The sequence below is a fragment of the Azospirillum sp. P4_B5 genome (assembly GCF_056402275.1).
The window spans coordinates 1-87414 of the sequence record NZ_JBFUHT010000044.1; the positions used below are offsets into that span (position 1 = coordinate 1).

The window sequence follows — 87414 nt, forward strand, 5'->3', positions numbered from 1 at the left end:
CTCGTCCGGGGCCGGGCCAGCATCACGTCCCTCCGCTCCGTGCCCACGGAGGAACTCAACGGTGTCGTGCCCTCGACCATTCTTCACCTCTCAGTGTCGATGGGGGGCCCTTTCCTCATGTCGCCCGGGGGGGAGTTTCTCATGTCGCCTGACATCGGCCAACGCAGCTCGGCCACGCGCTTCGATCAGCGCGGCGCGCAGGGCGTCGATGTCGTCGGGCAGGGCGTCCATGGGGCCGGATTGTACCCGGAAACCCGCACCAATCCTCGCTCTTCCCGCCGGAGAGCGGCGGGTTGATTCACTGTGCCGCAGCCTATCCGGCCGAGCGCGGTCTCCAGGTTTGCTGCGGGTTGCGCCAGTCGATGGCGTCGAGCAGATACGCGAACTGGGACGCGGAAATGGCCACGGCTCCGCTGGCCGGGCTGGGCCAGATGAAACGGCCCCGCTCAAGCCTCTTGGCGTAAAGCGACATGCCGAGCCCGTCATGCCACAGGCACTTCACCAAGTCGCCGCGGCGCCCGCGGAAGACGTATAAATCGCCGGCATGGGGATCGCGGCCAAGACCCTCCTGGACCTTCAGCGCCAGCGAGTTCATCCCGCAGCGCATGTCGGTGACCCCGCCAGCCAGCCAGACCCGAACGCCCGAGGGGACCGAGATCATGCCGACCGTCCCGACAGCGCGGCGATCACCGTGCCGACCAGGGCCGGATCGACCGGGCCGGTGATGCGCAAGCGCGCCGTCGCGAACTCGACCTCAATGAGACCGGCTGGTGGGGCCGCGGACGCCGCTGTCGGCTCCGCCACCTCCTCCGGTGCCGGAGCGTCGGTGGCGACGGTGATCGGCATGAACGCGGGCAGCCGGGGCTGCTGACCGAAGAACTGGCGGCGCCAGCGGTACAGCAGACTGACGTCCACGCCCAGGCGCCGGGCGACTTCGGTCGCCTTGACGCCCGGCTGGAACGCCTCTTCGACCAGCCGCAGCTTCTCCTCGTCGCTGAACTGCCGCCGCCGCTCCAGGCCCGTGATCACCTCGACGCGTTGGATAGTCATAGGGACTGCCATAGGGATAGCCATAGGGACAGACCCATGATTCAGCTTCCCCGCTCGGTCACAAGACGGCGCTCGGCGGAGGGGTACACTTTGGTGAGATAGATGCCCAGGGTGTTGCTGCCGAGCAGAGCTGGAGCCTTGTTCGGGACCAAGAAATCCAGGATCTTCCGCTCTCTATCAGTGAAGACGATCCCCGCATCGACGTCCGGCGCCGATCGGTTGATCATCGTCAGCCAGAAAACCCGCCAGCTCACCAAGCAATAGACGGCGATTAACTTCACCAAGCGATCGGCGCTTCGGAGTCGGGCCGCCTCGGCCTTGCAGCCCGACTTCAGGATCTTGTGAAACACCTCGATCTTCCACCTCACCGCGTACCAGCGGAGTTTCTCGATGGCGTCGCCATTCGAGAGGACGGGCAGATCGGTGAGAAGCTTCCAGTCAATGCGCGGCCGGTCGGCGGGCGCCTCACGTTCCCGGGCATGCAGAACCGTCAGAGTGAGCGCCGGATAGCGCTTCTGTTTCCCGATCGGGGGCAGGATCCGCAGGCTGCGGTAGGTCAGTTCGACTTTCGCCGTGCCGACGTGGCCCTTGCCGTCTCGAACATCGACGGCATGCACGCCTTGGACGGCGACGTCGTCCATCACAGCGTCGACGGTCGTATCTCCGCCGAGGGCGAGCCGGTCGACGCAGGTTCGCACCAGGAAATGCGTTCCTAACTCCTGAGCCAGGCAGAACAGCTCGTAGATGTCGCTCTCGCGATCCCCGACATGGATGCAGCGCGCCGGATCGCCGAACAGCTCCGTGGTCCGGCGCAGGTTCTCCAACCAGCGGACACTCTCCTTCTGCTCAATGGGAACCCGCGTCGGGTTGATCGTCCTCTTGAGGGCGGCAGTGCCCTTGAACTTGGTTCGGGTCCAGAACTTGAGCGCGCCGAGCCCCAAGGGCAGGCCTTCGGTCGTGACCGCCAGACTGGCATGCATCAGCAGCCCGCATACGGTGTGCATGCGGAACCGGCCATCCTGGTCCTGACCGCTGTTCACCCGGACGGTCTGGCCGATCTTCTCGGGATGCTCGCGCTGGAAGGAGAACTCGGTGGTGTCCTGAATGACCAGGATGGGGCCGGAGGTTGCAACGACGCGCCGCCGCGTCGAGTCAAAGTGGCCGGAGAGAATATCTGCTTCGCTCACCCGCTCATTGGCGAAGAACCGGTAAGCCGCCTTGGTGTTGGCCCAGTCCTGACAGGCCAGGGGGATGCTGTCACCCATCGCCCCGGCCATCTGATCGAGCAGTGTGCTCAGGCGCCGGCCCAGCCGCTCGTCGGCGAGGCGGCAGCCGGCGAGTTCATCCTCGATCCAAGCGTTGATTCCCGAGGCCATCGGCACCCCCCGAACATCGTTCGATGCCAACAGGCTGGAGATCGCCAAGGTCCAAGGCAGAGCCCGCCGTTACCGACCCCTTCGGCCGGATGTGGGTAATTGAAAGGCTCACCGGAAGCGTACGGTTCAAGAGTATGAGTAATAATTTGATCAGGCTGTATAGCAATGAGCCGTGCGATATCGGTTATCGTCTCGACCCGCCTGTTCGCTATCGGGAAATCGCACGCCCCCGCTTAACGACCGCTATCGGCGTTTTGCGGTCGCGAGCGATGGTCCGCTTTGGGTCAGGAGCAGACGGAGCTGGCATTGCGATGAGAGCAACACCGCATGCGGAGCCTTCCGCCGGCTGCCGCTATGTGGCCGCGTGCTCTTCGATGCAATCGACGCGTTCCGGATAAAACGCCAAATGTTCGCGGATGACGGCCACGGCGGGATAGGGAGTCTCGTAGGTCCAGACAGCGTTGATCGCGATGCGATCACCCACGCGCAGGTTGTAGTAAGTGGCATCGCCCTTGTAAGGGCAATGCGTCGTGTGCGCCGTGCGCTCGAAGGCCGTCATGTCGACATCCGCGCGGGGAATATATTGGACCACGGGCAACTTCGCCTCCGTCAGCGTCAGGGCGCGTGCCGTGTCGGCGACGACCCGGCTGGCGAAGACGACACGAATCCGATTCGGGTTGGGGATGATCGTGATGGGATGCTCGGGGCCGGGAATTTTCACAGCGATACTCCTTGCTCACCGGTAGTCGCGCCGGTCATGGCGCGGCCGTCATGCCTTATACCAGCGACTCTTGATCCTGACCCATCAGGATCAAGAGCCTCGACGGCATGGGCCGGCCGCTTGTGACCGTGGTGTCGCTGATCGGCGGCCGGCGCTTTCGCCATGCTACTCTGGGCGGCGTGACGGAGCGTTGTCCTTGTTTCACATCCGTGCCACAGGTGGCTCCACCGATGAAAGATTGGATATCAATGAGCATGCAGCCGTGGGAAGGCCGTGACCGGCTGGTCGCGATCGACATCGAGACGACCGGACGGCGCCTGCCGAGCCTCCAGGACATCAGGAAGGCGCCCAAGGGCCTGCGTCAGCCCGGCATCATCATCGAAATCGGGTGTCTTGAGATCATCCGTGAGGGCGATGGCTGGAGGAAAGCGCGCAGCTGGGAGTCGCGGGTCAACCCCGACGCCCCTCTCCATCCCGACGCCATCAAGGTGCACGGCATCAAGCCCGCCGACCTGAAGGTGGCGCCCCGCTTTCCCGAGGTGGCCGACGCGCTTCTCGCCTTTCTGGGCGAGGACCTTCTGGTGGCGCATGCCTATGAGAACGAGATGGACTTCCTGAACTACGAGTTCGCGCGCGGCGGACGCGCCGCATGGGGTGCCGACACGTTCTCGGCGGACCGGTTCATCTGTACCAAGGAGATGTCGCACGCGGTTTTCCCCGGTGCTTCCGGCTCGCTCGATGCGCTGTGTGATCGGCTGTGGCTCGACCGGAGTGATCGCTTCGCCCACCATGGTGCGTTGCTCGACGCAGACCTGACGGCTGATGCCTTCGTCAAAATGGCGTTGGGAGATACCGGCCCGCGCGACGCCGTGTATGAGTGAGGCACGGCGCCGGGCATCCGGATAACGTGCCGCGCGCCCTGACGGGCGGAAGGCGTCAAGGTCGCGTATCGGGGCAGCTTGCGCTGAACGGTGCTGGCTGCTCATGGCGCCGAGTCGACAGTCCGGCGCCAGGCAAACCGATCTCGCGCTGTCGGGCAAGGTGTCGCCGAACTTTACGCGCTGACAGTTGGTCAGGTCACCCGCGAGGGCGGGCGGGACCGGCTTGTGAAAGGACCTGCCCCCCACTTGGTCCTAATCGTGCCGGTGCTATGATTCCGCACTGCGTGAGGCGCCGGGCGAATAGCCCATGATGCGCTTGAAGGCACGGCTGAAGGCGGCCTGCGAGCCGTATCCGAGCCGATGCGCGGCGGTTTCGATCGGCAGACGCTCCCGGCCGATCCACTGGGCGGCAAGCCGCATCCGCAGCTCCGTCACGTAGCGGACCGGGGTCACGCCGGTCACCTCCAGGAAGCGCTCCGCGAAGACCGAACGCGAGGCGCCCATCTCCGTGGCCAGTTCCGCCACGGTCCAGTTGCGGCCGGGATCGCGATGCAGCGCGGTGATGACGCGGCCGAGCCGTGGATCGCGCAGCGCGTCGATCCAGCCCCGCACGATGGAGGCGGACACCACGTCGGGCGCCATCGCGCAAGCCGTTCCCGGCGCACCTGCCGCGCGAGCGCGTCGTGATCCCGGCGCCGGCGGCATGCCCGTGCTGCGGATCGACCCGGCTGTGCAAGCTAGGCGAGAGCATCACCGAGACGGCCGAGCGCACCCTATCGCCACGAACCAACGGGGATGATGAATGAGCAGGTAGTTCCCTGCCGCGCCCTAAGGAGATCGCCGGCGCTGCGGCGCACGCCCCGTCTGCGGGGCCGATGTCCTGTGATGCCACCCCGTCACATCCCGCGCACAAAGACGCGGCCTGTCAATCGCGGGAGTCGCGCTCGGTGGAGCTGCTCATCGCTTCGTCCAGCCAAACACCGGGCGTGACGCCCAAGGCTCGGCAGTACCGAACGAAATCGATGATGTCGAGACGGCGTTCCCGACGCTCCAGCTTCGACACCTGGGACTGATCGGTTTCCATTGCCCGCGCAATATCCCATTGGGTCAGGCCACGCTGGCGACGTTCGGCAATCAGCCGTGCCAGCAGCGCGCGGTAATCGTCTCCGAACTTGTCCCGGTTGCCCACGCGCTCCTCCACGGCGGTGGACAGGCGATAGGGCATTCCGGAATAATAGGACGAATTGACCTATTTGGGTCGCTGGCATGGTCGTGGTGGCGAACGCGACCGGCGAGTCGTTGAACAATCGTGGAGGCGCCGCTATGACTGACATTTCTTTATCCCAGGATGAGGATTCCATTAAAAAGGCTTTGGGTGGAGACCCCGCAGAAGACGCAGTCGCCTTTGGCGCCATGATGGTCGGCGGTTCTTTGACTATCACCGCAATAAGCTGGTCGGTAGGCGCGGTGATAATGGCAGTTATATTAACGTTTTTGACCGTCCTCATCGTTCCGTCAGTTTTGCTTACAATCCCAAAGCTTACTTTTAATAGGAACCTTTATTTCCGCCCAGCTTTAGCCGCTGTTAAAGCCGGCAAAGTCAACGCAAGCTGGGCCATTCAAGGAACCGATGGGGCCGGAATCATTGTAGTCGACGAGCCGGGTCAGAAGCTGTTCGTGCACGACAAAATCCACGCTTTCGCCGACGTGAAGCAGATCGAATGGTCGACGTCCGGCGACCACCCGTTTCTCCGTGTCGTGTTCTGCACAGGGGATTCGCCCGTGCGCACGATGCGTATGAAGACACACGCCAACGCCATAGCCGCCGGGCACCGACTCCACAACTTACTCAGCCGGGGCGGCAACGAGTCGCAGGAGACCAATGCCATCGTGAACAAAAGCACCATGGGCGCAGCCCCCTAACCTGAAACGCGCCCTGCTTTCCAGCGGATCACCACTGAGCTTGGGGGCTGCGCTCTCCCCGGCCACACACGTCAGCCGTGACGCCAACTCGGCAAGGTGATGAACGCGGGCAGCGGCCACAGAAAAGGGGTGATGGCGCCACCACCATGCTGCCGGCAGGTTTCACAAACGCGCGCGTTGTTTGAAGGAGGCGCTACCCAGCGGCTTCATTGCCAAAATGCTGGCCGGTTCCGCCTAAGTTCCGCTCGTGGAGGTCCGTTGCGTGAAGATCATGGCCAATATGTTCTGGATCGACTACCCACTGGTGGGTACCTGAGCTGGAAATCTCCGGCTTCCTGTTTCCCAATCGATTGGAGTGTCGTACAATTGCCGCCATCATGGCGTGATACGGGAGTCATGCGTGAGGCGCCGCATCATTCGGCCGAACACCCGTAGTTTCACTGGCCGGCATGTCGGAACGCCAGGGGCCGAGACGGTCCGTTTCGAGTCGGGTTTGGAGCGTGACTTCCTGACTTTGACCCGCTTCCGCGACGACGTCCTTGAAATCGTTGAGCAGCCGTTCACGGTGGAGTTCACCGATTCCGCCGGTCAGCGTCGCTCCTACACACCTGACTTCAAGGTCGTTTACCGTCACCAAACTGCCGTCTACGAAGTGAAGCACAAGGACGAACTCCGGGCCAAATGGGCCCAGTACCGTGAGCCCTACCTCCACATGCGCCGGTGGGCCAGGCAGAACGGCATGGTCTTCTGCATCATGACTGACCGATCCATACGGACGGTTCGGTTCCACAACGCGCAGATGCTGCTGCCACACCGTTGCCGGGTGCCGGAGCCGGCGATGGCTGAGCGAATCACCATCCAACTTGCGGGAGGGCCTTCAACCATTGGACAACTCCTGAAAGCGGTGTGCCGCGAAGACGGGGAGCGGGGCGCGTTCTACGCGGCCCTTTGGCCGATGCTGGCGCGCGGGCTGCTGCGGGCGGACTTCGATCGGCCTCTTGGGATGGCGTGGATGGTGGAGCTTGCGGAATGAGCGGGCCGCTGGCCCGTCCGGTCCCGCAGGCGTTCCACCCGGCTCCCGGCGTAGAGGTCGAGCATGGCGGGCGCCACTGCGTTGTCGTCGCGGCCGTGGCTCTGGGCGAGGTGCTGGTCGAGGATCTGGAGACAAAGGAAAGGCGGCGGGCGCGTCTTGCCGAGATCCGGGTGTGGGTCGGGCCGCCTGTGGAACGGCGAAAGATCCCGGACCTTGCGCTCCTCAGCGAAGAGCGCCTGGCGATCGGTGACCGCCGCAAGGAAGCGATCGAAACCCTGTTGACGATGAAACGCCGCACCCGTGCGACCGTCCAGCTGTTCGCCGACGACCTCGGCTTGGCGATCAGCACGTTGTACGCTCTCATGGACAAATACCGCCGGGAAGGCTCCTTTACCTGCCTGATTCCGCACGCGGAGAAAGGCAAGCCGCGCAAGACGCGGCTGAGGACCGAGGTCGACGCGATCGTCGAGGCGGCCATCGATGAACTCTTCATGACGCCAAAGCGGGAGCGGGCGCAGCAGATCATCACGATGGTGAAGGGGCGATGCCGGTCCGCCGACTTGAAGGCGCCTTCGCCCACCACCATCCGCGCCAGGATTGCTGCCCGGGATGCCCATGCCGTGATCAAGGCCAGGGAAGGGCACAAGGTGGCCCACGATCGCCTGGGACCGGTCTATGGACCGAGTTCGGAGCCCCTGTGGCCGCTCCAGCGGGTGCAGATCGACCACACGGTCGCCGACATGTTCGTCATCGATCCGACGTACAACCTGTCGGTCACCCGCCCAATCCTGACGCTGGCCATCGATGAGTTCTCTCGGTGTGTTGTCGGTTTCTGCCTGAGAATCGCTCGGCCGTCGACGCTCTCGGTCGCGCTCGCCTTGCGTCATGGCATCCTGCCGAAGGATAACTATTGCCGCCGCATGGGCATCGAGGCGCGCTGGGACATCTGCGGCATTCCCGATTGGCTCTTCTCCGACAACGCCGCCGAATTCGACAGCACCGGGCTTCAACTCGGCTGCAAGCAGTGGGGGATCAACGGCCTTTTCCGTCCCCTCGGAGCCCCCCACTTCGGCGGTCGGATCGAACGCCTCATCGGCACGATGATGGGCGAACTTCGACTCGTACCCGGCGCCACGATGAGCAGCGTCGCGGAACGTGGCAAGGACTACGATCCAGAGAAGCACGCGGCCTACACGATCGAGGAGGCCGAGCGCCGGATTGCCATCATGATCGCCGACGTCTATCACCGGAGGGTTCATTCGGCGATCGGTGTGCCGCCGATCACGCTCTACGAGTTCGGCATTTTCGGCGACGACCGGACGCCGGGCCGCGGTTTGCCCCGGTTGCCCGGCAACCCCGAGCGCCTGCTCATCGATTTCTTGCCTGCCGAGGAGCGTACGGTTCAGGATTACGGAATCCAGATCGACTACATCCGCTACCAAGCACCGCTCTTGCGGGCATTACGCGATGACAAGAACCCGCGCACCGTCATCGTCCGCCGCAATCCCGACAACGTGAGCCGGATTTATCTTTACCATCCCGACGCCGGCGAGCACTACGACATCCCCTACGCGAACAGCTACCGACCGGCGGTAGCGCTGTGGGAGGTGAAGGCGGCGATCGCTCACCTGAAGGCCGAAGGCCGGTCCCCCGACGATGAAGACGCCATTTTTCGCACCATCGAACGGCTGCGGGCGATGGACGCCGAGAAGGCGGCAACGTCAAAGCGCGCACGGAAAAACCAGGAGCGCCGGCGCGAAGCCGCCCGCTCGCGTCTTCCCCCACCGGCGGGCCCGGCTCCGGCGGCTTCCGACGCGTCCAGCCTTACCGCACTGGACGCGGCGGACGGTGCCCAAACCAGCGAGCCGGAGGTCAAATCCCAACGTGTCAAACCGATTGCCGATCTGGAGGGCTGGTAGGTGAGCGCGTTCGACCATCTGCACGAATCGACAATCCCCTTGCTCGACCTCCCGCTCACCGAGCGCAAGAGGAAGGCCGAGACGAAACGATGGATCCCATATCCGCTGGCCCGCACGGGGTACGCCAAGATGCAGCGGCTGCTCGACCTGCCGCGCCAGCAACGGCCTGAGAGTCTGCTGGTGATGGCGTCGACGGCCAACGGCAAGTCGATGCTGCTGGAGCGCTTCGAGCAGAACAACCCAGCGCGTGACAACGAGGAGGGGGATCATGCCGTCGTGCCCGTTCTGCGCATCGAGATCCCTGAGGATCCCACACTCGACGGCATTTACTTCCAGATCCTGGATCGTCTGTTCACGCCGCTGAACCCGCGGTCCACGAAGACCGAACGGCGGCGCGAGGCTTTCCGGATGCTCAGCCAGGTTCAGGTGAAGATGCTTCTGGTGGACGAGGTTCACAATCTCGCCCTTGCCGGTAATGCCGAGCGCCTGAAGATCCTGGCCTTCCTGCGCGCCGTCGGCAACGATGCGGGCGTGCGCGCCCACATCGTCTGCGCCGGTACGCGGGAAGCGAAACAGATGCTGCAAAGCGATGACCAGCTTCTGAACAGGTACGATATGCATGCCCTGCCGATCTGGCGCGACGGCCCGGCGTTCCGGGAACTCCTGGCATCCTTCGAGTCGCTGATGCCGCTGCGCCGCCCGTCTCTCCTCGGGGATGACGACCGGATTGCCGCCGCTATTCTCACGCGGAGCGAGGGGTTGATCGGTGAGATGTTCAAGATCGTCAGCCGCGCGACCGTCCTCGCCCTGGACACCGGCGACGAGCGGATCACGCTCAAGTCCTTGTCGCAGATCGATTACCAGTCGCCCTCGGCCAAGCAGGTCCACATCGAGGAGGTCTAGGCGTCACGATGCTGTCCGGACGGTATTGGCCCTACCACCCGAAACCCCAACCGGACGAACTGCTGTCGTCCTGGATCCTGCGCACGGCCGCCGGGCATGGGCAGCCACCTTACACCTTCTGCAACACCATCTGGCCACAACGCCCGGTGCTCAACCGCGACATCGATCACTTCTGCGACCCGATCATCTGGGAGACCATGGCGGCGCGCACGGGGACCCCGGCGGAACGGGCGTACGCGACGACGCTGGCCGCATACGAAGGTTGGTTGGTCGAGCGATACAACCCCCACACAACAACCCGATGGCTGTTGCGGTCGGGCCTCTACCACCGCCACTGGCGCAACGCCGGGCTTCAATATTGCCCACACTGCTTGGCCACGGACCGGTATCCCTACTACCGCCGGGCCTGGAGGTTGGCACTCACAGCCGCGTGCTCCCAGCACGCGGTGGTGCTTCTTGACCGCTGCCCGCAGTGCGAGGGGCATGTCATGCCTCATCGAGCAACCGAGTTGCACCTCTGTTCGACCTGTGGGTTCGACCTGCGAACCGCGCCGACGACTCCGGCCGACCACCCGGCACTGGTCCTGCACCGCCGCAACGAGGCGATCCTGATCCGCGGCTGGGCTCAGCTCGCCGAAACGCACTTTGCGTGGTCTCATCTCTATTTCGACCTGTTGCGGCAGGTGATGAAGGTCATGTCCAAGGGCTCACGGTCGCAAGCTCTGCGCGAGGTTGTTGCGGGGCGATGGGGCGGAGATCCGATGCCTCCGCAATTTGTGCAGGGCAAACGCGATCTCGAGTTCCTCGGAGCAACCGACCGCCACCGCATGATGGCGCTCGTCGCCCGCGTGCTGGAGGGTTGGCCGTATCGCTTTGTCGGAGCCTGTGCGGATGCCCGTGTCTGGTACGCCTGGGCCATGAAGGATGCTGCCTACACACCCTATGCCGACAAGGTGCCTTACGCCTACGAGGAGGTGGCCCGCGTGTTTCTCCATCGTCCCTTCTACAAACCATCCGCAACGGAAGTGCAGAAAGCTAAGGAGTATCTCGCGCGCCAGCGTCTGAAGGTCACCAAAGCAAAACTGCGAAAGATTCTCGGCTACAGCGTTATGATCGATAAGCTTTAACCGTCGGCACCATGCAGCGCAGTGCTCGTGCTTCTCAAGAAATGAAGCAACACACACGACCACACCATTATTGGTGCGTCCCCTGTGTAGCGAGCGCAACGGAAGCGCTTGCCACCTTCGTTCACGCCGGTTGTTTCCAGCGGAATTTCTAGCTGTTCCAGCCGATCGTTTCTGATTAGAATCGATACGATAGCCTGTCGCGCCAGGGGGACACATCGTGTCGACTGCGGAACGATCGTTTCTTTTGCATGATTGTCTGCGTGCTCGAGGAACGCCCCGAAGCGGTGGTTTCCTCTCGGCGTGCTCACCCGCTCGTGCAAATGTGTCGCCGGTCCGACCCGCGCCATTTTCAGGACGGGTGCTTGAATGATGCGCAATTCACCTCTCGTGGCGCGGCACGACCAGTTGGCCATCACCCTGACCCAGCGGTTGGAGGTGCTCCTCCGCTACCTTCTCTGGGCCTGTCGGATCGAACCGGCTGGCCCCGGACTGGTGCCGGGGCGATCCCGGCGGGTGCTCGTCCATCGGGAGGACGGCACCTTCTTCTGGAAAGCGCACAGCTTCGTCGTCGACGCTGTGCCGCGCGCGGTCCTCGCAGAGCACTGGCCCTTGGCACGCGGACGTGCCGTCCAAGCTCGGGAAGAGGCTTGGGCCGATGGACAGTCCTACTTCATTCTGACGGACCGCTCGCTTACGGAAACCGTCGCCGCCAACATGAGCCGTCTGGCGGCCCACCAGCATTGGCGTTTCAACGACGACGTGATCGAGGCGTTGTTGGGCGAGTTGACACCGGGCCAGCCGATGACGTTGGGAGTGTTGGTGGCGCGGGTCGCCCGACGGGGTTTCCCACGCCACCAGATTGAGGGTGATGCGTTGCGTCTGCTCGCCTTCCGCACACTGATTGCGGATCTCAGCCAGCCTCTTGGTCCGGGAGCTTTGGTTCTGCGTCCGCGCCATCCTTGTTGCTACTCAATAGAGCGCTCTGACGCAGGATCTGGAGCACCTGTTCGGCGTATTCCGCCGCCGTGGATCGGGTGTGACCAATGGCGGTGAAGGTCGCGCCGGTGCACTCCACTGACAGCAACGGCAGGGCTTTCCGGACTTTGCGATCTTCCGATCCGCTGTCCCACGTCCTGTTCGCTTTCCGGATGACCGCGACGATGGATTGCAACGCAAACTTGCTGAGTAGGCACCCGTCGCGCGCAACGGCCACCATCATCGCACCGGTGGTCTCATCGTCTTTCGGCTCCAGGTCGAAGGCGTAAGCGCCCCCTGCTGCCGTCCGGATCTCGGCCAGCATCAACCGTCTTGGTGTCTTTTTATCGTCTTTGAGATGCCATGTGCGGCCGTTGCCGGCTGGGATGGCCCCGTACGTGCGTGTGCCGACAACGGCGAAGGGAGGATCGAGGGCGATTGCCTTCACAGCAGCGATTCCAACGGATGTTTCCAGAATGTCGAGCATCTGGTCGAAGGTCGCGACGCCTCGTGCCCGCGGCGCCGGTGGCTGGCGGTCGTGGTCGGATGGATCGTTGGGCGGCATCTCAATGTCCGGAAGGGCCTCGAACTCGACCGGATGGACATCCGTCCCGTCACCGGCGCTCGGCCCCGTCGCCCCACACTCGGCCGGCTTTCCGGGTACAAAGATGGCGGAGGAGGAACCGGTACCGTCACCTTGTCCCTTGATCACCGCTTTAAGTGTCTTGCCCGTCAGGGCGGCAAAGCGGGTACCCGCCGGAGGCACAGGAACGTTGACCGGCGTCCGGTTGGGATCCGCCCGGCGGTTCGATACCATCGAGAGCGTGGCCGGCAGCGGACTGGTCAGCACGGGAATCGCGCATCCGTCGACATGGGCGTCGCCCGACGGATCCGGCGAGTCCACCAGTACCTCGAGTTCCTTGTACGGGAACGGTCCGGAGCACCGGTGGATCTGGAGGATCAGAAAGCGTTGTTGGGACGAAAGTTCCCCCTTTGGATTGCCGGGCAACCAAAGGCCGCTGGCTTTGAGACGGGTTGTGCCATCGAACGGGAAGAGTGCGGCCGGGAGACGCGGCTGTCCGTTCACAGTTGCCCGGGTAAGGCTGGACCAGACCCTATTCAGCGCCATCCGTGCCGGACTGCCTACCGGGCTGGCGACATAGCGCGCCAGCACCCAGGCGTCGTCAAACGGTACGCCCGGCGATAGCCGAATGCGAAAAATGCCGTTGTCTTTGTCAGCGAATCGGGTTTCGGTGGGATCGTAGAGATGCCTGAAGCCTCCCGTGAACACGGCCTGAGCCAAAGTTGTCGACGTCGCCATGTAGAACTGGATCAACACGTAGGCCGGCACCAGAAGGCCGCAGGGATCACCGTTGCGGGGAATGCCGATCAGACGGAAATGGTCTGCCGTAACGCCGTTGAAGGTGTGAACGAAGGGCGGCACCCAATAGTGGGGATTTATCGGGCGGCCGGTAGCGTCGACCACCGTTGCAGCGTGATGGAAGACATGGATATCCGTCAGATGCGCCGCGGACACGTCTACGATTTCGCAGAACTTGTCCATACCGGCCGATATCGTGGAAACCCGGCGTCCCGCTTCCCATTCGCTTCCAATGAGCGTGTAGGGGAGCCAGCCGGATGGCCCACAGACGCGCTTTGGTTGCCCGGAAACCTTCCCATCCACGATCTGTCGGAAGACAAACGTCACTTGGCGCTCGAAGGGTTGCAGGGGCGCGGTGTGCACGGCTTCGAAGCCAACGAGTCGCCAGCGGCCCTCCTGGGGGAAGTCGGAAAAGACGATGTCGCCAGCAAAAATAGTTGAACGGTGCCATCGATTGGGCATGGAAGATCGTCCCGCGGTTCGGGTCGTGCGGTGCCGAGGATTGGTCGTTCCCAAACGGACGCAGCCAGCCAGCAGGTGTCCAGTATGGCGAGAAGCCTAAAGCGAGTTACGTAAAATCTGGATCGCTTCGGATCATGACGCCGCCCGGCGTCGCAAAATCGCCAATAAAGGCACCTTAGACTTAACGCACGACACCCCAATGGTTCTGTTTTCTTCTAAATACGCCCAAGGTTATGGGCAGCTGTTTGATTCGCGGTATGACGAAGAAATTTTATAATAACCAGGACCGATATTTGAAACTTTCTCAAGAATGCTCTGCCGAACATGCATATTACCCATCATCTTCCCAATATGCTCGGTCAAAAATGATTCTTGATACCGGGAGTTTATGGCTTCGGTCACCCATGCAGCCGTTTTCGGCTGTCCGTCCCACATCGCCCGTAAGATATAAATCCGCCGCCGCGTTGCGTCTTCGAAGTGTGACGGCACGGCAGGGCGATCTAGCTGTTCATTAATACAGCTTTCTGAGCCTGATTCTTGTGTATTGGCATCACGTTCTTTTTCAGCACTATTGTCTTCTTGGCCAACCTGTTCGCACTCAGGAGTGGCAAGTTTTTCGATGTTGGCCAGAACCCAACGAAGATCATCTGCGAATGCTCGACTTAGCTCCCGCTTACCCAATAGATTTGAGTAGATGTCCGGTAACGTGTCGCCGCTCTCCGCAGCTTTCTCCATCTTGCGTAGGTCAGCGCCGATCTTGGCAGCACGTTGAGCATGCCATACGGCTTGGCTCTTGAAGCGGTCAATACGATCTTGTATAGTCATAATGTACCTCGCGAACGGGGTGCAGGCAAAATTCGGGGGTGGCCGGCAAGGGCCGGCACAAAGGTTTCCAATCGAATTCTGCCTAACGTGGCTTTTTGTACCCGCCCCATGGCAGTTGCAGCTGCCATGGGGCTTTTTACATTTTCAGCGTAATCCTATCACTTTTTCTCGTCAACCCCCAAACCCTCATCTTCATTCGCGCCGCCCCACACCCCCATCACACGCACTGTCCTCCCAACTCCCCATTGCGCCCACTATTCCCACTTTCCTCTACAACTCCCCCATTTCCCCGTAAGGCACACCATCATCCAACGAGTCTCCGGTCGCGCCCGCTTGAAGGGTAGAAGGTTGATCTGGACGAAGACATAAGGTGGTCCCCGTTCCCTGGGCCGTTGGATAAGCTTGGTTCGCCCAGAATGAAGAACGGACCCAATGCCGGGGAATAGGAAGCTGTATTCGGCGGAGTTCAGGGCGAAGGTGGTGCTGGAGGCGATCCGGGGAGAGTTGACGGTGTCGCAGCTGGTCGCCAATCACGGGGTACACCAGACGCCGATCTGCTCCGCAGCAACCAGCAAGAGGACAGCGGCAGGCTGGTGGCACAGCTCTGTTAAGCTTGCTATGGCGCTGTAACGTCGGCACACCACCCACGCGTGGCGCCGTTCCAGCACCAAGTGCCCACGCGGCTCATGGCCGCGCCTTCCCACGCAAAGTGTATGGTCACGAATCTCATCTACACGACGAAAACATTCTGGGTCCACGTCTTCCGAACCGCTATCGACAGGAGGCGCTTCGGCGAGGTCAACCTTGCGCGCCACGAAGCGGAACACAACCCCATGACCAGCATCACTGCTGCAGCATGAAGGCTGGAAAGCACTGACGAAATGGTCCAACAGTTAACTGGACAATCCGAAGGAGTCTGACGCCAAACTGATGCAGTCCAAGAGTTATCTGATGGCCGCCCAAGGTGTAAATGGCAATTCAGTCCTAATTTTAAGTGGTTTTCACAGCGGCTCGCGCGCCAAGCCGGGGGAAATCTCGCTGGCCCACAAGGGCGTGCTGTTCCTGGACGAGCTTCCCGAATTTCCACGCGGCACGCTGGAGGCTCTGCGCCAGCCCTTGGAGACCGGAAAGGCGGTCGTCAGCCGGGTGAACCACCATGTCACCTACCCGGCGCGGGTGCAGTTGATCGCGGCGATGAATCCCTGCCGCTGCGGCCATCTCGACGACGCGTCGCTGGCCTGCGCCCGCGCGCCCAAATGCGCCGCCGACTACCAGTCGAAGATCAGCGGGCCGCTGTTCGACCGCATCGACCTGCACATCGACGTGCCCGCCGTCAGCCCCGCCGACCTCAGCCTGCCGCCGCCCGCCGAGGGCAGCGCCGACGTGGCCGCCCGCGTCGCTCGGCCCGCGCCGTCCAGGCGGAGCGCTACGCCGGTTTCGGCCCCTTTCCCGAGGGCCGGGCGGTGCGCACCAACGCCGAGGCGGACGGCGAACTGCTGGAGAAGGCCGCCGCCCCCGACCAGCCGGGCCGCGCCCTGCTGACCGAGGCGGCGGAGCGGTTGAAGCTGTCGGCCCGTGGCTATCACCGCGTCATGCGCGTCGCCCGCACGCTGGCCGATCTGGACGGCGGGGGCGGCGTGCGCCGCCCGCACATCGCCGAGGCGCTCGGCTACCGCCGCATCGCCCCCGGTCGATAGGCTTGGGTCCGCTGAACGTTTACTCTGCCGCCACGGCGTTGCCGTGGTTGGAATGATGGTTCCGGTCGTGCAGGCAGCGGCGCAGGCGGACGGCGGTGATGATGGCCAGCGCGCCATAGGCGATCATATAGCTGCCCACGCCCAGCGCCACGGCCAGCAGGCCCAGCGACGGCAAAACCCACATGCCGAAGCCGAACAGCACCGACAGGGCGCCGGCAACGCCCCAGGCCCATTTGCCGTGGGTGCGGTGCATGCGCCACGCCGTCATGATCTTGGCGAAGCCGGTGATGACCGACCAGGCGGCGATCACGAAGACCAGCGCGAAAAGGCTCGCCTCCGGCCACAGCAGGGCCACGGCGCCCGCCACCAGACTGACCACGCCGTCCAGGATGAAGGGCAGGCTGCGCTCCTGCGCCTGCGCGGCGCGGACGCCGCCGATGATGGCGAACAGCCCGTCCATCAGCAGGTAGGCCGCGAGCAGAACCGCCAGGGTGGCGACCGTCGCCCCCGGCAGAAGGAAAGCCAGCAGGCCGAGCATCACCGCCGCGGCGCCGCGCAACGCCAGCGCCCACCAGTTGCGCGCCAGCAGATCGTTCATGCCCTGGACCCGCCGGGCCTCGTACATCGCCTCCGTAGCCATGTCTCGTCTCCCCTCATCCGTTCGAGTGCAGCGGGCGCGGGTGAACGCGCCCGACACATCACGGCAACAGAATCAGGAGGACTTCGTTGCGGCGGCGGGTTGTCGCAACGGCGGGATTCGCGCGACTTCCGTGCAAACTCGGTGGGGCAGATCAGTTGTTGCGGCCGTAGTCGCCCTTGCTGGGCTCGATGAAGTAGAACAGCTTCGAGTCGAACTGCATGCCCTCGCGCGGGTTCATCAGCGCCACCTCGGTCGTCAGCCCCTGGGCGTCCAGCACCCGCCATTTGCGGAGCTGGAAGGGCCGGTCCTCGAAGACCAGCGTCAGGGTACCCTTGCCGGGGTCCTTGGTCTCGGTCAGGCTGATCTCCACCAACCCCGGCGCCTGAAAGACGCCGGTCACCGTCACGTCGCCGGACAACCGGATGTTCTTGCGCAGGATGAAGTCGGCCAGCGTGCTGCCGATGGGGGCGCTGGACTGCTGCCGCATCTCCCCATCCCAATAGAAGATGAAGGCGCCGTCGGCGACGACGAAGTCCTTCACCGGCGGGTCGTACTCCAGCCGCATCCGGCCGGGACGCGCGAGGTAGAAGGTGCCGGCGGTCTGGTGACCGTTCGGGGCGACCTGCACGAATTTCGATTGCAGCGTGCCGATGCCGTTCAGATAGCTTTCCGCCTGGGCCACCAGCGCCTGATCCTGGGCGGACAGGGCGGCGGCGCGCGGCGCGGCGAGCGCGGAGTCGAGGACCGCGCCCGTCGTGGTGACGGACAGAGCGACGGCAGCGGCGGCCAGGATGCGGCGGAGCACGGTCTTCATGATGCCTGCTAGGTAACCGGACGTTCCGGGCGGAAATGGGGCGCGGCGGTGGTGGTTCCAAGGATTAAAGCGAACTCTCAATGCCCCCACCCTAACCCTCCCCCGCTAACGCAGGGGAGGGGACTGCCGCCGCTTTGCGCTAAACTCCCTCCCCTGCGTTAGCGGGGGAGGGCTGGGGTGGGGGCAAGGGCCGCTACTCCTCGATGTTGCGGGCCAGGACCTCGCGCTTGCCGGCGTGGTTGGGCTTGCTGACCACGCCTTCGGTCTCCATCCGCTCGATCAGACGGGCGGCGGAGTTGTAGCCGATGCGGAGCTGGCGCTGGATGAAGCTGGTCGAGGCCTTGCGCTCGCGGCAGACCACCGCCACCGCCTTGTCGTAGAGGTCGTCACCCGAGCCGCCGCCGGCACCCGACCCGTCGTCGAAGGAGCCGCCGTCCTCGTCGTCCTCCTCGGTGATGGAGTCGACGTAGCTCGGCTCGCCCTGGGTCTTCAGGAACTTCACCACCTGCTCGACCTCGCCATCGGCGACGAAGGGGCCGTGGACGCGGGTGATGCGGCCGCCGCCGGCCATGTAGAGCATGTCGCCCTGGCCGAGCAGCTGTTCCGCCCCCTGCTCCCCCAGGATGGTGCGGCTGTCGATCTTGGAGGTGACCTGGAAGCTGATGCGGGTCGGGAAGTTGGCCTTGATGGTGCCGGTGATGACGTCGACCGAGGGGCGCTGCGTCGCCATGATCAGGTGGATCCCGGCGGCGCGGGCCATCTGGGCCAGCCGCTGGATCGCCGCCTCGATGTCCTTGCCGGCGACCAGCATCAGGTCGGCCATCTCGTCGACGATCACGACGATGTAGGGCAGCTCCTTCAAGTCGAGCGGCTGCTCCTCGAAGATCGGCTTGCCGGTGTCGGGGTCGAAGCCGGTCTGGACGCGGCGGGTCAGCAGCTCGCCGTCGGCGCGGGCCTCGCGCAGGCGGGCGTTGTAGCCCTCGATGTTGCGCACGCCCAGCTTGGACATGTTGCGGTAGCGGTCCTCCATCTCCCGCACCGTCCATTTCAGGGCGACCACCGCCTTCTTGGGATCGGTGACGACCGGCGTCAGCAGATGGGGGATGCCCTCATAGACCGACAGCTCCAACATCTTGGGGTCGATCATGATGAAGCGGCAGCGGTCGGGCGGCAGACGGTAGAGCAGCGACAAGATCATCGTGTTGATCGCCACCGACTTGCCCGAGCCCGTCGTGCCGGCGACCAGCAGATGCGGGAAGCGGGCGAGGTCGGCCACCACCGACTGGCCGCCGATGTCCTTGCCCAGCGCCAGCAGAAGCTTGCCCGCCGTCTTGTCGAAGACGTCGCCGGCCAGCAGCTCGCGCAGCAGCACCGTCTCGCGCTTGGCGTTGGGCAGCTCGATGCCGATGACGTTGCGGCCCGGCACCACGGCGACGCGGACCGACACCGCGCTCATCGAGCGGGCGATGTCGTCGGCCAAGCCGATGACGCGGGACGACTTGGTGCCGGGGGCCGGCTCCAGCTCGTAGAGGGTGACGACCGGGCCGGGATGGACCTTCTGCACCTCGCCGCGCACGCCGAAGTCGGACAGCACGCCTTCCAGCTTCACCGCGTTCTCGCGCAGCGCCGCCTCGTCCACCTTTTCGCCGCGCACGCTGGTCGGGACGATCTGGAGCAGGTCGAGCGGCGGCAGCTCGTAGCCGTCCGCCTCCTCCAGATTGAGGGCGGCCTGCTTGGCCGGGCGCCCCTGGTCGGCGGCCTTCGTCTTGCCCCCGGCGGGCGGGGTGACCACCGGAACGGCGCGGGTCTTGGCCTCCACGCGCGGTTCGACGCTGATCGAGTCGGACAGGCGGCCGCGCGGCGCGGCGCGCAGGGTGATGGCGCCGCCGTCCTCGTCGGGCGTGTCGTCGAGAGTCGGGGCGGCGGCCTCCTTCCCCGCCGTGGCGAGGCTGGGCTCCCGGCGCAGCAGGCCGCCGGTCTGGCGGGCGGCATTGCGCGCAGCCTCCGCGCCCTTGTCGCGCACGAAGGACACGCCGGCCCGCGCCCCCCGCCCGAGGCGGGCGAGGCCGGCGGCGGTCTCGCGCAGGCTGGCCGCCCATTCGCGGATCGACAGGCCCATGGCGACGAACAGGATCAGCCCGCCGGCCACGCCGGCCACGGTGCCGACCAGCGGATTGCCGGGGCCGCCGAACAGCAGCTTGCTGACCCCGTCCAGCAGGACGATGCCAAAGCTGCCGCCGGGATGGCCGTTCAGCGGGTCTCCGCCCCCGCCGCCCATCCCGGCCAGGAACATGGCGACCAGAAGCACGCCCCACACCGCCAGCACGCTGCGGAACAGCGGGTGGCGGATGCTCTTCTGCAGGCTGAGCCGCCAGCCCCACATCATCGGGACCAGCGCCAGCAGATAGGCCGCCCAGCCCAGCGACTGGATCAGGACATCCGCCAGATGTGCGCCGAACCGGCCGAACAGGTTGTGGATGTGGGCGTCCGCCGCCGGAACCGCGTTCCAGGAAGGATCGGCCGGGTTGTAGCTGCCCAGGATGACCATCAGCACCAGACCGACCACGCCCAGCGCGAAGCCCGCCAGCTCGCGCGCCCGCGCCACCACGAAGGCGCGCGTGGCGGGCGAGAAGAAGGGCGGCTTCTCCGGCCGCGCACCGGCGGGCCGTGCTCCGGCGCTTTTGCCGCTTCCGCTGCGGGGGCTTGCGGGTCGTGCCATGGGCAGAAGGTCCTCAAGAACGTGCTGAACCGGACCCGTCCTTCGGGGCGAAAGACCGGGGTGACTTGGGCCGAACCGGGTTGGGCCGAACCGGGTTGGGCCGAACCGGGCGGCCCTTATCCCAGGATGCGGGCGATGGTGCTGCAGGCGTGGGCGACCGTCTCGGCGTCGTTCACCAGCGCAATGCGGATGAAGGGTGCGCCGGGATTGGCCTCGCCGGGGTTGCAGCGGGTCAGGTAGGCGCCGGGCAGAACGCGGATGCCGCCCTCCGCCCACAGGCGGCGCGTCGCCTCCTCGCCGTCGCCGACCTCCAGCCACAGGAAGAAGCCGCCGTCCGGCCGGTAGTAGCCGTAGCGCCCCTTCAGCGAAGCCTCCGCCGCGTCGAACTTGGCGCGGTAGAGCGCACGGTTCTCCTCGACATGCGCCTCGTCCCGCCACAGGGCGGCGCTGGCCGCCAACACCGGCAACGGCATCCCGGCGTTGGAATAGCTGCGCAGGCGGGTGAAGCGGGACATCAGCTCCGGATCGCCGGCCACGAAGCCCGACCGCAGCCCGGCGGCGCTCGACCGCTTGGACAGGGAATGGAAGACCAGGATGTTCGCCCACGGCTTCCCACCGTGATCGAGGCCCGACGCCACCTGGAGCGCGCCGACCGGCGGCCTGTCCAGATAGATCTCGGCGTAGCACTCGTCCACCGCCAGGATGAAGCCGTAGCGGCGCGCCAACCCGATCGCCCGCTCCAGATAGGCGGCGTCGGCCGCCGCCCCTTGCGGGTTGGCCGGGGTGCAAAGATAGAACAGCGCCGTGCGCTCCAGCAGCTCCGGCGTCAGCGCGTCGAGGTCGGGCAGGAAGCCGGTCTCGCGGGTGGAGGGCAGGAACACCGGCTCCGCCCCCGCCAGCAGCGCCGCCCCCTCGTAGGGCGCGTAGAAGGGGTTGGGCATCAGCACCGCCGGCTGACGACCGGCCTTGGACGGCGGCACGGCCAGCAGGGCGAGCAGGAACAGCGCCTCGCGCGTGCCGGACACCGGCAGGACCGACTTTTCGGCGTCGAACAGCCCGTCCGGCAGTGCGTAGCGGCGGGTCAGCCAAGCGCCCACCGCCTCGCGGAACTCCGGCGTGCCGCCGACCGGCGGGTATTTGCCCCACAGATGGGCATTGGCGCGCAGCGTCTCGTCGATGATGGCCGGCGGCTGGTGCTGCGGCTCGCCCACCGACATCATGATCGGCTCGGCGTTGGCGCGCGGCGTCACCCCGGACAGCAGGGCCGCCAGCCGGGTGAAGGGGTAGTCCGACAGCCGGTCGAGCCGGTCGTTGACGAGAGCGAAGGTGCCGAGGTCCGGGAGCGACATGCCGCCGAGAATCCTTTCCATGAGGACGGCCCGAGAAGGCCGGGCCGGCCCCAAGGGGCACGGCCCGTCAGGGGCCTCCGGGGGCCTCTGCCCGATACGAAACGGAAACGATCCTATCGACGGTGGAGTCCCGGCACAAGGGCACAAAACCGGACGAGGCCCGGTCAAGGGAAAGCATACGCCGCCCGTTCCGGCGGCCTTGGCGCCACGGTGGAAAGACTGGCGCATCCGGCTTCAAGTCACCGGGCAGATCATCGATGCCCCGCGGCAAGAAAAAGCGGACGAGCCTTCCCCCCTTGCGGGAGGGGCCGGGCCATGACGCCCCGCCCTGTCCGCTTCCTCCAGGACGCCTCAGAGAGCTTCGCTGTTGGTCTCGCCGGTGCGGATGCGCACGGCCTGGGCGATGTCCAGCACGAAGATCTTGCCGTCGCCGATGCGACCGGTGTTGGCGGCCTTCTGGATCGCCTCGACCACCTGCTCGTACTGGTCGTCGGACACCGCGACCTCGACCTTCACCTTGGGCAGGAAGCTCACGGAATACTCGGCGCCGCGGTAGATCTCGGTCTGACCCTTCTGGCGTCCGAAGCCCTTCACCTCGCTCACCGTCAGGCCCTGAATCCCGAGCGACGTCAGCGCCTCGCGCACTTCGTCGAGCTTGAACGGCTTGATGATGGCCATAACCAGTTTCATGTGGCTTCCCCTTGGGTATGCGTGTTTGCGGGCCCTTGCGGTCGCCCGGTCCCCCCTCGGCCGATCCCGCCGTGGCGGCGGGTTTTCCGAACGTGACTCGAGCGTGTTCGCCTCGACCATAAAAAGCAATGTCTTCAAAAATCGTGCCGGTTGCAGAATCGGCCCTTTTCAGCGGTTTTCGGCTGTTTCGCCGATCGATTGGGCAGGTCATGCCCAATAATTACGCAATTCGGGGGCCGCGACGCAGCGCCGCTGGACATCCGGACCAAGCGGAACGATTGTTCGTACCCGTCTACACTGATCGAAGGGCAGCGCCATCATGACCGAATCGGGCACCACCGCAGCGCAGGAGATCACGACCGACGTCGTCGTGTTGGGCGGCGGACTGGCCGGACTCAGCATGGCGGCGGCCCTGGCCACCGCGGGCGTTCCGGTCGTCTGCATCGACCGCGACAGCCCGGACCGGCAGGCGGGGGACGATTTCGACATCCGCACCACGGCGGTCGCCTACGCCTCGATGAAGGTGCTGGAGGGGGCGGGCGTGTGGAAGCACATGGAGCCCGACGCCGGCCCGATCCTGGACATCCGGGTGGCCGACCAGTTCTCGCCCCTGTTCGTCCATTACGACCATACGGAGCTGACCTGGGACGGCAAGAACCAGCCCTTCGGCTGGATTCTCGACAACAAGGACATGCGCCGCGCCCTGTTCGCCCGCGCCAAGGAACTGCCCGGCCTGCACCATCTGGCCCCAGCCCAGGCGGTGTCGATCGAGCGCAACCGCAGCGGCGCCACGGTCAAGCTGGCCGACGGGCGGGTGGTCAAGGCGCGGCTGGTCGTCGGGGCCGATGGGCGCCGCTCGCTGGCGCGGGAGAGCGCCGGGATCAAGCTGCGCAGCTGGGCCTACGACCAGTCCGCGATCATCTGCACGATCCGCCATTCGGAGCCGCACAACGGCGTGGCGGTGGAGCATTTCCTGCCCAACGGCCCCTTCGCCGTGCTGCCGATGACCGGGAACCGCTCCTCCATCGTGTGGAGCGAGAAGCGTTCGCTGGTCGACATGTATCTGAAGATGCCGGAGGACCAGTTCATCGACGAGCTGACACGGCGGTCGGGTGGCTATCTGGGCGACATCGAGCTGGTGACCCGGCGCGATGCCTGGCCGCTGTCGGTCCTGCTGGCCGAGCGCTTCATCGCCGAGCGCGTCGCCCTGATCGGCGAGGCGGCCCACGCCATCCACCCCATCGCCGGGCAGGGGCTGAACCTGGGCCTGCGCGACGTGGCGGCGCTCGCCGAGGTGATCGTGGACGCCCACCGGCTGGGGCTGGACGTCGGCTCGCCGGAGGTGCTGGCCCGCTTCCAGCGCTGGCGCCGCTTCGACACGGTGCTGCTGGCCGTGGTCTGCGACGGTCTGGTGCACCTGTTCTCGAACAACATCCCGCCGATCAAGCTGGCCCGCGACGTCGGCATGGCCGTCGTCAACCGCCTGCCGCCGCTGAAGCGCTTCTTCATGCGGCACGCGATGGGCGTGGTCGGCGAACTGCCGCGGATGATCAAGGGCGTGCCGCTGTAAGGCGCCCGCAGTAAGGCGCCGCCCGCCCGTCACCCCAACCCGTATTCCGACAGCGCCTCGTACACCGCGGCTCCCTTGCCCAGGTGGCTGCGGTAGAGCGTGAAGTGCTCCACCCGGATCGGACCGGCGCGGAACATCCCGCGCTCCTCGACGAAGCGCCCGATCCGGTCCTTCGGCGCGTCCTTCAGCCGGGCCAGCGTGACGTGGGGCGAAAATTTGCGCTCTTCCGCCGGCAGGCCGCAGCGGACCAGCGCCGACTCGACCTTGGACTGGAGGTGCGACAAGGCGTCGCTGCGCTCCACCCCGGCCCAGAGGACGCGGGCGTTGCGGCCGCTGCCGTACACGCCCACGCCGTCCAGGACCAGATCGAAGGCCGGCGCCGCGATCTGCGCCAGCGACTCGTCGATCTCCGCCGCCTGATCCCCCGGCACCTCCCCGATGAAGCGGAGCGTCAGATGCAGGTTGTCCGCGTCGGTCCAGCGGGCGCCGGGCACGCCGCCGCCCAGCCCCGCCAGACGCCGGCGCACATCCTCCGGAAAATCGAGGGCGACGAAGAGACGGATCATTGGCTTTCCGGAACGGTTACGGGCAGGGGTCGGGATAGCGGGCGTTGACCGCCTCGATGTCCTTCATCACCTCGTCCGACAGCGTGACGTCCACCGCCGCGATGTTGGACTTGAGGTCCTCCATGGTCGTCGCGCCGATCAGCGAGGACGCCACGAAGGGCTGCCGCAGGGTGAAGGCGATGGCCATCTGCGTCGGCGACAGGCCGTGGCGCCGGGCGATGTCCAGATATTCCTTCGTCGCCACGTCGGCGTTGACGGTGGCGTAGCGCGACTTGCGGTGATCCAGCGCGCGGCGGGTGCCGGCGGGAACGGCACCGTCCAGATACTTGCCGGTCAGCGTGCCGGCGGCCAGCGGCGAATAGGCGAGAAGTCCGACATCCTCGCGCAGGGACACCTCGGCCAGACCCTGCTCGAAGGTCCGGTTGAGCAGGCTGTAGGCGTTCTGGATCGAGGCGATGCGCGGCAGGCCCTTGTCCTCCGCCAGTTTCAGGAACTGCATCACGCCCCAGGGCGACTCGTTCGACACGCCGATGTGGCGGACCTTGCCGGATGTCACCAACTCGTCAAGCGCCGCCAGAGTCTCCTCGATGGGCGTGCCGTCCTTCTCCGGCCGGTGGACGTAGTTGCGCGCGCCGAAGCGGTTGGTCGAACGGTCGGGCCAATGGAGCTGGTACAGGTCGATGTAGTCGGTCTGGAGCCGGCGCAGGCTGGCCTCGACCGCCGCGAAGATGTTGGCGCGGTCCAGCTTCGCCTCGCCGTTGCGCACCCAGGCGAAGCCGCCGTCGGTGGCGCCGACGACCTTGCTCGCCAGGATCACCTGGTCGCGCTTGCCGGTCGCCTTGAACCAGCTTCCGATCACCTCCTCCGTACGTCCGTACGTGTCGGCGGTCGGGGGGATGGCGTACATTTCCGCCGTGTCCCAGAAATTGACGCCCTCGCCGAGCGCGTAATCCATCTGGGCGTGGCCCTCGGCCTCGCTGTTCTGGCGCCCCCAGGTCATGGTGCCCAGGCCGATGGCGCTGACCGACAGGCCGGTGCGGCCGAGCGGACGGTATTGCATGTCGATGTGGTCCTTAAAGGAACAGGGTGAGCACGCCTGTGTATCCGTACAGGCGGGCGTTGGAGATCTCGCCGCTGGCGAAGAAACCGGCCAGCGGGATGTCGCCGAAGGTCTCGCGGATCAGCGCCAGTTCCTGGCTGCCCTCGCCGAACAGGCTGGGGCCGCGGGCGATGCAACTGACGTAGAGGGCGCCCTTCGGGGTGGTCTTCACGCGTTTCTTCAGATTGGCCAGCATGCGGCGCATGTCGGCCTCGGCGCTCTGCTGGTCGCGGCGGGTGAACAGGATGGGCTGGCCGCTCTGCACATGGTGGGCGACGGCGATCCAGCCGGCGCGCGGGTCGATGGCGATCAGGTCGCGGACCAGATAATCCGCCGTGTCGCTGCCGGCGATCGGCAGGCCGGCGAAGATGTAGCCGGACACCCGCTTGAGGTCGCGGGCCAGCAACTCGCCGATGTCCTCCTTGAAGACCTCCAGCGCCGGACGCCCGTCGATCTCCAGGACGACGTTGTCCTCCGCGGCGGTGATGGTGCGCACCGGCCCGATGGGCGTGCAGCCCTGGCTGAGGCCGGTGGCGACCGGCACCTGCGGCGCGAACAGCACGCCCGACACGCCGCCGTCGGCCACCGGCCCGCCGACCATCGTGGCGGTGTTGCCGGGGATGGTGAATTGCGGGAACTCCGACCGTGAGGCCGACAAGCCGCCGACCAGGAAGGCCCCGGTTGATTCCGCCAGCGAAACGACCAGCCCCGCCAAGTCCTGGTGACGCGGGTCGGCGTGGGCGAGCGCCAGCATGGCGCCGTGCTTGTCCAGCCAGCCGCCGGCCATGCGGCGCAGCGGCTCCATGTCGCCCGACACCACCGGGAACAGGCGGAAGCCCTCCGGCGGCAGGCGGGCCACCATCACGGCGATGCCCGGCTTGTCGAAGATCTCCTCGTCGTTGGCGCAGACGCCGATGCCGACCGTGCCCACCCAGTCGCGGATGCCGGTGACGCCGCGCAGCAGCGTGACCATGCTCGTCGCGTGCTCAGCCAGCGCGTCGGTGATGTAGAGGAAGCCGAGGTTGCAGCCCTCCACCGCGCCGAGTTCGTCCAGGCACGCCTTGACGACGGCGCCCCATTCGGTGCCGGTGGCCGATGCGGCCTTGAAGTGGGTCTCGGTGGTGGCGGTGTCGCCGGCCAGGGTCGCCATGGGTGTCAGTCTCCGCTCTTGGCGATGCCGTCCAGAAGGCGGGCGACGTGGGGCGTGATGCGCTCCACGATCACCTTCACGCCGGCCGCGTTGGGATGGATGCCGTCGGGCTGGTTCAGCGCGGCGTCGGCCGCCACGCCGTCCAGGAAGAACGGGTAGAGCTGTACGTCGTACGACTTTGCCAGATCCGCGTACATGGCGTTGAAGCGGTCCCCGTACGCGCGGCCCAGGCTGGGCGACGCGTACATCCCGGCCAGCAGCACGGGCAGCGTCTCGCCGGTCAGCCGCTTCAGGATGGCGTCGAGGTTGGCGCGCGCCGCGCCGGGGTCGAGCCCGCGCAGCATGTCGTTCGCCCCCAGCTCCACCAGCACGGCGTCCGGCTTGTCGGCCAGCGCCCAGTCGAGCCGCGACAGCCCGCCCGCCGTGGTGTCGCCCGACACGCCGGCGTTGACGACGGTGACGTCGTAGCCCTTCGCCCGCAGCGCCGCCTGCAACTGGGGAGTGAAGGACTGCGCTTCGGGAAGGCCGTAGCCGGCGGTCAGGCTGTCGCCGAGCGCGAGCAGGGTGAACGGCCCTTTCCCCGTACCATTTTGGGCAAGAGCGGGCGCGGTCATGCCCACGCCCGCAAGGACGGCGAGAGCGGCCAGCCCCGACCAAAGGAGGGCCATGTTGAAATGGCGGCGCACCATGCCATATGGCGTGAAGTTTTCCCGCCCATTTCCCCGCCCGTTCCAGAGACGCATGCCAATGTCCCGACCCGATTCCGTTGAGTCCACCATCGTCGATCTCGACGAGGTGCATCTGAGATTGGACAGCGCGGCCGGACCCGTCAACATCCTGAGAGGCCTGAATCTCCGCATCCAGCCCGGTGAACGGGTCGGCGTGGTCGGCCCGTCGGGCTCCGGCAAATCGACCATGATGATGGTCATGGCCGGGCTGGAACGCCCAACGGGCGGGACCGTGCGTGTCGCCGGACAGGATCTGGGCCGGCTGGACGAGGACGGGCTCGCGCGCTTCCGCCGCGACCATGTGGGGATCGTCTTCCAGGCTTTCCACCTCGTGCCGACGATGACCGCGCTGGAGAACGTCGCCATCCCCCTGGAATTCGCCGGGGCCGCCGACGCCTTCGACCGCGCGCGGCAGGGGCTGGAAGCGGTCGGGCTGGGCCACCGGCTGACCCACTATCCGGGCCAGCTGTCCGGCGGCGAGCAGCAGCGCGTCGCCCTGGCGCGCGCCTTCGTCGCCGAGCCGTCGCTGCTGCTGGCCGACGAGCCGACCGGCAACCTCGACATCGGCACTGGCGCCACCATCGTGGAGCTTTTGTTCGATCTCGCCGAGCGGCGCGGCACGACGCTGGTGCTGATCACCCACGACCCGTCCCTGGCCGACCGTTGCGACCGGACCGTGCGCCTGATGGACGGGCGCATCGTCGACGACGGCACGGCCGCCCGCGCCGAACGCGAGCGCGTGGCGGGGGACTGAGTGTCCTTTGAGTGAGTGGTCGCGCCGCGCCCCCCTCCCGACCTCCCCCCGCTTCGCAGGGGGAGGAGATAAAGCCCTCCCCTGCGAAAGCGGGGGAGGGTTGGGTGGGGGCCCGACGTGCCCCCCCACCACCAACCACACACCCCACCGGACGCACCGATGACCAACCTCGCCCTCGCCTTCCGACTGGCCCGCCGCGAGTTGCGCGGGGGGCTGAAGGGGTTCCGCATCTTCCTCGCCTGCCTGACGCTCGGCGTCGCGGCCATCGCCGCGGTCAACTCCGTGTCCGGCGGCGTGCTGTCGGGCCTGCAGGCGGACGGGCGGGCGATCCTCGGCGGCGACGTCGCGCTGCGGCAGATCTACACACCGCCGACCGACGAACAGCGCTCCTGGCTGGAACAGGCCGGGCGCCTGTCGCAGTCGGTGGACATGCGCGCCATGGCCCGCTCCGCCGACGACCAGCGGTCCACGCTGGTCGAGCTGAAGGCGGTGGACGGCGTCTACCCGCTCTACGGCTCCGTCGCCCTGGCGCCGGAGGGTGACCTGCACACGGCGCTGGCCAACCGCGACGGGCGCTGGGGCGCGCTGGTCGAGGACGGGCTGCTCGACCGGCTGGGGCTGAAGACCGGCGACACGCTGCGCCTGGGCGAGGGCGCGTTCACCGTGCGCGGCGTCCTGACGCGGGAGCCGGACCGGGCGTCCAACGGCGCCTTCTCGCTGGGGCCGCGGGTGATGATCGGCCTGCCGTCGCTGGAGGGCACCGGCTTGCTCCAGCCCGGCAGCATCGTCTACTGGACCGCCAAGCTGGCCCTGCCGCCGGGCACCGATGTGGCGGCGTGGCAGAAGGCGCTGACGGCGCGCTTCCCCGACGCCGGTTGGCGGGTCCGCGACTTCACCAACGCCTCCCCGCAGATCGAGCGCTTCATCGACCGCATGACGCTGTTCCTGACGCTGGTCGGGCTGACCGCCCTGCTGGTCGGCGGGGTCGGGGTGGGCAATGCGGTGCGCAGCCATCTCGATTCGCGCGCCCGCACCATCGCCACGCTGAAATGCCTGGGCGCGCCGGGCGATTTGGTCTTCCAGGTCTACCTGCTGCAGATCCTCGCCCTGTCGGGGCTGGGCATCCTGCTGGGGCTGCTGCTCGGCGCGGTGGCGCCGCTGGGTCTGGGCTCACTGCTCGACCAGGTGCTGCCGGTGCCCACCCGGATCGGCGTCTACCCGGGCGCCCTGGCGCTGGCCGCGCTCTACGGCCTGCTGACCGCCCTGACCTTCTCGCTGTGGCCGCTGGGCCGCGCGCGGGAGGTGCCGGCGGCGGCGCAGTTCCGCGACGTGGTCGCCCCCGCCGGAGGCCGCCCGCGCGCGGTCTATCTGGCGGCGATGGCACTGACCGTCGTGGCTCTGGCCGGGCTGGCCGTCGCCACCGCGCACAACAAAATGTTCGCCGCCTGGTTCGTCGGCGGCTCCATCGCCACCTTCATCGCCTTCCGCGTGGCCGCCTGGCTGGTGGTGCGCGGGGCGGCGGCGGCGGGGCGTCCGCGCCGTCCGGGGCTGCGGCTGGCGCTCGCCAACCTGCATCGGCCCGGCAACCCGACCGGAGCGGTGGTGCTGTCGCTCGGCCTCGGCCTGACGGTGCTGGTCGCCATCGCGCTGATCGAGGGCAACTTCTCCCGGCGGGTCAACGAGACGATCCCCAAGGATGCGCCCAGCTTCTTCTTCGTCGACATCCAGCCCGACCAGTTCGAGCCGCTGAAGCAGATGGTCGGCGCCCTGCCCGGCACCAGCGGGTTCGAGGCGGTGCCCTCCCTGCGCGGGCGGATCGAGACGGTGAACGGTCAGCCGGCGGAGAAGGCGCTGGTCAACCCGGAGCAGTCCTGGGTGCTGTCCGGCGACCGCGGCATCACCTATTCCGCCAAGCTGCCCGAGCATTCGGAGATCGTCGCCGGCTCCTGGTGGCCGGAGGACTACAAGGGGGCGCCGCTGATCTCCATCCACCAGAACGTGGCGAGCGCCTTCGGCATCGGTCCTGGTGCCACCATGGGGATCAACGTCCTGGGTCGCACCATCGAGGCGACGGTGGGCAACGTGCGCGCCGCCGACTTCTCGACGCTGGCCATCAACTTCGCCCTGGTCTTCGCGCCGGGCACGCTGGAGCGGGCGCCGCAGACCTGGATCGCCACCGTCCGCAGCACCCCGGCGGCGGAGCCGGAGGTGCAGCGCTCCGTCCTGCAGCGCTTCCCCAACGTCACGCTGGTGCGGGTGAAGGACGCGCTGGACACCGTGGGCACCATGCTGGGCCACATCGGCACGGCGGTGCGCGTCACCGCGGGCATCACGCTGGCCGCCGGCACGCTGGTGCTGGCCGGCGCGGTCGCCGCCGGGCACCGCCGCCGGGTCTACGACGCCGTGGTGCTGAAGGTGCTGGGCGCCACGCGGGCCGACGTGCTGAAGGCGTTCCTGCTGGAATACGGGCTGCTGGGCATCCTGACCGCGGCCATCGCCGGGGTCATCGGCACCATCACGGCCTGGGCGGTGATGACCTTCCTGATGCGCTGGGAGTGGACCTTCCTGCCCTCGGCCGTGCTGACTACGGCGCTGCTCAGCACCGCCATCACGCTGGCCTTCGGCTTCCTCGGGACGTGGCGGGCGCTCGGCCAGCCCTCCGCCCCGCTGCTGCGCAACGACTGAGACGGAAAGGGTCAGGCCGGTTCGGGGACGCGGTCGTCGGCGACGATCCGGTTCTTGCCGGACTGCTTGGCCGCATACATGCGCTGGTCCGCCAGATCGACCAGCCTTTCCCAATCCACCGGGCGGTCGTGAAGGTATTCGGCGACGCCGATGCTGGCGGTCTGCGGGGTACCGTCCGGGCGTTTGCCCAAGCCCCGCTCGTGCAGCCGCTCCACCGCGGTCAGGGCGCCTTGACGGCCGGTGTTGGGCATGATGACCACGAACTCCTCCCCGCCCCAGCGGACCAGCACGTCGGACTGGCGCAGCATGGCGCGGATCGCCTCCGCCGCCCGCCCCAGCTGTTTGTCGCCCTGATCATGGCCGAACCGGTCGTTGATCGACTTGAAATTGTCCAGGTCGAAGAAGATCACCGACAGCGGATGGTCCGAGCGCTGGGCGTGGGCGAACTGCAGCCGCAAAAGCTCCTCCCCGATGCGGCGGGAGAAGGCGCCGGTCAGCCCGTCATGCGACGCCTGATCGACCAGGGCCATCATGAAGTGCAGTTGGCTCATCGCCGCCAGCGTCGCCACCACCATGATGAGCACCAGCAGCCACAGGGCGCCCAGATAGGAGGGGAAGGGGAAGACCAGCGAGCCGTAGACCCCGGCCAGCATGTGCGCCGCCAGCATCGGTGTCGCGAAGGCCAGCCCTTCCAGCGCGGTCAGCGGGAAGACGCTGAGCCCCGCCACCATCACGAAGGGCAGGAAGGCGTAGCCGGCGGCCACCGCCAGCGCGCTTCCCGCGATCATGTCCTCGTTCAGCATGGGGTGCGAGGCGAGGAAGAAGATCGTCGGCACCGCGAGCAGCAGGGCCAGCCCCCGCCACGCGCTGCCCATGTCGTCGCAGATCCGGTAGCCGAGCGCCAGCGCGCCGAAGGCGAAGCTGGAGACCAGCCGCAGGCCGGCCAGATAGCCCCACAGCGGCCAGGGGAAGATGACGACGTCGATGACGATCCACAGCGGCGTCAGCACCGCGAACACGGCCGCGACCATGCGGACGCGGGAATGGATCAGCACGGCCCGGCGACGCTGGATGATCGGGGTGTGCCCCCCGGGATGCATCAGGTCGCGCAACTGCTCGAAGGAGAGATCGCCGCTCACCGCCTGGAATGCCCTCTCCGCGAACCGTCTGAGGAGATTAAGCGCTTGTTGATACACGCGATGCCCCCCATCGGCAACGGCAATTGCTGTTATTTCCAGGGATACGTGCGTATGCGGCGCGGCCTGTGGCATCAACGCATTTGTACGTGATTTGCCGGGACAGTCTTCCCGCCGCCCGCCGCTGTCAACGTCGAAGTGGTCATACCACTGGGGCAAAAGCACGCGGCGCTCATGAATAAGCCCGGCACGAAAAAGGCCCGGCGATGGGCCGGGCCTTTTTCTTGGGGTCGGAACGGCGCGAAGAGGCTCAGTCCTTCAGATCTTCCCAAAGTTCCTTCACCTTGGCGAAGAAGCCCTCGGACTGCGGGTGGGAACCTTCCTTGCCAGCGCTGTCGAACTCGCGCAGAAGCTCCTGCTGCTTCTTGGTCAGGTTGACCGGAGTCTCGACGACGGCCTGGATGTACATGTCGCCGCGCTGCTGGCTGCGCAGCACCGACATGCCCTTGCCCTTGATGCGGAACTGGTGGCCGGACTGGGTGCCGGGCGGCACCGTCACCTTGGTGCGGCTGCCCTCGATGGTCGGCACCTCCACCGTGCCGCCCAGCGCCGCGGTGGTCATCGGGATCGGCACCCGGCAGTGGATGTTGGCGCCGTCGCGCTGGAAGATCGGGTGCGGCGCGATGGCCAGGAAGATGTAGAGGTCGCCCGGCGGCGCGCCGCGCAACCCCGCCTCGCCCTCGCCGGCCAGACGGATGCGGGTGCCGTCCTCGACGCCCGCGGGGATGTTGACCTGGAGGGTCTTCTCCTTGCGCAGGCGCCCGGCGCCGCCGCAGCTCTTGCAGGGGTCCTTGATGACGCGGCCCTGGCCGTGGCAGGCCGGGCAGGTGCGCTCGATGGTGAAGAAGCCCTGCTGGGCGCGCACCTTGCCGTGGCCCTGGCAGGTCGGACAGGTGACCGGCTGGGTCCCCGCCGCCGCACCGGAGCCGCTGCAGGAGTCGCAGGCGACGGTGGAGGGAACGCGGACGTTGGCCGTGGTGCCCTTGAAGGCCTCCTCCAGCCCGATCTCCAGATTGTAGCGCAGGTCCTGGCCGCGGCCCGACGCGCCGCCGCCACCGCGACGCCCGCCCATGAATTCCCCGAACATCTCGTCGAAGATGTCGGCGAAGCCGCCGCCGCCGCCGCCGAAATCGAAGCCGCCGAAGCCGCCGCCGGCCCCGCCGCGCCCGTTCTCGAAGGCGCCGTGGCCGAAGCGGTCGTAGGCCGCGCGCTTCTGCTCGTCCTTCAGGACGTCGTAGGCTTCGCTGATTTCCTTGAACTTGTGCTCGGCGTCCTTGTCACCCTGGTTGCGGTCCGGGTGATACTGCATCGCCATCTTGCGGTACGCTTTTTTGATCTCGTCCGCGCTGGCGCCCTTCGCCACCCCGAGCAGCTCGTAATAGTCCTGTTTCGCCATGGGCCCCGACCGCCTTCACATACTAATAGACCAATCATATCTCCGGCCCGCCACCGCAGGACGGATGACGGGCCGGACGATACTGCATGGCGCCGGGTTCTCCCGGCTGTGACACCGGAGGCAACGGGCGGCTGCCCGACGATTGCCTCCGGTTCCGAACGCTTAGGCCGACTTCTTCTTGTCGTCGTCCACTTCCTCGAAGTCGGCGTCGACCACGCCCGGCTCGTTCGGGGCGGCGCCCGCCGCACCGGCGGCACCCGCACCCGGGGCCTCGCCCTGGCCGGCCTTGTACATGGCCTCGCCCAGCTTCATCGACACCTGGGCGAGCGCCTCGGTCTTCGCCTTCACGGCTTCCAGGTCCTCGCCGTCCATGACCGACTTCAGCTCGGCCACGGCGGCCTCGGCGGCGGTCTTGTCGGCGGCGGGGATCTTGTCGCCGTTCTCCTTGATCGTCCGCTCGGTGGTGTGGATCAGGGCGTCCGCGTGGTTGCGGGCGTCCACCAGCTCGCGCCGCTTCTTGTCGTCCGCGGCGTGGGCTTCGGCGTCCTTCACCATCTTGTTGATGTCGGCGTCCGACAGGCCGCCCGACGCCTGGATGCGGATCTGCTGCTCCTTGCCGGTGGCCTTGTCCTTCGCCGTGACGCTGACGATGCCGTTGGCGTCGATGTCGAAGGTCACCTCGACCTGCGGCACGCCGCGCGGGGCCGGCGGGATGCCGACCAGATCGAACTGGCCGAGCAGCTTGTTGTCCGCGGCCATCTCGCGCTCGCCCTGGAAGACGCGGATGGTCACCGCGTTCTGGTTGTCCTCGGCGGTCGAGAAGGTCTGGGACTTCTTGGTCGGGATGGTCGTGTTGCGGTCGATCAGGCGGGTGAACACGCCGCCCAGCGTCTCGATGCCCAGGCTGAGCGGGGTGACGTCGAGCAGCAGGACGTCCTTGACCTCGCCCTTCAGCACGCCGCCCTGGATGGCGGCGCCGATGGCGACCACCTCGTCCGGGTTCACGCCGCGGTGCGGTTCACGGCCGAAGAACTGCTTCACCGCCTCGATGACCTTGGGCATGCGGGTCATGCCGCCGACCAGGATCACCTCGTCGATCTCGTTGGCCTTCAGGCCGGCGTCGCGGAGCGCGGCCTTGCAGGGCTCGATCGTGCGGGCGACCAGCTCGTCGACCAGGGCTTCCAGCTTGGCGCGGGTCAGCTTGACGTTCAGGTGCTTCGGGCCGGACTGGTCGGCGGTGATGAAGGGCAGGTTGACCTCGGTCTGCATGGCCGAGGACAGCTCGATCTTCGCCTTCTCGGCGGCTTCCTTCAGGCGCTGCAGGGCCAGACGGTCCTTGCGCAGGTCGATGCCCTGCTCCTTCTGGAACTCGTCGGCGAGGTAGTCGATGATGCGGGCGTCGAAGTCCTCACCGCCGAGGAAGGTGTCGCCGTTGGTCGACTTCACCTCGAACACGCCGTCGCCGATCTCCAGCACGGAGACGTCGAAGGTGCCGCCGCCGAGGTCATAGACCGCGATGGTGCCGGCGCCCTTCTTCTCCATGCCGTAGGCCAGAGCGGCCGCCGTCGGCTCGTTGATGATGCGCAGCACTTCCAGGCCGGCGATCTTGCCGGCGTCCTTGGTCGCCTGGCGCTGGCTGTCGTTGAAGTAGGCCGGGACGGTGATGACCGCCTGGGTCACCTTCTCGCCCAGATAGTTCTCCGCCGTCTCCTTCATCTTCTGCAGGATGAAGGCGCTGATCTGCGACGGGCTGTACTTCTTGCCGACGGCTTCCACCCAGGCGTCGCCGTTGTCGCCGGGAATGATCTTGTAGGGGACGAGGCCCTGGTCCTTCTTGGTCAGCGGATCGTCGTAGCGGCGGCCGATCAGACGCTTGATCGCGAAGAGGGTGTTCTCGGGATTCGTCACCGCCTGACGCTTGGCCGGCTGGCCGACCAGACGCTCCGCGTTCTGCGCGAAGGCGACCATGGACGGCGTGGTGCGCGTGCCTTCGGCGTTTTCGATCACCTTGGCGCTGGAGCCTTCCATGACGGCCACGCAGGAGTTCGTGGTGCCGAGGTCGATGCCAATGACTTTGCTCATGTTCAGCCTCTGTTGTTCGGCAGATGCGTGGCGGCCCGTTTGGTCCGGCACCGCCGCGATCCCCTTGGGGTCGGTGGAACGGTTGGGTGGATTCACGTCTGTCGCCGGAGATATAGGCAGGTGCGTTTCGGGCTGCAACGTCCTGGTCATTCCGCCAACCGTCAAAAGACCAAAAGGTGACGCGCACGCCGGGGCATATCGTCGCGCCCGTGGCTTCGCGTCGCAAGTGAATACCAGGGTATTCAGAAGCATAAGGCGTGCAACGTCATTCCCTCATCCCGCCAAGACGCCGGAAAGCGCTCTGTTACAGGGCTTTAACACAAGCAAAACCCCGCATCCCAGCCATGTTAACTTTTCATTAACAAGTAATGGTGTGAACTGTTGCGCGCAATCAATTGCCGGTTGCTCCGTTTCTTTGTTGTCTCAAGATTCTAATAGTGGAGATCCGAAGGAAATATGATATATCCCTCCAAGGCAAAGGGGGCCGCTGTTGTTCGCAGGCATGGCTTTCCGAAGCGGGACCGTGTGCAGTATTCCATGGGGGATTAAGATGATGGACGAACGGCGCGACATGGCTCTGGCCATCAAGTCCTGCCTCGACAGCCTTATGGACGACGCGACGAAGTGTGATCTGGACGATCTGGCGCGCTTCATCAGCCTGGCCGCCATGGCGGCGGAGGAAGCGGCCATGGCCTTCGATCCGAAGGCGGCACAGTTGAAGGCCCTGATGTCCGGCGGCGCCGGCCATTGCTGATCGCCTGAACGCTGATCGCCTGAACGTTGATTGCCTGAACGCTGATCGCCCGAACCGGCGCGGGAACGCCGGGGATGTCGGGTTCGAACAACCTGGCCGAAAAAGAAAAAGCCGCCCCCGACAGGGCGGCTTCCTTACGTCCGGGCGCCTCCCAGACGCTCACAAAATCTCCGCCGCGCGGATCGCCCCGTCGAGCAGGGCCAGCGTGCCGGCGCAGGACTCGTCCCCGTCCATCACCATGGGCAGGCGGTAGCTGAACATGGCGGCCGCCGCCCTGCCGTCCCGCTCCGCCCCGACCAGCCACAGGTAATGGGCGTCCGTGCCGCCATCCTCCTCCGTCATCATCACCGCCTGGGCCAGCACGCCGTCGTCACCCCACGGCTCGACGATCCGGTCGCTGGCCCGCGGGTCATCGGGGCGCACGAAGCGCAGCGCCATCTCGCGCAGCACCGCCACGGCGCCGTCCGGCCCGTCCTTGGGCGCCACCCGGTCGGTGACCAGCCGCAGCACGCCGCCCGCCGGGGCCGGGGGATGAAAGGCGGCCACGGCATGACCCTCATGCTCCTCCACCTCCGGGCGCCAGCCGTCCGGCAGCCGGAACCGCACCAGCCCTTCCCATTCCACGCTATGGCCCACGCTGTGGCCGTCCTGTCCGCCCGTCACGGCATCCTCCCCTGATCCTGTGCCGGCACTTTAGGCCGAAGCGCCGGCGAATCCAGCCTTGATCGCGGCCCGCCGAGCCACCATGGTCCGGCGATGATCATTTCCGCCAGCTACAAGACGGACATCCCCGCCTTCTACGGGCGCTGGTTCCTGAACCGGCTGGAGGCCGGGCACTGCCGCATGGTCAACCCCTATGGCGGCCAGACCTATCGCATCGGCCTGACCCGCCCGGAGGTCGACGGCTTCGTCTTCTGGACCAAGAATCTCGGCCCCTTCCTTCCGGCGCTGGAGGAGGTGTCGGAGCGTGGCTTTCCCTTCGTTGTCCAGTACAGCGTCACCGGCCTGCCGGGCGCGCTGGAACGCTCCGTCCCCGAAGCGGAGCGCGCGGTGGAGCATATGGCCCGGCTGCGCGACCGCTGGGGGCCGCGCGCCGCCGTCTGGCGCTACGACCCCATCGTGACGGCGCCCATCGTGGAGGCGGAGGCCACGCCGCTGTCCTGGCACCGCGCGACCTTTGCCCGGCTGGCCGGCCGGATGCGCGGCCTGACCGACGAGGCGGTGGTGTCCTTCCTCCAGCCCTACCGCAAGACGGCGCGCAACCTGGACGCCGCCGGTGTGCCCTGGCGGGACCCGGACCCGGAGGAGAAGCGCGCCCTGCTGGCCGATCTGGCCGAAATCGCCGCGGAGCACGGCATGGCGCTGACGCTGTGCACCCAGCCGGAGTTGGCCGGCGTCCCCGGAACGGCGCCGGCCCGCTGCGTCGACGCGCAACGGCTGTCCGACGTCGCCGGGCGGCCCGTCGCGGCCAAGGAGAAGGGCAACCGCCCCGGCTGCCTGTGCGCGGAAAGCCGCGACATCGGGGATTACGACACCTGTCCGCACGGCTGCGTCTATTGCTACGCCGTCGCCAACCGCAACACGGCGCAGCGGCGCTTCGCCGCCCACGATCCGGCGGGGGAGTTCCTGTTCACGCGGGAGCGGGCGGGATAAGGCCCCCGGCCCGCCGTCTCGACGCCTTCCCGGTTACGGGCAGACCTTCTTCACGGTCTCGACCAGCTTGTCCGGGTTGAAGGGCTTGACCAGCCAGCCGGTGGCCCCGGCCTCGCGGCCGGCGGTCTTCTTGGCGGGATCGGCCTCGGTGGTCAGCAGCAGGACGGGGGTCGCGCGGTTGAGCGCGCTGCCGCGGATGGCCCGGGTCAAGGCCAGACCGTCCATGCCCGGCATGTTCAGGTCGGTGATGATGCAGTCGAACTTCTGCCGGTTGACCTCCGTCAGACCGGCGCTGCCGTCCGCTGCCTCGGTGACGCCGTAGCCGGCGTTGCGCAGCGTGAAGGCGACCATGTCGCGGATGGTCTTGGAGTCGTCGACGGTCAGGATGGTCTTGGCCACGGGTCCGGTTCCCTGAATGAGCGGCGGCCTGGAACAGGCGGTTCATTGTGCGCCGCGATAATCCCAGATGCGAATAGGGGCCAGATGCGAATAGGGGATTGATCCGCCCGGCGCAAGTTCTTCGGTATCTTAGGATCAGCGGAAGGACGGCACCCGTGCGAAAAGCAGCGGCGCGGCAAGCCGAAGCCCCCGCGCCGCAAGACGTGCCGCCTGACCTGCGGAACGGATCGTCAGCATCCGTCCGAGGACGATCAGGCTTTCGTATCGACGTGCTGGCCGCCCATTTCGTGAGGACCGGCCTTGGCGACGCCCACCATGGCCTCGCGCAGCAGGCGGCCATGGATGGTGTAGCCGGGCTGGAGCACCTGCACGACGGTGCCGGCAGGCTTGCCGGTGTTCTCGATCTCGAACATCACCTGATGGAAGTTCGGGTCGAACAGCTCGCCGGTCGGGTCGATCTTCTTGATGCCCGCGCGCTCGAAGGCGGAGATGAGCTGGCGCTCCGTCGCCTCCACGCCGACGGAGAGGCTCTTCAGCACCTCGTCGTTCTCTCGGCCCTCGGCGGGAACGGCCTCCAGCGCGCGGCGCAGGTTGTCGGCCACGGTCACCAGCTCCTTGGCGAAGCTGGACACGGCGAACTTGCTGGCGTCCTCGCGGTCGCGCTGGGCGCGGCGGCGGGTGTTCTCCACCTCGGCCATCTGGCGCAGGAGCTGATCCTTCAGGCTGGCGACATCGGCCTCAAGCTGGGCCACGCGATCCCCGGCACCGGCGTCCATGGCCTTGTCTTGGGCGGCCTTGTCTTGGGCGGCCTTGTCTTGGGCGGCCTTGTCCTGGACGGCTTCGGTCTGCTCCACCTCGGCTTCGGCGGGCTTGTTCTGCTCTTCGCTCATGGCTCTCTCGTTGTCGTCTTGGGTCGTCGTCTGGTGGGAAATGGGTGAAGCATTGCCAAGGGCGTCACCCGACAAGGCGGCTGATGACCTTGGCTGTATAATCCACAAGCGGGATGATCCGGGCATAATTGATGCGGGTCGGGCCGATCACGCCGATGGCGCCGATCACCTGCTCGCGGCTGTTCTGGAACGGCGAGATGATCAGCGAACAGCCGGAATGGCCGAACAGCACATTCTCCGCGCCGATGAAGATCTGCACCCCGTCACCCTTCCCGGTGGCGTCGAGCAGGCGCAGCATGGTCTCCTTGGTCTCCAGCGCCTCGAACAGGGCGCGCACGCGCTCCAGGTCCGACAGGGCGGTGACGTCCTCCAGCAGCTTCGCCTGGCCGCGCACGATGAGCTGGCCGCTGTTCTGCCCGCCGCTGCCCGCCCAGGTGGCGAGACCGGCGGAGACCACGCGCTGCGACAATTCGTCCAGCTCGGTCTTCTGGTCCTCGATCTCGCGCAGCACGGCCTGCCGCGCCTCGTCCAGCGTGCGGCCGACCAGCTTCGCGCTGAGGAAGTTGGAGACCATCTGCAGCGTCGCGGCGGGCACGCCCACCGGCACCTCGATGACGCGGTTCTCGACCAGCCCGTCCTCGTTGACCAGCACGACCAGCGCCCGGCCGGGGGCCAGCGAGACGAACTCGATGTGCTTCAGCGGCCGGTCGGTCTTCGGCGCCACCACCAGCCCGGCGCAGTGCGACAGGCCGGACAGCAGGGTGGAGGCCTCGCCCAGCACGTCCTGCAGCGACCGCCCGGAGGAGGCGCATTTGGCCTCGATGGAACCGCGCTCGTCCTCGCTCAGGCTGCCGATCTCCAGCAGGCCGTTGACGAATAGGCGCAGCCCGGCCTCGGTGGGGATGCGGCCGGCGGAGGTGTGGGGGGCGTAGAGCAGCCCCTGCTCCTCCAGGTCGGCCATGACGTTGCGGATGGTCGCGGGCGACAGGGCCATGCCGAGCCTCCGCGAGATCGTGCGCGAGCCCACCGGCTCGCCGGTCGCCACATAGGCGTCGACGATCAGCCGGAAGATCTCGCGGGACCGTTGGTTCAGCTCGGTGATCATGGCGGGGCGGGAACCGGACGATGCTGTTGAAGCGCGAAGGCGGCGTCCCGAATTTAGGCAGGTGTCCGCGCCGAATCAACGTGCGCCCCGGTTGCGCGCTGGACGGCGGGGGCAGCGGGCGCTAGCTTGCCGCCGATTTCAACAGATTTGCGGATCATGCCCGATGCGTCCCTCCGGCCGCGCCCACGACCAGTTGCGCACCATTTCCCTTGAGCCCCATTTCAGCAAGCACGCCGAGGGGTCCTGCCTGGTGCGTTTCGGCGACACGCACGTCCTGTGCACCGCCAGCGTGGACGAGGGCGTTCCCCGCTTCCTGAAGAACACCGGCCTCGGCTGGGTCACCGCCGAATATGGCATGCTGCCGCGCTCCACCCACAGCCGCACCGACCGCGAGGCCGCCAAGGGCAAGCAGTCGGGGCGCACCCAGGAGATCCAGCGCCTGATCGGCCGCGCGCTGCGCGCCGTCACCGACCGCGCCGCCATGGGCGAGAAGCAGATCAAGATCGACTGCGACGTCATCCAGGCCGACGGTGGCACCCGCACCGCCGCCATCACCGGCAGCTTCGTCGCCCTGCATCTCGCCTTCCAGCATCTGATGCAGATCGGCGCCCTGAAGACCATGCCGCTGACCGACCATGTCGCCGCCGTCTCCTGCGGCATCTACAAGAACACCAGCGTTCTCGACCTCGACTACGCCGAGGATTCGACCGCCCAGGCCGACGCCAACTTCGTGCTGACCGGCAATGGCGGCATCGTCGAGGTCCAGGGCACCGCCGAGGAACGTCCCTTCAGCGAGCCGCAGTTCATGGAACTGCTGGCGCTCGCCCGCAAGGGCATCAACGAGCTGGTGGCCTTGCAGAAGGCGGCGATCGCGGTGAAGTAAAGGCGCGGTTGCGCATTGCCCCCTCCCTAACCCTCCCCCGCTTCGCAGGGGAGGGGAAATCGGCCCTCCCCTGCGAGATCGCGGCTCTGCTCGGCCCCTACGCCGCCTCCTTCGTGTCCGCGGGCGAGCTTGGCCTGCCCGAGCCGGAGGAGACGGGGACCAGCTTCGTCGCGAACGCCGAACTGAAGGCCCTGGCCGCCGCCAAGGCCGGGCATGTCGCGCTGGCCGACGACAGCGGGATGGTGGTGCCGGCGCTGAACGGCGACCCCGGCATCTACTCCGCCCGCTGGGCCGGTCCGGAAAAGGACTTCCAGATGGCCATGGGCAAGGTCGAGGACGGGCTGAAGGGCCAGGCCGACCGCCGCGCCTGGTTCGTCTGCGCCCTGTCGCTCGCCTGGCCGGACGGCCATGTCGAGACGGTGGAAGGCCGCTGCCCCGGCACGCTGGTCTGGCCGCCGCGCGGCGCGCATGGTTTCGGTTACGATCCGATGTTCAGGCCGGACGGCCACGACATCACTTTCGGCGAGATGGACCCGGCCAGGAAGCACGAGATGAGCCACCGGGCCGACGCCTTCCGCCAGCTTGTGGAGCGATGCTTCAAGTGATTCCTGATCCTGGCTTCGGGATCTACATCCACTGGCCCTTCTGCAAGGCGAAGTGCCCGTACTGCGACTTCAACAGCCACGTCCGCGACCGGGTCGAGCATGACCGCTGGCGCGCCGCGCTGGTGCGGGAGCTGGATCATTACGCGGACGCAACGCCCGGCCGCCGGGTCACCTCGGTCTTCTTCGGGGGCGGCACGCCGTCGCTGATGGAGCCGGCGACGGTCGGCGCCGTGCTGGAGCGCATCGCCGCCCGCTGGACGGTCGGCGACGACCTGGAAGTGTCGCTGGAGGCCAACCCGACCTCGGTCGAGGCCGGCAAGTTCCGCGCCTTCCGCGCCGCCGGGGTCAACCGCCTGTCGATGGGCATCCAGGCGCTGGACGACACCGCGCTGAAGTTCCTCGGCCGCCAGCACAGCGCGGCCGAGGCGACCGGCGCCATCGCGCTGGCCGCCCGGACCTTCCCCCGCTTCAGCTTCGACCTGATCTACGCCCGCCCCGGCCAATCCGTCGCGGCGTGGGAAGCGGAGCTGACCCAAGCGCTCGACCACGCGGTCGGCCATCTGTCGGTCTACCAGCTGACCATCGAGGAGGGCACGGCCTTCTTCCCCCTGCACGCGCGGGGCGATCTGGTGCTGCCCGACGAGGATCTGGCCGGCGACCTCTACGAGGCGACGCAGAGCCTGCTCGACCGCGCCGGGCTGCCCGCTTACGAGATTTCCAACCACGCCCGCCCCGGCGAGGAGAGCCGCCACAACCTGACCTACTGGCGTTACGGCGATTACGTCGGCGTCGGTCCCGGCGCCCACGGCCGGCTGACGCTGGACGGCGAGAAACTCGCCACCCGCGCCCACCGCGCCCCGGAAATCTGGCTGGAGCGGGTCGAGCGCGACGGCCATGGCGCCGCCGCGCCCGAACCCGTCGCCCGCGAGTCCCGCGGGTCGGAGCTGCTGATGATGGGGCTGCGCCTGCGCGAGGGGGTGGCCCGCGCCCGGCTGGTCGAGGAGACCGGCCGCGACCTCGACGGGCTGGTCGATCCCGCCGCGCTGGAGCGTCTGGTGGCCGGCGGTTTCCTGGAGGTTGGCAAGGACACGTTGCGCGCCACGCATGAGGGGCGGCAGCGGTTGAACGCCGTGCTGGGGGCTCTTCTCGCCTGACCGCAGGAATACCCGGAAACGTGGTGTGACAAAGGCGCCCAGTGCCCGGCGCGCCACGGAATCTTATACGCGCCTTTATAGATTTCCTGTGACTGTCGACCATCCTTGAGGTCCCGGCGAAGACAAGGGCAAACAAACCGCCGCTTGCCGGGACGCGGGACAGGGCAGACAGTTTCAGGCAGACATCCCATGATCCTCACGAGGCTTTCCATTCGGGCCAAGCTGTGGACGCTCGTCGTCGCGGCTTCGGTTGCATCCTTCGCCATCGCCGGCGCCGGCCTTTACCTCAACTACAACCGTATGCACGCCGACCGGCTGGAGACGCTGCACAGCATCGTGGAAACCGGGGTTGCCCTGGCCACCACGCTGGAGGCGGACGCCGCCGCCGGCAAGATCACCCGCGACGAGGCTCAGGCCCGCTTCAAGGCCGCGGTGGCCGGCATCCGCTACGCCGGCGGCAAGGAGTATCTCTTCGCCCACACCATGGACGGCTACGGCTTCGCCCACGTCAATGCCAAGCTGATCGGCGCCGACGTCAAGCCGCTGAAGTCGGCCAACGGCGTCCACATGATCGTGGAGTTCATCCGCATGGTCCGCGCCACCGGCGACGGCCTGCTGGAATACGACTGGCCGCGCACGGTCGGCGGCAGCGATCTGGCGGTGAAGCTGGGTTATGTCCGCGGCTTCGAACCGTGGAACATCTTCATCGGCACCGGCATCTTCATCGACGACATCCGGGCCGCCTTCCTGGACCAGCTGCGGACGCTGGCCTTCGTCATCCTGGCGCTGGCGGTGCCGGCCGTCGGCCTGATCGCCTGGGTCGGCACCGACATCAGCCGGGTGCTGCGCGGGCTGGGCGCCAAGATGCGGTCGCTGGCCGACGGCGACCTGAACACCCGCTTCCCCGAGGCGGAGCGCGGCGACGAGATCGGCGCCATGGCCAAGGCCGTTCTGGTCTTCCAGAACAACGCCCGCGACAAGCAGCGGCTGGAGGCCGAGCAAGCCGCGTCGGCCCAGCGCGCCGAGGAGGACAAGCACCGCGCCATGCTGGCGCTGGCCGCCAGTTTCGAGCAGAGCATCGGCGCCGTCGTCCGCACCGTGTCCGATGCGGCGGCGACGATGGAGGAGCGCGCGGCCGAGATGAGCCGCGCCGCCGCCCAGACCGACGAGTTGGCGACCTCGGTCGCCGCGGCGACCGAGCAAACCTCCGCCAACGTGCAGACCGTGGCCGCCGCGTCGGAGGAGCTGGCCGGCTCGATCCAGGAGATCAGCCGGCAGGTCGCCGAGTCGTCGCGCATCGCCGGCGAGGCGGTGACCCTCAGCGGGCGGGCCAACGACAAGGTTGGCGGGCTGGCCGAGGCGGTGCAGAAGATCGGCGCGGTCGTCCAGCTCATCAACGACATCGCCAGCCAGACCAACCTGCTGGCGCTCAACGCCACCATCGAGGCGGCCCGCGCCGGCGAGGCCGGCAAGGGCTTCGCCGTGGTGGCGAGCGAGGTCAAGGCGCTGGCCAACCAGACCGCCAAGGCCACGGAGGAGATCGCCGCCCAGGTCGCCAACATCCAGTCCGTGACCGGCGACGCGGTCGGCGAAATCCAGGGCGTGACCCAGGTCATCCTGCGGGTGAACGAGATCGCCACCTCCATCGCCTCCGCGGTCGAAGAGCAGGGGGCGGCCACCCGCGAGATCAGCCGCAACGTCCAGGAGGCGGCGGGCGGCACGCAGGAGGTGTCGGCCAACATCACCGGCGTCACCGGTGCGGCGACCCAGAGCGGCGCCACCGCCCGCGACGTGCTGGAGATGTCGCGCCAGCTCGGCCACCAGCTCGACACGCTGCACCGGGAGGTCGGAAGCTTCCTTCAGCAGCTTCGCGCGGCGTAAGGTGGGGTGAACGGTCCGGGAAAGGGGTTGGGATGCGCATCAGTCTGGTGGTTGCCGCGGCGCGCAACGGCGTGATCGGCCGCAACGGCACTCTGCCCTGGTCCCTGCCCGGCGACCTGAAGCGCTTCCGGGAGCTGACGATGGGCAAGCCGGTCCTGATGGGCCGGCGCACCTGGGAGTCACTGCCCCGCAAGCCCCTGCCCGGCCGCGACAATCTCGTGGTCAGCCGCAGTGTCCCGCCGGGCGAGCGGGACGGCGCGCGCTGGTTCGGCGGCCTCGACGCGGCGCTGGACTGGTGCCGCGGCCGCGGCGTCCCGGAGGTCGCCGTGATCGGCGGCGCCGAACTGTTCCGCGAAACCCTGCCGCTCGCCGACATCGTCCACCTGACCCGCGTCGAGCGGGATGTGGAGGGCGACACGGTGATGCCGCCGCTGGGACCGGAGTGGGTGGAGACGGAACGCGGCCCGCTGCTGACCGAGAACGGGCTGGATTACCGGTACGTGGACCTCGTCAGGAGCGCCGTCGCCGCCAGGGTGTGATCCCCTCTCCCGCCCCGGGAGAGGGTGGCGCGAAGCGCCGGGTGAGGGGGCATCCAAAGATTGAATGCCGGCCCGTTGCCGGCACCCTCACCCTTCCCACGCTTCGCGCGGGCCCCTTCCCTCTCCCGGGGCGGGAGAGGGACTTTTCAGGCTCCCTTGCTCTCCCGGTGCCGCCGCTCGATGGCGTCCCACAGGGTGGCTTCCAGCGCCGACCCGTCGAGCCGGTTGATCTCCTGGATGCCGGTGGGCGAGGTCACGTTGATCTCGGTCATGTAGTCGCCGATCACGTCGATCCCGACGAAGACCAGACCCTTCTCCCGCAGCACCGGGCCGATGGCCTTGCAGATCTCCTGCTCGCGCGGGGTCAGCTCCGTCTTCTTGGCGCTGCCGCCGGCGTGGAAGTTGGCGCGGGCCTCGCCCTCCTGGGGCATGCGGCTGACGGCGCCGGCGGGCTCGCCGTCGATCAGGATGATGCGCTTGTCGCCCTGGCGGATCTCCGGCAGGTACTTCTGCACGATCACCGGCTCGCGATAGAGCTGGGTGAAGAGTTCCAGCAGCGAGCCCAGATTCTCGTCGTCCGGCTTCAGGTGGAAGACGCCGGCCCCGCCGTTGCCGAACAGCGGCTTGACGATGATGTCCTTGTGCTGCGCCCGGAAGTCCAGGACGGCCTGCTTGTCGCTGGTGATCAGCGTCGGCGGCATCAGGTCGGGGAAATGGGTGACGAACAGCTTCTCCGGCGCGTTGCGCACCTCCGCCGGGTCGTTCAGCACCAGCACCTTGGGCTGGATGTGCTCCAGCATGTGGGTGGCGGTGATGTAGGCCATGTCGAAGGGCGGGTCCTGGCGCATCAGCACCACGTCCATGGTCGACAGGTCGACGATTCGCGGCTCGCCCAGCGTGTAGTGGGCGCCCTTCTGGCGGACCACGGTCATCTCGCGAACGCGGGCGGTCAGGACGTTGCCGGTCAGGCTGAGGTCGCGCGGGTGGTAGTGGTAGAGCGTGTGCCCGCGCTTCTGCGCCTCAAGCGCCATCATGAAGCTCGAGTCGGTGTCGATGTTGATGGACTCGATGGGGTCCATCTGGAAGGCGACGGCGAGGCTCATCCTGCGGGTCTCCGAAACGGGCTTTGAGTAAGGGTCAGTTCAGTTGGTTCTTGAGCTGCTGGATCAGCGCGGCGACCTGATGGCGGTGCCGTTCGCTGGCGGTCAGCTCCAGGAAGCTTTCCAGCGCGGCGATGGCCGCGGCGAGGTTGCCGTTGTGGGCCTCCAGAAGGCCGGTTTCCCGCCACAGCGACGCCTCGGCCGGGGCGAACAGCCGCATCGCCTCCAGCACCTCCAGCGCGCGCGGCACGTCGCGGGCGGAGAGGTGGCGCAGCTTGATGTTGTTCTGGAGCCGCAGCAGGATCTCGCGGTTGGACACCGTCTGGTAATGGCCGGGCTCCAGCTCCGCGGCGCTGCCGGCGGTGGCCTTCAGCAGGTCGCGCAGGTCGACGGCGGTGCGCACCTGCCCCTCGTTGAAGGGGTCGAGGATGGCGCGGGCGCCGTCGGCCTCCAGCCGCACCAGGAAATGGCCGGGGAAGTTCAGCCCCAGCATCGTCCAGCCCTGCGAGCGGGCGGCGTGCAGGTACAGGATGCCCAGCGCCACCGGCAGGCCGCGGCGGCGGTCGATGACGCGGAGCAGGTTGGCGTTCTGCAGGTCGTCGTAGGTGTCCTGGTCGCCGGCGTAGCCGTGGCGCTCCACGATGACCTCGTGCAGCCAGGAGACGCGGGCCTCCAGCCCGTCGAGGGTGGGCGAGACGCGCTCCGCCAGATCATGGGCGATGTCGGCGAGGTGACGGCGGTAGTCGGCCAGCGCGGCGCCCGGAACCTCCAGCGCGCCCAGCGCCAGGGCGGCTTCGGCCAGATCGATCTGCTCGTCCGGCTGCTGCCCCACGCGGCGCAGGATGTCACGGGCCTCGGCGCGGCTGGTCACGAGCGGCGTCCTTCCTCTTCTTCAGCCTTCGCGTCAGGCCCGCCACGCGTCCGGCACGTGGCGCGGCCAGGACCAAGGGGTAACGAGCATGACGTCGAAGCGCAAGACATAGCCGGCATACTGCGGGTTGGCCCCCAGATAGGCGTGGGCGGCGCGGGCGAGGCGGCCCCGCTGGCGGGCGTTGACCGCCTCGTTCGCGGTGTCCCAGTCGCCGCGGGCCTTGACCTCGACGATGGCCAGAGTGTCGCCCCGCCGGGCCACGATGTCGATCTCTCCCATGGGTGTGCGCAGGCGGCTTTCCAGGATGCGGTAACCCTTCAGCCGCAACGCCAGCCGGCAGAGCCGCTCGGCGTAGCGGCCGTAGGTCTCCGCCCGGCGGCGCAGGGCGTCCGGCGCGCTCATGGTTTCCCCTCCCGCGCCAGCTCCAACGCGCGGGCGTAGACGGCGCGCTTGGTCTGGCCGGTGCGGGCGGCCACGTCGGCGGCGGCGTCGCGGACCGACAGGCGGGTCAGCGCCTCGCGCAGCAGGGCGTCCACGTCGGCCTCGGTCGGGGTGGCCTCCTCGCCGGGCGGACCGATCACCAGCACGACCTCGCCCTTCGGCGGGCCGGCCTCGGCGTAGTGGGTGGCCAGCTCCGGCAGGGTGCCGCGCCGCACCTCCTCGTAGAGCTTGGTCAGCTCCCGCGCCACAGCGGCCTCCCGCGCGCCCAGGATGTCGGCGAGATCGGCCAGCGACTCGGGCAGGCGCTGCGGCGACTCGAAGAAGACCAGCGTGGCGGGAACGTTCTTCAGCTCCCCGGCGGCGGCGCGCCGGGCGCTGCTCTTGTTGGGCAGAAAGCCGGCGAACAGGAAGCGGTCGGTCGGCAGGCCGGAGAGCACCAGCGCCACCAGCGGGGCGGAGGCGCCGGGCAGCGTGGTGACCGCCACCCCCTCCGCCACGCACTCGCGAACCAGCTTGTAGCCGGGGTCGGAGACCAGCGGCGTGCCGGCGTCGGTGACCAGCGCGATGGACTCGCCCGCTTTCATGCGGCCGATGAGGACCGGACGCATCTTTGCCGCGTTGTGTTCATGATAGGAGACGAAGGGCGTGTGGATGCCATGGATGCCCATCAGCTTCGCCGTCACCCGCGTGTCCTCGCAGGCGATGGCATCGGCGCGGCGCAGCGTGTCGAGCGCGCGCAGCGTGATGTCGGCGGCGTTGCCGATGGGGGTGGCGACCACATAAAGGCCGGCGCCGAGTTTACTTGCGGCCCTCGGCTCGCTACCTTCAGCGTCACCAGAGACGCCGGGCCCGGAAACGGGTTCGGGCGCCGGACCGGATGTGGAGATCGTTGGTGGCACGCTTGACGACACCTTTCTCGCGCGCTTGGGGGCAGCAGGCTGCCGCCGCCCTGTTGGTCGTTGGCACGCTTTCGGCCTGCTCGACTGTAAAGGCCCCGGCGCCGCCGACTCAAGCGCCGCAAGCGCCGGTCGCCGCCGTTCCGGCCGCCCCGCAGACCTTGAAGGTGGCGATCCTGCTGCCGCTGTCCGGGTCCAGCGCCGCCATCGGGCAGGCCATGCTGGAGTCGGCGCAGATGGCGCTGTTCGATCTGGCCGGCGACCGGTTCGAGCTGCTGCCCCGCGACACCAAGGGCACGCCCACCGGCGCGGCCGACGCGGCGCGGCAGGCCATCGCCGAGGGGGCGAGCCTGATCCTCGGCCCGCTGTTCGCCGCCGACGTGGCGGCGGTGAAGCCGGTCGCCCAGTCCGCGGGCGTGGACGTTCTGGCCTTCACCAACGATTGGACCCAGGCCGGCAACGGCACCTATGTGCTGGGCTTCGTGCCCGCCGATCAGGTGACCCGCGTGGTCGGCTTCGCCCGCTCGCGCGGTGCGACGCGCTACGTCGCTCTGGCCCCGCGCACCGCCTATGGCGACGCCGTGGTCAACGCCGTGCAGGCCGCCTCGCGCCAGTTCGGCGGGCAGGTGGCGCAGGTCGAGCGCTACGACCCGGCGGTGACCGACCTCGCCCAGCCGGCGCGGCAGGTGACCCAGGCCGGCGTGCAGCCGCAGGCGGTCATGCTGGCCGAAGGCGGGCCGCGCGCCCAGGGTCTGGCGGCGGCGCTGTCGGCCAACGGGCTGAACACCCAGCAGGTGAAGCTGCTCGGCACCGGCCTGTGGGACGAGCCCGGCCTGGGCCAGGAACCCGCTTTGGCCGGCGCCTGGTTCGCCGCCCCGGCCCCGCAGAGCCGCGCCGACTTCGAGGCGCGCTTCGAGAGGACCTACGGGCGCAAGCCGCCGCGGATCGCCACCCTGTCCTACGACGCCACGGCCATCGCCGCGGTGCTGGCCAAGATGCCCGACCCGTCGGGCCGCTTCGACCGCGCGGCGCTGAACAACCCCAACGGCTTCGAAGGCATGGACGGCATCTTCCGCTTGCGCGCGGACGGCGTCGTGGAGCGCGGACTGGCCGTTCTGGAGGTCACCCCCGGCGGCCCCCGCGTGCTCGACCCCGCCCCGTCCAGCTTCGAAGTGCTGGGGCAGTGATCGTACAGTGCTGATGTGAAGAGGTTTTCAACCACGAAGACACGAAGGGCACAAAGGAATCACAAAGGTCTTCGTGATTGCCTTTGTGTCTTCGTGTCTTCGTGGTGAACCGCAACCTTATCCGTGCTGCTTCGCCAGACGGCGGGCGTTGGCGCGGACCGTGCGGTAGGCGGGGGTCATGCCGGCCTGAGTCAGGGCCGTGACCGACTCGACCATATAAAGCGCGGCGTGGATGCCGGCCTCCACCGACTCGGTGACGGTGCGGTGCTGCAACTCCACCAGATCGGCGGGGCTGCGGCACTGGCCGAGGCCGCTCACCATCACCATGGCGACCTGAAGCTGGCCCTGCATGAGGGTCATCCAGGCCTGCTGCATCTCGCCGATGCCCTTGGCGACGGCGTGGGTGGCCTCCACCATCGCCTCCACCTTCTCGGAGCCCATGCGGACGAACTCCGGGTTGGCGAGGTCGATGGGGTTGTTCATGGCCGCCGCCATCATGGCGGTTCGGTAGCCGATCGTCTGGGCCGCCGCCACCCCCATCTCGCCGGTCTTGACGCCGGTTCGGGTCAGATCGCCCGCCACCGTCAGAAAGCGTTGCGTCGGTTCGCCGTTGCCGGCCTTGCGTCTCGACATTCGCTCCACCTCACCAAAAGCCCGGACTGGGCTGAAAAAAACGGCCGGGCCAAAAAACCGCCCAGACCGGAAAACTGTGACCCGGACGCCAACGCTGCACTGCAGCATTTGGTTCCGGGTCCAGTCTTTACAGGGAAGCGAGCGCGCGGTCGAGATCTTCGACGATGTCCTGGGCGTCCTCCAGCCCGACGGACAGGCGGAGCAGGTTCGGACGGATGTTCGCCGCCGCCTTCTCCTCGACCGTCAGCTTGGAATGGGTGGTGGTGTCGGGGTGGGTGATCAGGCTCTTGGAGTCGCCCAGGTTGTTGGAGATCATCACCATCCGCAGGTCGTTCAGGGCGCGGAAGGCCTCCTCCTTGCCGCCCTTCAGGAAGATCGACAGCATGGTGCCGCCGCCGGTCATCTGGCTGCGGCAAAGGTCGTGCTGCGGGTGGCTGGCCAGACCCGGATAGAGCACCCGCTCCACCTTCGCGTGGCCTTCCAGGAACTCCGCCACGGTCAGGGCCGCCGCGCTCTGCGCCGACACGCGCAACTCCAGCGTCTCCAGCCCCTTCAGCAGCAGCCAGGCGTTGAAGGGCGAGATGGTCGGGCCGGTGTGGCGCAGATAGGGGTGGATCACGTCCGACCCGTATTGCTTGTCGTTGGTCAGGATGATGCCGCCCAGACAGCGGCCCTGGCCGTCGATGTGCTTGGTCGCCGAATAGATGACGACGTCCGCCCCCATCTCGAACGGGCGCTGCAGCACCGGCGTGGCGAAGGCGTTGTCGACCACCACCTTGGCCCCAGCCTTGTGGGCGAGAGCGCTGACGGCGCGCAGGTCGACGACCTCCAGCCCCGGATTGCTGGGCGTCTCCAGGAAGACGACCTTGGTCGGCTTGGCCAGTGCCTCTTCCCATTGGGACAGATCGGTGCCGTCGACGAAGACCGCCTCGACCCCGAAGCGGGCCGACAGCTCCTTGATCACCCAGTAGCAGGAGATGAACAGCGAGCGCGGCGCCACGATGCGGTCGCCGGTGCGCAGGTTCGACCACAGGGCGCCGTGCACCGCGGCCATGCCGCTGGTCGTGGCGTAGGCCCAGGCCGCCCCCTCGTACTCGCACAGCCGGTCCTCGAACATCGCCGTGGTCGGGTTGCGGAAGCGCGAATAGACGTGGCGGGAGCCGTCGTTGACGAAGGCGCTCTCCGCCTCCTCCGCCGAGCCGTAGACGAAGCCGGAGGTCTGGTAGAGCGCCTCGCAGGTCTCGTCGAAGGACGAGCGGCGGACGCCGCCATGGACCAGACGGGAACGCGGGCGAAGCCCCGCGACGTTCGGATTGCGATGATCGGTGCGCGCCATGGCCGCTTTGTCTCCTCTGTCCGCCGGCGGGGCAGACCGGCACAACAAAAAACGCCCCGACCGATCGGGTCGAGGCGCGGACGCGGCTCGGACCTTTTTAGCGGGTTGTTTTACGTGGCCCGCAAGCCGGTCGACCAAATCACCACGTGCCCTCGCTTTTAGGACCGCCGCGGCGCGCCGTCAAGGGGCAAGGAAGCCGTGACAAAAAGGGGCTGCCCTGCGTCAACATCGCGCAGGACCCGATGCCGCCGCCCGCTTGCCCCGCGAAGGCCCGGCACCGGATCATGGCCGCAAGACGTCGGGAGGGGGTAGGGGTCGTGCAGTATCGCAAGGAGCAGGAGCGGCACTTCGCCCGTCTGGTGCTCACCGGGCGCTTCACCAGCCAGGACGCCGGCCCGGTGCGGCAGGCGATCGCCGACGTAAAGGGCGGGACGGAGCGCCGTCATCTCCTCGACCTGACCGGACTGGAGTTCATCGACAGCGCCGGCATCGGCCTGCTGCTGGTGATGAACGGCGAGGCCCTGTCGGCGGGCAAGGCGCTGTCCCTGCTCTGCGCGTCCGGGCAGGTGCGCAAGGTGGTGGACCTGACCCGCATCACCATGATCATCCCGGTGCACGAGACCGTGGCCGACTATCTCGCAGCCAGCGTGCCCGAGGCCCTGCTGGCCGCCACCCACCCCTGCGCGCCGGGCGAGGACCCGATGGCCGTCGCCGTCCGCGCGCTTCACGCCAAACCGGTCCTGCCGCCCGCGACCGTACCGCCGGACTCGCTCGGTCGGGGCGGAACGAGGCGGTGGAGGAGAAGCTGCGCCACGCGCAACGCCCCGCTGCCCAACGCCACGTCACCCCCATCCGCGACCGCGGCGCCCCGATGGACGAGGACGTCGTGGAACGGGCGTAGCGCCCATGGAATGACCCCGGGATGGGATTGCGGCGGCTGTGGTTCAGCGCTATATTTCCCGTACCAGTGGTCAATAGACGACACCTCCGGTACCGCGCGCTTGGAAAGGCCAATGGCCGGAACGGCGTGCACACGAAAAGAGGGGCGGCGTTGCAGCGCCGCCCCTCCGTCGTCTGGCTTACAGCACGGCGACGAGCAGCGCGAGGATCGCGACGACCGTCTGGATGACCGTGCAGATCACCAGCACCCTACCAGGGGTCAATAAACACACCCCCTTCCCGCCGCTTGGATGACAACGCCCCTTGCCCATGGGAAGGAACGCTGCGGCGGCGGATTTTCATACTATGGCGTGTGTCTCTTCTCAAATACTCCCTCTTAAGACAGCAACCCTCTCAGACGATACAACTCGTCGAGCGCCTGACGCGGCGTCAGGCTGTCCGGGTCGATGGACTTCAGCGCCTCCTCCACCCGCGACGGCTCCGGCGGGGCGGCGGGTGACGCTGCGGGGGTCGGCGGCGGGCGCTTCAGGGCGGCGCTGAACAGCGGCAGATCCTCGGCCAGACGGTGGATGGCCGCGTTCTGGTCGCCCGACTCCAGAATGGTCAGCACCTCCTCGGCGCGGCCCACGACGGCGCCGGGCAGGCCGGCCAGCTTCGCCACATGGATGCCGTAGCTGCGGTCCGCCGCCCCCGCCGTCACCTCGTGCAGGAAGACCACGTCGCCCTGCCATTCCTTAATGCGCATGGTGTGGCAGGACAGGCCCGGCAGCTTGCCGGCCAGCATGGTCAGCTCGTGGTAGTGGGTGGCGAACAGCGCGCGGCAGCGGTTGACGTCGTGCAGATGCTCCACGCAGGCCCAGGCGATGGACAGGCCGTCGAAGGTTGCGGTGCCGCGCCCGATCTCGTCCAGGATGACCAGCGCGCGGTCGCCGGACTGGTTCAGGATGGCCGCCGTCTCCACCATCTCCACCATGAAGGTGGAGCGGCCGCGCGCCAGATCGTCGGCCGCACCCACGCGGCTGTAGAGCCGGTCCACCACCCCGATGTGCGCGCTCTCCGCCGGCACGAAGCTGCCCATCTGGGCGAGCACGGCGATCAGCGCGTTCTGGCGCAGGAAGGTGGACTTACCGGCCATGTTCGGACCGGTCAGCAGCCACAGCCGGTTGTCCGGGGCAAGGTCGCAGTCGTTGGCGACGAAGGGGCCGGCGTGGCCGGCGTCCAGCACCGCCTCCACCACCGGGTGGCGCCCGCCCTTGATCGAGAAGGCGAGGCTGCCGTCCACCACCGGCCGGCGGTAACGCCGCTCCGCCGCCAGCTCGGCCAGCGCGGCGGCGACGTCCAGAGCGGCCAGCGCGTGGGCGGCCTGGGCGATGGCCTCGGCGCGGCTGGTCACCTCCTCGACGAGGTCGTTGAACAGCTCCAGCTCCACGGCCAGCGCCTTGTCGGCGGCCTCGGAGATGCGGCGCTCCAGGTCCGACAGCTCGACCGTGCCGAAACGCACGGCGTTCGCCATGGTCTGGCGGTGCATGAAGACCTCGCGCCCCTTCTCGGACATCAGCTTGTCCGCGTGGGTCGCCGTCACCTCGATGTGATAGCCCAGCACGTTGTTGTGCTTGATCTTCAGCGCCGGCACCCCGGCGATGCCGGCGTACTTGACCTGAAGCCCGGCGATCAGCCGCCGGCTCTCGTCGCGCAGGGTCACCAGCTCGTCGAGCGCGTAGGAATAGTCGCGCGCGATGAAGCCGCCGTCGCGGGCGAGCAGCGGCAGTTCCGGCGCCAGCGCCTGCGTCAGCTGATTGACCAACTCGCTGTGCTCGCCCAGCCCCTTGGCCACGGCGCCCAGCCCGTCGGGCAGCGGGCCGCCGGGATGGCTGTTGAGCAGCAGGCGGATGGCCGAGGCCTGGGCCAGACCGTCGCGCACCGATGCCAGGTCGCGCGGGCCGCCGCGCCCCAGCGTCAGGCGGGACAGGGCGCGCTCCAGATCCGGGCAGCGGCGCAGCGCCTCGCGCAGGTCGCCGCGCAGCCGCTCCTCGTTCAGAGCGAATTCGACCATGTCCAGCCGCTTGGCGATGGCCGCGGGGTTAGTCAGCGGCGCCGAGAGCTGGGCGGCGAGCAGACGCGCCCCCGCCCCGGTCACCGTGCGGTCGATGGTGGCGAGCAGGCTGCCGCGCCGGTCGCCGGTCAGGGTGCGGGTCAGCTCCAGGTTGCGGCGGGTCGCCGCGTCGATCTCCATGACGGCGCCGGGGCCGAGCCGGCGCGGCGGCGACAGGCGGGGCACGCGGCCCTTCTGCGTCAGCTCCACATAGGCGACCAGCGCGCCGGCCGCCGCCACCTCGGCGCGCGAGAACTGACCGTAGGCGTCGAGCGTGCCGACGCCGTAGAGGGTGAGCAGCCGCTGCCGCCCGTTCTCGCTGTCGAAGCGCGGGGTCGGCTGCACGGTCAGGCGCGATTTCCATTCGCCCCACAGCTCGTACAGGTCGGGGCTCTGGCACAGCTTCTCGGAGACCAACACCTCCTGCGGGTCGAGGCGTCCGAGCGCGGCGCCCAGCCCGGCGCGCTCCACCGGCTGCACGACCAGCTCGCCGGTGGACAGCTCCAGCCAGGCCAGCCCGAGCCCGCCCGCGGCTTCCGCCACCGCGGCCAGCCAGTTGGAGGCGCGGGAGTCGAGCAGGCTGTCCTCGGTCAGCGTGCCGGGGGTGACGATGCGGATGACGCCGCGCTTCACCACCGACTTGGAACCGCGCTTCTTGGCCTCCGCCGGGTCCTCCATCTGCTCGCAAATGGCGACGCGGAAGCCCTGGCGGATCAGGCGCTGGAGGTAGGATTCATGGCTGTGGACCGGGACGCCGCACATCGGGATGTCCTCGCCCAGATGCTGGCCGCGCTTGGTCAGCGCGATGTCCAGCGTCCGGGCGGCGTTCACCGCGTCCTCGAAGAACATCTCGTAGAAATCGCCCATCCGGTAGAACAGCAGGCAGTCGGGATGGGCCTGCTTGATCTCCAGATACTGCGCCATCATCGGGGTGGCATCGGGAGGAATGATGGCGGGAGGAATGGTGGCGGCGGGCGAAATGGCGGCGGGCGCGTCGGACACGGGTCTTCAACCGGTTGCGTTGTGACGGGCAAGGTCGGGCCGGCACCCTAGCACGCCCGCGCTGGTGCCGCGATGACCGCTTCGTTAGACTGTTCGATGCCCGTAGAACGAGCAAGCCGAAGCTGAAGGAGACCGCCGTGACGCAAGCGCCCGAGAACACAGATGGCCGGACCACGAACGGCCAGGACACCGTCCGGGAGGTGCGCGAGGTCGTCGCCCTGTTCAAGACCCGCGAGGCCTTCGACAAGGCCGTGTCCGCCCTTCTGGACGCCGGATTCGACCGCGACGACCTGTCGGTGCTGGCCAGCCACACCTCGCTGGAGGCCGCCGACCAGCGCCCGCAGGCCCCGTCGGACGAGGCCCTGACCGGTCTGGTGGGTGAGCTGAAATACGCCTTCCCCCTGACCACCGCCGGGCTTCTCGCCATCGTCGGCGGCCCGATCGCCGCGCCGCTGGCGGCCATCGTCGCCGCCGGCCTGGGCGGCGTCGCCATCAAGGACTACCTGGACGAACTGACCAGCCACCCCGACACCGACGAGTTCGGCCGCGCGTTGGAGGCCGGTGGCGTCATCCTGTGGGTGCGCACCGCCGAGGTGGAGGACGAGGTGGAGGCCGCCGAGATCCTGGAGCGCAACGGCGGCGCCAACATCCACCTGTCGGTGCGTGAGGAGTAAGACGGGAAGAAACGACGTGCGTCAGGCGGCGCGGGCGCGCCTCTCGCCGCCGCCGCCCACCACGGTCAGGCCGCGCAGGCGGAACTGCGCCCGCACCACCGCGGCCCAGCCCTTGCGGATCTGGGCGATCTTGTCGGCGTCGGAAGCCCTGGCGTCGGTGGCGGTGCCGCAGATCTCGAACAGAAGCGCGTCGCCGATGGAGCCGGGGCACAGCGCCAGGGCGTGCACCAGCCAGGCCATCAGCTCGGCCGGGGTGTGACGCGGCAGGCCGCGCTCCGCCAGGGTCAGGGCGTTCCCGAGGTTCGCCAGCTCCCGCCGTGCCGTTCCGGGGTTCGGGATCATCAATGGCCTCCCTCGCGCGTGTCTCACAGACGACTCCTTACCTCTTTGGAATGGAGCGCGTCAGTGACGGCCATCACAGCATTGCCGTCATTGCGGCGCTCCCAACGGGATCATGCAGGAAACAGACGGCAGCCTCTTTTGGTGTGCCGCGTGCGAATTATCCTCTTTCCCGTTATAGTCGGGATGCCGCACGGTTTGTCGCACCCCTCGCATTCCTGGGAAGGCTCACGTTTTGTCGATGCTCTCCACCCGCGCCGCCTCAGCCGACGCGTCCGACGCCAAGGACGCCGGCACCGCCAACATCCCCAACAAGCGCGCCATCTTGTCCCGGCGCAAGCTGGCGGAGGACCTGGAGAAGCTGGTGGTGGAGCATGGGACCGGCGACAAGCTGCGCCCCGCCCTGATCGCCCGGCTGCGCGGCGCGCTGAACGACGGACGGGCGGAGGTGCGCGCCCGCTTCGAGGCCAAGGGATCGGGCGAGGACTGCGTGCGGCAGAACTGCTACCTCGCCGACGGGGTGGTGCGCTCGCTGGCCGACCTCACGGTCACCCACATCTTCCCGACCCCCAACCCGACCTCCGGCGAGGTGTTCGACATCGTCGCCACCGGCGGCTACGGCCGGGGCGAACTGGCCCCCTTCTCCGACATCGACCTGCTGTTCCTGCTGCCCTACAAGCGCACCCCGCGGGTGGAGCAGGTCGTGGAGTACATGCTCTACATCCTGTGGGATCTCGGGCTGAAGGTCGGCCACGCGGTGCGCAGCGTCGACGACTGCATCCGCCAATCCAAGGCCGACGTGACCATCCGCACGGCCATCCTGGAGTCCCGCTACCTCTGGGGTCCGCGCAAGCTGTTCACCGAGCTGCGCCGCCGCTTCGACCGCGAGGTGGTGGCCGGCTCCGGGCCGGAGTTCGTCGAGGCCAAGCTGGCCGAGCGCGACAACCGCCACCTGAAGCTGGGCGACAGCCGCTATGTGCTGGAACCCAACCTGAAGGACGGCAAGGGGGGCCTGCGCGATCTCCAGACCCTGTTCTGGATCGCCAAGTACCTGTACCGGGTCGAGGACGTCGACGATCTGGTCGGCAAGAAGGTGCTGCTGCCGGAGGAGGCGCAGCGCTTCGCCAAGGCGCAGAACTTCCTGTGGACCGCGCGCTGCCACCTGCACTACCTGACCGGTCGCATGGAGGACCGGATGACCTTCGACGTGCAGACGTCGATCGGCAACCGCATGGGCTACACCGACCACGCCGGGACCAAGGGCGTGGAGCGCTTCATGAAGCATTACTTCCTGGTCGCCAAGGACGTCGGCGACCTGACCCGCATCTTCTGCGCGGCGCTGGAGGCGGAATCGAAGCGCCCGCCCAAGTTCAACATCCTGCGGCTGGCCGCGCTGGCCCGCCGCAAGGACGTGGACGGCTTCGTGGTGGATGGAGAGCGGCTGAACGTCCGCAGCGACCGCCAGTTCAAGGACGAACCGCTGGACATGATCCGGCTGTTCCACACCGCCCAGCAGAACGACATCGACATCCACCCCAACGCGCTGCGCGCCATCACGCGCTCGCTGTCGGTGGTGGGGCCGAAGCTGCGCGCCGACCTGGAGGCCAACCGGCTGTTCCTGGAGATCCTGACCGGCCGTAAGGACCCGGAGATCACGCTGCGCCGCATGAACGAGGCCGGCGTGCTGGCCCGCTTCATCCCCGACTTCGGGCGGGTGGTCGCGCAGATGCAGTACGACATGTACCACGTCTACACGGTGGACGAGCACACGCTGTTCGCGCTGGGCATCCTGCACAAGATCGAGATGGGCGAGCTGACCGAAGAGCTGCCGCTGTCGTCGGAGGTGATCCACAAGGTGGTGTCGCGGCGCGCGCTCTATGTCGCCGTGCTGCTGCACGACATCGCCAAGGGCCGCGGCGGCGACCATTCCATCCTCGGCGCGCGGGTGGCGGAGAAGCTGTGCCCGCGGCTCGGCCTGACGGCGGAGGAGACGGAGACGGTGGCCTGGCTGGTGCGCTGGCACCTCGCCATGTCCTACACCGCCTTCAAGCGCGACCTGGAGGACGACAAGACGGTGCGCGACTTCGTCTCGCTCGTCCAGTCGCCGGAGCGGCTGCGCCTGCTGCTGGTTCTGACGGTGGCGGACATCCGGGCGGTCGGGCCGCAGCGCTGGAACAACTGGAAGGCCACGCTGCTGCGCGAGCTGTACAACCGCTCGGAGGAGGTGATGTCCGGCGGCCTGTCGGTCGAAGGGCGCGGGCGCCGCATCCAGGCCGCCCAGGCGGCGCTGCGGGACGAGCTGTCCGACTTCGACGACGGCGATTTCGAGCGGCACATCGCGCTCGGCTACCCCGCCTACTGGCTGGCCTTCGACGCGGAGACGCTGGGCCGGCAGGCGCGGCTGGTCCGCGAGGCGCTGCGCGACGAACGGCCGCTGACCGTCAACACGCGGATCGATCGCGGCCGCGCGATCACCGAGGTGACGATCTTCGCCACCGACCACCACGGCCTGTTCTCCCGTCTCGCCGGGGCGCTGGCGGCGGCGGGGGCGGACATCGTGGACGCCCGCATCTTCACCATGACCAACGGCATGGCGCTGGACGTCTTCACCGTGCAGGACGCGGCGGGCGGCGGCGCCTTCGAGAGCGGCGACAAGCTCGCCAAGCTGTCGGTGATGATCGAGAAGGTGCTGTCCGGCCAGTTGAAGCCGCTGCACGACCTGACCAAGCGCAAGGCCCCGCACGCCAGCCGCACCCGCGTCTTCCACGTGCCGCCGCGCGTGCTGATCGACAACAACGCCTCCACCACCCACACGGTGATCGAGGTCAACGGGCGCGACCGCCCCGGCCTGCTCTACGACCTGACCCGCGCGCTGACCAACCTGACGCTTCAGATCTCCTCGGCGAAGATCTCGACCTATGGCGAGAAGGCCATCGACGTCTTCTATGTGAAGGACGTCTTTGGCCTGAAGGTCACCCACGAGAGCAAGCTGGCCCAGATCCGCGAGCGGCTGCTGCACGCGCTCGCCGATCCGGCGGGGTGAGGACGGGCCGGGAACTCCGGCTTCAGGACAGCCGGTCCTCCGCCCAGCCGTCGAGCGCCTTGGCGGCCAGACCGGCCAGCACGCCGGTCGCCATGCCGGCGGCGTAGTCGGACGCCCAGTGCCGTTCGGTGGCGAGGCTCGACCAGCCCACCGCCGCGGCGAAGCCCAGGCTGACCATGGTCGCCGGGGACAAGCCGCGGTTCAGCCCGACCGCGGTGGTCAGTGCCGACACATTGATGGCGTGGCCGGAGGGGAAGGAGGCGTGCTTGCCGTCGGCCTTGCCCCAGCGGCTGGGGTCGCGGCCCTCGTTCGGGCGGACGCGGCAGACGACGCGCTTGATCCCCTTGCCGGCCACCGTCCCCAGCGCGATGGCGAGGAGCCCCTGCCGGGCGAGGCGCGACCAGCCCGGCTTCTCCATGCCCAGCCCGGCGGCCCATAGCGCCCCCAGGGCCGGCATCAGCACCATGCGGGAGCTGGGCACCTGGAGCCCGTCGCGCAGGGCCGGCGCCTCCGCGCCCAGGGCGACGGCCTTGCGGTGGGCGGTTCCGTCCAGCCCGTTCACGCCGTCCAGCACGCGGCCCGTGAAACCCTCGTCGCTCATGTCGCGGATCTCCCAAAGCACGCCCCCGTCGCCGCGGAGGCCAGGCGTAAAACAGCCGCGCTGCCGTTTCGTGCCCCAAGGGTGCCTGCAGGGCAGGGGTGCCGCCTTGGCAACCTTGGCAATCGCCGACCGTTTCAACGTCCCTCTCCCGCCTCTCGCGCCCGCATGCGGGCGCTGACGGCGTCAGGCGGCCTTTGGCCGCCGAGAGCCCCGGGAGAGGGTGGCGCCAAAGGTGCCCTCGCACTGGCTGAAAGCCAGCGCTGACGGCGACAGGCGGATGCCCATGGCATCCGCTGAGAGCCGGGTGAGGGTCGCACGAGAAGCCAAAGGCTGATCCTCGGCGACACCCTCACCCTTCCCACGCTGCGCGTGGGCCCCTTCCCTCTCCCGGGACGGGAGAGGGTGGAGTCGGCGATTGCCAAACCGGCCCACCGCGGCGCCTTGGCACACCCCATGAAATCCCGAGTCGCGACTCGCCCGCCCCACCCCGCCTTGGCAATCGCCGACCAATGCCCGAGTCGCTTTAAGTCTGGGCCGAGTCACCGATGATTCCCACACGGTCCCTTGGCGAACGCCGACGAGTCTTCTGGCAATCGCCGACGCACCCCCGAGTCGTCCCCAGGCAATCGCCGACCTAGCAAATAGACTCCAGCAATTAGGTCTCAATTAGCCTCGTCGGCGATCGCCAAATGGACTCTCCCGGCGGTGCATGGTCGACTGCAGGCAGAATGGACGGGGGGACCTATGGGCGACGTGCACCAACTCATCATGACGCATGGCCGGCGCGAGGCGCGGAACCTCGTGGACCCGAAGCGCGCCAGCGTCGTCGATGTCGCGGCGGCGGTGCTGGAGGACGAGTCCAACGCGCTGGGCATCACCTATTCCGGATTCTGCCTGACCAGCCTGCCCCACCGGAAACTGGCGCCGGACGCCGAATGGCGCCGCGACCAGGGCCGCGTTACCCTGCTGGTCGAACCGGGCAAGGAGCGCAAGCGCGACGGCAGCCTGATGCCGGTCGGCGTCCCCTATGGCGCCAAGGCGCGGCTGATCCTGCTCTATCTCCAGACCCGCGCCATCCAGGACAACAGCCGCGAGATCGAGCTTGGCCGCTCGATGAACGACTGGCTCGACCGCATGGGCGTGTCGGCCGGCGGCTCGACCTACAAGGCGGTGCAGGAGCAGGCGACCCGCATCAACCTGTGCCGCCTGACCTTCTTCTGGGACAAGGACGGCGCGGAGGGCTTCGCCAAGGAGAACATCGTCAACGGCGGCATCCGCCTGCGCGACGACGACGGCCAGGGGACGCTGTGGCGCGAGACGGTGCAGCTCTCGGAAACCTTCTTCGCCGCGCTGAAACGCTCGCCCGTCCCGATCTGGGAGCCGGCGATCCGCCACATCGGCGGCTGTTCGATGGCGATCGACGTCTATGTCTGGCTGGCCTACCGGCTGCACGTGCTGCGCGACCCGACCCCGGTGACCTGGAAGGCGCTCTTCACGCAGTTCGGCGGCGGCTACAAGGAGCTGAAGCACTTCAAGCCGGAGTTCCGCGTGGCGTTGGATCTGGCGTTGGCCGTCTACGAGGCGGCGCGGGTGGAGTTCTCCGACACCGGCGTCCTGCTCTACCCGTCGCCGCCGCCGATTCCGGAGCGCAAGATCCTGCCCGCCGCGCGCGGGTAAGTCGGCGATTGCCAACCCGTCCGGCTCCGGAATCGGAGTCGGCGATTGCCAGGGGCCGAAGCCTCACCTCCCCAGGCAGACGAGCGGGGCTTTGCCTAACCCGCCTTGAAGGCCTGCAGACTGCCGCCTTCCCGCGCGTAGATCTGCATCGGACGGCACGTCTCGTCCGTATTGATGATGAGCACGCCAGGTTTGTCCCGCGAATACAGCCAGATCTCGTATTGCGACACCCGCCCGCCCGGTCCGGTGCGCAATTCGCTGTAGACCGCGGCCCGGAACTGCTCCACCGGAATTCCCTCACCCGCCAGCACGGACGCGACCTGACGATTGCAGGCTCCCCGCACCAAGCCGTTCAGCGCCTCCACCGCCCCGGGGGCGGGCTCCGCGCTGCGCGGCGGAGCGAGGCCGGCGCAGGCGCCGAGGCCGAGCAGGCCGGCGCACAGGATGATCCCGGCGGTCCTGCGATTGCGCGAACGGCGTCCGGCGTGGCGATGCATCGCGGCCTCCCTGCCCAATGGCGGTGTTCGTGGCGGTGTTCGGTTACCTCTGCCCAAACACGGGAACGGGCAAAAGGTTCGCACCCAGCCCTTGGCAATCACCGACCATCCCGAATCCGCCGGGCAGAAAAAAGGCAGACAGAAGAAAGGCGGAGCACAACGGCCCCGCCTTTCTTCCTTGGAATCGGCCGGATGGACTCAGTCCACCTGGACCTTCTCGCCGTTCTTCCAGGCCCAGAACACGTAGCCCGGCTGCTTCAGGTCGCCCTTGTCGTCGAAGGACAGCGAACCGACCACCGTGTCGAAGGACGGGCCGGCGCGCAACGCCTTCGCCACGGCGTCGGACTTGGCGCTGTTGGCCTTCTGCACGGCCTCGGCGTAGGTCTGCACCGCGGCGTAGGCGAACAGGGTGAAGCCGTCGGTGCGGATGTTCTTGGCCTGCAGGGCCTCCACCACCGGCTTGGCGGCGGGGTTGCGCTGCGGGTCGGGGGAGAAGGTGAACAGCGTGCCTTCCGCCGTGTCGCCGGCGATGTTCCAGTAGGACTGCGGCTGGATGCCGTCGGCGCCGATGATTTGCGGGCGGAACTGCTGGTCGGCCGCCTGGCGGGCGATCAGACCAAGCTCCTGGTCGTAGCCGCCGTAATAGAGCACGTCCACCCCGTCCGACTTCAGGCGGGTGATGAGAGCGGAATAGTCCTTCTCCCCGGCGGTGATGCTGGTGAAGGCGGCCTCGGTGATGCCGGCGGCGTTCAGCCGGCGCTTCACGTCGTCGGCGAGGCCCTGGCCGTAGGCCTGCTTGTCGTGGACGATGGCGACCTTCTTGCCCTTGTAGCGGTCGGCGATCAGCTTCGCCGCCACCTCGCCCTGCTGGTCGTCGCGGCCGCAGACGCGGAAGACGTTCTTCAGGCCGCGGTCGGTGAGCTGCGGGCTGGTCGCGGTGGGGGAGATCATCACGATCCCCTCCTCGCCATAGACGTTGGAGGCGGCGATCGAGGCGCCGGAGCAGACATGGCCGATCACCGCGGCGACGTTCTGGCTCACCAGCTTGTTGGCGGCGGCCACCGCCTGCTTGGCGTCGCAGGCGTCGTCGGCGATGGTCAGGACCAGCTTCTGGCCCAGCAGCCCGCCCTTGGCGTTGATGTCGGCCACGGCGGCCTCGACGCCGGCCCGGGTCTGCTCGCCATAGGCGGCGGCGGCGCCGGTCATCGGACCGGCCAGCGCGATGGTGATGTCGGCCTGGGCGGCCCCGGCCCACAAGCCGGCCCCCAGGGCGACGGCGACGGCGGTCACAGCCAGCTTCGCACGGATCATGGGTGGATTCCTCTCTCCGGGAACGGGTTCTTTTTATCGAACGCTTTTGGGTCGGAGACCGCGGACGCCGCCTCCGAAACAGGCAAACAAGCAAAGGGACGGGTTCGGCGCAATGGGCAAACAGGCACAGGCTGCCGCACGCCCGGCGCATGACACGGCCTTCGGGACGGCGGTGTACCGGTTCAGTCGACCAGTTCGCGCTGCGCGGGGCCGGGCGACGGCTCGTTCAGGGCCAGAGCCGTCGGAGCCAGAGCCGTCGGAGCCAGGGCCAGGGCGATGGCCCGGTGCAGATCGTCGGCCAGAACGGGCTTGTGCAGGATGCTGAACTGGCCGGCCTCGGCCTCCGCCAGACGCTCCGGGGCGGTGTCGCCGGTCACCAGGATGCCGGGGATCGGGCGCTTCGATCGCCGGCGCACCTCGCGGATGGTCTCGGTGCCGGTGTGCCCCTCGCCCAGCCGGTAGTCGGCGACGATCACGTCCGGATCGGGGTGGCGGCGCAGCGCCTCCACCGCCTCGCCGAAGCTGGCGGTGGGAAACGCCTCGTGCCCCCATTGCCGGATCATCGCGCACAGCCCCTCGCGGACGATGGGGTCGTCCTCGACCACCAGCACGCGGGCGCCGGCCCGCATGCGGGCGGTCACGGGAAAGTCCCCCGGCAGCGTCTCGGCCGGGGCGGGAGGAGCGGCGAGCGGCACCTCCACCCGGAAGACCGATCCCCGCCCCGGTTCGGAGCGCAGGCTGACCGGGTGATCGAGCATGCGGGCCAGCCGGCGCACGACGGCGAGCCCCAGCCCGAGCCCCTGGTCGCGGTCGCGGCTGGCGTTCCCGACCTGCACGAACTCGTGGAAGATGTCCTCCTGCCGGTCGGTCGGGATGCCGATGCCGGTGTCCCACACCTCGATCCGCAGCACCGCGCCGCGCCGCCGGCAACCGACCAGGATGCGCCCGCGGTTGGTGTAGCGCAGCGCGTTTTCAACGAGGTTCTGAAGGATGCGGCCCAGCAGCATCGGGTCGCTGTCCACATGGGCCCCGCAGGGCATGATGTGCAGCAGCAGCCCCTTGCGCACCGCCACCGGGCGGCTGTTGGCGGCGATGCGGTCCAGCAGTTCCGTCACCGGAAACACCCTGCGCTTCGGCTCCACCGCCCCGGCCTCCAGCCGCGACACGTCCAGCAGCCCGTCGAGCAGCATCTTCAGGGCGCCCAGCGCGCGGTCCATGGTGGTCAGGATCTTGCGCATGGCGGGGTCGGTGGCGCGGGTGGACAGCGCCTCCATCAGCAGCATCAGCGACTGCACGGGCTGGCGCAGGTCGTGGCTGGCCGCCGCCAGGAACTTCGACTTGCCGATGTTGGCGCGGTCGGCCTCCCGCCGCGCCTCGGCCAGCGCGGCCTGGGCGGTCTTGTGCTCGGTGATGTCGCGGACGGTGGCGATCACGCTGACCAGCCGCCCGCCGGCGCCGCGCACCGGCGAAGCGCGCAGTTCCAGCCAGACCTCCGGCGCATCGCCTTCCAGACCCGTGCCTGGACGCAGGAACTCCGCGCGCATGTCTCCGGCGTCCTCGGCGCCGTCGCACAACGGACACAGCCCCGTCTCATCCCCCATCAGGCCGGCCAGCACGTCCCGCGCGGCGCGCCCGTCGGCGGCGCCCGGAGCGATCCCCATCAGCCGGGCGAAGGCGGGGTTGGTGTAGACCACCGGCGAGCCGGGCCGGGTGGCGTCGGCGATCAGGATGCCGTCGCCGCTCCATTCCATCGCCCGGTTGCGGATGCGCAGCGCCCGGTCGCCGTGGCGGCGGCGCTGAAGCTCCACCAGGAAGGCGGTGGTGAACAGCAGGATCACCGCGGTGGTGGCGGCGGCCCAGATGATGGAATAGAAGCGGTTCTGCCGCCACGCGCCGAACACCGTCTCCACCGACTCGCCGACCACCGTCATGAGCGGGTAATCGGCGGAGGCGCGGAAGGCGTAGATGCGCTCCACCCCGTCCACCGGGCTGACGACGCGATGGTGCCGGACCGTTCCGCTGCCGGCCTCCGGCCAGAGACCGGAGCTGCGGAAGCTGCGCCCGAACACCTGATCCTGAAGGGCTTGGCGGGCCAGCAGGGGGCCGTCCGCCCGGGCGATGGCGACCGAGCTGTCGCGCGGCAGGTCCAGCCGCCCGTAGAAGCGGGAGAAGATCTCCGCCGGGACGTCGATCACGGCGACGCCGCGGAACGTCCCGTCCGCCCCGTCCAGCCGGCGCGACACCGGGATGAACACGTCCGATGTGCCCGGGCTGACGAAGGGCAGGCCGATGACGAAGCCCTTCTGGTTCCCCTTCCGGTGGACGCCGGACTTGTGCCGGGCGAACTCCTCCCACTCCAGCACGGGGTTGCGGGTGGTGGTCCGTCCCAAGCCCATGGACAGCCAGCCGTTCCCATCGTAAATCCGGATGGAGGCGGCCAAGCCTTCCTCGAACGACCGCCGGGTGGGAATCAGGAGCGGAATGTCCTTTTCGACATGGGAGGCGACGTCGATCAGAAGATCGTCCAGCCGGCGGAAGGTGGCGATGGCCTGTTCCTCGACCAGCTGCGCCATCGCCGCCGTGTGCTGGCGGGTCGTCTGGTCGAGGAAGAGTTCCTCGCGGTCGATGCGGGTCAGCAGCGTCCACCACAGCGCCGCGATGGCGACGGCGACCGCGACGGCGGGAAGAACGAGACGGGCCTCCATCCCCCGTGGAAAAGCGATCCATCGTCGCACTGCCGACCTCAAACACTGCCTCACGGACATTATGCGCCAGCCGAACTCCTCCTTCAATGGACAAGCCAGCGACCAATGATACAAAAAGTAGAGGATAATCAAACTTTTGCGGGTTTTTTGCACCGATCGGCGCGGGGTTGGGCGGCCAATCGGGCCTTTGCCGGATGAGTTTCGCCCGCGCCATCGCCACCGTCGGCAGCCTGACCCTGCTGAGCCGGCTGGCCGGTTTCGCCCGCGACATATTGACCGCGGCGGTGCTCGGCGCCGGGCCGGTGGCCGACGCCTTCTTCGTGGCGCTGAAGCTGCCGAACTTCTTCCGCCGCCTGTTCGCGGAGGGGGCCTTCAGCGTCGCCTTCGTCCCGCTGTTCGCGGCGGAGCTTCAGCGCAACGGCCGCGCCGCCGCGGTGGCCTTCGCCGAGCAGGCACTGGCGGTCCTGCTGACGGTGCTGCTGCCCTTCACCGCCCTGGCCATCCTGGCGATGCCCGCGCTGATGCACGTCCTGGCGCCGGGCTTCGTGGACGAGCCGGCGAAGTTCGCGCTGGCCGTCGACATGGCGCGGCTGACCTTCCCCTATCTGACGCTGATTTCGCTGGTGGCGCTGCTGGGCGGCGTGCTGAACGCGCTGGACCGCTTCGGCCCCTTCGCCGCCGCCCCCATCGCCTTCAATCTGACGCTGATCGCCGCCCTGCTGACCGCGCCGCGTCTGGGGCTGGAGCCGGGACGGGCGATGGCTGCGGCGGTGACGCTGTCGGGCGTGGTTCAGCTGGTCTGGATGGGCTGGGCCTGCCGGGCGGCGGGGGTGACGCTGCGCCTGACGTGGCCGCGGATGACCGAGGGGATGCGCCGCCTGTTCCGGCTGGTCGGGCCGGGGGCCATCGGCGCCGGGGTCATGCAGATCAACCTGTTCCTGAACGTCGTGCTGGCCTCGCTGCTGCCGTCGGGCGCGGTGTCCTTCCTCTATTACGCCGACCGGCTGAACCAGATGCCGCTGGGCGTCATCGGCATCGCCATCGGCACCGCGCTCCTGCCCGTGCTCGCCCGCCACGCCGCGGCGGGGGACGAGCGGATGGTCCGCCATTACCTCAGCCGCGCCCTGGAATTCAGCCTTCTGCTCGGCCTGCCGGCGGCGGTGGCGCTGGGCGTCGCCGGGGCGCCCATCGTGTCGGTGCTGTTCGAGCGCGGCGCCTTCGGCCCGGCGGAGGCGCAGGCGACGGCCTGGGCGCTGGCCGCCTACGCCGTCGGCATCCCCGCCCATGTGATCGTCAAGGCGCTGAACGCCGCCTTCTTCGCCCGCCAGGACACGGCGACCCCGGTGCGCGTCGCGGTGGTGGTGACCCTGGCCAACTTGGCGCTGGGCGTCGCGCTGATGCCGGTGCTGGGCCATGTCGGGATCGCGTTGGCCACCGGGCTGACCGCCTGGCTGAACCTCGCCTTGCTGGCCGGGGCGCTGCGCCGCCGGGGATTCCTGCAGCTGGACGAGCGCTTCCTCGGCCGCGCGCCGCGCATCGCCGCGGCGGCGCTGGGCATGGGGGCGGCGCTCCTGGCCGGCGCGTCGGCCCTGGCGCCGGGGCTGGAGGCGGCGTCCACGCTGGTCCGCTTCGGCGCCCTGGCCCTGCTGGTCGGCGGCGGCGTCGCGGTGTTCGGGACGCTGGCGCAACTGACCGGGGCCACCGATCTGGCCGACCTGAAGGGCTTCCTGCGCAAGGACACTCCGGAATTGGAGCCGCCCGTGTCTTGACCCCGCCCGGTTCCGGGGCGATAACAGCCGCCTTCCAGAAGTTTCGAGCGAGAGTCCTCCCGTGAACCGCATCTTCTCCGGCATGCAGCCGACCCGGCAGCTTCACCTCGGCAACTATCTGGGGGCGCTGCGGAACTGGGTCGAGCTGCAGAACAGCTACGAGTGCATCTTCTGCGTCGTCGACCTGCACGCGCTGACCATCGACCAGGACGCGGAGGTCCTGCGCAACAACATCCGCGAGGTCACCGCGGCCTACATCGCCGCCGGCATCGACCCGGAGAAGAACATCCTCTTCAACCAGTCCTTCGTCCCGGCCCATTCGGAGCTGGCCTGGATCCTCTCCTGCCACACGCCGCTGGGCTGGCTGAACCGCATGACGCAGTTCAAGGAGAAGGCCGGCAAGCAGAAGGACATGGCGAACCTCGGCCTCTACTCCTACCCGGTGCTGATGGCCGCCGACATCCTGCTCTACAAGGCCACCCACGTCCCGGTGGGCGAGGACCAGAAGCAGCATCTGGAGCTGGCCCGCGACATCGCCGGCGCCTTCAACCGCCGCTACGACACCGAGTTCTTCCCGCTGCCCGAGCCGCAGATCCTGGGCGAGGCGACGCGCGTGATGTCCCTGCGCGACGGCACCAAGAAGATGAGCAAGTCGGACGAGTCCGAATATTCGCGCATCAACATGACCGATGACGCAGACACCATCGCGACGAAGGTCCGCAAGGCCAAGACCGATCCGGAGCCGCTTCCGGACAACCTGCCCGACCTGGAGAAGCGTCCGGAGGCCGACAACCTCGTGACCATCTACGCCGCCCTGTCCGACCAGACGCGCGAGCAGACGGTGCAGCAGTTCGCGGGCGCCCAGTTCTCCGGCTTCAAGGCGGCGCTGGTCGATCTGTCGGTCGCCAAGCTGGCCCCGATGACCACCCGCATGAAGGAGCTTCTCGACGACAAGGCGGAGATCGACCGCCTGCTGCGCCGCGGCGGCGAGCGCGCGGCGGCCATCGCCGAGACGAACCTGAACGGCGTGAAGGACATCATCGGCCTTCTGCGTCCTTGAGCAAAGGTGATCGGGTTTTAGCCTCCATAGCCCTCTCCCCTCCGGGGAGAGGGTGGCCCGCAGGGCCGGTGAGGGGGTTGTGCATCTGCCGGAGCTACCGACACGCGCACCCCCGTCACCCTAACCCTCTCCCCAGAGGGGAGAGGGGATTTGGAACGCGATAGTTTTGGCCCCTGTCCCACCGACCGAAAGGCGTCCGCCGTGACGGCTCCCATCCTGCTCACCGGGTTCCAGCCCTTCGGGGATCACGCCGTCAACCCGGCGGCGCTCCTCATGGAGCGGCTGGCCGGCGAGCCGGGGGTCGTCACCGCGATCCTGCCGGTCGAATACGACGCCTGCGGCGCGGCCTTCGCCGCCCTGCTCGAGGAGCACCAGCCCGCCGCCGCCCTGTGCTTCGGGCTGGCCGCCGGGTCCGAATACATCAAGATCGAGCGGCTGGCCTGGAACCGCGACGAGAGCGAGCAGGCCGACAACGCGGGCGTGGTGCGCACCGACGACGCCATCGAGCCGGACGGGCCGACCGCCTACGGCTCCACCCTGCCGGTCCCCACGCTGGTCCGCGAGCTGGCCATCGCCGGCCTGCCGGTGACCTTCAGCGACCACGCCGGCGGCTTCGTCTGCAACCACCTGTTCTACCGCGCCCGCCACGCGATCGAGACGGCGGACCTCGACGTTCCCATGGGCTTCATCCACCTGCCGCCGCTGCCGGAGCAGGTCACCAGCCAGACGGGCCGCTCCGGCCTGCCGCTGGACCAGCAGGAGCGGGCGGTGCGCGTGCTGGTCGGGCTGCTGCGCCAGGGGTTGGGGATCGCCGCCTGAGCCGCCGGCCTCGCCGCGCTCAGGGGCGCTGCGCCAGCCGCTCCATCTCCTTCGCCCAGCCCGCGTAGTTCTTATGGAAATCCGCCAGCGCCGGATCGCTCCGGGTGCGCTCGGCCATCGCCTGCAGCAGCGGCGCCTGGGCCGCCGCCAGTTCCCGCGCGTCGGTCCGCCGCGTCGCCGTCAGGAAGGACGACAGGCTGGTGACCAGCTTTCCCCCCGCCGGGGCCGCCGCCATCTTCGCCAGATCGTTGACGATCCACGGCATGTATTTCAGCACATAGTCGGCGTAGGTCCGCATGACCGGCGCCTGTTCCAGCAGCTCGGCGCGCTCGCGGTCGAAGTCCGTACGATCGAGGATGGCGTGGTTGCGGTAGACGACCGGCGCCTCCGCCGAGACGTCGCACTCCCAGCCCTTGCGCGGGACCAGCAGGTCGGCCTGATCCTTCTCCTCGCGGTAGGGGTAGAAGGGCATGGTCCGGCAGCGCGACGGCTTGTCGGCGTGGATGCCGCAGAGATTGTCCGGCTGGAGCGCCGGGCAGGGAACATGGTTCGGCAGATAGGCGGTGGGCTGGATCAGCACCGCCACCGTCTTGCGGTTGGGCAGGCGCACGGTCGTGCCCAGCCGGGTGGCGAGGTCGTAGGATTTCGCGTTCGACCGCACCACTGTCCAGACCAGGGCCAGGGGAAAGCGCACGGCGTGGGCCACCGCGTCCGTGAGCGTCAGCGGCAGCAGCCCGTGGCAGCATTTTCCGCAGGCGGTGCAGGCGAAGCGCGGTTCCATGGTCCGGGTCCCCGCGGCCCTCAGCGGCCGCAGCAGGCCTTGAACTTCTTCCCCGACCCGCAGGGGCAGGGCTCGTTGCGGCCGACCTTGGCGACCCGGCGCGGCTCGCCCTTCGGATTCACCTCGCCGGCGCTGTAGAGCCACTGGCCGTCGATGCGGCGGAAGGAGGCGCGCTCGTGATGACGCATGTCCTGGCCGTCGCGGCGGAACTGGATCAGGAACTCGACGGTGCCCTCGTCGCCTTCCTCCGTCGCGCGCAGCACGTCGAGCCGCTGCCAGTCGCACTCGTCGGCCACCCGCTCCGCCTCGGCGCGGTTGAAGTCCTCGCGGATCTCCGGCGCGTGGGTGCGCTCCACATGGTCGAGGTCGTGGCGCACGAAGGCGGTGTAGCGCGACCGCATCAGCGCCTCGGCCGTCGCGGCGGGCGCGCCGGCCAGGATCGGGCCGCAGCAGGTCTCGAAGGACAGGCCGGAACAGCAGGGGCAGGCGGAGGAGGTCATGGCGCGCGGGTCCGTCGGTGGGTCCGGGGCTGGTGTGGCAGGATGGGCCACCCCGGTCAAGCGCTGCGGGCCAAACACAACGGACGAGGTGAAGTCGGGTCAGGCCGAACGGGCGCGGCGCGGCTCGGACGGTGTGTGAACGGTCGGTTTCACGATGGCGCGCAGTTGCTCAAGGAACGCGCGGCCGGTGTCGGTGAGCGTGACGATCTTGCGGCGGCGTTCGCGCGGGTCTTCCTGGGCCTGGACGAGGTCGAGTCCGGCCTTCCCGAAGCTGTGCCAGCGGCTGAGCGCGGCGACGTTGCGCGACGCGGAGGATTGGGCGATGCCCAGGCGTTCCGCAAGCTCGCCGATGGAAATCCCTTCGTTCTGCGCGATCGTCATGAAGGACAGCGCGTACTGGATCGGCAGGTCGGGATCGAGCTTGCGAAACGCCTCGAGCACATGGACGACGGTGGTCACCTCGTCAGGGCGAACCTCGTCAAGGCGAATATGGGCCGGCATCAGCGACCCTCCCCGAGCGAGGACCCCATCGGGCCGGTGTGTAGATGATGTTCAGGCGTCCAAGCCATATCACGAATTCCCCGTTATCCCGCCGGGCGTCGAAAAAACGATCCGGAGAGGCCCAGTGGGCGTGCTCAACGAAGACCGAACGACCGCAAAACCCCAAAAAGACACACATGGCTTCCTCTCGATATCCGGAATTCGCGTTCCAATGCGCTGGGTTGAAGAAGGGAGCCGTTAGCTCGCCGGGCGGTATGGGCGGTCCAATCGCCCTGTCGGCGATTCGGGGTGGTGGGTACGATGGCTTTCATCGTGGTCTCCGTGGGTTGAAGGAAGGCAGGGGTTGAAGGAAGGCGCGGCCCCGAAGGGAAACCGCAGGATCGGGTATCGCCTGTCAGCGATACGCTTGCAACGTCAAAAATGACCGGGCATCCGAAAGGTTCCGCTCCCGGATGTGTTGGGCCGGACTGTAGCCCGCTTCGGTTCCGTCCAGCCCGCCAGTAAGCCCGATATCGCGCCGCAGATGGGCGCTCAGCGTCTCCACGCCGGCATCGTCGCCGTCGCGGTCCAGCCACTGCCGCAGCAGGGCGTTCCACAAGGTCTGCATGACTCCTCTCCTTGGTGCAGAGGAGCAATTAATCCGCTATCGGATGATTTCCGTCAAGTCTGAATCAGGCCTTTCGGACCAAGCGGTTGGGCTGCTCCGCCTTCGTCCTTGGCGATCCGCTTGTCCCGCACTATAGAGTCCCGTCATGAAGGCGAGCCCAAGTACCACCGGCATCCTGCTCTGACGCGTCCGACGCGCAGAGCCTGAACGCGCGCGCCCCGGAGGGGAGCCCGCGGTGTCCGTCTGCGCCCGCGCGCAGGCAGAAAGCCGCCGGATCGGCGGCTCACAAGCCGTGAGTGGTTTGATGGAAAACGTCTTCGAAAGCCCGTTCAAGGGCATCGTGCTGGACAAGCAGGTCACCAACCCGAACATCGTCGTTGGCCGGTACAGCTATTATTCCGGCTATTATCATGGCCACAGCTTCGACGACTGCGCCCGGTTTCTTCTCCCGGACGAGGGCGTCGACCGGTTGGTGATCGGCAGCTTCTGCTCGATCGGGTCCGGTGCGGCCTTCATCATGGCGGGCAACCAAGGCCACCGGAACGACTGGATCAGCACCTTTCCCTTCTTCTGGATGCCCGAGGTTCCGGCCTTCGCCGGCGCGCGGAACGGCTATCGGCCGGCCGGCGACACGGTGATCGGCAACGACGTCTGGATCGGGTCGGAAGCCATCATCATGCCCGGCGTCACCATCGGCGACGGCGCCGTGATCGGCACACGGGCGCTGGTGACGCGCGACGTCGAGCCCTACGCGATCGTGGGCGGCAACCCCGCCCGGGTGATCCGCAAGCGCTTCGACGACGACCTCATCGCGTTGCTGCTCGAGATGAGGTGGTGGGATTGGTCCGATGACCAGTTGCAGGAGGCGATGCCGATCCTGACCAGCGGCGACGTCGCGCTCCTCCACCGCCATTGGCGCGATGTGATCGAACGCGACTGACGGCCACCGGACCGCTTCGCCTGTTCACCCCGGAACAGGCGAAGCGGCTCAGGAGGCGGGTTGGGGGGCCGGGCGGCCGCCGACGCGGGCGTCCCAGCCCAGCATCGCGACCTCGGCCACGGCCTCCAGTTCGGCGCGCTCCGCGCCGTCGCGGGCGAGGATCGACATGCCGGCCTGCACCGTCTGCACGAAGCGGGCGAGCGCGTGGAGATCGACCGAGGCCGGGATCTCGCCCTCGGCCACGGCCCGTGCCATGCGCTCCGTCAGGATGTCGACCGCCGAGGCGCGCGCCGAGCGCACCACCTCGCCCAGCGCAGCGTGCCCCTCGCTGCCGACCGCCGAGAGCGTCACCATGCAGCCGCGCGGGATGTCGCCACGGCAGCCGGTAAGCGCCGCGGCCGAGTCCATCAGCAGGCCCATGACCGCCTCGCGGGCGGTGCCGGCGGTGAAGAAGCGCCCCCAGACCAGCCCCTCGTAGCTTTTGCGGTAATGATTCACCGCCTCGACGTAGAGCGCCTCCTTGGAGCCGAAGGCGGCGTAGAGGCTGGGCGAGCCGATCCCCATGGCCTCCGTCAGGTCGGCGATGGAGGTCGCCTCGTAGCCCTTGCTCCAGAACAGGCGGGTCGCCTGGGTCAGGGCCGCCTCGCGGTCGAAGGCGCGCGGCCGTCCGCGCCCGCGAGCGGGCGGCGTGCCGGCCGTCTGGGCGGTGCTGCCGTCGGGAGGCGGGGTCGGGCGTGATTTCTGCATCGATCACTATTTAATCCCGCCGCCGCGTGGGGGCAATGGCCTTGGGCAGCCGCGGTTTAATTTTGTGTCGATCAATACAAAAACCATTGACCGCCGCACCGAACGCCTCTAGCTATTTTTGTATCGAACGACACAGAAAGGCTGGATCATGGTTGAGCCGAGTGGTGAGTTGGTTGGCAAGCGCGCCCTGGTGACGGGCGGTTCGCGGGGCATCGGCGCCGCCATCGCGCTGGCGCTCGCCGACAAGGGCGCGGATGTGGCGATCTCCTACGAGCGGTCGGCCGAGCGCGCCGCCGAGGTGGTCCGGGCGATCGAGGCGAAGGGCCGGCGCGCCGTCGCCATCCCGGCCGACAGCGCCGATCCGGCGGCCATGGGCGCCCTGGTCGGTCGGACGGTGGAGGCGCTTGGCGGCCTCGACATCCTGGTCAACAACGCCGGCATCGCCCGCCAGGGCATGGTCGCCGAGATGAGCCTCGCCGACATCGACGCGCTTCTGAACGTCAACGTGCGCGCGGCGGTGCTGGTGGCGCAGGCGGCCATCCCGCATCTCAAGGACGGGGGGCGCATCGTCTTCATCGGGTCGTGCCTCGCCGACCGCATCACCGCTCCGGGGGTCACCGTCTATTCGATGACCAAGTCGGCGCAGATCGCCCTGACGCACGGCCTCGCCCGCGAACTCGGCCCGCGCGACATCACGGTCAATCTGGTCCAGCCGGGGGCGACCGACACCGACATGAATCCGGCGAACGGCGATCATGCCGAAATCCTGCGCTCGCAGACGCCGCTCGGCCGCTACGGCAAGCCGGAGGATGTGGCGGCGGCCGTCGCCTTCCTGGCCAGCCCGGCGGCGCGGCAGATTTCCGGGGCCACCCTGACGGTGGACGGCGGCCTGAACGCCTGACGCCTCAACGCCTGACGCCGCAACGCCTGACGCCGCAACCGGTTCGGGGAAGCCTTTGTTCGAGAAGGCGCCCCGGACGGCACCGGCCAAGGATTAACGATCCGTTAACGACGAATATGGGGCGACCCGAGGAGCGCCAACACCGACGCCAGCAACGGAGACGCCTCAGATGCGGCACGCACCGATGAGAACGGCCGATTTCCCCACCACCCGGCCGCCGCCGCAAGGTGTTGCCCAATGAGCCGTTCCGCGACGCTCGACGGGCTGCGGGGTTATTTCCTCGTCTTCATGATGGTCAACCATGTGGTGCTGGCCGGCGGCGTGCTGCTCGCCAAGGTCAACCACGCCGAACTCGGTTATGTGCAGGACGCCCAGGGCTTCGTGCTGCTGTCGGGCATCGTCGCCGGCATGTACTACACCCGCGTCTGGACCCAGCGCTCCCCCGAGGCGGCCCGGCGACGCCTGTTCGCCCGCGCCCGCGAGCTGTACGTCTCGACCATGCTGGTGATCGCGCTGGTCACCGCCATGGTGGTGCTGGTCCCCGGCGCGCGGGAGCCGCTGGGCGGCTTCCTCGGGCATCTGGCCTGGCTGGAGCCCGGCACCCTGCTGGCGAGCGCGCTCCTGCTGCATTCGCCGACCTTCACGGATCTGCTGATCCAGTACATCCTCTACCTCGCGGCGACGCCGCTGCTGCTCCGCCTGATCCTCGACGGCCACGCCCGCAAGGTCGCGCTGGGCAGCGCCGCGCTGTGGGCCGCCGTGCAGATGGGCCTGCACGTCCCGGTGCTGACCGCGCTCGACGCTGGCCTGGGGCGGCTCAGCGACGGGCTGGCGGTGCGCGGGCCGTTCAACCCGCTCGCCTGGCAGGTGCTCTACGTCGCGGGTCTGCTGATCGGCAGCGCGGTGCAGCGCGGCCGTTTCGACACCGAGCGCTGGTTCCCGGTCGAGCGGCCGCCCTGGCTGGTGCCGGCGCTGGTCACCGTGGTGGTCTGCGCGGCCTGGCACCTGTCCTTCGTCCATGAGCTGGTCGGCCCGGCCGTCGGCGAGCGTTTCCTGCGCTACGTCGATCGCACCGAGTTCAGCCTCGTCTACCTGGCGAACTTCGCGGCGCTGGCCTATGCCGTGTCCTGGCTGCTCATCGCCGGGCCGCGGTCGTCCCACCCGGTCGCCGCCGTCACCGCCCGGCTGCTCACCGCGCTGTTCAGCCTGCCCTTCCTCCGGCTGCTGGGGCGGCACTCGTTGCAGGTCTACCTGTTCCATGTGCTGGTCGCCTACGCGATCCTGCTGATCGACCTGTTCGGCGGCCCGTTCAACCAGCTCACCAAGGCTGTCCTGCTGCTCGCCAGCCTCGCCAGCCTCGCCATCCCCGCCCTGTGGCGCGAGCGGAGCCGCGCCAGGCCGGCGGAGCGGGGCGCCGTCCGGATGGGCTCGTCCCGAGGCTGAGGGTGCGAGGGCGCGGACGGACAGGACCCGTCTTGTCCTGGACAAGCCCGCCCCGCTGGGTCAAAGAGAAAGCATCAAAAGTGGTGGGACCGGTGGAAGGGCCATCGCCCGGCCGATCCCCGCCCGCCCTTGCGCTGCTTGAGGACGATCGACCCGCGTGACGAGACGCGCCCAACATCGGTGGTTCGGAACACTGGCCGCCGCCCTGCTGGCGGTGGCGCTGGCGCCCTGGCTGGCCCCGGCGCCGGCCAAGGCCGACCCCCGCTTCGTGCCCGGCCCCTGCTGGTTCTCCGTGCCGGAGGGCGAGGCCGCGCTGTGCGGGACCGTCGGTGTGCCCGACCGGCGCGACCGGCCGGCGACGCGGGCCTTCCGCCTGCCGGTCGTCGTCCTGCTCTCCACCGCCAAGCAGCCGTCCCCCGACCCCGTCCTGTTTCTGGAGGGCGGCCCCGGCGCCTCGCCCTTCGGCAGCGGCGAGGCGGTGGAGGAGCGGATGGAGGTGTGGTGGTCGCTGACCGCCGGGTTCCGCCGGTCGCGCCACGTCGTGCTGTTCGACCCGCGCGGCGCCGGGCGGGCCGAGCCGGACACCGACTGCCCGGAGCTGGACGTACTCGGCGCATCGCCCCGCCTGCGCCCGGTGTCGCGGGACCGCCGCGCCGCGCTGGAGCGCACCGCCATCGCCGCCTGCCGCGACCGCTTCACCGCCGCCGGGCTGGACGGCGCCATGTTCACCACCCCCATCGCCGCCGACGACGCCATGGACGTCGCCGCGGCGCTGGGCGCGCAGCGGGTCAACCTGTTCGCCGTGTCCTACGGCACGCGGGTGGCGCTGGAGATCCTGCGGCGCCACGGCGGGCGGGTGCGTGCGGCGGTGCTCGATTCCATCTACCCGCCCGACGTCAACGCGACGGAGGAGGCGCCCTGGCTGGCGCACCGGGCGTTCAGGCGGCTGTTCGACGATTGCGCGGCCAACCGCGTGTGCCGCGCCGCCTATCCGGACCTGGAGCGCCATCTGCTGGAGCTGGTGGAGCGGCTGGGCAAGGCCCCGGTGGACGTGCCGGTGGGCGATCCGGAGATCCCGCGCTGGACGCGGCTGGACAGCGCCGCCGCCCTGTCCGCCCTGCTGGAGGCGATGGCCGAGGGCGAGAGCGTGCCCCGCCTGCCCGCCCTGATCGAACGGGCGTGGCGTGGCCGCTACGACCGCCTGTCCGACTGGGTGCCCGCCCCCTGGCTGGGCGACCCCGACTCGGCGGAGGGCATGGCCTTTTCCATCGAATGCCGGGAGACGGTGAACCCCGCCGACCCGCTGCGGCTGGCCGACGCCGCCCGCCGCTTCGCCCCCTACGGCGCCGTCACCGCCGACGATCCCGGCCGGCGCGTCTGCGCCCAGTGGCCCGCCGCCGCCCAGGAGGCGTCGGAGCGGCTGCCGGTGGCCAGCGCGGTGCCGGTGTTGCTGCTGTCCGGCGCCTACGACCCGCTGACCCCGCCGGAGTGGGCGGAGCGCGCCGCGGCGACCCTGCCGAAAAGCCGGCATCTCGTCTTCCGCAGCGCCGGGCATCTGGTCACCGCGTCGGACGACTGCGCCGTCGCCGTCGCCACACAGTTCGTGGATTCGGAAGCCCTGCCCGCCAACGCCTGCCCGGCGGCGGCCMAGCCGCCGGGGTTCCAGCCACCCTAAACCCTACTTCAGCGCGTCCAGCATGAAGGCCGGAAGGGCGAAGCTGGCGACGTGGATGTCGGGCGTGTAGTAGCGGGTGCTCAGCCCCGCCGCGGCGAAGCGCGGGCGGATCGCCTCCGCCGTCTGGCGGCGCAGCGCCGCGTCCTCGGTGGCCCAGCCGAAGGCCATGAAGCCCCCGTAGTAGCTGGGCACTGGCGCCACGAAGAAACCGGCGTCGTCGAACAGCCGGCCCAGCCGCCGGTGGCTGTCCTTCAGCTCGCCCGGCTGGAGGAAGGGCACGCCGTTCTGGGTGACCAGCACGCCGCCGGGGGTCAGCCGCGCCTTGCAGTCGGCGTAGAACTCCTCGGTGAAGAGGACGGCGCCCGGCCCGTGGGGGTCGGTGGAATCGACGATGATGACGTCGAACCGCTCCGCCGTCTCCTTGACGAAGGCACAGCCGTCGGCGATCACCAGATCGGCGCGCGGATCGTCGAAGGCGCCGGCGCTGATCGACGGCAGATGGGCGATGGACAGATCGACCACCGAGCGGTCGATCTCCACCATCGTCACCCGCTCCACCGCCTTGTGCTCCAGGCAGCGGCGCAGCATCCCGCCGTCGCCGCCGCCGACGATCAGCACGCGGCGGACCCGCCCATGCGCCAGGATCGGCACATGGGTCAGCATCTCGTGATAGACAAACTCGTCGCCTTCGGTGGTCTGGACGACGCCGTCGAGCGCCATCACGCGGCCCAGGACCGGGTTCTCGAAGATCACCAGATCCTGGAGGCCGGTGCGGTCGCGGTGCAGGACGCGGCCCATGCGCAGGCGCTGGGCCACGTCCTTGTGCAGCGTCTCGTCGTACCAGCCGGAGCCGGAGTCGCTCATGACCCGGTTTCGCCGCGCAGCAACTCGTCGCACTTCACGCCGGTGGGCTTGAACGCGCGTTCCAGCACCGGGATGGCCTTCATGGGCTGGGCGTCGCCGCACATGAAGATGTCCAGCGCGGCGTAGCCGCGTTCCGGCCAGGTGTGGATGCTGATGTGCGACTCGGCGAGCACCGCCACGCCGGAGATGCCGCCGTTCGGCGTGAAATGGTGAAGGTGGATGTGCAGGAGCGTCGCCCCAGCCACCTCCACGGACTCGATCAGCGTGGAACGGACATGGTCCAGCTCGTCCAGACGTTCGGCACCCCACAGATCGACGATCAGGTGGGTGCCGGCGCAGACCTTGCCATCGCGGACGACGAAATGGTCCTTGCGATCGTCTTGGTATTCCTTCCAGGGACCAGAAGTGACGTTGGTCCGGCTGGAGATTTGACCTTCCGTTTGGGCTTTCCTTGGATCGCTTCCCAAGTCCATCCCCAATTGGAAGAGAGAAGCGGTCTTCGCCATCGTTCTCCCCCATCAGCAGATGTTCCGCGCAAATGGCGCGGAGGAGGGGGGCATATGGGACAAATTCGCATGCGAATCAACACAATTCTGTCCAGCTCTGCCCTTTGTGCTTTGTCGCGGCGCTCTGGCGCGGTGCGCGGTGCGGGCGCATAATCGCGTGTCCGCCGCCGTCCGGAGCGGTTCGGAGGGTCCTTCTGGAGTTCATTGCTATGAACCGCAAACCGCTGATCGGCGTTCCCGCCTGCGCCCGCATGATGGGCGAGCATCCCTTCCACGTCGTCGGCGACAAGTATGTCCGCGCGGTGTCGGATGGGGCCGGCGGCATGCCGCTGCTGATCCCGGCGCTGGGGACGGCGCTGGACATGGACGAGGTGGCGGGTCGGCTCGACGGGTTGCTGGTCACCGGAAGCCCGTCGAACGTCGAGCCGCACCGCTACGGCGGGTCGCCCAGCGAGCCGGGCACCCTGCACGACCCGGAGCGCGACGACACCACCCTGCCGCTGATCCGCGCCGCGCTGGAGATGGGCGTGCCGCTTCTCGGCATCTGCCGTGGATTCCAGGAGCTGAACGTGGCGCTGGGCGGCACGCTGCACCAGCGGGTGCACGAGGTGCCGGGCTATTCCAACCACCGGGAGGACAAGGAGGCGCCGCTGGCCGTGCAGTACGGGCCGTCGCACAGCGTGAGGCTGACCCCCGGCGGCGTGCTGGAAAGGCTGGCCGGCGGCGAGGCGGCGGTGACCGTCAACTCCCTGCACGGGCAGGGCATCGACCGGCTGGCCGACGGGCTGATCGTGGAGGCGATGGCCGAGGACGGGCTGGTCGAGGCGGTGCGGGTGGCCGGGGCGCCGGCCTTCGCCTTGGCCGTGCAGTGGCACCCGGAATGGCGGTTCTGGGAGAACCCGCTGTCGGCGGCGATCCTGCGCGCCTTCGGAAGCGCCGCCGCCGACCGGGCGCGGCGGCGCCTTTCCTGAAAGATGGTTTCAGGACAATAGATTACATCAACAATCGGCGGGTGCCGCGTGCCCAGGAATTGGGCACACCGCCCTTACCCCAACGGCTTCAGCCGGCCCGCGAGATGCGGCGGAGGAAGTCGATGAGCTGCGCCTGCTCCTCGGCCGAGAGATCCTTCACCATGGCCTTGTCATGGGCCTGGATGCGCGGAATCAGCTCGTCCAGCAGCTTCTCCCCTTCCGGGGACAGGCGGAGCGCGTAGGAGCGGCGGTCGTTGGGCGAGGGCGCCCGGATGACCAGACCGCGCGACTCGAGCCGGTCGATGACCGCGACCATGGTCGAACGGTCGATGCCCACCGCCGAGCCCAGGTCGGACTGCGACAAGCCCTCGTTCTCCTTGATCATGATCAGGACGCCGAATTGCCCCGGCGTCATGTCGTGGGGCGCCACGGCGTTCTGGAAGCTCTGGAACACGGCCACCTGCGCCTTGCGCAGATTGTAGCCGACGAGCTCCGGCAGAGGGCCGAGGGCCATCTTTCCGGACTTGCTCGGACGCTGGCGGGTGCGCCGGTCCGAGGGGGTGGGGCGGTCGATGTCGGTCAACGTGAAAGCCGTCGTTTATTGACTAGTCTATTGGTCGTGTAAAATGCAGGCAGGTGCCGATTTTGTCAGCAAGAACCACACAATCCGCCTCGTATGCATAGCACCCATTCCTGTTACGCATTGGTTCCACCCGGAAGCGGCTCCACCTCTAGCCCTATGAAGCAATCGCGCTCCTGACCCCGGCCCCCCGGAAACAGGCATGCCGGCGCGGTTGCCCGCCGACGGTTCATTCCCCTGCCGCAGACGGGTTCCGAAAAAGGAGCTTCCGACGCCCGGTCCCCCCCAGGCCGGGCGTCTTCGCGCCAAAGCCCCGGCCCGACGGCTGGGGCTTTTTTCTGGTGGTCTTTCCGGTAGGGTGGGTGCCCGAACCGTACCCCATCCGAAAAGAAAGGCGCGCCATGGCCTACGCCATTCCCCTGTGGCCCCAGCCCACCGTTCCGGTCGCCGGCGGCGATCCGTTCCCGGTCCGCCGCATCTACTGCGTCGGCCGCAACTACGCCGCCCACGCGCGCGAGATGGGCGCCGATCCGGACCGCGAGCCGCCGTTCTTCTTCATGAAGCCCGCCGACGCCATCGTCGCCGACGGCACCGCCATCCCCTACCCGCCCCGGACCGCCAACCTGCACCATGAGATCGAGCTGGTCGTGGCCATCGGCACGGGCGGGCGCAACATCCCGGTCGAGCGCGCGCTGGACCATGTCTACGGCTATGGCGTGGGGCTGGACATGACCCGCCGCGACCTGCAGAACGCGGCGAAGAAGGAAGGCAAGCCCTGGGACATGGGCAAGGGCTTCGACCAGTCGGCCCCCTGCGGCCCGCTGCGCCGCGCCGCCGACATCGGGCACCCCGACACGGGATCGGTGACGCTGTCGGTCAACGGCGAACTGCGCCAGAAGGGCGACCTGGCCGACCTGATCTGGTCCGTGTCCGAAACGATTTCCTACCTGTCGGGTCTGGTCGAGCTGCAGCCGGGCGACCTGATCTACACCGGCACGCCGGAGGGCGTCGGCCCGGTGGTCGCCGGCGACCGGCTGGAGGGCGCGGTCGAGGGCGTCGGCTCCATCGCCGTCACCATCGTCTGACATCGGCAATACGGATCACTGGACGATGCGCATTGCCACCTGGAACATCAACTCCGTCCGCATGCGGATGGACCTGCTGCTGCGCCTCATCGACGAGGCGCAGCCGGACGTCATCTGCCTGCAGGAGACCAAGGTCGTCGACACCGACTTCCCCATGGCCCCGCTGGCCGAGAAGGGCTACGTCCACGCTCACATCCACGGGATGAAGAGCTACAACGGCGTCGCCATCCTGTCGAAGCTGCCCTTCGCGTCGCGCGACGTGCAGCACTGGTGCGGCAAGCAGGACTGCCGCCACGTCTTCGCCGAACTGCCCGGCGGGATCGAGCTGCACAGCGTCTACATCCCGGCGGGCGGGGACATTCCGGACCCGGAACAGAACGACAAGTTCGCTCACAAGCTCCAGTTCGTGGACGAAATGACCGAATGGTGGACGACCCGGCGCAGCCCGGACCGCCGCATGGTCATGGTCGGCGACCTGAACATCGCGCCGCTGGAGAACGACGTCTGGAGCCACAAGGAGCTTCTGAAGATCGTCTCGCACACCCCGGTGGAGGTGGCGAAGCTGACGGCGATGCAGGCGTCCATCGGCTGGGTCGACGCGCTGCGCCATTTCGTTCCGCCCACGGAAAAGCTCTACACCTGGTGGAGCTACCGCGCGAAGGACTGGGCGGCCTCCGACCGCGGCCGGCGGCTGGACCACATCTGGGTGACCCCGCCGCTGAAGGACGCGCTGACCGGCCACCGCGTCCTGCGCGAGGCCCGCGGCTGGGAGCCGAAGCCGTCCGACCATGTGCCGGTGATGGTCGATCTCGCCGTGTGATCCGCCGTGTGATCGGCTAACCCTCCGCGACCAGCGGCACGTTCATCGCCACGACCGACGGCGTCCCGTCCTCCGCAACCCGGAAGCGGTGGGCACAGCCGTCGGTCAGGCGGTGGGCCGGCTTGCCCACCATGTCCCAGCCGGTGGCCAGCGCGTAGAGCGCCCGCATCACCCCGTTGTGGGCCACCGCCCCGGTCGGCACGCCCCCGGCGCCCACCTCGGCCAGCCAGGGAATCAGCCGCGTCTGCACGTCGCGCGGGCTCTCCCCGCCCGGCGCCCGGAAGTCGAGGCCCATCCGCTCGCGGTCCGCGGTCAGGGCGCCGCTCGCCCGCAACTCCTCCAGCAGGCGGCCTTCCCACGCCCCCCAGCCCATCTCGACCAGACGCGGTTCCGGCGCCGGGTCGAGGCCGAGCAGCCGTGCGGTCTCCCAGGCCCGCCGCTTCGGGCTGGCGACCCAGCGGTAGCCCAGAACGTCCGGCGGCAGCCTCCAGGTGGCGACTCGGGCGCGGCCCTCGTCGGACAGCGGCTCGTCGATGCCGCCCTGGAGACGGTGCGCGGCGTTCCACGCGGTCGGCCCGTGGCGCAGGATGATGAGATCGGTCATGGGCTCCCTTTCCGCGCGGCGCGCCGGACGACTCCGTCCAGAACCGCCACCGCGTTGCTCAGATCGTGCTCCGCGGCGGCGATGCGACGCGCGGCCTCGCCGAAGCGGCGACGTTTTTCCGGGTCGTCGAGCAGCGCCCGGGCGGCGGCGGCGAAGGCCTCCGCATCGCCCACCGGCGGCAACAGGCCGGTCACCCCGTCGCGCACCACGTCCGGCACCCCTCCGGTGCGCCCCGCCACCACCGGCAGCCCGGCGGCCTGAGCCTCCAGCAGGGCCATGCCGTAGGCCTCGTTCACCGCCGGCCAGACCATCAGGTCGGCGGCGGCGTAGAGGGCGGCGAGGGCGTCCGAACTCTGCTGGCCGAGGAACACAACTCCCTCTCCCGCCCAGCTCTCGCGCAAACCAGAGGTTTGCGCTGACGCGGCAGGCGGACCGACGGTCCGCCGAGAGCGGGGGAGGGTTGGGGTGGGGGCAGGTGGGCCTCCCCTGAACATCGCCTTGATCCGGGGGCGAGCGGGGCCGTCGCCGGCGATGAGGAGGTGGTGGGGAGGCAAGGTACTTGCCCCCACCCCGGCCCYCCCCCGCTTCGCAGGGGAGGGAGAAGAGGCTTCGCAGCGAGAGAGGGCTTCGGCCAAAATCTCGTACGAACGCTCCTTGTCGCCGCCGCGCATCATGCCGACCGCCAGCAGCCAGGGAACGTCCGGGTTCAGGCCGTAACGCTCCGCCAGCGCCGCGCGGTGCCGGGCGCGCTCCATGGCCGCCGCCGCGAAGGGGCGCGTGTCGAGGAAGGGCCGCAGCCGCGCCAGCCGGTCCGGCGACTGGAGCAGCGGCAAGACCCCTTCGGCGTCGTGGCCGGCGAGGTTGACGACGACGACGGCTTGCCGGATCGCCGCCTCCGCGGCCCGGTGGCCGGCGGCGAAGGGACCGGTGGCCCGCTTGGCCGCGAAGGACGCTTCCGCCACCACATAGGGGATGCCGAAGCGGCGGCTGACCGCCGGTCCGATCCAGTCCGGCGCCTTGTGGTACAGGTGGTAGGTGAACCAGAGGTCCGGCGGATCGTCCCGCCAGCGCGCCGTCAGGCGGTCGGCGCAGCGCCCCCCCAGCGCGGCCAGACGCTCCGCCCGGCCCGGACGGCGCCCGTCGTCCCAGCTGCGCAGGGTGCTGGCCAGGGTCACCGCGTGCCCGGCCCCCTCCAAGGCGGCCATCAGCAGCCGGGCCATGCGCCGGTCGCCCGAAGGCACCGGGTGGGTCGGCGATTTCAGTGGGGCGTAGAAGGCGATGCGCATCGCGGCCCCGGTGTCGTGAAGAAAAGGACGCTCAGAACGGGGTCGGTTCCCGCGCGCAGATCACGCGGTTCCGTCCGGCGGCCTTGGCGCGGTACAGCGCCTCGTCCGCGCTGGACAGCATGGCGTCCACGTCGCGCGTCCCGGCGGCGCAGCAGGCCACGCCGATCGACACGGTGAAGCGCACCGTCTCGACTCCCGATGATACCTTCAGTTCTGCCGTGCGGCGGCGGATGCGCTCCGCCACCATGCGCGCCCCGGCGATGTCGGTTTCCGGCAGCAGGATGGCAAACTCCTCGCCGCCGGTGCGACCCAACAGGTCGTTCTCGCGCAGCAGGGCGCGGCAGGCGGCGGTGAAGGTCCGCAGCGCCTCGTCTCCCACGGCGTGGCCGTGGGTGTCGTTGATGCTCTTGAAATGGTCGAGGTCGAGCATCAGCAGCGTGACCGGCCGGCCGTGGCGGCGGGCGCGGGCCAGCTCCTGCTCCGCCGCCTCGACGAAGTGGCGGCGGTTGGACACGCCGGTCAGCGAGTCGGTGATGGAAAGCCGGCGCAGCCGCTCCTCCGACTCCTTCAGCGCCGTCACGTCGTTGATCAGCACGTAGATGACCGGCAGGCCGTCCCAGGGCAGAGGCGACATGCTGACTTGGACACAGGTGCGCTGACCGTCGGCGGACATCATCACTCCGTCCTGGGACCGCACCAGCTCCCGCTCGCGCAGGCAGCGCAGGAAGGCATCCCGCTGGTCGTCGATGCCCGATTCCTCGACGAAGTCCAGGAAATGGCGCCCGACCAGGGCGTCGCCGCTTTGGCCGAGGATGCGCGCCGCCTCCTGGTTGGCGAAGACGATGCCCATTTCCTGATGGATCAACAACCCGGCGGGCAGCAGGTCGAGCATGTCGCCCAGCTTGCTGCGCGTCAGCGACAGCTCGTGGCTGGTCGCCACGGCATCGCTGTCGTCGTCGAAGTCGATGAAGGAAAGGATTTCCGGTTCGGGAAAGGCGGCTAGACTCGACATGACGTCGCAAAGGTGGAGCAAAGCCGCACTCTATCCCGTTGTCAGCGGCCGTGCAACGCACAGCATCCCCCAAATGGCATAAAGGACGTCCATCCATTTGCGGTTGTGAAACGATCGTGCAGGCGGTCGATGCCCGAGTCGCTGCCGAAGTCCCGCCGCACCCGCGCGGCACCCGCCGCCCCCAGCGCCGCGCGGCGGGCCGGATCGCGGAGCAGCGACTCGAGCGCGCCGGCCAGGGCGGCGGGATCCTCGGGGTCCACCAGCGTGCCGGTAGCCCCATCCTCGATCAGCTCGGCCACCGCGGCGGCGCGGGTGGACAGGCAGGCCAACCCCTGGCTCTGCGCCTCCATCAGCACGTTGGGCAGGCCGTCGCGGTCGCCGTCGCGCGCGGTGCGGCAGGGCAGGACGAACAGGTCGGCGCGGCGGTACTGGGCGATCACCGCGTCCTGGGCCTTCGCCCCCTGCCAGTCGATCCGCCCCTCCAGACCCAGCGCCGCCGCCTGCGCCTTCAGCGCGGACAGCCGGTCGCCGCCGCCGATGTGGGTCCAGCGCCAGTGCAGCCCGGCGGGCAGGCGGGCCAGCGCGTCGAGCAGCAGGTCGAAGCCCTTCTTCTCCACCGCCCGACCGACCGACAGCAGCCGCACCGGGTCGGCGGAGTCGGACCCGTCGCGCGCCGGGCGCGCGTCCGGCGGGGCGGGGAAGCGGCTGAAGTCCAGACCGTGGTAGAGCAGGTCCACCCGCTCCGGCTCCGGCGCCAGGGCGCGCAGACGGGCGAGGCCGAGCGCGGTGCAGGTGACGCCCCAGCGCGCCTCGGCCAGCTTGTCCCGCAGGTCCCAGTCCGGCGAGGTCCAGATGTCCTTGGCGTGGGCGGAAAAGCTCCAGGGCAGGCCGGTCAGCAGGGCTGCGTAGCGCGCCACGCTGGCCGGGGTGTGCAGGAAATGGGTGTGCAGCCAAGTGACGTCCGCCGGCAGTTCCGCCGCCAGCACACAGGCTTGGCCGAAGCGGCGCACGCGGTTGCGGCTGGGGTCGCGCCGCAGGTCGGCCAGCCAGGCGGCCCGCGCCGC

At 68.4% G+C, this 87414-nt stretch carries 80 protein-coding genes, 2 pseudogenes and 1 riboswitch; of the genes and pseudogenes, 34 read left to right on the forward strand and 48 right to left on the reverse strand.

Going from position 1 to position 87414, the window contains the following annotated elements; all coding sequences use genetic code 11:
- Nucleotides 1–297: hypothetical protein (locus tag AC1DVI_RS25775; protein WP_476960402.1), on the forward strand; the 297-nt coding region annotated here is incomplete at its 5' end.
- 16 nt (nt 298–313) lie between these two features.
- Here AC1DVI_RS25775 and tnpB read toward each other — a convergent pair.
- The 4 genes from tnpB to AC1DVI_RS25795 all read right to left on the reverse strand — a co-directional run bounded on the left by tnpB (nt 314) and on the right by AC1DVI_RS25795 (nt 3147).
- Nucleotides 314–661: an IS66 family insertion sequence element accessory protein TnpB gene (gene tnpB / locus AC1DVI_RS25780; RefSeq protein WP_476960403.1), complete on the reverse strand. Its 348-nt coding sequence runs from the start codon at nt 659–661 to the stop codon at nt 314–316.
- Entirely contained in the window at nt 658–1050 is a 393-nt protein-coding gene (tnpA, locus tag AC1DVI_RS25785; RefSeq protein WP_476960404.1) for an IS66-like element accessory protein TnpA, read from the reverse strand. Before tnpA ends, tnpB begins: the two co-directional genes overlap by 4 nt.
- A 41-nt stretch (nt 1051–1091) precedes the next feature.
- A complete protein-coding gene (locus tag AC1DVI_RS25790) occupies nt 1092–2474 on the reverse strand; it encodes an IS4 family transposase (protein WP_476960405.1) in 1383 nt (460 codons plus the stop codon).
- A 304-nt stretch (nt 2475–2778) separates the two neighbouring features.
- Complete coding sequence (locus AC1DVI_RS25795) at nt 2779–3147, reverse strand: DUF427 domain-containing protein (protein ID WP_476960406.1); 369 nt, start codon at nt 3145–3147, stop codon at nt 2779–2781.
- Nucleotides 3148–3395: 248 nt separating this feature from the next.
- Here AC1DVI_RS25795 and AC1DVI_RS25800 point away from each other — a divergent pair, with 248 nt between their 5' ends.
- On the forward strand, nt 3396–4028 hold the full coding sequence (locus AC1DVI_RS25800; protein WP_476960407.1) for a 3'-5' exonuclease: 633 nt from the start codon (nt 3396–3398) through the stop codon (nt 4026–4028).
- Between the two features lie 267 nt (nt 4029–4295).
- Here AC1DVI_RS25800 and AC1DVI_RS25805 read toward each other — a convergent pair whose 3' ends face one another.
- Nucleotides 4296–4670 carry a helix-turn-helix transcriptional regulator gene (locus AC1DVI_RS25805; RefSeq protein ID WP_476960408.1) on the reverse strand — a complete coding sequence of 125 codons (375 nt, stop codon included), beginning with the start codon at nt 4668–4670 and terminating at the stop codon, nt 4296–4298.
- A gap of 283 nt (nt 4671–4953) precedes the next feature.
- On the reverse strand, nt 4954–5253 hold the full coding sequence (locus tag AC1DVI_RS25810; RefSeq protein ID WP_476960409.1) for a helix-turn-helix domain-containing protein: 300 nt from the start codon (nt 5251–5253) through the stop codon (nt 4954–4956).
- 41 nt (nt 5254–5294) lie between these two features.
- Between AC1DVI_RS25810 and AC1DVI_RS25815 the strand changes: the two genes are divergently transcribed.
- From AC1DVI_RS25815 to AC1DVI_RS25835, 5 genes are all read left to right on the forward strand, one after another.
- Nucleotides 5295–5951, forward strand: coding sequence for a hypothetical protein (locus AC1DVI_RS25815; RefSeq protein ID WP_476960410.1), 657 nt, complete (start codon nt 5295–5297; stop codon nt 5949–5951).
- Nucleotides 5952–6351: 400 nt separating this feature from the next.
- Nucleotides 6352–6984, forward strand: coding sequence for a TnsA endonuclease N-terminal domain-containing protein (locus AC1DVI_RS25820; protein WP_476960411.1), 633 nt, complete (start codon nt 6352–6354; stop codon nt 6982–6984).
- Entirely contained in the window at nt 6981–8903 is a 1923-nt protein-coding gene (locus tag AC1DVI_RS25825; RefSeq protein WP_476960412.1) for a transposase, read from the forward strand. The genes AC1DVI_RS25820 and AC1DVI_RS25825 overlap by 4 nt, the downstream gene beginning before the upstream one ends.
- Nucleotides 8904–9806 (forward strand): TniB family NTP-binding protein, encoded by a 903-nt coding sequence (locus tag AC1DVI_RS25830; RefSeq protein ID WP_476960413.1) that lies wholly within the window; start codon nt 8904–8906, stop codon nt 9804–9806. It begins immediately after the preceding gene.
- 8 nt (nt 9807–9814) lie between these two features.
- Nucleotides 9815–10933 (forward strand): TniQ family protein, encoded by a 1119-nt coding sequence (locus AC1DVI_RS25835; protein WP_476960414.1) that lies wholly within the window; start codon nt 9815–9817, stop codon nt 10931–10933.
- A gap of 910 nt (nt 10934–11843) precedes the next feature.
- Here the strand turns inward: AC1DVI_RS25835 and AC1DVI_RS25840 are convergent.
- The gene (locus AC1DVI_RS25840) at nt 11844–13751 is read right to left on the reverse strand and encodes a hypothetical protein (RefSeq protein ID WP_476960415.1); all 1908 of its coding nucleotides are present in this window, start codon (nt 13749–13751) and stop codon (nt 11844–11846) included.
- 231 nt (nt 13752–13982) lie between these two features.
- Complete coding sequence (locus AC1DVI_RS25845) at nt 13983–14576, reverse strand: hypothetical protein (RefSeq protein WP_476960416.1); 594 nt, start codon at nt 14574–14576, stop codon at nt 13983–13985.
- 432 nt (nt 14577–15008) lie between these two features.
- On the opposite strand from AC1DVI_RS25845, the pseudogene AC1DVI_RS25850 reads away from it, so the two are divergent.
- Together AC1DVI_RS25850 and AC1DVI_RS25855 are read left to right on the forward strand one after the other, a co-directional pair.
- Nucleotides 15009–15131 (forward strand): annotated as a pseudogene (locus AC1DVI_RS25850) (transposase); the annotation flags it as partial.
- A gap of 453 nt (nt 15132–15584) precedes the next feature.
- A pseudogene (locus tag AC1DVI_RS25855) lies at nt 15585–16273 on the forward strand (ATP-binding protein); the annotation flags it as partial.
- 19 nt (nt 16274–16292) lie between these two features.
- Here AC1DVI_RS25855 and AC1DVI_RS25860 read toward each other — a convergent pair.
- The 5 genes from AC1DVI_RS25860 to glnK form a co-directional block, all read right to left on the reverse strand.
- The gene (locus AC1DVI_RS25860; protein WP_476960417.1) at nt 16293–16913 is read right to left on the reverse strand and encodes an HdeD family acid-resistance protein; all 621 of its coding nucleotides are present in this window, start codon (nt 16911–16913) and stop codon (nt 16293–16295) included.
- A gap of 151 nt (nt 16914–17064) precedes the next feature.
- A complete protein-coding gene (locus AC1DVI_RS25865; RefSeq protein WP_476960418.1) occupies nt 17065–17727 on the reverse strand; it encodes a LolA family protein in 663 nt (220 codons plus the stop codon).
- Nucleotides 17728–17920: 193 nt separating this feature from the next.
- Nucleotides 17921–20446: a DNA translocase FtsK gene (locus AC1DVI_RS25870; RefSeq protein WP_149165488.1), complete on the reverse strand. Its 2526-nt coding sequence runs from the start codon at nt 20444–20446 to the stop codon at nt 17921–17923.
- Nucleotides 20447–20562: 116 nt separating this feature from the next.
- Nucleotides 20563–21795 carry an aminotransferase class I/II-fold pyridoxal phosphate-dependent enzyme gene (locus tag AC1DVI_RS25875; protein WP_476960419.1) on the reverse strand — a complete coding sequence of 411 codons (1233 nt, stop codon included), beginning with the start codon at nt 21793–21795 and terminating at the stop codon, nt 20563–20565.
- 351 nt (nt 21796–22146) lie between these two features.
- Nucleotides 22147–22485, reverse strand: a complete 339-nt coding sequence (gene glnK, locus AC1DVI_RS25880; RefSeq protein WP_014239038.1) for a P-II family nitrogen regulator — start codon at nt 22483–22485, stop codon at nt 22147–22149.
- A 319-nt stretch (nt 22486–22804) separates the two neighbouring features.
- On the opposite strand from glnK, the gene AC1DVI_RS25885 reads away from it, so the two are divergent.
- Entirely contained in the window at nt 22805–24055 is a 1251-nt protein-coding gene (locus AC1DVI_RS25885) for a UbiH/UbiF/VisC/COQ6 family ubiquinone biosynthesis hydroxylase (protein ID WP_476960420.1), read from the forward strand.
- A 29-nt stretch (nt 24056–24084) separates the two neighbouring features.
- Here the strand turns inward: AC1DVI_RS25885 and thpR are convergent, their stop codons facing one another.
- Genes thpR through AC1DVI_RS25905 form a run of 4 tightly spaced genes read right to left on the reverse strand, consistent with a single transcriptional unit; the run spans nt 24085 to nt 27613 of the window.
- Nucleotides 24085–24621 (reverse strand): RNA 2',3'-cyclic phosphodiesterase, encoded by a 537-nt coding sequence (thpR, locus tag AC1DVI_RS25890; protein ID WP_237904480.1) that lies wholly within the window; start codon nt 24619–24621, stop codon nt 24085–24087.
- 16 nt (nt 24622–24637) lie between these two features.
- Nucleotides 24638–25681, reverse strand: a complete 1044-nt coding sequence (locus AC1DVI_RS25895; protein ID WP_476960421.1) for an NADP(H)-dependent aldo-keto reductase — start codon at nt 25679–25681, stop codon at nt 24638–24640.
- A gap of 13 nt (nt 25682–25694) precedes the next feature.
- Nucleotides 25695–26870, reverse strand: coding sequence for an FIST signal transduction protein (locus tag AC1DVI_RS25900; protein ID WP_476960422.1), 1176 nt, complete (start codon nt 26868–26870; stop codon nt 25695–25697).
- A gap of 5 nt (nt 26871–26875) precedes the next feature.
- Entirely contained in the window at nt 26876–27613 is a 738-nt protein-coding gene (locus AC1DVI_RS25905; protein ID WP_476960423.1) for an arylesterase, read from the reverse strand.
- 4 nt (nt 27614–27617) lie between these two features.
- Between AC1DVI_RS25905 and AC1DVI_RS25910 the strand changes: the two genes are divergently transcribed.
- Entirely contained in the window at nt 27618–28352 is a 735-nt protein-coding gene (locus tag AC1DVI_RS25910; protein WP_476960424.1) for an ABC transporter ATP-binding protein, read from the forward strand.
- Nucleotides 28353–28511: 159 nt separating this feature from the next.
- Entirely contained in the window at nt 28512–31037 is a 2526-nt protein-coding gene (locus AC1DVI_RS25915) for an ABC transporter permease (protein WP_476960425.1), read from the forward strand.
- An 11-nt stretch (nt 31038–31048) separates the two neighbouring features.
- On the opposite strand, the gene AC1DVI_RS25920 is transcribed toward AC1DVI_RS25915, so the two are convergent.
- The 3 genes from AC1DVI_RS25920 to dnaK form a co-directional block, all read right to left on the reverse strand.
- The gene (locus AC1DVI_RS25920) at nt 31049–32176 is read right to left on the reverse strand and encodes a diguanylate cyclase (protein ID WP_476960426.1); all 1128 of its coding nucleotides are present in this window, start codon (nt 32174–32176) and stop codon (nt 31049–31051) included.
- A 307-nt stretch (nt 32177–32483) separates the two neighbouring features.
- Nucleotides 32484–33629 (reverse strand): molecular chaperone DnaJ, encoded by a 1146-nt coding sequence (dnaJ, locus tag AC1DVI_RS25925; RefSeq protein WP_149165478.1) that lies wholly within the window; start codon nt 33627–33629, stop codon nt 32484–32486.
- Nucleotides 33630–33791: 162 nt separating this feature from the next.
- Nucleotides 33792–35963 carry a molecular chaperone DnaK gene (gene dnaK / locus AC1DVI_RS25930; RefSeq protein ID WP_476960427.1) on the reverse strand — a complete coding sequence of 724 codons (2172 nt, stop codon included), beginning with the start codon at nt 35961–35963 and terminating at the stop codon, nt 33792–33794.
- Between the two features lie 298 nt (nt 35964–36261).
- Here dnaK and AC1DVI_RS25935 point away from each other — a divergent pair, with 298 nt between their 5' ends.
- Complete coding sequence (locus AC1DVI_RS25935; protein ID WP_035670647.1) at nt 36262–36465, forward strand: hypothetical protein; 204 nt, start codon at nt 36262–36264, stop codon at nt 36463–36465.
- Nucleotides 36466–36624: 159 nt separating this feature from the next.
- Here the strand turns inward: AC1DVI_RS25935 and AC1DVI_RS25940 are convergent, their stop codons facing one another.
- On the reverse strand, nt 36625–37128 hold the full coding sequence (locus AC1DVI_RS25940) for a hypothetical protein (protein ID WP_476960428.1): 504 nt from the start codon (nt 37126–37128) through the stop codon (nt 36625–36627).
- A gap of 93 nt (nt 37129–37221) precedes the next feature.
- On the opposite strand from AC1DVI_RS25940, the gene AC1DVI_RS25945 reads away from it, so the two are divergent.
- Nucleotides 37222–38118 (forward strand): DUF1848 domain-containing protein, encoded by an 897-nt coding sequence (locus AC1DVI_RS25945; protein WP_476960429.1) that lies wholly within the window; start codon nt 37222–37224, stop codon nt 38116–38118.
- A gap of 33 nt (nt 38119–38151) precedes the next feature.
- Here the strand turns inward: AC1DVI_RS25945 and AC1DVI_RS25950 are convergent, their stop codons facing one another.
- The 3 genes from AC1DVI_RS25950 to hrcA form a co-directional block, all read right to left on the reverse strand.
- The gene (locus AC1DVI_RS25950; RefSeq protein WP_476960430.1) at nt 38152–38517 is read right to left on the reverse strand and encodes a response regulator; all 366 of its coding nucleotides are present in this window, start codon (nt 38515–38517) and stop codon (nt 38152–38154) included.
- Nucleotides 38518–38768: 251 nt separating this feature from the next.
- A complete protein-coding gene (grpE, locus tag AC1DVI_RS25955) occupies nt 38769–39407 on the reverse strand; it encodes a nucleotide exchange factor GrpE (RefSeq protein ID WP_476960431.1) in 639 nt (212 codons plus the stop codon).
- Nucleotides 39408–39471: 64 nt separating this feature from the next.
- Nucleotides 39472–40512, reverse strand: a complete 1041-nt coding sequence (gene hrcA / locus AC1DVI_RS25960) for a heat-inducible transcriptional repressor HrcA (RefSeq protein WP_035670634.1) — start codon at nt 40510–40512, stop codon at nt 39472–39474.
- A 163-nt stretch (nt 40513–40675) separates the two neighbouring features.
- Here hrcA and rph point away from each other — a divergent pair, with 163 nt between their 5' ends.
- The 5 genes from rph (at nt 40676) to AC1DVI_RS25985 (ending at nt 45574) form a co-directional block, all read left to right on the forward strand.
- Nucleotides 40676–41395 carry a ribonuclease PH gene (gene rph, locus AC1DVI_RS25965; protein ID WP_149165472.1) on the forward strand — a complete coding sequence of 240 codons (720 nt, stop codon included), beginning with the start codon at nt 40676–40678 and terminating at the stop codon, nt 41393–41395.
- A gap of 14 nt (nt 41396–41409) precedes the next feature.
- Entirely contained in the window at nt 41410–42000 is a 591-nt protein-coding gene (locus tag AC1DVI_RS25970; RefSeq protein ID WP_476960465.1) for a non-canonical purine NTP pyrophosphatase, read from the forward strand.
- Nucleotides 41988–43154, forward strand: coding sequence for a radical SAM family heme chaperone HemW (gene hemW / locus AC1DVI_RS25975; RefSeq protein WP_476960432.1), 1167 nt, complete (start codon nt 41988–41990; stop codon nt 43152–43154). The genes AC1DVI_RS25970 and hemW overlap by 13 nt, the downstream gene beginning before the upstream one ends.
- Nucleotides 43155–43343: 189 nt before the next feature.
- A complete protein-coding gene (locus tag AC1DVI_RS25980; RefSeq protein WP_476960433.1) occupies nt 43344–45035 on the forward strand; it encodes a methyl-accepting chemotaxis protein in 1692 nt (563 codons plus the stop codon).
- A 32-nt stretch (nt 45036–45067) separates the two neighbouring features.
- Entirely contained in the window at nt 45068–45574 is a 507-nt protein-coding gene (locus tag AC1DVI_RS25985; protein ID WP_476960434.1) for a dihydrofolate reductase, read from the forward strand.
- 146 nt (nt 45575–45720) lie between these two features.
- Here AC1DVI_RS25985 and gshB read toward each other — a convergent pair whose 3' ends face one another.
- The 4 genes from gshB to rsmI are packed head-to-tail and all read right to left on the reverse strand — an operon-like array spanning nt 45721 to nt 48885.
- Nucleotides 45721–46677 (reverse strand): glutathione synthase, encoded by a 957-nt coding sequence (gshB, locus tag AC1DVI_RS25990; RefSeq protein WP_476960435.1) that lies wholly within the window; start codon nt 46675–46677, stop codon nt 45721–45723.
- Between the two features lie 34 nt (nt 46678–46711).
- Complete coding sequence (locus AC1DVI_RS25995; protein ID WP_476960436.1) at nt 46712–47545, reverse strand: SirB1 family protein; 834 nt, start codon at nt 47543–47545, stop codon at nt 46712–46714.
- 33 nt (nt 47546–47578) lie between these two features.
- Nucleotides 47579–47947 (reverse strand): YraN family protein, encoded by a 369-nt coding sequence (locus tag AC1DVI_RS26000; protein ID WP_476960437.1) that lies wholly within the window; start codon nt 47945–47947, stop codon nt 47579–47581.
- Complete coding sequence (rsmI, locus tag AC1DVI_RS26005) at nt 47944–48885, reverse strand: 16S rRNA (cytidine(1402)-2'-O)-methyltransferase (RefSeq protein WP_476960438.1); 942 nt, start codon at nt 48883–48885, stop codon at nt 47944–47946. Before rsmI ends, AC1DVI_RS26000 begins: the two co-directional genes overlap by 4 nt.
- Here rsmI and AC1DVI_RS26010 point away from each other — a divergent pair.
- Nucleotides 48879–50069: a penicillin-binding protein activator gene (locus AC1DVI_RS26010; protein WP_476960439.1), complete on the forward strand. Its 1191-nt coding sequence runs from the start codon at nt 48879–48881 to the stop codon at nt 50067–50069. The genes rsmI and AC1DVI_RS26010 overlap by 7 nt on opposite strands.
- Nucleotides 50070–50186: 117 nt before the next feature.
- On the opposite strand, the gene AC1DVI_RS26015 is transcribed toward AC1DVI_RS26010, so the two are convergent.
- Both AC1DVI_RS26015 and metZ read right to left on the reverse strand, forming a co-directional pair.
- Nucleotides 50187–50702: a phasin family protein gene (locus tag AC1DVI_RS26015; protein ID WP_200526660.1), complete on the reverse strand. Its 516-nt coding sequence runs from the start codon at nt 50700–50702 to the stop codon at nt 50187–50189.
- Nucleotides 50703–50829: 127 nt separating this feature from the next.
- A complete protein-coding gene (metZ, locus tag AC1DVI_RS26020) occupies nt 50830–52038 on the reverse strand; it encodes an O-succinylhomoserine sulfhydrylase (protein WP_145682707.1) in 1209 nt (402 codons plus the stop codon).
- Between the two features lie 76 nt (nt 52039–52114).
- Nucleotides 52115–52194: riboswitch (SAM riboswitch) on the reverse strand.
- A 161-nt stretch (nt 52195–52355) separates the two neighbouring features.
- Here metZ and AC1DVI_RS26025 point away from each other — a divergent pair.
- Nucleotides 52356–53204 carry an STAS domain-containing protein gene (locus AC1DVI_RS26025; RefSeq protein WP_476960440.1) on the forward strand — a complete coding sequence of 283 codons (849 nt, stop codon included), beginning with the start codon at nt 52356–52358 and terminating at the stop codon, nt 53202–53204.
- A 110-nt stretch (nt 53205–53314) separates the two neighbouring features.
- On the opposite strand, the gene mutS is transcribed toward AC1DVI_RS26025, so the two are convergent.
- Nucleotides 53315–55957 (reverse strand): DNA mismatch repair protein MutS, encoded by a 2643-nt coding sequence (mutS, locus tag AC1DVI_RS26030; RefSeq protein ID WP_476960466.1) that lies wholly within the window; start codon nt 55955–55957, stop codon nt 53315–53317.
- 212 nt (nt 55958–56169) lie between these two features.
- On the opposite strand from mutS, the gene AC1DVI_RS26035 reads away from it, so the two are divergent.
- Nucleotides 56170–56706: a hypothetical protein gene (locus AC1DVI_RS26035; protein ID WP_476960441.1), complete on the forward strand. Its 537-nt coding sequence runs from the start codon at nt 56170–56172 to the stop codon at nt 56704–56706.
- A gap of 21 nt (nt 56707–56727) precedes the next feature.
- Here AC1DVI_RS26035 and AC1DVI_RS26040 read toward each other — a convergent pair whose 3' ends face one another.
- Nucleotides 56728–57048 (reverse strand): hypothetical protein, encoded by a 321-nt coding sequence (locus tag AC1DVI_RS26040; RefSeq protein ID WP_149165457.1) that lies wholly within the window; start codon nt 57046–57048, stop codon nt 56728–56730.
- A 238-nt stretch (nt 57049–57286) separates the two neighbouring features.
- On the opposite strand from AC1DVI_RS26040, the gene AC1DVI_RS26045 reads away from it, so the two are divergent.
- On the forward strand, nt 57287–60088 hold the full coding sequence (locus tag AC1DVI_RS26045) for a [protein-PII] uridylyltransferase (RefSeq protein ID WP_476960467.1): 2802 nt from the start codon (nt 57287–57289) through the stop codon (nt 60086–60088).
- A 22-nt stretch (nt 60089–60110) separates the two neighbouring features.
- Here AC1DVI_RS26045 and AC1DVI_RS26050 read toward each other — a convergent pair whose 3' ends face one another.
- Nucleotides 60111–60689 carry a phosphatase PAP2 family protein gene (locus tag AC1DVI_RS26050; RefSeq protein WP_149165455.1) on the reverse strand — a complete coding sequence of 193 codons (579 nt, stop codon included), beginning with the start codon at nt 60687–60689 and terminating at the stop codon, nt 60111–60113.
- A 744-nt stretch (nt 60690–61433) separates the two neighbouring features.
- On the opposite strand from AC1DVI_RS26050, the gene AC1DVI_RS26055 reads away from it, so the two are divergent.
- Entirely contained in the window at nt 61434–62366 is a 933-nt protein-coding gene (locus tag AC1DVI_RS26055) for a replication protein RepA (protein ID WP_149467806.1), read from the forward strand.
- Nucleotides 62367–62461: 95 nt separating this feature from the next.
- On the opposite strand, the gene AC1DVI_RS26060 is transcribed toward AC1DVI_RS26055, so the two are convergent.
- From AC1DVI_RS26060 to AC1DVI_RS26070, 3 genes are all read right to left on the reverse strand, one after another.
- On the reverse strand, nt 62462–62863 hold the full coding sequence (locus AC1DVI_RS26060) for a hypothetical protein (protein ID WP_476960442.1): 402 nt from the start codon (nt 62861–62863) through the stop codon (nt 62462–62464).
- A 198-nt stretch (nt 62864–63061) separates the two neighbouring features.
- Complete coding sequence (locus tag AC1DVI_RS26065) at nt 63062–64174, reverse strand: ABC transporter substrate-binding protein (RefSeq protein WP_476960443.1); 1113 nt, start codon at nt 64172–64174, stop codon at nt 63062–63064.
- A 182-nt stretch (nt 64175–64356) separates the two neighbouring features.
- A complete protein-coding gene (locus AC1DVI_RS26070; protein WP_476960444.1) occupies nt 64357–66879 on the reverse strand; it encodes an ATP-binding protein in 2523 nt (840 codons plus the stop codon).
- A 194-nt stretch (nt 66880–67073) separates the two neighbouring features.
- On the opposite strand from AC1DVI_RS26070, the gene murJ reads away from it, so the two are divergent.
- From murJ to AC1DVI_RS26085, 3 genes are all read left to right on the forward strand, one after another.
- On the forward strand, nt 67074–68648 hold the full coding sequence (murJ, locus tag AC1DVI_RS26075; RefSeq protein WP_476960445.1) for a murein biosynthesis integral membrane protein MurJ: 1575 nt from the start codon (nt 67074–67076) through the stop codon (nt 68646–68648).
- Between the two features lie 61 nt (nt 68649–68709).
- On the forward strand, nt 68710–69708 hold the full coding sequence (gene trpS / locus AC1DVI_RS26080) for a tryptophan--tRNA ligase (RefSeq protein ID WP_476960446.1): 999 nt from the start codon (nt 68710–68712) through the stop codon (nt 69706–69708).
- Between the two features lie 201 nt (nt 69709–69909).
- On the forward strand, nt 69910–70527 hold the full coding sequence (locus AC1DVI_RS26085) for a pyroglutamyl-peptidase I (RefSeq protein WP_476960447.1): 618 nt from the start codon (nt 69910–69912) through the stop codon (nt 70525–70527).
- A gap of 19 nt (nt 70528–70546) precedes the next feature.
- Here the strand turns inward: AC1DVI_RS26085 and AC1DVI_RS26090 are convergent, their stop codons facing one another.
- From AC1DVI_RS26090 to AC1DVI_RS26105, 4 genes are all read right to left on the reverse strand, one after another.
- Nucleotides 70547–71308: a YkgJ family cysteine cluster protein gene (locus AC1DVI_RS26090; RefSeq protein ID WP_476960448.1), complete on the reverse strand. Its 762-nt coding sequence runs from the start codon at nt 71306–71308 to the stop codon at nt 70547–70549.
- Nucleotides 71309–71328: 20 nt separating this feature from the next.
- Complete coding sequence (locus AC1DVI_RS26095) at nt 71329–71808, reverse strand: YchJ family protein (RefSeq protein WP_476960449.1); 480 nt, start codon at nt 71806–71808, stop codon at nt 71329–71331.
- A gap of 99 nt (nt 71809–71907) precedes the next feature.
- The gene (locus AC1DVI_RS26100; protein ID WP_476960450.1) at nt 71908–72309 is read right to left on the reverse strand and encodes a MarR family winged helix-turn-helix transcriptional regulator; all 402 of its coding nucleotides are present in this window, start codon (nt 72307–72309) and stop codon (nt 71908–71910) included.
- A 394-nt stretch (nt 72310–72703) separates the two neighbouring features.
- Nucleotides 72704–72916: a hypothetical protein gene (locus tag AC1DVI_RS26105; RefSeq protein WP_476960451.1), complete on the reverse strand. Its 213-nt coding sequence runs from the start codon at nt 72914–72916 to the stop codon at nt 72704–72706.
- Between the two features lie 304 nt (nt 72917–73220).
- Here AC1DVI_RS26105 and catB point away from each other — a divergent pair, with 304 nt between their 5' ends.
- A complete protein-coding gene (gene catB / locus AC1DVI_RS26110; protein ID WP_476960452.1) occupies nt 73221–73856 on the forward strand; it encodes a type B chloramphenicol O-acetyltransferase in 636 nt (211 codons plus the stop codon).
- Between the two features lie 48 nt (nt 73857–73904).
- Here the strand turns inward: catB and AC1DVI_RS26115 are convergent, their stop codons facing one another.
- On the reverse strand, nt 73905–74603 hold the full coding sequence (locus tag AC1DVI_RS26115) for a TetR/AcrR family transcriptional regulator (protein ID WP_476960453.1): 699 nt from the start codon (nt 74601–74603) through the stop codon (nt 73905–73907).
- 148 nt (nt 74604–74751) lie between these two features.
- Here AC1DVI_RS26115 and AC1DVI_RS26120 point away from each other — a divergent pair, with 148 nt between their 5' ends.
- From AC1DVI_RS26120 to AC1DVI_RS26130, 3 genes are all read left to right on the forward strand, one after another.
- Nucleotides 74752–75504, forward strand: coding sequence for an SDR family oxidoreductase (locus tag AC1DVI_RS26120; protein ID WP_476960454.1), 753 nt, complete (start codon nt 74752–74754; stop codon nt 75502–75504).
- Between the two features lie 237 nt (nt 75505–75741).
- Nucleotides 75742–76947, forward strand: coding sequence for an OpgC family protein (locus AC1DVI_RS26125; protein WP_476960455.1), 1206 nt, complete (start codon nt 75742–75744; stop codon nt 76945–76947).
- 157 nt (nt 76948–77104) lie between these two features.
- Complete coding sequence (locus AC1DVI_RS26130; protein WP_476960456.1) at nt 77105–78622, forward strand: alpha/beta hydrolase; 1518 nt, start codon at nt 77105–77107, stop codon at nt 78620–78622.
- 3 nt (nt 78623–78625) lie between these two features.
- Here AC1DVI_RS26130 and speE read toward each other — a convergent pair whose 3' ends face one another.
- On the reverse strand, nt 78626–79486 hold the full coding sequence (speE, locus tag AC1DVI_RS26135; protein ID WP_476960457.1) for a polyamine aminopropyltransferase: 861 nt from the start codon (nt 79484–79486) through the stop codon (nt 78626–78628).
- Nucleotides 79483–79992 (reverse strand): adenosylmethionine decarboxylase, encoded by a 510-nt coding sequence (gene speD, locus AC1DVI_RS26140; RefSeq protein ID WP_476960458.1) that lies wholly within the window; start codon nt 79990–79992, stop codon nt 79483–79485. Before speD ends, speE begins: the two co-directional genes overlap by 4 nt.
- 209 nt (nt 79993–80201) lie before the next feature.
- On the opposite strand from speD, the gene AC1DVI_RS26145 reads away from it, so the two are divergent.
- On the forward strand, nt 80202–80963 hold the full coding sequence (locus tag AC1DVI_RS26145) for a gamma-glutamyl-gamma-aminobutyrate hydrolase family protein (protein ID WP_476960459.1): 762 nt from the start codon (nt 80202–80204) through the stop codon (nt 80961–80963).
- An 88-nt stretch (nt 80964–81051) separates the two neighbouring features.
- On the opposite strand, the gene AC1DVI_RS26150 is transcribed toward AC1DVI_RS26145, so the two are convergent.
- Nucleotides 81052–81546 carry a MarR family winged helix-turn-helix transcriptional regulator gene (locus tag AC1DVI_RS26150; protein WP_145676155.1) on the reverse strand — a complete coding sequence of 165 codons (495 nt, stop codon included), beginning with the start codon at nt 81544–81546 and terminating at the stop codon, nt 81052–81054.
- A gap of 398 nt (nt 81547–81944) precedes the next feature.
- On the opposite strand from AC1DVI_RS26150, the gene AC1DVI_RS26155 reads away from it, so the two are divergent.
- Both AC1DVI_RS26155 and xth read left to right on the forward strand, forming a co-directional pair.
- On the forward strand, nt 81945–82628 hold the full coding sequence (locus tag AC1DVI_RS26155; protein WP_476960460.1) for a fumarylacetoacetate hydrolase family protein: 684 nt from the start codon (nt 81945–81947) through the stop codon (nt 82626–82628).
- A 25-nt stretch (nt 82629–82653) separates the two neighbouring features.
- Complete coding sequence (xth, locus tag AC1DVI_RS26160) at nt 82654–83448, forward strand: exodeoxyribonuclease III (protein ID WP_014238976.1); 795 nt, start codon at nt 82654–82656, stop codon at nt 83446–83448.
- A 16-nt stretch (nt 83449–83464) separates the two neighbouring features.
- Here the strand turns inward: xth and AC1DVI_RS26165 are convergent, their stop codons facing one another.
- The 4 genes from AC1DVI_RS26165 to AC1DVI_RS26180 form a co-directional block, all read right to left on the reverse strand.
- Nucleotides 83465–84052, reverse strand: a complete 588-nt coding sequence (locus AC1DVI_RS26165; protein WP_476960461.1) for a histidine phosphatase family protein — start codon at nt 84050–84052, stop codon at nt 83465–83467.
- A complete protein-coding gene (locus AC1DVI_RS26170) occupies nt 84049–85338 on the reverse strand; it encodes a glycosyltransferase family 4 protein (protein WP_476960462.1) in 1290 nt (429 codons plus the stop codon). The genes AC1DVI_RS26165 and AC1DVI_RS26170 overlap by 4 nt, the downstream gene beginning before the upstream one ends.
- 31 nt (nt 85339–85369) lie before the next feature.
- Nucleotides 85370–86350 carry a GGDEF domain-containing protein gene (locus AC1DVI_RS26175; protein ID WP_476960463.1) on the reverse strand — a complete coding sequence of 327 codons (981 nt, stop codon included), beginning with the start codon at nt 86348–86350 and terminating at the stop codon, nt 85370–85372.
- Between the two features lie 41 nt (nt 86351–86391).
- A partial coding sequence (locus AC1DVI_RS26180) for a glycosyltransferase family 4 protein (protein ID WP_476960464.1) occupies nt 86392–87414 on the reverse strand: 1023 nt, incomplete at its 5' end.

Excerpts from the sequence above, each read along its gene's own strand:
- tnpB (WP_476960403.1), bottom strand. The coding sequence starts at position 661 with ATGATCTCGGTCCCCTCGGGCGTTCGGGTCTGGCTGGCTGGCGGGGTC.
- tnpA (WP_476960404.1), bottom strand. The coding sequence starts at position 1,050 with ATGACTATCCAACGCGTCGAGGTGATCACGGGCCTGGAGCGGCGGCGG.
- AC1DVI_RS25800 (WP_476960407.1), top strand. The coding sequence starts at position 3,396 with ATGAGCATGCAGCCGTGGGAAGGCCGTGACCGGCTGGTCGCGATCGAC.
- AC1DVI_RS25805 (WP_476960408.1), bottom strand. The coding sequence starts at position 4,670 with ATGGCGCCCGACGTGGTGTCCGCCTCCATCGTGCGGGGCTGGATCGAC.
- AC1DVI_RS25810 (WP_476960409.1), bottom strand. The coding sequence starts at position 5,253 with ATGCCCTATCGCCTGTCCACCGCCGTGGAGGAGCGCGTGGGCAACCGG.
- AC1DVI_RS25815 (WP_476960410.1), top strand. The coding sequence starts at position 5,295 with ATGGTCGTGGTGGCGAACGCGACCGGCGAGTCGTTGAACAATCGTGGA.
- AC1DVI_RS25825 (WP_476960412.1), top strand. The coding sequence starts at position 6,981 with ATGAGCGGGCCGCTGGCCCGTCCGGTCCCGCAGGCGTTCCACCCGGCT.
- AC1DVI_RS25835 (WP_476960414.1), top strand. The coding sequence starts at position 9,815 with ATGCTGTCCGGACGGTATTGGCCCTACCACCCGAAACCCCAACCGGAC.
- AC1DVI_RS25840 (WP_476960415.1), bottom strand. The coding sequence starts at position 13,751 with ATGCCCAATCGATGGCACCGTTCAACTATTTTTGCTGGCGACATCGTC.
- AC1DVI_RS25845 (WP_476960416.1), bottom strand. The coding sequence starts at position 14,576 with ATGACTATACAAGATCGTATTGACCGCTTCAAGAGCCAAGCCGTATGG.
- AC1DVI_RS25860 (WP_476960417.1), bottom strand. The coding sequence starts at position 16,913 with ATGGCTACGGAGGCGATGTACGAGGCCCGGCGGGTCCAGGGCATGAAC.
- AC1DVI_RS25865 (WP_476960418.1), bottom strand. The coding sequence starts at position 17,727 with ATGAAGACCGTGCTCCGCCGCATCCTGGCCGCCGCTGCCGTCGCTCTG.
- AC1DVI_RS25870 (WP_149165488.1), bottom strand. The coding sequence starts at position 20,446 with ATGGCACGACCCGCAAGCCCCCGCAGCGGAAGCGGCAAAAGCGCCGGA.
- AC1DVI_RS25875 (WP_476960419.1), bottom strand. The coding sequence starts at position 21,795 with ATGTCGCTCCCGGACCTCGGCACCTTCGCTCTCGTCAACGACCGGCTC.
- glnK (WP_014239038.1), bottom strand. The coding sequence starts at position 22,485 with ATGAAACTGGTTATGGCCATCATCAAGCCGTTCAAGCTCGACGAAGTG.
- AC1DVI_RS25885 (WP_476960420.1), top strand. The coding sequence starts at position 22,805 with ATGACCGAATCGGGCACCACCGCAGCGCAGGAGATCACGACCGACGTC.
- thpR (WP_237904480.1), bottom strand. The coding sequence starts at position 24,621 with ATGATCCGTCTCTTCGTCGCCCTCGATTTTCCGGAGGATGTGCGCCGG.
- AC1DVI_RS25895 (WP_476960421.1), bottom strand. The coding sequence starts at position 25,681 with ATGCAATACCGTCCGCTCGGCCGCACCGGCCTGTCGGTCAGCGCCATC.
- AC1DVI_RS25900 (WP_476960422.1), bottom strand. The coding sequence starts at position 26,870 with ATGGCGACCCTGGCCGGCGACACCGCCACCACCGAGACCCACTTCAAG.
- AC1DVI_RS25905 (WP_476960423.1), bottom strand. The coding sequence starts at position 27,613 with ATGCGTCTCTGGAACGGGCGGGGAAATGGGCGGGAAAACTTCACGCCA.
- AC1DVI_RS25910 (WP_476960424.1), top strand. The coding sequence starts at position 27,618 with ATGTCCCGACCCGATTCCGTTGAGTCCACCATCGTCGATCTCGACGAG.
- AC1DVI_RS25915 (WP_476960425.1), top strand. The coding sequence starts at position 28,512 with ATGACCAACCTCGCCCTCGCCTTCCGACTGGCCCGCCGCGAGTTGCGC.
- dnaJ (WP_149165478.1), bottom strand. The coding sequence starts at position 33,629 with ATGGCGAAACAGGACTATTACGAGCTGCTCGGGGTGGCGAAGGGCGCC.
- dnaK (WP_476960427.1), bottom strand. The coding sequence starts at position 35,963 with ATGCTTCTGAATACCCTGGTATTCACTTGCGACGCGAAGCCACGGGCG.
- AC1DVI_RS25935 (WP_035670647.1), top strand. The coding sequence starts at position 36,262 with ATGATGGACGAACGGCGCGACATGGCTCTGGCCATCAAGTCCTGCCTC.
- AC1DVI_RS25945 (WP_476960429.1), top strand. The coding sequence starts at position 37,222 with ATGATCATTTCCGCCAGCTACAAGACGGACATCCCCGCCTTCTACGGG.
- grpE (WP_476960431.1), bottom strand. The coding sequence starts at position 39,407 with ATGAGCGAAGAGCAGAACAAGCCCGCCGAAGCCGAGGTGGAGCAGACC.
- hrcA (WP_035670634.1), bottom strand. The coding sequence starts at position 40,512 with ATGATCACCGAGCTGAACCAACGGTCCCGCGAGATCTTCCGGCTGATC.
- rph (WP_149165472.1), top strand. The coding sequence starts at position 40,676 with ATGCGTCCCTCCGGCCGCGCCCACGACCAGTTGCGCACCATTTCCCTT.
- hemW (WP_476960432.1), top strand. The coding sequence starts at position 41,988 with ATGCTTCAAGTGATTCCTGATCCTGGCTTCGGGATCTACATCCACTGG.
- AC1DVI_RS25980 (WP_476960433.1), top strand. The coding sequence starts at position 43,344 with ATGATCCTCACGAGGCTTTCCATTCGGGCCAAGCTGTGGACGCTCGTC.
- AC1DVI_RS25985 (WP_476960434.1), top strand. The coding sequence starts at position 45,068 with ATGCGCATCAGTCTGGTGGTTGCCGCGGCGCGCAACGGCGTGATCGGC.
- gshB (WP_476960435.1), bottom strand. The coding sequence starts at position 46,677 with ATGAGCCTCGCCGTCGCCTTCCAGATGGACCCCATCGAGTCCATCAAC.
- AC1DVI_RS26000 (WP_476960437.1), bottom strand. The coding sequence starts at position 47,947 with ATGAGCGCGCCGGACGCCCTGCGCCGCCGGGCGGAGACCTACGGCCGC.
- AC1DVI_RS26015 (WP_200526660.1), bottom strand. The coding sequence starts at position 50,702 with ATGTCGAGACGCAAGGCCGGCAACGGCGAACCGACGCAACGCTTTCTG.
- metZ (WP_145682707.1), bottom strand. The coding sequence starts at position 52,038 with ATGGCGCGCACCGATCATCGCAATCCGAACGTCGCGGGGCTTCGCCCG.
- mutS (WP_476960466.1), bottom strand. The coding sequence starts at position 55,957 with ATGATGGCGCAGTATCTGGAGATCAAGCAGGCCCATCCCGACTGCCTG.
- AC1DVI_RS26040 (WP_149165457.1), bottom strand. The coding sequence starts at position 57,048 with ATGATCCCGAACCCCGGAACGGCACGGCGGGAGCTGGCGAACCTCGGG.
- AC1DVI_RS26045 (WP_476960467.1), top strand. The coding sequence starts at position 57,287 with ATGCTCTCCACCCGCGCCGCCTCAGCCGACGCGTCCGACGCCAAGGAC.
- AC1DVI_RS26050 (WP_149165455.1), bottom strand. The coding sequence starts at position 60,689 with ATGAGCGACGAGGGTTTCACGGGCCGCGTGCTGGACGGCGTGAACGGG.
- AC1DVI_RS26055 (WP_149467806.1), top strand. The coding sequence starts at position 61,434 with ATGGGCGACGTGCACCAACTCATCATGACGCATGGCCGGCGCGAGGCG.
- AC1DVI_RS26060 (WP_476960442.1), bottom strand. The coding sequence starts at position 62,863 with ATGCATCGCCACGCCGGACGCCGTTCGCGCAATCGCAGGACCGCCGGG.
- AC1DVI_RS26065 (WP_476960443.1), bottom strand. The coding sequence starts at position 64,174 with ATGATCCGTGCGAAGCTGGCTGTGACCGCCGTCGCCGTCGCCCTGGGG.
- AC1DVI_RS26070 (WP_476960444.1), bottom strand. The coding sequence starts at position 66,879 with ATGGAGGCCCGTCTCGTTCTTCCCGCCGTCGCGGTCGCCGTCGCCATC.
- murJ (WP_476960445.1), top strand. The coding sequence starts at position 67,074 with ATGAGTTTCGCCCGCGCCATCGCCACCGTCGGCAGCCTGACCCTGCTG.
- AC1DVI_RS26090 (WP_476960448.1), bottom strand. The coding sequence starts at position 71,308 with ATGGAACCGCGCTTCGCCTGCACCGCCTGCGGAAAATGCTGCCACGGG.
- AC1DVI_RS26095 (WP_476960449.1), bottom strand. The coding sequence starts at position 71,808 with ATGACCTCCTCCGCCTGCCCCTGCTGTTCCGGCCTGTCCTTCGAGACC.
- AC1DVI_RS26100 (WP_476960450.1), bottom strand. The coding sequence starts at position 72,309 with ATGCCGGCCCATATTCGCCTTGACGAGGTTCGCCCTGACGAGGTGACC.
- AC1DVI_RS26105 (WP_476960451.1), bottom strand. The coding sequence starts at position 72,916 with ATGCAGACCTTGTGGAACGCCCTGCTGCGGCAGTGGCTGGACCGCGAC.
- catB (WP_476960452.1), top strand. The coding sequence starts at position 73,221 with ATGGAAAACGTCTTCGAAAGCCCGTTCAAGGGCATCGTGCTGGACAAG.
- AC1DVI_RS26115 (WP_476960453.1), bottom strand. The coding sequence starts at position 74,603 with ATGCAGAAATCACGCCCGACCCCGCCTCCCGACGGCAGCACCGCCCAG.
- AC1DVI_RS26120 (WP_476960454.1), top strand. The coding sequence starts at position 74,752 with ATGGTTGAGCCGAGTGGTGAGTTGGTTGGCAAGCGCGCCCTGGTGACG.
- AC1DVI_RS26125 (WP_476960455.1), top strand. The coding sequence starts at position 75,742 with ATGAGCCGTTCCGCGACGCTCGACGGGCTGCGGGGTTATTTCCTCGTC.
- speE (WP_476960457.1), bottom strand. The coding sequence starts at position 79,486 with ATGAGCGACTCCGGCTCCGGCTGGTACGACGAGACGCTGCACAAGGAC.
- speD (WP_476960458.1), bottom strand. The coding sequence starts at position 79,992 with ATGGCGAAGACCGCTTCTCTCTTCCAATTGGGGATGGACTTGGGAAGC.
- AC1DVI_RS26145 (WP_476960459.1), top strand. The coding sequence starts at position 80,202 with ATGAACCGCAAACCGCTGATCGGCGTTCCCGCCTGCGCCCGCATGATG.
- AC1DVI_RS26155 (WP_476960460.1), top strand. The coding sequence starts at position 81,945 with ATGGCCTACGCCATTCCCCTGTGGCCCCAGCCCACCGTTCCGGTCGCC.
- xth (WP_014238976.1), top strand. The coding sequence starts at position 82,654 with ATGCGCATTGCCACCTGGAACATCAACTCCGTCCGCATGCGGATGGAC.
- AC1DVI_RS26165 (WP_476960461.1), bottom strand. The coding sequence starts at position 84,052 with ATGACCGATCTCATCATCCTGCGCCACGGGCCGACCGCGTGGAACGCC.
- AC1DVI_RS26175 (WP_476960463.1), bottom strand. The coding sequence starts at position 86,350 with ATGTCGAGTCTAGCCGCCTTTCCCGAACCGGAAATCCTTTCCTTCATC.